Source organism: Stanieria cyanosphaera PCC 7437 (assembly GCF_000317575.1).
Lineage (GTDB): Bacteria > Cyanobacteriota > Cyanobacteriia > Cyanobacteriales > Xenococcaceae > Stanieria > Stanieria cyanosphaera.
Map to the genome: position 1 here is coordinate 1,199,126 of NC_019748.1, position 115,343 is coordinate 1,314,468.

General features: G+C 35.5%; 94 protein-coding genes, 3 pseudogenes and 1 riboswitch (2 of these 98 running past the window's edge). Of the genes and pseudogenes, 50 read left to right on the top strand and 47 right to left on the bottom strand.

Going from position 1 to position 115,343, the window contains the following annotated elements:
• The 4 genes and pseudogenes from STA7437_RS05285 to STA7437_RS05300 all read right to left on the bottom strand — a co-directional run.
• Window positions 1-301 carry the 5' portion of a hypothetical protein gene (locus STA7437_RS05285; protein WP_015192340.1) on the bottom strand. Its footprint begins 191 nt before the window's first position, so 301 of the gene's 492 nt are visible here — the first part of the coding sequence; its start codon is at window positions 299-301; its stop codon lies off the left edge, out of view.
• A 197-nt stretch (window positions 302-498) separates the two neighbouring features.
• A complete protein-coding gene (locus STA7437_RS05290) occupies window positions 499-963 on the bottom strand; it encodes a hypothetical protein (protein WP_015192341.1) in 465 nt (154 codons plus the stop codon).
• A gap of 212 nt (window positions 964-1,175) precedes the next feature.
• A complete protein-coding gene (locus STA7437_RS05295; RefSeq protein WP_015192342.1) occupies window positions 1,176-2,903 on the bottom strand; it encodes an ABC-F family ATP-binding cassette domain-containing protein in 1,728 nt (575 codons plus the stop codon).
• 176 nt (window positions 2,904-3,079) lie between these two features.
• Window positions 3,080-3,408, bottom strand: a pseudogene (locus tag STA7437_RS05300) (zinc ribbon domain-containing protein); the annotation flags it as partial.
• Between the two features lie 79 nt (window positions 3,409-3,487).
• Between STA7437_RS05300 and STA7437_RS05305 the strand changes: the two are divergent.
• From STA7437_RS05305 to mgtE, 4 genes are all read left to right on the top strand, one after another.
• Window positions 3,488-5,080, top strand: coding sequence for a hypothetical protein (locus STA7437_RS05305; RefSeq protein WP_015192343.1), 1,593 nt, complete (start codon window positions 3,488-3,490; stop codon window positions 5,078-5,080).
• 60 nt (window positions 5,081-5,140) lie between these two features.
• Window positions 5,141-5,851: a GDSL-type esterase/lipase family protein gene (locus STA7437_RS24710; protein WP_015192344.1), complete on the top strand. Its 711-nt coding sequence runs from the start codon at window positions 5,141-5,143 to the stop codon at window positions 5,849-5,851.
• Window positions 5,852-6,111: 260 nt separating this feature from the next.
• Window positions 6,112-8,106, top strand: a complete 1,995-nt coding sequence (locus STA7437_RS05315) for a protein-arginine deiminase family protein (protein WP_015192345.1) — start codon at window positions 6,112-6,114, stop codon at window positions 8,104-8,106.
• Window positions 8,107-8,401: 295 nt separating this feature from the next.
• Window positions 8,402-9,799, top strand: a complete 1,398-nt coding sequence (gene mgtE, locus STA7437_RS05320) for a magnesium transporter (RefSeq protein WP_015192346.1) — start codon at window positions 8,402-8,404, stop codon at window positions 9,797-9,799.
• Here mgtE and STA7437_RS05325 read toward each other — a convergent pair.
• On the bottom strand, window positions 9,796-11,850 hold the full coding sequence (locus STA7437_RS05325; RefSeq protein WP_015192347.1) for a thioredoxin domain-containing protein: 2,055 nt from the start codon (window positions 11,848-11,850) through the stop codon (window positions 9,796-9,798). The two genes, mgtE and STA7437_RS05325, sit on opposite strands and share 4 nt — an antisense overlap.
• Window positions 11,851-12,009: 159 nt before the next feature.
• Window positions 12,010-12,720: a Crp/Fnr family transcriptional regulator gene (locus tag STA7437_RS05330; protein WP_015192348.1), complete on the bottom strand. Its 711-nt coding sequence runs from the start codon at window positions 12,718-12,720 to the stop codon at window positions 12,010-12,012.
• 106 nt (window positions 12,721-12,826) lie between these two features.
• Between STA7437_RS05330 and STA7437_RS05335 the strand changes: the two genes are divergently transcribed.
• Window positions 12,827-13,267 carry a GNAT family N-acetyltransferase gene (locus tag STA7437_RS05335; RefSeq protein ID WP_015192349.1) on the top strand — a complete coding sequence of 147 codons (441 nt, stop codon included), beginning with the start codon at window positions 12,827-12,829 and terminating at the stop codon, window positions 13,265-13,267.
• Between the two features lie 176 nt (window positions 13,268-13,443).
• On the opposite strand, the gene STA7437_RS05340 is transcribed toward STA7437_RS05335, so the two are convergent.
• From STA7437_RS05340 to STA7437_RS05355, 4 genes are all read right to left on the bottom strand, one after another.
• On the bottom strand, window positions 13,444-13,686 hold the full coding sequence (locus STA7437_RS05340) for a hypothetical protein (protein ID WP_015192350.1): 243 nt from the start codon (window positions 13,684-13,686) through the stop codon (window positions 13,444-13,446).
• 74 nt (window positions 13,687-13,760) lie between these two features.
• The gene (locus STA7437_RS05345) at window positions 13,761-14,132 is read right to left on the bottom strand and encodes a hypothetical protein (RefSeq protein ID WP_015192351.1); all 372 of its coding nucleotides are present in this window, start codon (window positions 14,130-14,132) and stop codon (window positions 13,761-13,763) included.
• Between the two features lie 46 nt (window positions 14,133-14,178).
• On the bottom strand, window positions 14,179-15,897 hold the full coding sequence (locus STA7437_RS05350; protein ID WP_051036093.1) for an ABC1 kinase family protein: 1,719 nt from the start codon (window positions 15,895-15,897) through the stop codon (window positions 14,179-14,181).
• Window positions 15,898-16,075: 178 nt separating this feature from the next.
• Window positions 16,076-16,822 (bottom strand): ABC transporter ATP-binding protein, encoded by a 747-nt coding sequence (locus STA7437_RS05355; RefSeq protein ID WP_015192353.1) that lies wholly within the window; start codon window positions 16,820-16,822, stop codon window positions 16,076-16,078.
• A 445-nt stretch (window positions 16,823-17,267) separates the two neighbouring features.
• On the opposite strand from STA7437_RS05355, the gene STA7437_RS05360 reads away from it, so the two are divergent.
• Window positions 17,268-17,489, top strand: coding sequence for a HetP family heterocyst commitment protein (locus STA7437_RS05360; RefSeq protein WP_015192354.1), 222 nt, complete (start codon window positions 17,268-17,270; stop codon window positions 17,487-17,489).
• 256 nt (window positions 17,490-17,745) lie between these two features.
• On the opposite strand, the gene cobW is transcribed toward STA7437_RS05360, so the two are convergent.
• Both cobW and STA7437_RS05370 read right to left on the bottom strand, forming a co-directional pair.
• A complete protein-coding gene (gene cobW, locus STA7437_RS05365; protein ID WP_015192355.1) occupies window positions 17,746-18,780 on the bottom strand; it encodes a cobalamin biosynthesis protein CobW in 1,035 nt (344 codons plus the stop codon).
• Between the two features lie 36 nt (window positions 18,781-18,816).
• On the bottom strand, window positions 18,817-19,515 hold the full coding sequence (locus STA7437_RS05370) for a HupE/UreJ family protein (protein ID WP_015192356.1): 699 nt from the start codon (window positions 19,513-19,515) through the stop codon (window positions 18,817-18,819).
• A 262-nt stretch (window positions 19,516-19,777) separates the two neighbouring features.
• A riboswitch (cobalamin riboswitch) is annotated at window positions 19,778-19,930 on the bottom strand.
• Window positions 19,931-19,980: 50 nt separating this feature from the next.
• Between STA7437_RS05370 and argJ the strand changes: the two genes are divergently transcribed.
• From argJ to STA7437_RS05385, 3 genes are all read left to right on the top strand, one after another.
• Window positions 19,981-21,222 (top strand): bifunctional ornithine acetyltransferase/N-acetylglutamate synthase, encoded by a 1,242-nt coding sequence (gene argJ, locus STA7437_RS05375; protein ID WP_015192357.1) that lies wholly within the window; start codon window positions 19,981-19,983, stop codon window positions 21,220-21,222.
• A 111-nt stretch (window positions 21,223-21,333) separates the two neighbouring features.
• On the top strand, window positions 21,334-21,720 hold the full coding sequence (gene gloA2 / locus STA7437_RS05380) for an SMU1112c/YaeR family gloxylase I-like metalloprotein (RefSeq protein ID WP_015192358.1): 387 nt from the start codon (window positions 21,334-21,336) through the stop codon (window positions 21,718-21,720).
• Window positions 21,721-22,059: 339 nt separating this feature from the next.
• Window positions 22,060-22,389, top strand: coding sequence for a hypothetical protein (locus STA7437_RS05385; protein WP_015192359.1), 330 nt, complete (start codon window positions 22,060-22,062; stop codon window positions 22,387-22,389).
• Window positions 22,390-22,468: 79 nt separating this feature from the next.
• On the opposite strand, the gene STA7437_RS05390 is transcribed toward STA7437_RS05385, so the two are convergent.
• Window positions 22,469-22,885, bottom strand: a complete 417-nt coding sequence (locus tag STA7437_RS05390) for a hypothetical protein (RefSeq protein ID WP_015192360.1) — start codon at window positions 22,883-22,885, stop codon at window positions 22,469-22,471.
• 162 nt (window positions 22,886-23,047) lie between these two features.
• On the opposite strand from STA7437_RS05390, the gene STA7437_RS05395 reads away from it, so the two are divergent.
• Window positions 23,048-23,920, top strand: a complete 873-nt coding sequence (locus STA7437_RS05395) for an aldo/keto reductase (protein WP_015192361.1) — start codon at window positions 23,048-23,050, stop codon at window positions 23,918-23,920.
• 111 nt (window positions 23,921-24,031) lie between these two features.
• Window positions 24,032-24,334: a 30S ribosomal protein S14 gene (gene rpsN / locus STA7437_RS05400; RefSeq protein WP_041619192.1), complete on the top strand. Its 303-nt coding sequence runs from the start codon at window positions 24,032-24,034 to the stop codon at window positions 24,332-24,334.
• A 139-nt stretch (window positions 24,335-24,473) separates the two neighbouring features.
• Here the strand turns inward: rpsN and bioD are convergent, their stop codons facing one another.
• On the bottom strand, window positions 24,474-25,154 hold the full coding sequence (bioD, locus tag STA7437_RS05405) for a dethiobiotin synthase (protein ID WP_015192363.1): 681 nt from the start codon (window positions 25,152-25,154) through the stop codon (window positions 24,474-24,476).
• A 465-nt stretch (window positions 25,155-25,619) separates the two neighbouring features.
• Here bioD and STA7437_RS05410 point away from each other — a divergent pair, with 465 nt between their 5' ends.
• Window positions 25,620-26,615: a ribose-phosphate pyrophosphokinase gene (locus STA7437_RS05410; protein ID WP_015192364.1), complete on the top strand. Its 996-nt coding sequence runs from the start codon at window positions 25,620-25,622 to the stop codon at window positions 26,613-26,615.
• A gap of 115 nt (window positions 26,616-26,730) precedes the next feature.
• Here the strand turns inward: STA7437_RS05410 and lepB are convergent, their stop codons facing one another.
• On the bottom strand, window positions 26,731-27,291 hold the full coding sequence (gene lepB / locus STA7437_RS05415) for a signal peptidase I (protein WP_015192365.1): 561 nt from the start codon (window positions 27,289-27,291) through the stop codon (window positions 26,731-26,733).
• A 6-nt stretch (window positions 27,292-27,297) separates the two neighbouring features.
• Between lepB and STA7437_RS05420 the strand changes: the two are divergent.
• The 5 genes and pseudogenes from STA7437_RS05420 to STA7437_RS05440 all read left to right on the top strand — a co-directional run bounded on the left by STA7437_RS05420 (window position 27,298) and on the right by STA7437_RS05440 (window position 33,609).
• A pseudogene (locus STA7437_RS05420) lies at window positions 27,298-28,420 on the top strand (amidohydrolase family protein).
• Between the two features lie 115 nt (window positions 28,421-28,535).
• Complete coding sequence (locus tag STA7437_RS05425) at window positions 28,536-29,420, top strand: DUF4388 domain-containing protein (RefSeq protein ID WP_015192366.1); 885 nt, start codon at window positions 28,536-28,538, stop codon at window positions 29,418-29,420.
• 115 nt (window positions 29,421-29,535) lie between these two features.
• Window positions 29,536-30,237 (top strand): magnesium protoporphyrin IX methyltransferase, encoded by a 702-nt coding sequence (gene bchM / locus STA7437_RS05430; RefSeq protein WP_015192367.1) that lies wholly within the window; start codon window positions 29,536-29,538, stop codon window positions 30,235-30,237.
• 71 nt (window positions 30,238-30,308) lie between these two features.
• A complete protein-coding gene (locus STA7437_RS05435) occupies window positions 30,309-32,741 on the top strand; it encodes a pentapeptide repeat-containing protein (protein ID WP_015192368.1) in 2,433 nt (810 codons plus the stop codon).
• A gap of 181 nt (window positions 32,742-32,922) precedes the next feature.
• Window positions 32,923-33,609 carry a DUF6629 family protein gene (locus STA7437_RS05440; protein WP_015192369.1) on the top strand — a complete coding sequence of 229 codons (687 nt, stop codon included), beginning with the start codon at window positions 32,923-32,925 and terminating at the stop codon, window positions 33,607-33,609.
• Window positions 33,610-33,975: 366 nt separating this feature from the next.
• Here the strand turns inward: STA7437_RS05440 and rodA are convergent, their stop codons facing one another.
• Window positions 33,976-35,289, bottom strand: coding sequence for a rod shape-determining protein RodA (gene rodA, locus STA7437_RS05445; RefSeq protein ID WP_015192370.1), 1,314 nt, complete (start codon window positions 35,287-35,289; stop codon window positions 33,976-33,978).
• Window positions 35,290-35,528: 239 nt separating this feature from the next.
• On the opposite strand from rodA, the gene gnd reads away from it, so the two are divergent.
• On the top strand, window positions 35,529-36,983 hold the full coding sequence (gene gnd / locus STA7437_RS05450) for a decarboxylating NADP(+)-dependent phosphogluconate dehydrogenase (protein ID WP_015192371.1): 1,455 nt from the start codon (window positions 35,529-35,531) through the stop codon (window positions 36,981-36,983).
• Between the two features lie 239 nt (window positions 36,984-37,222).
• On the top strand, window positions 37,223-38,557 hold the full coding sequence (locus STA7437_RS05455) for a serine/threonine protein kinase (protein WP_015192372.1): 1,335 nt from the start codon (window positions 37,223-37,225) through the stop codon (window positions 38,555-38,557).
• Between the two features lie 88 nt (window positions 38,558-38,645).
• Here the strand turns inward: STA7437_RS05455 and STA7437_RS25400 are convergent.
• Window positions 38,646-38,945, bottom strand: a pseudogene (locus tag STA7437_RS25400) (AIM24 family protein); the annotation flags it as partial.
• A gap of 300 nt (window positions 38,946-39,245) precedes the next feature.
• On the opposite strand from STA7437_RS25400, the gene STA7437_RS05460 reads away from it, so the two are divergent.
• The 3 genes from STA7437_RS05460 (at window position 39,246) to STA7437_RS05470 (ending at window position 48,482) form a co-directional block, all read left to right on the top strand.
• Entirely contained in the window at window positions 39,246-40,025 is a 780-nt protein-coding gene (locus STA7437_RS05460) for a pentapeptide repeat-containing protein (RefSeq protein ID WP_015192373.1), read from the top strand.
• A gap of 99 nt (window positions 40,026-40,124) precedes the next feature.
• Window positions 40,125-47,909 carry a type I polyketide synthase gene (locus STA7437_RS05465; RefSeq protein WP_015192374.1) on the top strand — a complete coding sequence of 2,595 codons (7,785 nt, stop codon included), beginning with the start codon at window positions 40,125-40,127 and terminating at the stop codon, window positions 47,907-47,909.
• A gap of 351 nt (window positions 47,910-48,260) precedes the next feature.
• Complete coding sequence (locus tag STA7437_RS05470; RefSeq protein WP_015192375.1) at window positions 48,261-48,482, top strand: hypothetical protein; 222 nt, start codon at window positions 48,261-48,263, stop codon at window positions 48,480-48,482.
• Window positions 48,483-48,660: 178 nt separating this feature from the next.
• Here STA7437_RS05470 and STA7437_RS05475 read toward each other — a convergent pair whose 3' ends face one another.
• Window positions 48,661-49,128: a PPC domain-containing protein gene (locus STA7437_RS05475; RefSeq protein ID WP_015192376.1), complete on the bottom strand. Its 468-nt coding sequence runs from the start codon at window positions 49,126-49,128 to the stop codon at window positions 48,661-48,663.
• A gap of 198 nt (window positions 49,129-49,326) precedes the next feature.
• Here STA7437_RS05475 and STA7437_RS05480 point away from each other — a divergent pair, with 198 nt between their 5' ends.
• From STA7437_RS05480 to STA7437_RS05495, 4 genes are all read left to right on the top strand, one after another.
• A complete protein-coding gene (locus tag STA7437_RS05480; RefSeq protein WP_015192377.1) occupies window positions 49,327-50,175 on the top strand; it encodes a M48 family metalloprotease in 849 nt (282 codons plus the stop codon).
• A gap of 230 nt (window positions 50,176-50,405) precedes the next feature.
• A complete protein-coding gene (locus STA7437_RS05485) occupies window positions 50,406-50,945 on the top strand; it encodes a DUF456 domain-containing protein (protein ID WP_015192378.1) in 540 nt (179 codons plus the stop codon).
• Between the two features lie 356 nt (window positions 50,946-51,301).
• Window positions 51,302-51,934: a transaldolase family protein gene (locus tag STA7437_RS05490; protein ID WP_015192380.1), complete on the top strand. Its 633-nt coding sequence runs from the start codon at window positions 51,302-51,304 to the stop codon at window positions 51,932-51,934.
• 130 nt (window positions 51,935-52,064) lie between these two features.
• Window positions 52,065-52,673 (top strand): hypothetical protein, encoded by a 609-nt coding sequence (locus STA7437_RS05495; RefSeq protein WP_015192381.1) that lies wholly within the window; start codon window positions 52,065-52,067, stop codon window positions 52,671-52,673.
• 62 nt (window positions 52,674-52,735) lie between these two features.
• Here the strand turns inward: STA7437_RS05495 and STA7437_RS05500 are convergent, their stop codons facing one another.
• The 5 genes from STA7437_RS05500 to STA7437_RS26835 all read right to left on the bottom strand — a co-directional run bounded on the left by STA7437_RS05500 (window position 52,736) and on the right by STA7437_RS26835 (window position 57,573).
• Complete coding sequence (locus tag STA7437_RS05500) at window positions 52,736-53,086, bottom strand: hypothetical protein (RefSeq protein ID WP_015192382.1); 351 nt, start codon at window positions 53,084-53,086, stop codon at window positions 52,736-52,738.
• 213 nt (window positions 53,087-53,299) lie between these two features.
• Window positions 53,300-55,636 carry a putative PEP-binding protein gene (locus STA7437_RS05505; protein ID WP_015192383.1) on the bottom strand — a complete coding sequence of 779 codons (2,337 nt, stop codon included), beginning with the start codon at window positions 55,634-55,636 and terminating at the stop codon, window positions 53,300-53,302.
• Window positions 55,637-55,640: 4 nt separating this feature from the next.
• Complete coding sequence (locus STA7437_RS05510; RefSeq protein WP_015192384.1) at window positions 55,641-56,555, bottom strand: ParA family protein; 915 nt, start codon at window positions 56,553-56,555, stop codon at window positions 55,641-55,643.
• Window positions 56,556-56,660: 105 nt separating this feature from the next.
• Window positions 56,661-57,335 (bottom strand): DMT family transporter, encoded by a 675-nt coding sequence (locus STA7437_RS05515; RefSeq protein WP_216087094.1) that lies wholly within the window; start codon window positions 57,333-57,335, stop codon window positions 56,661-56,663.
• A complete protein-coding gene (locus tag STA7437_RS26835) occupies window positions 57,226-57,573 on the bottom strand; it encodes a hypothetical protein (RefSeq protein ID WP_216087095.1) in 348 nt (115 codons plus the stop codon). The genes STA7437_RS05515 and STA7437_RS26835 overlap by 110 nt, the downstream gene beginning before the upstream one ends.
• A gap of 167 nt (window positions 57,574-57,740) precedes the next feature.
• On the opposite strand from STA7437_RS26835, the gene STA7437_RS05520 reads away from it, so the two are divergent.
• On the top strand, window positions 57,741-58,265 hold the full coding sequence (locus tag STA7437_RS05520; protein WP_041619197.1) for a hypothetical protein: 525 nt from the start codon (window positions 57,741-57,743) through the stop codon (window positions 58,263-58,265).
• Window positions 58,234-58,518, top strand: coding sequence for a hypothetical protein (locus STA7437_RS05525; RefSeq protein ID WP_041619202.1), 285 nt, complete (start codon window positions 58,234-58,236; stop codon window positions 58,516-58,518). Before STA7437_RS05520 ends, STA7437_RS05525 begins: the two co-directional genes overlap by 32 nt.
• Window positions 58,519-59,939: 1,421 nt before the next feature.
• Here STA7437_RS05525 and STA7437_RS05535 read toward each other — a convergent pair.
• Together STA7437_RS05535 and STA7437_RS05540 are read right to left on the bottom strand one after the other, a co-directional pair.
• Window positions 59,940-61,775 carry a two-component system response regulator gene (locus STA7437_RS05535; protein ID WP_015192385.1) on the bottom strand — a complete coding sequence of 612 codons (1,836 nt, stop codon included), beginning with the start codon at window positions 61,773-61,775 and terminating at the stop codon, window positions 59,940-59,942.
• Window positions 61,772-64,624, bottom strand: coding sequence for a hybrid sensor histidine kinase/response regulator (locus tag STA7437_RS05540; protein ID WP_015192386.1), 2,853 nt, complete (start codon window positions 64,622-64,624; stop codon window positions 61,772-61,774). The genes STA7437_RS05535 and STA7437_RS05540 overlap by 4 nt, the downstream gene beginning before the upstream one ends.
• Before the next feature lie 252 nt (window positions 64,625-64,876).
• Here STA7437_RS05540 and STA7437_RS05545 point away from each other — a divergent pair, with 252 nt between their 5' ends.
• Window positions 64,877-65,245, top strand: a complete 369-nt coding sequence (locus STA7437_RS05545; protein WP_015192387.1) for a DUF1823 family protein — start codon at window positions 64,877-64,879, stop codon at window positions 65,243-65,245.
• A gap of 68 nt (window positions 65,246-65,313) precedes the next feature.
• On the top strand, window positions 65,314-66,816 hold the full coding sequence (locus STA7437_RS05550; protein WP_041619204.1) for a phenylacetate--CoA ligase family protein: 1,503 nt from the start codon (window positions 65,314-65,316) through the stop codon (window positions 66,814-66,816).
• Window positions 66,817-66,943: 127 nt separating this feature from the next.
• Here the strand turns inward: STA7437_RS05550 and STA7437_RS24715 are convergent, their stop codons facing one another.
• Together STA7437_RS24715 and STA7437_RS05560 are read right to left on the bottom strand one after the other, a co-directional pair.
• The gene (locus tag STA7437_RS24715; RefSeq protein ID WP_015192389.1) at window positions 66,944-67,435 is read right to left on the bottom strand and encodes a hypothetical protein; all 492 of its coding nucleotides are present in this window, start codon (window positions 67,433-67,435) and stop codon (window positions 66,944-66,946) included.
• Window positions 67,436-67,627: 192 nt separating this feature from the next.
• Window positions 67,628-68,572, bottom strand: a complete 945-nt coding sequence (locus tag STA7437_RS05560) for a glycosyltransferase family 2 protein (protein ID WP_015192390.1) — start codon at window positions 68,570-68,572, stop codon at window positions 67,628-67,630.
• A 119-nt stretch (window positions 68,573-68,691) separates the two neighbouring features.
• On the opposite strand from STA7437_RS05560, the gene STA7437_RS05565 reads away from it, so the two are divergent.
• The 3 genes from STA7437_RS05565 to STA7437_RS26485 all read left to right on the top strand — a co-directional run bounded on the left by STA7437_RS05565 (window position 68,692) and on the right by STA7437_RS26485 (window position 71,096).
• On the top strand, window positions 68,692-69,879 hold the full coding sequence (locus tag STA7437_RS05565; RefSeq protein WP_041619785.1) for a glycosyltransferase family 2 protein: 1,188 nt from the start codon (window positions 68,692-68,694) through the stop codon (window positions 69,877-69,879).
• 361 nt (window positions 69,880-70,240) lie between these two features.
• Window positions 70,241-70,555, top strand: coding sequence for a hypothetical protein (locus STA7437_RS05570; protein ID WP_015192392.1), 315 nt, complete (start codon window positions 70,241-70,243; stop codon window positions 70,553-70,555).
• A 397-nt stretch (window positions 70,556-70,952) separates the two neighbouring features.
• Window positions 70,953-71,096: a hypothetical protein gene (locus STA7437_RS26485; protein WP_015192393.1), complete on the top strand. Its 144-nt coding sequence runs from the start codon at window positions 70,953-70,955 to the stop codon at window positions 71,094-71,096.
• 155 nt (window positions 71,097-71,251) lie between these two features.
• Here STA7437_RS26485 and STA7437_RS05575 read toward each other — a convergent pair whose 3' ends face one another.
• Window positions 71,252-72,121: a hypothetical protein gene (locus tag STA7437_RS05575; RefSeq protein ID WP_015192394.1), complete on the bottom strand. Its 870-nt coding sequence runs from the start codon at window positions 72,119-72,121 to the stop codon at window positions 71,252-71,254.
• Between the two features lie 186 nt (window positions 72,122-72,307).
• Window positions 72,308-73,408, bottom strand: coding sequence for a hypothetical protein (locus STA7437_RS05580; protein ID WP_015192395.1), 1,101 nt, complete (start codon window positions 73,406-73,408; stop codon window positions 72,308-72,310).
• Window positions 73,409-73,559: 151 nt separating this feature from the next.
• On the opposite strand from STA7437_RS05580, the gene STA7437_RS05585 reads away from it, so the two are divergent.
• Both STA7437_RS05585 and STA7437_RS05590 read left to right on the top strand, forming a co-directional pair.
• Complete coding sequence (locus tag STA7437_RS05585; protein WP_015192396.1) at window positions 73,560-74,369, top strand: hypothetical protein; 810 nt, start codon at window positions 73,560-73,562, stop codon at window positions 74,367-74,369.
• A gap of 327 nt (window positions 74,370-74,696) precedes the next feature.
• The gene (locus tag STA7437_RS05590; RefSeq protein ID WP_015192397.1) at window positions 74,697-75,395 is read left to right on the top strand and encodes a manganese catalase family protein; all 699 of its coding nucleotides are present in this window, start codon (window positions 74,697-74,699) and stop codon (window positions 75,393-75,395) included.
• Between the two features lie 123 nt (window positions 75,396-75,518).
• Here STA7437_RS05590 and STA7437_RS05595 read toward each other — a convergent pair whose 3' ends face one another.
• On the bottom strand, window positions 75,519-75,875 hold the full coding sequence (locus STA7437_RS05595) for a nuclear transport factor 2 family protein (RefSeq protein ID WP_015192398.1): 357 nt from the start codon (window positions 75,873-75,875) through the stop codon (window positions 75,519-75,521).
• 139 nt (window positions 75,876-76,014) lie between these two features.
• Window positions 76,015-77,772, bottom strand: a complete 1,758-nt coding sequence (pyk, locus tag STA7437_RS05600; RefSeq protein ID WP_015192399.1) for a pyruvate kinase — start codon at window positions 77,770-77,772, stop codon at window positions 76,015-76,017.
• A 329-nt stretch (window positions 77,773-78,101) separates the two neighbouring features.
• On the opposite strand from pyk, the gene STA7437_RS05605 reads away from it, so the two are divergent.
• Window positions 78,102-79,094 (top strand): PLD nuclease N-terminal domain-containing protein, encoded by a 993-nt coding sequence (locus STA7437_RS05605; protein WP_015192400.1) that lies wholly within the window; start codon window positions 78,102-78,104, stop codon window positions 79,092-79,094.
• Window positions 79,095-79,220: 126 nt separating this feature from the next.
• On the opposite strand, the gene petA is transcribed toward STA7437_RS05605, so the two are convergent.
• Window positions 79,221-80,207 carry a cytochrome f gene (gene petA / locus STA7437_RS05610; protein ID WP_015192401.1) on the bottom strand — a complete coding sequence of 329 codons (987 nt, stop codon included), beginning with the start codon at window positions 80,205-80,207 and terminating at the stop codon, window positions 79,221-79,223.
• A 52-nt stretch (window positions 80,208-80,259) separates the two neighbouring features.
• Window positions 80,260-80,802: a cytochrome b6-f complex iron-sulfur subunit gene (gene petC, locus STA7437_RS05615; RefSeq protein WP_015192402.1), complete on the bottom strand. Its 543-nt coding sequence runs from the start codon at window positions 80,800-80,802 to the stop codon at window positions 80,260-80,262.
• Between the two features lie 194 nt (window positions 80,803-80,996).
• Between petC and STA7437_RS05620 the strand changes: the two genes are divergently transcribed.
• Entirely contained in the window at window positions 80,997-81,314 is a 318-nt protein-coding gene (locus STA7437_RS05620; RefSeq protein ID WP_015192403.1) for a DUF3067 family protein, read from the top strand.
• Window positions 81,315-81,566: 252 nt separating this feature from the next.
• On the opposite strand, the gene STA7437_RS05625 is transcribed toward STA7437_RS05620, so the two are convergent.
• The 3 genes from STA7437_RS05625 to STA7437_RS05635 form a co-directional block, all read right to left on the bottom strand.
• On the bottom strand, window positions 81,567-81,989 hold the full coding sequence (locus STA7437_RS05625) for a hypothetical protein (RefSeq protein ID WP_015192404.1): 423 nt from the start codon (window positions 81,987-81,989) through the stop codon (window positions 81,567-81,569).
• 14 nt (window positions 81,990-82,003) lie between these two features.
• A complete protein-coding gene (locus tag STA7437_RS05630) occupies window positions 82,004-82,330 on the bottom strand; it encodes a hypothetical protein (protein WP_015192405.1) in 327 nt (108 codons plus the stop codon).
• Between the two features lie 151 nt (window positions 82,331-82,481).
• Window positions 82,482-82,829, bottom strand: a complete 348-nt coding sequence (locus STA7437_RS05635; RefSeq protein WP_015192406.1) for a hypothetical protein — start codon at window positions 82,827-82,829, stop codon at window positions 82,482-82,484.
• A 249-nt stretch (window positions 82,830-83,078) separates the two neighbouring features.
• Here STA7437_RS05635 and STA7437_RS05640 point away from each other — a divergent pair, with 249 nt between their 5' ends.
• From STA7437_RS05640 to STA7437_RS05650, 3 genes are all read left to right on the top strand, one after another.
• A complete protein-coding gene (locus STA7437_RS05640; RefSeq protein ID WP_015192407.1) occupies window positions 83,079-84,854 on the top strand; it encodes a fatty acyl-AMP ligase in 1,776 nt (591 codons plus the stop codon).
• A gap of 327 nt (window positions 84,855-85,181) precedes the next feature.
• Complete coding sequence (locus tag STA7437_RS05645) at window positions 85,182-86,102, top strand: SPL family radical SAM protein (RefSeq protein WP_015192408.1); 921 nt, start codon at window positions 85,182-85,184, stop codon at window positions 86,100-86,102.
• Window positions 86,095-87,357: a hypothetical protein gene (locus STA7437_RS05650; protein ID WP_015192409.1), complete on the top strand. Its 1,263-nt coding sequence runs from the start codon at window positions 86,095-86,097 to the stop codon at window positions 87,355-87,357. Before STA7437_RS05645 ends, STA7437_RS05650 begins: the two co-directional genes overlap by 8 nt.
• A gap of 252 nt (window positions 87,358-87,609) precedes the next feature.
• Here STA7437_RS05650 and STA7437_RS05655 read toward each other — a convergent pair whose 3' ends face one another.
• Entirely contained in the window at window positions 87,610-90,441 is a 2,832-nt protein-coding gene (locus STA7437_RS05655) for a cyclic nucleotide-binding domain-containing protein (protein ID WP_015192410.1), read from the bottom strand.
• Window positions 90,442-90,819: 378 nt separating this feature from the next.
• Here STA7437_RS05655 and treZ point away from each other — a divergent pair, with 378 nt between their 5' ends.
• Both treZ and treY read left to right on the top strand, forming a co-directional pair.
• Window positions 90,820-92,643 carry a malto-oligosyltrehalose trehalohydrolase gene (gene treZ / locus STA7437_RS05660; RefSeq protein ID WP_041619206.1) on the top strand — a complete coding sequence of 608 codons (1,824 nt, stop codon included), beginning with the start codon at window positions 90,820-90,822 and terminating at the stop codon, window positions 92,641-92,643.
• 49 nt (window positions 92,644-92,692) lie between these two features.
• Window positions 92,693-95,455 (top strand): malto-oligosyltrehalose synthase, encoded by a 2,763-nt coding sequence (gene treY / locus STA7437_RS05665; RefSeq protein WP_015192412.1) that lies wholly within the window; start codon window positions 92,693-92,695, stop codon window positions 95,453-95,455.
• 90 nt (window positions 95,456-95,545) lie between these two features.
• Here treY and STA7437_RS05670 read toward each other — a convergent pair whose 3' ends face one another.
• The 4 genes from STA7437_RS05670 to STA7437_RS05685 form a co-directional block, all read right to left on the bottom strand.
• Complete coding sequence (locus STA7437_RS05670) at window positions 95,546-95,872, bottom strand: Txe/YoeB family addiction module toxin (RefSeq protein ID WP_015192413.1); 327 nt, start codon at window positions 95,870-95,872, stop codon at window positions 95,546-95,548.
• A 21-nt stretch (window positions 95,873-95,893) separates the two neighbouring features.
• A complete protein-coding gene (locus tag STA7437_RS05675; protein WP_015192414.1) occupies window positions 95,894-96,193 on the bottom strand; it encodes a type II toxin-antitoxin system Phd/YefM family antitoxin in 300 nt (99 codons plus the stop codon).
• Window positions 96,194-96,494: 301 nt separating this feature from the next.
• Window positions 96,495-97,640, bottom strand: a complete 1,146-nt coding sequence (locus tag STA7437_RS05680; protein WP_015192415.1) for a phosphoserine transaminase — start codon at window positions 97,638-97,640, stop codon at window positions 96,495-96,497.
• A gap of 100 nt (window positions 97,641-97,740) precedes the next feature.
• Entirely contained in the window at window positions 97,741-98,985 is a 1,245-nt protein-coding gene (locus STA7437_RS05685) for an RNA-guided endonuclease InsQ/TnpB family protein (protein ID WP_015192416.1), read from the bottom strand.
• A gap of 370 nt (window positions 98,986-99,355) precedes the next feature.
• Between STA7437_RS05685 and STA7437_RS05690 the strand changes: the two genes are divergently transcribed.
• Together STA7437_RS05690 and STA7437_RS05695 are read left to right on the top strand one after the other, a co-directional pair.
• A complete protein-coding gene (locus STA7437_RS05690; protein WP_015192417.1) occupies window positions 99,356-99,874 on the top strand; it encodes a GNAT family N-acetyltransferase in 519 nt (172 codons plus the stop codon).
• Window positions 99,875-100,091: 217 nt separating this feature from the next.
• The gene (locus STA7437_RS05695) at window positions 100,092-100,652 is read left to right on the top strand and encodes a sugar O-acetyltransferase (RefSeq protein ID WP_015192418.1); all 561 of its coding nucleotides are present in this window, start codon (window positions 100,092-100,094) and stop codon (window positions 100,650-100,652) included.
• 117 nt (window positions 100,653-100,769) lie between these two features.
• Here the strand turns inward: STA7437_RS05695 and STA7437_RS05700 are convergent, their stop codons facing one another.
• The 3 genes from STA7437_RS05700 to STA7437_RS05710 all read right to left on the bottom strand — a co-directional run bounded on the left by STA7437_RS05700 (window position 100,770) and on the right by STA7437_RS05710 (window position 103,333).
• The gene (locus STA7437_RS05700) at window positions 100,770-101,879 is read right to left on the bottom strand and encodes a beta-ketoacyl-ACP synthase (protein ID WP_015192419.1); all 1,110 of its coding nucleotides are present in this window, start codon (window positions 101,877-101,879) and stop codon (window positions 100,770-100,772) included.
• A gap of 34 nt (window positions 101,880-101,913) precedes the next feature.
• A complete protein-coding gene (locus tag STA7437_RS05705) occupies window positions 101,914-102,690 on the bottom strand; it encodes a peptidylprolyl isomerase (RefSeq protein WP_015192420.1) in 777 nt (258 codons plus the stop codon).
• Between the two features lie 91 nt (window positions 102,691-102,781).
• Window positions 102,782-103,333 carry a photosystem I assembly protein Ycf4 gene (locus STA7437_RS05710; RefSeq protein WP_015192421.1) on the bottom strand — a complete coding sequence of 184 codons (552 nt, stop codon included), beginning with the start codon at window positions 103,331-103,333 and terminating at the stop codon, window positions 102,782-102,784.
• A gap of 456 nt (window positions 103,334-103,789) precedes the next feature.
• Between STA7437_RS05710 and psbD the strand changes: the two genes are divergently transcribed.
• The 5 genes from psbD to STA7437_RS05735 all read left to right on the top strand — a co-directional run bounded on the left by psbD (window position 103,790) and on the right by STA7437_RS05735 (window position 109,071).
• Window positions 103,790-104,848: a photosystem II D2 protein (photosystem q(a) protein) gene (gene psbD / locus STA7437_RS05715; protein ID WP_015192422.1), complete on the top strand. Its 1,059-nt coding sequence runs from the start codon at window positions 103,790-103,792 to the stop codon at window positions 104,846-104,848.
• On the top strand, window positions 104,832-106,214 hold the full coding sequence (psbC, locus tag STA7437_RS05720) for a photosystem II reaction center protein CP43 (protein WP_015192423.1): 1,383 nt from the start codon (window positions 104,832-104,834) through the stop codon (window positions 106,212-106,214). Before psbD ends, psbC begins: the two co-directional genes overlap by 17 nt.
• 95 nt (window positions 106,215-106,309) lie before the next feature.
• Window positions 106,310-106,972, top strand: a complete 663-nt coding sequence (locus tag STA7437_RS05725; RefSeq protein ID WP_015192424.1) for a HEAT repeat domain-containing protein — start codon at window positions 106,310-106,312, stop codon at window positions 106,970-106,972.
• A gap of 47 nt (window positions 106,973-107,019) precedes the next feature.
• The gene (locus STA7437_RS05730) at window positions 107,020-107,580 is read left to right on the top strand and encodes a phycobiliprotein lyase (protein WP_015192425.1); all 561 of its coding nucleotides are present in this window, start codon (window positions 107,020-107,022) and stop codon (window positions 107,578-107,580) included.
• A 468-nt stretch (window positions 107,581-108,048) separates the two neighbouring features.
• Window positions 108,049-109,071, top strand: a complete 1,023-nt coding sequence (locus tag STA7437_RS05735) for a Gfo/Idh/MocA family oxidoreductase (RefSeq protein WP_051036094.1) — start codon at window positions 108,049-108,051, stop codon at window positions 109,069-109,071.
• Window positions 109,072-109,147: 76 nt separating this feature from the next.
• Here the strand turns inward: STA7437_RS05735 and STA7437_RS24720 are convergent, their stop codons facing one another.
• From STA7437_RS24720 to STA7437_RS05750, 3 genes are all read right to left on the bottom strand, one after another.
• Window positions 109,148-111,523 carry a CHAT domain-containing protein gene (locus STA7437_RS24720; protein WP_015192427.1) on the bottom strand — a complete coding sequence of 792 codons (2,376 nt, stop codon included), beginning with the start codon at window positions 111,521-111,523 and terminating at the stop codon, window positions 109,148-109,150.
• Between the two features lie 42 nt (window positions 111,524-111,565).
• Window positions 111,566-112,525: a hypothetical protein gene (locus tag STA7437_RS05745; RefSeq protein WP_015192428.1), complete on the bottom strand. Its 960-nt coding sequence runs from the start codon at window positions 112,523-112,525 to the stop codon at window positions 111,566-111,568.
• Between the two features lie 525 nt (window positions 112,526-113,050).
• Window positions 113,051-113,575 (bottom strand): COP23 domain-containing protein, encoded by a 525-nt coding sequence (locus STA7437_RS05750; protein ID WP_015192429.1) that lies wholly within the window; start codon window positions 113,573-113,575, stop codon window positions 113,051-113,053.
• Window positions 113,576-113,709: 134 nt separating this feature from the next.
• On the opposite strand from STA7437_RS05750, the gene STA7437_RS05755 reads away from it, so the two are divergent.
• Window positions 113,710-115,343: the 5' portion of a CHAT domain-containing protein gene (locus tag STA7437_RS05755; protein ID WP_015192430.1), read on the top strand. The gene runs 1,048 nt beyond the window's last position; the window shows 1,634 of its 2,682 coding nt (coding positions 1-1,634); its start codon is at window positions 113,710-113,712; the stop codon falls past the right edge of the window.

Here is a 115,343-nt window from a genome sequence, read left to right on the forward strand (position 1 = left end):
TAATTCCTGTCGGAAATAAAACAAAAATTAATCCTGCAATTAAATAACCCCAACCTAATTCTGCACCTTCGCGTTGAATTCCTTTCCAGTTTTTACCATTCCAATACCAACTCAAAGGAAGCTGACTATCTGCCATTTTTAATACCTGTTTATCAAAATTAGTAGTAAAAATATGCTGGCAAAAGTTACAAGCAAAAGTTTCCATTAACAACATGGAAGAAATTTCCCCGTGACGACATACTGGACAAGGATAAGTACCTTTGTCATGAAAGCGATCGCTGTGTGAATGTGCTTTGAGCATAGACAGAGTAAGTGGTTAAACTTAATTGAGTCGACTATTGAAGATTGAATTTCATTATAGTTAGATTTACTCAAGCTCAAACTACTCAATTTCAATTTGATATAAATATTAATTAGATCCGTTATTTATTTTGCACTTTTTCTACTGTAAAAAAATATTTTTTTCAAGTAATTTTAAAAAAAGTTATTGAATTATCTTTAAGCAAGATCGGGTGGTATTTGTTGAAGTTGTTGAATTTGTTGAAAAATCAAACCATCAAGGCGATCGCGTTGAATTTCTACTGCTTGAGTTAGATTACCAGGAGTATCAAAAAAAATAATACTATCTATTTGTTGAACAGAAAATAATTCAAATAAAAGATGAGTCACAGGTATAGGAACAGCTAAGATATCAGGATCATCACTGCCTTGGAAAGTTGCAGCATCTTTTACGGTTGTAAAAGCATAAATTACCCGTTTTTCTTGACTAGTTTCCTGATTATTCTTAATTGTTATTAATACCCAATCTTGGGAGAAATTTTGTAAAACAAAATACTCTAAATGATTTAATTGTTGAGCCAATAATTTTAAAACTGGTGCAACTGCTTTTTCTATCACTATTGGAGCAATACCTAACTCAGCAGCATCTTTAGTTAAAGTTTGTAATTGTTGTTCTAATTCCATAATTGATTGCTTCAATTAGCCACTGTATCAGAAACTGTTGGTTAAATAAAAGTCAAGTTTAAATTTTTTACTTTTGTAGAAACATAACATTTTGCGGTGAGACTCTGCGCCACGCCAGTCGCTCCACTTGGGGATACCCCAAGACCGCGCTGGCTCACCTGCGGGCGCAAAGGAACGCTCACCAAGACACGTCTCTAATTTTTAATTTTGACCTACCTTGCTGTTGCTTTAGATTTATTTTTCTTTTGTTTTTGTTTTTCTGCTTGCTTGGCTTTTTTTCCTGCTTGTTTAGCAGCTTTTTTTTCAGCTTCGATTCGTTGTCTTTCTTTTTCTTTTTCTTCGGCAATTTTATTTAAATAATAATGGTAGTCTCCTGCATAAACTAATAACTCTCCTTCTCGAATTTCCACAATTTTATTAGCTACTTGAGAAATAAAATAGCGGTCATGGGAAACAATAATTGCCGTTCCATCATAATTTTGTAATGCTTCTTCGAGCATTTCTTTAGCAGGAATATCAAGATGATTAGTAGGCTCATCTAAAATTAATAAATTAGCTGGTTGCAAAAGCATTTTAGCTAAAGCCAAACGAGCTTTTTCGCCTCCACTAAGAGCTTTGACTTGTTTAAAAACAGTATCGCCACTAAATAAAAATCTACCAAGTAGAGTACGAACTTCTTCATTTTTCCAGTCAGGAACTTCATCATGAATTGTCTCCATGACAGTTTTTTCTAAATCTAAAGCTTCCGCTTGGTTTTGTTCAAAATAACCAGGAATGACGTTATGTTTACCCAGAGTAATCATTCCTGATTCTGGTTGTTCCATGTCCATCATCATGCGTAATAAAGTAGATTTACCAGCACCATTAGGCCCTAAAATCGCAATGCGATCGCCTCTTTCAATAGTTAATTCTGCACCTAAAAATAAAATATTATCGTTGTAACTATGAGTTAAATCTTCAATAATTACTACCTCTCTACCACTACGAGGAGAAGCAGGAAAACGAAATTTAAGAGTCTTTAAATCTGAAATTGGTGCATCAACTAAATCTATTTTTTCTAATTGTTTTTCTCTACTTTTGGCTTGGGTACTACGGGTGGCACTAGCACGGAAACGTTCAATAAATTCTTGTTGTTTGGCAATTTCTTTTTGTTGTCTTTCGTAAGTTGCAGCTTGTGCTTCTTTTAACTCTAATTTCTGTTGTAAATAAGCTGAATAGTTACCCAAATAAGTTGTAGAGATTCCTCGTTCAGTTTCAACAATTTTTGTACAAAGACGATCTAAAAATTCGCGGTCGTGGGAAACAATTACCATCGGAGTATTAATACCCTTGAGATAATTTTCTAGCCATTCAATTGTTTCTAAATCTAAATGGTTGGTTGGCTCGTCTAGTAGTAATAAATCAGGTTCTTGTAGTAAAATTTTTCCTAAGCTGATCCGCATTTGCCAGCCACCACTAAAAGAACTTACTAGTCTTTCTCCATCTTCGCTAGTAAATCCCATTTCGGGAAGAATTTTTTCAATTTGTGATTCCAAAGTATAGGCATCTAAAGCTTCAAATTTTCGCTGTAACTTATCTAATTTATGAATTAATTTATTTAATTCTTCTGGTTCAGCAGTTTCCATTTCATGGTGTAATTGATTTAAAGCTTGTTGTACCTCATTTGCCTCAGTAAACACTGTCCAAAATTCTTCTTTTACTGTCCGAGTAGGTTCAACTTCAAACTCTTGAGTCAGATAAGCTATTCTTAAGCTAGCAGGGCGGATCACTTCACCTGCAGTAGGTTCAACTTCTCCAGTAATAATTTTTAGTTGAGTAGATTTTCCTGCGCCATTAACCCCAACTAAACCTACTCTTTCTCCTGGTTTAACTTCCCAGGTGACATCTTTGAGAACTTCTCCTGTAGAATAAATCTTACTGATGTGTTCAAGTCGTAGCATTAAGAGTCTCCTGGGTCTATCAATTTTTCTGAAAACTTGTTAATAAATTTTATCTTATTGATTACTAAGATATTTAAACGGTATTGCTAAACAAGTCCGCGCTTAAGACTAGCAAATAAATAAAGAAGAAAAAGAGAACCAAGTCATAGTTACTAATTTTGTAGACAAATATCTACTCAAGCTTTATAAGGTTTAAACCTTAATGGGCTAACTACAAGCCTGTCTATTGAGTTTCTATCAAAGATAGAGTCCTCAACTACTTTTCTCATTATGTTTAATGCACCGTTTAAATCGCACAATAACGTTTACCGCTATTCGATTTAAACAAACCTCGTTTAACTCTTTTACCTAAGTACTTTTCTTGCTTCCCTATTGACTCTAAATCAAAGAAACTGCACTTAGAGGTATAACTTTCCTCAACTAGGCTTACTCCTATCCCTGCCATTAAAGCTTTATATTCTAATTGCTGAATAAAGCGTGCATGAGGAAAGTTAGTAAAGTTCTCTTTCATTAGAGAGATGATTATTTAGATATAAACCTTATATTCTACAACTATATATACAAAGTTAAAATATTACTAAATCATGGTAGATTTGGCAAATGATCCAAATGCTAAATTATTAGGGGCAGGCAGGTCTGGGAAAGTTTTTTTAATTAGAAACCAGACAGGTTTATTAGCAAGAAAAATATTTTACGCTGATAAAGTAGCTTATTTAATACATTATTTTTTCTTTGGTTCTCCAAATCCTTATATTTGGAATGAAGATGCTATTAATTGTGCTTTTTATCGCCGTAGAATTCTTAGTTATTTGGTGCAGTTTTGGTTCGATCAAGACTTAAGAGTTGCAGAGGCAATTAGTACAAGTTGGAACCAAAAGTTTAAAGCCTATCAAATGGATACAGAATTTATCCAAGGAAGACACGTAGCACTCCGACAACCTTTGAACCAAGAAAGAATAGGAGAATTATCTACTTTAGTTCACCATATTATGATACCTCTACAAAACAAATTAATTCAAGCAGGCTTTGATGGATTAGTTTGGCAAGCAGGTAAAGGAACACCTACAGCTTTAAATAATTTTCTCTTAACCAGTAACATTTCTGATCAATATAGTTTTGTTTGGATCGATTTAGAGTCAGGTGTACCAGCTTTATTTCCCTTAAATTTTTTGGCATTAATTTCATTCTACTTACCTAAATCAATTAAACATGGACGCGCATTGTTTGATGATGTAGATACTCAGAAGTTAAAACAATATGTTAACAATTTTCAGGTTAACTTGAAACAAACAATAGGAACTCAACAATTTAATGAACTTGTCGAATACATCGATCAATTAGAGTTGCATCAAAAAAAATGGAAATCCATGAAAAGAGTTGATCGAAGTATTCAATATCAACTCAAAAAAGAATTAATTACCAAACAACAAGCTAGTTGGTATTCAAACCATCCATTACTTTGGTATAGACGAGAATTTTTCCGCATTTTAGGAGAAGTTTTCAACAATGTTTTAATTAAATTACCTATCCGTATATTTAATAAACTGATACAAATTCGCTATAAACTTTTTGTGTCGAGATTTAGAAAATTTCTTTTTTCTCAACGCTACCGATTAACCATAGCTAAAAATTATGTGGCCAAACGTATTAATATTTGGCAAGATAGAAAACAGCTAAAAAATGAAGAAGCCGATGATTTCTTAAAGCATCTAAATCGTGAAACCAGCAGTGAATATTTAAATGATTTTGGTGTTCATCTTGGCATTAAGATTTTGATTAAAATTACTGAATATTTAGTTATACCGCTACTATATTTAATTGGCTTAATTGATGAGCTATTTTTTATTACCTGGCTGATTTTAGGAGGGCCAATCTATCGAACTGTGTATACCTCTTGGAGAGTAATTCAATCATTTATAAACAGAAAAGAAATTCCTTGGATTGCTTTTTTAGTTGGATTAATACCTACAATTGGTATTTTGGCTTATCCCTGTCAGCTTATTTATTCAGCACAAGGTAAAAAGAAAAAGATTGCTCAATTTATTGTGTACGATTTCTTTAGTGTAATCGGAGAAAAAATTCCTGGATGGGGCGGAACAGATACTCAAACAGAACACTTTTTTAATCATCTCGCCGATAAAATTGCTCGTCACAAAAATCGGACAAAAAGTTTGTAAATTATCAAATTTGAAATTTAAAAATTGTTTTTGCTTTTGTTTCAATTCTTGTAAAGATTGATGAAAAATAATTTTCAACTCTGGTGTATCGGTTTGTGCTATAGCTCTTTACTGGTTTTAACAAGCTGTCAGCCCAACCAAGAACTTAATAATATTAATGTTGAGAATTTCACGGTTGAGCAAGATGTTAACAATTTACGTCGTGGCAAGGGTTCGCCAATTATTGTCTTTGGGGATAGTATCACTGCGGGTGCAGGAGTAGGAACAGAGGCTGCTTATCCCCATATTCTGAGTACTAGTTTAGATCTACTAATTTTAAACCAAGGCAGAGGTGGTGATACAACAGCAACAGCCTTGACTCGCTTACAGCAAGATGTGCTTTCCCAAGAGCCTTGGCTAGTAATTGTTGCCCTTGGAGGTAATGATTTTTTACAACAAGTTCCCCTAGCACAAACAGAACAAAATCTCAGACAAATTATAACTCGCATTCAACAGGCAAGGCACTGTGCGATCGCGGTTGTGCTTGGGATGAATGTCGAACCGTTTAATGGAGATTACAAAAAAATGTATGAACGGGTGGCAAAGGATACTCAAGCTTATTTAATTCCTGAGGTTTTAGCTGGTTTAAACAACCCACGCTATCTATACGATAGAATTCACCCTAATCAAATAGGACATCAAATTATAGCTAACCGAATTGCTCAAAGGTTAACTCTACTTTTGGATAAAGCAACTTTTCCAACCAATTACTCATGCGTTTCAATAAGGTAAAAAGGTAAAGATTAACCATACCAAACTTGTAATTTGTAATTATTATTCACTTTTGAGTCACATTTGTTTTCTAAGCTTTTTTAGAGCCATTTTGTAAAGCTCAAACATAAATGTTAAGAATTAAAGCTTCAGCATTGATGTCTATTTTCTCTATTTATTTAGAATAAAAGGTTGTCTGTATTCGTTTTTTTTGCCCTTCTTAATTAAGATTTTTACTTGCATAATTCTGTTGTTCAATTTAAATATAGGAGTTGGAATGAATGAGACGTTTTTTCCCCACTAAAACACTTAATAACTGTCACTCAAGTTCTCAAGAAACACACCAAGAGTATGAAGATATTATTGTTGTAGATCAGCCAATGCAAATTTCTTTAAACAATCTTGCACCTTCCGATCAAGCAATAGTTAGTTTTAAAACACGAGGAGAAATCGAAGTTTACTCTAGCACAAACCAACTGATTACTAGCTTAAATCCTGTTCCTGTTAGGGAAATACCAGAAATTACTTTACTAGCGAGAACTTTTAGCGATCGCATTTTAGACCGTTGTTTACAAATAACTTTTCAAGATGATGCTTGTTGTCAACTAAGTCAAGTTTTAATCAAACTAACCTGTGTGCGAATTTGTTTAGATGTGGATGCGGATCGAGATGGGGTAATTGAAGAAGATCATCCCCATAAAGGAGATTGGCAATGGGGGATTAATGGCCATGGTGCAGTCTTATTAGTCAATAATGATCGCGGTCTTAATTATTCCGATGAGCAACAGAAACAAGAAGATCAATCTATTCAAAGACTACTAGCTCTCAAAGATTTGAGCTTTATGAGTGTTCGTCGAGTTGGCTTAAAAAAGTTACCTGCCGAGTGTCAACTTTGCCTGTCAGTCGATCAAGATATTGCTAAACGTATTCGTATTTATGATCAATTAGAGCAAAGAGGAGATCAGTTAATTGGTTCGGGAAAAGCAACAGCCCAACTTAAGGATACGGATCGAGACATTATCCTAGCTATTGAAGGACTCAGTTATCCTGATTTTGATTTCGATGGCATGGTTGAGATTACTTTAAGTCTGGTGAAACAGGGAGAAATACTCTACAGCGATCGCGTAATTTTTCGAGTCGCACCTTGGATCATGACTCCTAATACCTTAGCTCCAATTACTGTTTTTGTTTCTCGTTTATCAAATGGAAAAAACGAACAATTTATCGACGAACTCAGAAAAGTTGTCGGCAAAGCCAATGCACAAATAGATCCTGTTCCTTTTGAGTTTCATCAAGATGATCCTTGGATGCGAGACGAAATTGAAATTGGTTACACTCAAGCACCTGGACACTTCATACACGTAATACTTGATTCACCACGCGATCGCGGATTAGATCATTTTGCTCAACGTCAATTAATCGGAACTGATTTTGGTTATGTAGTTCGCAAAAGTCGTTATTGCGCGACAAAATTAGATTCTTTTGGCAATTTAGAAGTTTCTCCACCAGTAACCGTAAATGGGATTAATTATCCCTTTGGTCGTCTAATCTTTGGAGGAACACGTCCAGAAATTATTCATCAACCGCGTCGTATGTTAAAAGTTGTGCGGGATTTTCTTTACGCTCAAAAAATTCAAGCCCCCTTGGAAATCTTTTCCGATTGGTTAAGTGTAGGACATATAGACGAATTCATGACTTTTGTTCCTGCATCAACAAGTAAAGGATTTAAATTACTTCTAGCTAGTACTGACAAGTCTTATGAGCTTCTTAAACAGTTACGCGATCAAGGACAGGCTCAGATATTGTTACGACAAGGAAAACAACTTAATGACCAACCTGCTGATATTAGTGTGGCAGATGTTCTCAATAATCAAGAGTTAACTAGCCAAAACCAACGTTTTCAAGAATATATTAACTGGAATCGAGAGGTTTTGAAACAGGAATTAGGTTTAGATGAGGAAGATATTATCGACATACCTGCTTTGTTTCAAGATGATGGCGATGGGCGTGCCGAAACCTTTTTTCCCAACATGGTCAATCTAATCGTTCTCAATCAGCATCTTGCTATTCCCAAACCATTCGGGCCAAAAATCAAGGATCAATGTCAATTTGAAGCTTATGTTAAAAGAGTTTTAGAACCTTTGGGTAAAGAATGTCACTTTATTGATGATTGGGAGCCTTATTTTCGCGGTGGTGGAGAAATTCATTGTGGTACTAATACCAGACGACAACCGTTTACTCAAAAATGGTGGGAAATTGAACCGAATTTTCTTTAGGCATATTATTTGAGGCTATAGAAAGACTCACTGTCATTTTTGATTCACATTTATTGTTAATACTGTAGCTACGGCGAATTTGATTGGCTATGAGTCATAAAGTGAAGTAGTAATTCGCTTTGTGAAGCAATAGTTAATATGCTTCCTTAAACCCATATTTTTGAAATTTTGTTGAGTAATATGCGGGGTTTAAGAATTTTTTGATTTGCCAAAGTAGAAATTTTTGAGTTCAGTCGTATAGTTTTTTTGTATTAATCTGGCAAAATTGGCATTAACTTGATCAAGGAGATTTGTTTTGGCTGAAAATCAACCTTTTTCTTTACGGCAATCAAGTATTTCTCGACAAGAACTGGTCGAGTTAGTAAGATCGCAACTTGAAGCCTTACTACAACAGGGGAACTTCCCAGGAGCAAAAGCTTTATTAGTACCTGTCCAACCTGCGGATATTGCCGAAGCTATTGAAGGTTTGCCAAAGGCGATGCAGGCTATTGCTTTCCGTCTACTTTCCAAGCAAGAAGCAATTGAAGTCTATGAATATCTTGACCCTAGTGTCCAGCAGTCTTTGATTACAGAATTGAGAGATCAAGAAGTCTTAGATATTGTAGACAAAATGTCGCCAGATGACCGAGTAAGATTATTTGACGAGTTACCTGCCAAAGTTGTTCGGCAACTACTGCAACAATTAAGTCCATCAGAACGTGAAGCAACTTCCTTACTTTTAGGCTACAAAGTAGGTACTGCTGGTCGGATCATGACCACAGAATACCTAGCAGTGAAAGAAGATTTAACAGTTAGCCAAACTATCGAGCGGGTTAGGGTTTTAGCTAATACTAGCGAAATTATTTACTATCTGTATGTAACTGACAGAGAACGTCGTCTTACAGGAATTGTTTCCTTTAGAGATTTAGTGATTGCCTCCTCAGAACAAAGACTGAGTGAAATTATGACCCGTGATGTAATTTTTGTTCACACAGATACAGATCAAGAAGAAGTAGCCCAAATTATTCAACGTTACGATTTAGTAGCTGTGCCTGTAGTAGATACAGAAAATCGTTTAGTTGGGATTGTAACGGTGGATGATGTCCTCGATATTGTAGAGCAAGAAGCTACCGAAGACATTTACGCTTTAGGAGGAGTGGAAGCTGGCGACGATAACTATTTCCAGAAAAACATCTTCACAGCAGCGCGCAAACGGGTAGTTTGGTTATTTGTGCTTTTACTTGCTAATACTGGCACTACTGCCGTGATCAGCGCGCAGGAAAATGTATTAGAACAAGTAGTTGCTCTAGCTGCTTTTATTCCTTTATTGATTGATGCAGGAGGAAACGTCGGAGCGCAGTCGTCCACAGTGGTAATTCGAGGACTCAATCTCAAAACTGTAGGAATTAAAAAAGCTTTGCAGGTAATTACTAAAGAAACATTGACTGGGGTGTTATTAGGAGTAATGCTAGGTATTGCCGTAATTTTTTGGGCTTACTTTCTTGAAGGTAGTTTGCCCATAGCACTAACGGTTGGGATTAGTTTAATGGCGATCGCGATTTTAGCTGCTGTATCAGGTTCTGGTTTACCTTTTTTGTTTGGTGCGTTGGGTTTAGACCCTGCTTTGATGTCTGCTCCCTTTATCACTTCGGTAGTCGATGTTTTGGGCGTTTTTATTTATTTAACTTTAGCCAGAACAATTTTACAACTTTAATAATTAAATTGCTTTAGTTGAGCTAATAACTGTTCTTGAGTTTGGGCTGGTTCTAAACAAGTTAAACCACGACAAACTAAACCAATTGCACCATTAGGTAGCTCCGTTTCTAGACGATAAACAGTGGTGGGAAAATATTGAGAAATCAATTTAGATAACTGTTGTGAAGACGTTTTAACTACAGTACCATTGCAAAACCAATCTAATGCCACAAACAGAGTCGGACAAGCTTGAGGCGATCGCGTCATCACACTACTAAAGGCTTGTAAGGCTTGTTCAGCGCGGTCTAAGTATTCCAGATTATCTGTCAGTAGAGACAAACGAACTAAATTGGTAACCGCAACTCCATTCGCAGCAGGAGTAGCATTATCAATATAACTGCGTTCTTGAATTAATAGCTCTTGGTTAGCATCAGTATTGCTGCTGTTGTAGTAACCACCCATTTCATTACTCCACAGCAGTTGATCAAATTCAGTTTGTATTCGCACTGCTTGTTCTAACCATTGGGATTTTTCTGGAGTAGCAGCTTGTAAATCTAACAAAGCTTTAATAAATAGGGCATAATCTTCTGATTGGGCTGGAACTTGCGCTAAACCATCATAATTGAGACGATGAAAACGCTCATCAAGCCATTGATGTTGCAGAATAAAATTAGTCGCAGTAACGGCTAAATCTAAATATAACTGATTCCCAAACACTGCATAAACTCTGGCTAAACCAGAAATTACTATGCTATTCCAAGCCACAATCATCTTGGTGTCTGTTACAGGAGGAATACGCCCTTGCCAAGGTGTTGTTTTAGCTTCGTGATTATTTCTTGCTGGTGTAAAGATAGCTAAAGATTCTTTTGCTTGACCATAACGAATGGTAAATAATTTTTCCAGGGTATTTGTTAAACTATCGGATAAATTTCCTGACTGACGACGTTGTAAAACGTTTTTACCTTCAAAATTTCCCTCTACACTAACCGTAAATTCTGTTTGTAGTTCGGTCAATTCTTCAGCAGTTAAATTATCTGCCAATTCTTGATAATTCCAGACATAAAAAGACCCTTCTTCTGGTTCAACTGCATCTACATCAACAAAACTATCGGCATCTTGAGCAGCATAAAAATAACCATTCGGTGCAGTCATTTCTCGTTTTAGCCAGTTTACTGTCTCTGTAACAGCCAAAGCAATTTCAGGTTCTTGACAGCCTGCACTCCATAAATTAGCCAAATATTCCAAAATTTGCCCATTATCGTAGAGCATTTTCTCAAAATGGGGAACTGTCCATGTTGGATCTACCGTGTAGCGATGAAAACCTCCTCCAACATGATCGTAAATTCCACCTAAAACTAAGTCTTTGCCTCGTTGCCAGGATAACTCTTGAGGATTATATCGAAACTCTTGCTTAAATCGACTTCCTTGTAACGCTAAAGTTGCATAGGGAATCATCGGAAAACTAGGACGACCAAGATCGTTAGGACTAATGACTCCTGTATTAGTTTCTATTCCTGCAAATAATAACTGTTTAGTTAACGAATCTGGAGTTTCTAAAGGTAAAACGGTTGATTGCTGTAAATGACTAAGAATTTCTGTTTTAAAATGTTCTAATTTGGCTTTGTCTTCTTGATAAAAACGCAATACTGCTTGCAAAACATCTAAAAAACCAGGTCGATTGTAACGAGGTTGTAGCGGAAAATAAGTACCACCATAAAAAGGCACTAAATCACCCGGAGTCAAAAAGATATTCAGAGGCCAACCACCTTGACCAGTCATCATTTGCACAGCTTGCATATAAATGCTATCTAAGTCTGGTCGTTCTTCTCGGTCGACTTTGATTGCCACAAAATTAACGTTGAGATACTCTGCGATCGCTTGATCTGAAAATGCTTCACCTTCCATCACTGTACACCAGTGACAGCTAGAATAACCAATTGACAATAAAATCGGTTTATCTTCCCGTTCAGCCTTACTTAAAGCTTCATCACACCAATACCACCAATCTATTGGATTATCTGCGTGTTTACGAAGATACAAACTTTGGGTTGAAGTAAGACGATTAGGCATGAATAAAAATTATCGATATTCTTTGAATATTTCCGAATCTACAGAAGATGGTAAAACATATTTAATCTTTTTTCTATGAAAATCTATCCTTGGATAGGCATTAATTTTAAAGAATGATCTATAGACATATATACAGAAAAATCAAGCTAACTAAGACAATTAAGTTTCATTTTTCAAAGCAATCTTTTCTAATTCTTGCCAGTTTTTAATAATTATCTTGCCTCCTCTTTGATAGGTTATAAATTGATTCATTTTTTTAAATAAACGGACACATTCTTCATAGGTAATTCCTATACTTCTAGCTAGTTGATAATAAGAAATATTGACATTGAGACAATCTCCTTGTTCAACAGAATGAGTACCATCTCGATGAGCATAATATTGAATCAAACGAATCAATCTTGCGATCGCTCTTTCGGAAATCAATCCGTGTACTGTGTTATGAAGTTGTTGCAAACGTTGATTAAAAATTTCTAGTATTCGCAAAGCTATTTCTGGAGTGTGGCGAATTGCCTCTAACAAAGCCTCTCGTTCAATATTTAAAACTTGCGAGTCTACTTGACAAACTACCGTTGCTGGTGAGATGCCATTGCCAAATATTGCAGGTGCAGCAAAAATTTCTCCTGCGGGAATTAATCTGACAAAAGTTTCTTTGCCATTAGTCGCAGTTTTTTTAATTTGTAGAATACCTTCAATTAAAACATATAGTTGAGTCGGAAGGCGATCGCCTTCTTGCATGACAATCTCATCTTTTTGGTATTCTTTAACGTAACTATAAGGAATTAAACTTTCTAATTGATTAGTTTCTAAATCGTGGAAAATTGAAATTTGTTTAAATTGTTCAATTGACGAGCAACCTTTAAAAAGCATCGATCAACAATAAATTTAATTTTGAAAAAATAGCTTCTAAAATTGAAAGAAAAATTGCTATATATTTTAATTAACTCTTATTTGCCTGTGAATTATTTTAAAAAAGATGGAAATTTTTCTAGCTCATTTGGAGCATCTTGAGGAAGTTTCGAGGTTGTTTGATCAATATCGCACTTTTTATCGGCAACCTTCTGATCTCAAAGCAGCGACACAATTTCTTCAAGAGCGTTTTCAGAAAAATGATTCCATTATCTTTTTAGCATCTGACAGAGGAAAAATGGTTGGGTTTACCCAGCTTTATCCTAGTTTCTCTTCAGTATCGATGAAACAAGTTTGGATTTTGAATGATTTATTTGTAGAAGAAACCAGTCGAAAAAAAGGAATTGCCAAATTACTTATGGATGCAGCAGAAGACTTTGCTCGACAAACAAAAGCGATCCGAATTGTTTTAGCAACACAAACTTTTAATCTGGCAGCACAATCGCTTTACAAATCGCGTGGATATACTAAGGATGATGAATTTGAGCATTATACCTTACATTTATAGCGACAGTAGAAAATTAATCTCAAATCTGTTAACCCGTTGAGATAAAGTTTTATCCAATTATCTTCTTCTGCCTTCTACTTTTTACTTTGATCCTTCGTTTCACGTTTCTGACGCCGAAGCGCTTTTTACTTTCTCTACTCAGATTATGGTTATTTAACAGGATGTGATCTTAAAATCTATTTAGAGCCAAATTGCTGAAAGATTTTACTACTTAACCAACTCAAAATTGCTCCTAAAAAAAGGATACCAATTGCAGGATTAAATAAAGGTTGCCAGAGTTGATACCAAAGATCAAAACCAAGTGGTACACCCATAGAACGACCCAAAACAGCGATCGCAAACCAAATAAAACCAAAAATTACCAGAAAGACATCTGCAATCAAAAGACGATTTAACCAAGTTGAAAATTGTTCTTTCATGGGTTTAGTTATTTTGTTTGGAAAATATACTGTTTTAATTTACTACAATTGGTAATCCTCTCTTTGCTAAATTTTTAATTAAAAGCGTCTAAATCTAGAGCTTTAGAACCACCTTTTTGCAACTCCAACAACACCTCTTTTAATTGAGTCCAGACTAAAGCACCAGTACCAATTGTCAAAGGAAGAGTTACACCATAAGCAGAAATTGGACCGAAACCAAATATCAGTAAACCACCAGCTAAAAATACCCAAATTCCTAAGCAAATACCCCAATAGCTAAATCTTATATCAAAGCCTTCTAGTTTATACAAATCTTGGTCAGTACGATTTTTAGACCATTTTTGCATTCTTTGTTCAATTAGAGTTTGAAAAGTCAAACCAGAGGTTACGCCAATAAACAGTCCAAACAAAAGTATTAAAAATGGCGGTTGGGGAAAGTAATACATATATTACACTTCTTACTAAACGAATAGGAAAATATCCCTAATTACTTTAGCTTGAACTGATAGCTGTGGGAATAATTGCTGCAACCCTTTCTAATGAAATCTCTCGAAAATTACTAAAAGCAAAATCAAAGATTTTTTGGGGTTTGAGTTCATCTTTAACTAATCCCCAGAGACGTTGAACTTCTTCTGTATGTAATCTTTCATCTTCTGTCAAAGCCAATAATAACTGTCGACGCAAATATTTACCCTCATCAGAAAGGAGATATTGTAAACCCAGTTGTGCAGTAGGCAATAAATCAAAAGCATCATCCGCTCTTGCGATCGCAATCATGTTTTCTAGTCTTTCCCACTGGAATTTACCGTCTTTGATCAATACTTCTAGTAAACGTTTCCTGAGTTGAGGTGATTCTCCAGTTAGTAGTCTTCTCGAAACATAAGGATAAGATACTTCGACTATTTTAAAGTTGGGATTGAGACTTAACGCCAAACCTTCCTGAGTGATCAGAGAACGAATAATCAGTGCAAATTTGGCAGGAACACGGAAAGGATAATCGTACATCAACTCCGAAAATTCATCTGTAATCGTTTTGAAGTTGAAGTTGACTACGCTTTCTCCCATCGCATTGCCTAAAACTTGTTCTAAAGCAGGAATGATAGGATTAATATCTGTATTAGGAGTGAGAAAGCCTAATTGAACGAAATCTCGTGCTAAAGCTTGATAATCCCGATTAATCAGTTGAACTACTGCACTAGCCAACGTTTCTTTGGTTTCTTCTTCCAACTGATCCATCATGCCAAAATCAATGAATGCCATTTTCCCATCGGGAGTAGCAAACAGATTACCAGGATGAGGATCGGCATGAAAAAAGCCAAATTCTAATAGCTGACGTAACCCTGAAGTCACACCAATTTTAATTAATTGATCGGCATCTAAACCTGCTGCTTCAATGGTGGCAAGATCAGTTAATTTAATTCCGTCGATCCACTCTAAAGTTAAAACACGCTGACTAGTATATCGCCAGTAAATCAAAGGAACTTTAACGTCTAAATCTCCTTGAAAATTAGTCGCAAATTTTTCAGCGTTTCTGGCTTCATTGAGATAATCAATTTCTTCAAAAAGTTTAATTCCAAATTCATCAACAATCAAAGTAAGATCGTGACCTAAATTGAGTGGTAACCAAGGTGCTAACCAAGCAGCCATACAACGCATTAGATAAAGGTCTAAAGCTAAAATTGGTCGTAAATTGGGACGTTGTACTTTGACAGCTACTTCTTCTCCACTATGTAAAACAGCGCGATAAACTTGACCTAAACTAGCTGCTGCGATGGGATTATCAGAGATTTCTCGGTAGGCTTCCCTAACACCATAGCCTAATTCCGATTCAATAATGGTAAAAGCAGTTCGATTGTCAAAAGGCGGGAGTTGGTCTTGTAGTTTAATTAATTCATTGAGAAAATCTTTACGGATTAAATCTGGTCTAGTAGATAAGGCTTGTCCAACTTTAATAAAAGTAGGCCCTAATTTTGTGAGCAACTGACGTAATTCTGTAGCGCGTCGAAGCTTATTTTTCTCTACCTGTTTAGTCCACTTATCCCACTGCAAATGAAAGAAAAAAATTCCAAAAAACCAGATAATCTTAATGCCACGCCAGAAGACTAACCAAGGTCGATAACGATAGTATTCTGCGATCGCTTGAGGATCGTATTTTATTAAAATGTTTTTTTCTTGTCCTTCGATATAAAAATCAGTTTGATGAGGATTCACGAGTTTATTTCTTATCCCTCGCTGCTCGACTGTAGTTTGTTTACTTATTAGTAATTTTAGTATACAAAAATACAAATTACTTAATCTAGTATTTTCTCCTAATTTACCTTTAATTTGCAAAGATTGTTGAAATTGTTCTGTTAAGTTTTACTTAATTTTTCTTCAAAATTTAACTTAATTAAGAAATAACTGCCACTTCTAGCATTTCTTGAGGAGTAAGGTGAGGATAAATCACTTGACCATCACGAAACCAAATAATCCGTTCTGTTTGACGAGCTACTTCTGGTTCGTGGGTAACCATAATTACGGTGATACCGCTATTATGAAGTTCTCCAAAAATATTTAATACTTCTCCAGTAGTCTTGGAGTCTAACGCACCTGTTGGTTCATCTGCTAGAAGTAACAAAGGTCGATTGACAATTGCACGAGCGATCGCAACCCGTTGTTGTTGTCCACCAGAAAGTTGATTAGGTTTGTTATTTAAACGATTTTCTAAACCTACTTTAATTAAAGCTTCTCTGGCGCGATCGCGTCTTTCTGACAATTCAATCCCCGCATAAACCATCGGCAGCATCACATTTTCTAAAGCACTCATCTGAGGAAGAAGATGAAATTGTTGAAACACAAAACCAATCTTACGATTGCGAATTGAAGCTAATTCTTCATCTGACAATCCAGAAACATCAACTTTATCAAGATAATATCTGCCAGCAGTGGGACGATCTAAGCAACCGATAATATTCATGACGGTAGATTTTCCCGAACCAGATGCACCCATAATGGAACAGTATTCGCCTTGATGAATCACTAAATTAACTTTATCTAAAGCATGAACTGTGGTATTGCCACTGCCGTAAATTTTTTCGACATCTTCTAAACGAATAATTACTGGTTGATATTCTGATAAAGGCTTGATTTGATTCATAAGTTATATTAGGTCTAACTTAGTTAAATTTTTAGTGTAAATACAAAAATTAGCCTAACAAAACTAGCTACTAGTTTTCTAATGGGATTTACCCAGGAAGCATTACCAATTAAAGCAAATCCGATAAAAATTTAATATTTCTTGGTCTTTTTTATTGTGACAATTGTTTTAATAAATTTTTGCAAAAAAGATATTTTAAAGTATTTGTAGAGATAAATAATAGATAAAAATTTTTTAAATTAGTGAAGTGTGAATAAGATAAAAAAAGTTATCAATAACATAATTAACTATTTATTATTATCCATAATCAACTTGTTTAACTATTTTTCTAAAAATTGAAATAGTAATTTTTTTTGTTATAAAAATTTGCCTTAAAAGAATTATTATAAATAATTTTAATCTTCTCTAGTTCTTCCCGATTGCTTTTTATGTTGACATTAGTTAGATGTTAATTACAGATCTTAAAGGTGAGGAGATAATGAATCAAGAGCAATTGGAACAACTTATTAGTGCCATTGTAGCTGGTAAATATTCCTGGGCTTGTGTTTTAATGTTACGTTTTTATGGACGTAATCCTTTAGATTATATTCCTTATCGTACTTATTACCGTTTAATTAAAAATAATAATTTTGCTTATACTTTGTTAGCTTCAGAAAAAAATAGTTAGCAAGTTTTGCAGCAGTTTTTTATTGATTAGACTACCTTAATCTAAGGCTACAATTTAGAAAAAACATAATTGGCTTTGTTCTTTTGAATTTAAAATAACTATCGGTAATAATTTTAAAGTGACTTAGGTATAGTTATTATTAAAAATTACTTTTTCTCTGATTCAGTTTAAATAATTTATTTGTTTTATTAAATAAAAGCCAAGCGTACAATTAATTACTTGACTTAATTTGCTGTAATCTATAAAATTTCCAATCTTAATTAAAAATTGCTTTTTGAACTAAATCCTGATCTAGTTTTCTCCCAATTAGAACTAGGCGAGTTTGACGAGGTTCATCTTCTGACCAAAAACGATCATAAAAAGTATCAAAACGATTACCTACACCTTGTAAAACTAATCGCATTGGTTTTTCTGGAACATTAACAAAACCTTTGATGCGATAGATTTCTTGTTGTTGAACTAATTGTTGTAATTTAGTAGTTAGACTCTTTGGTTCAAAAGCGCGATCGCATACTAATTGAATTGAATTAATTTCATCATCATGGTCATGTTCTTCTTCATGGTCGTGATGAGAATGACGACTATCTAAATTATCTTCTACTGCTGCATTAAAACCTAGTAAAATATCAGGATTAATTTCTCCTTGAGGACAAGTAACAACTTTTACCCCAACTGGAAGTTCTTGTTGTAACCAGCTTTTAATTTTAGTTAAAGTAGCAGCATCGACTAGATCGGTTTTGGTTAACAAAACTAAATCGGCACAAGCTAATTGATCTTCAAACAACTCTTCTATCGGAGTTTCATGTTCTAAATTAGGATCGGCTTGTCGTTGTGCTTCTAAAGCAATTAAATCTCCTACTAAAGTTCCTTCAGCTAAAGCTTGACAATCTACCACAGTCAAAACTCCATCTACTGTCGCAGCATTACGAATTTCGTGCCAACGAAAAGCTTGTACTAAAGGTTTGGGTAACGCTAGTCCAGAAGTTTCGATTAGAATACAGTCTAGTTTATCCCTTCTTTTTAATAGTTCTTGCATGACGGGATAAAATTCTTCTTGAACTGTACAACAAAGACAACCGTTAGTTAATTCGACTATATTACTATTAAGGTTGTCTTCCTCATCACAAACTTGACAGGAACGGAGTAGCTCCCCATCAATGCCAACTTCACCAAATTCATTTACCAAGACAGCGATACGTTTTCCTTGATTGTTTTGTAAAAGATGACGCACCAAAGTAGTTTTCCCTGCGCCCAAAAAACCAGTAATAACAGTAACGGGAATTTTATGCATTGTTTGATTAATTATTGAGATTTACTTGAATTTTGTTTAACTAAAAACTGTAGTAGAAAGAAAACTTAAACCAATTCCACAAACAAGATAGCCAGCAAACTGTAAATAAAGATTAGGTTGATTAGTCATTTTATTTAAAGTTAATCTGCCCAAATAAAATGCGATCGCAGCAACAATTAACTGAATTAAACTAAAACCAAATAAATAAGCACCTAAAGGAGTCATTTCTGCACCAATAATTGATTCTCCGTAGGCATAACCATGAAAAATTCCTGCGATTGTCGATAAAACCAATAATATTCCTGTATTAGGCTTATTTTCTTTAATTAAGAGTAAACCTACTGTTAAAACTGAACCAGCAACAATTATTTCTGGAATTGGTAAATTAATACTTAATAAATGAATGACTGTTCCAGCAATTGTAGCTAATACAAAAACAACAGGAATAAAGAATCCAAATTTTTCTTTTAAAACAGCTACTAAACTAATTGCTACTACAAAAGCAAAATGATCTAAACCAATCACGGGATGGGCTAAACCAGAAATAAATCCTTCAAAAAAATTATCTGGAGTTGTTCCTCCAATAGCATGATGTGCTAAAGCAGGTTGCATAGTGATAATCAAGTAGATGATTAACATCATCAAAAAGATAAATCCTGGTGCTAATAATTTAACTTTATTTGGGTGATTATCTCCTGAGAAATTATTTAATTTATTCAAGAAAAATTTATTCATTACTATTTAACTCCATGCAAAAAATACAATAAGCTAATGTTTCTAACTCAGCTTTTTTTTCTAATTAATTTTGCTATTCAAATCAAAATTCAAAAAACAAAAAGGCCAATTATCTAAGCAATCTTGAAGTAAACTCTTATAGATAAATAATTGTTTGGGATTGTGTAAATAAATTTGTAGCGTAGAAAATCTTAAAAAATAACAACCTCTGTACCTCGCAGATATATTTTTTTAGAATTGTACAGACGTAGCATGCTACGTCTCTGATAACTATAAATCGGCGGGCATCCTGACTAAGAGATTATCAATAAAGCAAACCTCATCACAGTTGCGGGACAGCGTCAGATTTACACTGAACTTTCCCCCTTGCGTTTGATGACTGTTCCTCATCAAAACCGATCGATCATTATAAAATATCACAAAATTGATATAATCAGCTTTAAATTTAATCGGGACAAAGAAATAATGGCAGACTGGCAGGTGGTAACAGGCGGAATAACTGCACCGAAAGGATTTAAAGCAGCAGGAATTGCAGCAGGATTAAAACCCTCTGGAGTAAAAGATTTAACCTTAATTATTTCAGAAACAGAAGCGATCGCTGCTGGAGTTTTTACCACCTCTCAAGTTAGGGCTGCCTGTGTTGATTATTGTCGTCAACGTCTTCAAGAGAAAGCCAGTGCCAAGGCAATTATGTGTAATGCTGGTCAAGCCAACGCAGCAACTGGAGAACAGGGCTGGCAAGATGCTATTTTGAGCGCAGAATTATTAGCACAAGAGTTAAATATTTCTCCCAATGCGATTCTACTTGCTTCAACAGGAGTGATTGGGCAAAGAATTAAAATGGATGCTTTGCAAGCAGCAATTCCTCAGTTAGTTGCTTCTGCTTCCGTTGAGGGGGGCAAAGATGCAGCTAAATCAATTATGACTACGGATTTAGTTCCCAAAGAAATCGCTTTAGAAACTACCATTGAAGATCGTCCTGTCCGAATTGGTGGAATTGCTAAAGGTTCGGGAATGATTCACCCCAATATGGCGACAATGCTTTCTTTTATCACCTGTGATGCTGCCGTAGCTACTCATCTTTGGCAAGATATGCTCAAACGAGCCGTAGATAAAAGTTTTAATCAGATTACAGTGGATGGAGATACTAGCACCAACGATACAGTTATTGCTTTAGCCAATGGAGAGTCACGTACCACTGCTATCACTGAAATGAATAAAAATGCTCAGAAGCTAGAAGCAATGTTGACAGAAGTTTGTCAATATCTTGCCAAGGCAATTGCCCGTGATGGAGAAGGGGCTACTTGTTTGATAGAAGTCCAAGTCACTGGTGCATCGGATCGTAAAGCTGCTTCTGTTGTCGCTAAAACAATCGCTGGTTCATCTTTAGTCAAATCAGCCGTTTTTGGACGTGATCCTAACTGGGGCAGAATTGCAGCAGCAGCAGGCAGAGCAGGAGTAAACTTTCATCAAGATGAGTTACAAATTAAGCTAGGAGATTTGGTTTTAATGGAGAATGGTCAACCCTTAGAATTTGATCGTCAAGTAGCGAGTAACTATCTCAAACAAGCAGCAGCAGGTGCTTACCTCAAAGACGATACAGTTTTAATTTCTGTTTGTATTGGTAATGGTTCTGGTACAAGTACAGCCTGGGGATGCGATTTGACTTATAAATATGTTGAAATCAATGCTGAATATACTACTTAGTGTATTGTAATTAAATTATGCGTCTGTTCCTCAGAAGCGGGAAGCTGAATGCTATTGAGCTAAATCGGTTTTGAGTTGATTAAACTGAAAGCTTGAATCTAACCATAAAAAATGAATCTCTCCAAAATCCATCACATAGCTATCATTTGTTCTAACTATCAAGTTTCCAAGCACTTTTATACAGAGATTTTAGGTTTGAAAATTATTCAAGAAACTTATCGAGAATCAAGAGACTCTTATAAACTTGATTTACAGATTGGTGAAAATGACCAGATTGAATTGTTTTCTTTTCCCAATCCTCCTGCTAGACCAACTAGTCCTGAAAGTTGTGGTCTTAGGCATTTAGCTTTTCAAGTTGATAACGTAGAAGTTACAGTTAATCAGCTTAGATTGCGTGATGTAGAAGTAGAACCAATCAGAATAGATGAAATTACTGGTAAAAAATTTACTTTTTTCCGCGATCCTGACGATTTACCTTTAGAAATATACGAAAAGTAATCAAGTTTGGCTAAATAGGAAGTCTATACAACTAATCATTAGAAGGAGTAGTTACCTAACTAATGTACTTAACTGGTGCAGCTACCAATTGAACTAACTCAATTTAATTCTGTTTGCTTAGGATCAATTAAAGTATTGCTGACTAAGATTATTTTTATTTTCCAAGCAATCTAGAGTTTGAATCGCTCTGTGTATCACAACTTGTTTGAGAGCATTAATTGTAATTTACAAAAAAAGTTCATCAGATTTATTGAACAATCTGCATAAATTTGAATTGACTTACATACTTAGTAAATGAAAGCAAAAATCAGACAAATCAAACTTTAGAGGTCTAGAAAAATGAAAAAAGCTGCACTAATCATCTCCACTCTCGCTTTAGCTCTTTCTCCCGTAGCTGCCTTTGCCCAACAAGCACAAAGCAATGTTCAAGCTGGTTCTAATGCTGCTGTCACTCATGGCATTGGTAATGTTACTAATCAAGCTGTTTCCAACGATTTAACTCAAACTCAATTAGGTTTGGATGGTTACAGTATCGATCCTCAAATTCAACAATCCGTACAAGCTGGACAAAACCAAAGTGCTACTTCAGGTATCGGCAATGTAACTAACCAAGGTGTTTACAACAGTGTTGACCAGTTACAATCTGATTTTCCTGTATATCCTTACTAATAATAAATATACTTTCTTTGATTTTGAACACGGGGGCATTCATGCCCCTTGTTGACGTTTTAACTGAAAATACTTAATCTTACTGCTCGTGCCAATCCAGTACTGGTTGTCTAAAAAGCTCTCGCTCTCCTTGAGTTACGGTTAGAAAATCGCCTTTGGCACTCCCGCGAATGAGTAAATAACTAACATTTTTATTAACCGCTTCAAAATAATTTCCTTGTTGGTCATAGTCTTTGAGGGGAAGACGAATTTTATTGCCATTAATTTTACTAACACCTACATAAGTATGAGGCAAATCTCCTCCACAAATATTGACCCAGAAACCTTTAGTTTCAGCAACAATAAATAAACTTTCTTCTGGTTGACAATAATTTGGAAAAGAATCAGGATTTTGAGCAAGACGAGCAGAGTTTGGTACTGCGATCGCTTCAACAACCAGTAAACTCGATATTCCTAAACTAAATAAGAAATTAGCTAACAATTTAGTCAATTGCACAATTACAATTTTTTTTCTAATCCTATTTTATAAAGGCGATCGTTTTCGTCAATTGATTTGGCTCTTAGTTTGAAAAAAAGATTCTAAATTTACCCATAGATAGACGAATTTCATCTGAATTTTTGAACTAATAAAATTAAAGTTTCGCGTAGAGCTAATTAGATGAAAACTAAAAAACTTGGCAATACAGATCTAACTATTAGTGCCATTGGTTTAGGAGGAATGCCAATGTCTTTGAGCGATCGCCCTTCTCAGTCTCAGTCAATTGCTGTGATTCATCAAGCTCTTGCTCATGGAGTTACTTTGATTGATACGGCTGATTCTTACTGTCGAGATGAATCTGACAAACACCACAATGAACGTTTAATTGCCAAAGCACTTTCTCAATATGAGGGTGATACTAGTCAAGTTATTGTTGCGACTAAAGGAGGTTTGATGCGTCCTAATGGTAGTTGGACTCGTAATGGCAACCCCGATCATCTCCGTGAAACGATTGCTCAAAGTTATCAAGCTTTAGGTGGAACAAAACCAATCGATCTCTGGCAATATCATTCACCTGACTCTAACTATACAATTAAAGCTGCGTTAACTCCAGCTAAAGAAGCTGTGGAACAAGGTTTGATTCGTTTTATCGGTGTTTCTAATTTTTCTGTTGAGCAAATTAAACAGGCACAAGAAGTAGTAAATATTGTCTCAGTTCAAAATCAATATAATCCCTGGCATCGCCAACCTGAATTTGATGGAGTCTTAGATTACTGCGAACAAGAAGGCTTAACTTTTTTTCCTTGGAGTCCTTTAGGCGGAAGTAGTCGTGTAAGTCGTTTACAAGATATTCCTGTTATTGCTCAGTTGGCTGCCCAAGAAGGTGTAAGTGTCTATCAAATTGTCTTGGCTTGGCTACGTAGCAAATCTCCTTGTATTGTACCTATTCCTGGCGCGAGTAAAATTTCTAGTATTGAAGATTCAGTTAAAGCAGTTGAAGTTAAATTATCTCAGCAGCAAGTGGAAAAAATTGATGCTCAACTAACCAAGTGATTCTCAAATAACGCGATCGCCTCTTGCGGAATCCAAATTTTATTCCAATCAAATATAGTTCGAGCTATACTAGAAAATTGCGTGATTATTTACTAAATAGAAATAAGAATTATGGCAAAAAAATCCATGATTGAGCGAGAAAAAAAACGCGCTCATTTAATAGAAAAATATGCTGAAAAAAGAGCAGAATTGAAAGAACAGTTTCGTCAAGCAACTTCTCCTCTCGAAAAATTAGAACTTCATCGTCAATTACAACAACTGCCAAAAAATAGCGCACCTAGTCGCAAACGTAATCGTTGTTGGGTAACTGGTAGACCAAGAGGTTATTACCGCGATTTTGGTTTATCTCGTAACGTTTTACGAGAATGGGCGCATGAAGGATTACTACCTGGAGTAGTTAAGTCTAGCTGGTAACTTTTTGTAGTGTAGGAAATAGGGATTAGAGATTGATTAAGTCAACCAATGGAATGAGCGAGTAAATCAAGACAAAGATAAACAGTCTTTTCACTCTCGCTAATATCCAAGGACTTATCCCTAATTCCCTAGGACTTAGTTAAACTGGCAAAATGAACTCTAAGTCGAGATTGGCAGCTACTTGAGCTAGCTTCTCGTGGTTATTTGTCTGATTAAGGTAAGGTAAAGTTCCCAAAACTGGTATTTGAGTCAAAGATTCAATCAAATCAACTGGAGCTAAATCTGTTAATCTTGCTTCATTTTCTGGTTGAGAACAACTTAAAACAATTCCTCTCAAATTGACTTTAAGACTACGCGCCAAAGCAACATTAGCTACTACTTGAGCGATCGCACCTAATTTGACTGGCACAACTAAGACTGTAGGTAAGTGCCAATCGGCAGCTAGATCAGCTACAGTTAATTCTTCAGTGACAGGAGAGCCTAATCCCCCCAAAGCCTCTACTAAAACAAAATCTTGTTGCTCTCTTAATTGCTTCAAAGCTTGCCAAACTAAACCTAAATCAATCGCAGTATTTTCCTTCACTGCTGCTAAAGGTGGAGCAAGTGGTGTTGCCAAACTAATCGGAGTAACTATTTTGAGCGATTCTTCTTGGGCAAACATTTGCTGGTATAGCTCGCAATCGCCTGTACCAGTTTGAAGCAGTTTCATCAATCCTAATTGGCGACAAAATCGATAAGATTGCCAATAAGAAACTAAAGCGGTCGTCAAAACTGTTTTGCCAACGTCTGTATCCGTACCAGTAATTAATAATGTCCCCATAAATTTATGATTGTTCTGGTCTAGAGATTGCTTTTTAGACCGTAGTTATACAGCTAATTGTCAAAAATTTTTTTTTTATTTAAGTATATATAATTAGTGTAAATATATTGTTATTCATTTTTAATCAAATTAGAAAATAAAATCGCTGGTAGATTGGGATCAACAGTTAATTTGATCAAATAAATCATATCTTTTCACTCCTGCTAATATCCTAGCCAAATCTAATTATCAAAATTAGTAAGATGCACTGAGGCTAAATTGTTTGCAAAATCTTTATAATATTTTTTTATTAATTGATTGTAAAAAACAACCTCTTTAATTTAAAATCAAAAAACATTGTAATCTAAAATTCTTGTTAAAAACTATCAAAGTGCGCAATTGTGTCACCAAATAACCCAAGTGTTGTCGATTACGATAGCCTTTAGATGATAAGATTTCCCTGAATTGAGTTATAAAGATTCTGCCGTGAGCTACACTACCCTAACTCTTCAGTCCACTCAACAGCAGTCAATTCTGTCAGATACTAACCGCCTTCGGTTATTCTCTGGCTCTGCTAACATTCCCCTAGCTCAAGAAGTAGCACGTTATTTGGGAATGGATTTGGGTCCGATGATCCGCAAGCAGTTTGCTGATGGAGAGCTTTATGTCCAAATTCAAGAATCAATTCGCGGTGCTGATGTCTATTTGCTTCAGCCCTGTTGTAATCCAGTTAATGATAACTTAATGGAATTGATGATTATGATTGATGCTTGTCGTCGAGCATCAGCTAGGCAGATTACTGCGGTCATACCTTACTATGGGTATGCTAGAGCAGACCGAAAAACTGCTGGTCGAGAATCAATTACAGCCAAACTTGTAGCCAATTTAATTACTGAGGCTGGAGCTAATCGAATTCTAGCGATGGATCTTCATTCATCTCAAATTCAAGGCTATTTTGATATTCCACTCGATCACGTCTATGGTTCTCCAGTAATTTTGGATTATCTCGCCAGCAAAAATTTACCCGATTTAGTGGTCGTTTCTCCCGATGTTGGTGGTGTTGCCCGTGCTAGAGCTTTTGCCAAAAAATTAAATGATGCGCCTTTGGCAATCATTGATAAACGTCGTCAAGCTCATAACGTAGCAGAAGTGATGAACTTAATTGGTGATGTTAAAGGCAAAACTGCTGTACTGGTAGACGACATGATCGATACAGCGGGAACTCTTTTAGAGGGGGCCAGATTATTAAGAGCAGAAGGAGCAAGACATATCTATGCTTGTGCCACTCATGCTGTTTTTTCTGAACCCGCAGTGACGCGATTGTCTAGCGGTTTATTTGAAGAAGTTATTGTTACTAATACAATTCCAATCCCAGAAGCAAAACAGTTTGAACAGCTAACGGTTACTTCTGTTGCTAACTTACTAGGAGAAACCATCTGGAGAATTCATGAAGATAGCTCGGTTAGTAGTATGTTTCGCTAAACAGAAGTAATTTCGATAGTTACCAGTTAATTAATAATTAAACTTTATTTGACGGCAGAGAAGTATTGCTTAACAAGAACGCAACTCTTGAGAGTAACTGGTAACTATTGTTTAGCTATTGATGATCATAATTAACAGGTTGTTGGTCGATTGATCCCAGTCGATTAAATGGCCAAAAACGTACCATTGCTCGACCAATTAGATTCTCCTTGGGTACAAAACCCCAATAATGAGAATCATAGCTATTATTGCGATTATCTCCCAAAACCAAATACTGATCTTCAGGAACAACAATTGGACCATATTGATATTCGGGAGATTCTTTGATGTATTGCTCTTTTAAAGCTTGACCATTGATATAAACTTTTTCGCCTTTAACTTCAACAGTTTCTCCAGGAAGACCAATTACTCTTTTAATAAAAGCGTCTTTAAAATTTTGTTCTCTGAGTTTTTCTGTCGGAGAAAAAACTACCACATCACCTCTCTCTGGTGAGCGAAAATGATAACTAATCTTCTCAATAATCAAACGGTCGTTAATTTCTAAAGTAGGTTCCATCGAAGATGAAGGAATATAGCGAGCTTCCGCTACAAAAGCTCGGATACCAAACGCTAAAATAGCAGCAGTACCAAGGGTTTTTAGAATTTCAACTACAGCATTTTCTTCTTTTTTTGTCATAAGCATATGTCCTCCAACACTACTACTTTGTTAATTAGTCAAGCTCAAATTCTCCTTAGAAATGGTAGTCTGCTTCAAGGAGATTTACGAATTAATTAGGGAAAAATTGCAGAAATTGCCCCAGAAATTATTCCTATTGAAACGGATGAAGTTATTGACGCAACTGGATTGACTTTGTTGCCTGGTGTAATTGATCCCCAAGTACATTTTCGCGAACCAGGATTAGAACATAAAGAAGATTTGTTTACTGCCAGTTGTGCTTGTGCTAAAGGTGGAGTGACTTCTTTTTTAGAAATGCCTAATACTCGACCTTTGACTCTCACCCAAGCGGACTTGGATGATAAATTACAAAGAGCAGCTAACAAGTGTTTAGTTAATTATGGCTTTTTTATTGGCGCAACGGCAGCAAATTTGCCCGATTTAATCACGGCTAATCCTACTTGTGGAATTAAAATTTTTATGGGTTCTTCTCACGGAGCTTTATTAGTTAGTCGCGAAGAGGAATTAGAACCTATTTTTGCCACAGGAAAACGTTTGATTGCTGTTCATGCTGAGGATTCAGCTCGAATTGTTGAAAGACGTAAGCAATTTGTAGGTCAAACTAACCCAGCGATACATTCTCAAATCCAAGACGAGCAGGCAGCTTTAAATGCAACCAAATTAGCTCTCAAATTGTCAAAGAAAGACCAACGCCGTCTACATATTTTACATCTTTCTACGGGAGTTGAAGCTGAATTACTTCGTCACGATAAACCTGCTTGGGTAACGCCTCAACATTTATTACTTAATACCAATGCCTATGAAGAGATTAGTACTTTAGCACAAATGAATCCTCCTTCGCGATCGCCTGAAAATAATCAAATTCTTTGGCAAGCTTTACTAGATGGAGTAATTGATTTTATTGCAACCGATCACGAACCTCACACTTTGGAAGAAAAAGCTCAAGGTTATGGAATTCCTAATCAAGAAGCGATCGCGCTTTGGCTATGATGCCGATCTTGTTTTAGTTGAAGGTTGGCAATTAACGGGATGGCCAGTAGTTACCATTGTTAATGGTCAAATTGTTTACCAAAAGAGCAAACTTTATACTGAAATTCGCGGAAAAGCTTTAACTTTTATAGACCAGTAAGTTAAATTAAGAAAAATTAACGAATCAAGACTTCGAGAAGTTATCAAAATCAGTAAATTTTACTAATTATTCGGTTAGACTTTAACTGCCCACTCCATCGGGAGCTAATTGACAAATGAGTATTAGTAGCTCTCTAGACTTGTTTTTATTGCCAGAACTATTTCGGATTATTGAAGAAGGCAAAAAAACTGGTCGTCTTATTGTACAAATACCATTAAATAATCAAACAAGTAATCTCAAAAGAATTTATTATCTTTGGTTTCGAGAGGGCTATTTAGTCGCGATTAGCGATCGCCTTAATCATCGTGGTTTAATTACTTTAATTGAAACTAGAAATTGGCTTAGTCCTCTAATTACTGAGAAACTGAGAACTTTGTGTCCGACAGAAATGCCTTTAGGAGTATATCTAGATCAGATGAAATTGCTAACTAGAGATAAGCTACGGCTAATTTTTCAGTTACAGTTACATCAAGTGTATCAATTATTTGAATTAACCTCTGGTTGGTTTAGATTTGATGAGCTTTCTGAACTACAAGATCGTTTGATGACATTGCCTTGGTTGGAAATGACTGGACATCGGATGAAAGCTACCGAGGTGGCAATGTATGGTCTTAGATTGGTCAAAGATTGGCGAGTTTTCGGCGAGCAATTACCAAAGTCTAATCTGGCTTTGCAACGAACAGTTAATCAACCATTTCTGAAGTTAATTTCCTTAGAAAGAAAAATTTGGGAGCAAGCTGATCGAGCAACTTCGATAGAAACTATGGCTCTTGAATTAATGCAACCAATTAAAAATATTCAGATTGCTGCTTTTCGTTTGATTGTGGTGGGATTATTAGAAGAAGTACTAGTCGATAACTATGGCATTAAATCAACTAATTTAGTTTCCTCTTCTAAAGTGGTACTAGCAAATGTTGAGCGGCAAAAGTTTTTAGTTAAACCAAGACAATCTACCGACAAGTCTTTGCTTAATAATTTGTTTAAGTTATGGCGTAGTTGATTTAAAAGACCTAAAAGCGATTCGCGGATTAAATTCAGAGTAAGTCTCAAAGAAAAAAAGGTCATTATTACGATATTATTTAAGGCTACGAGAATATTGTTTAATAAATTGACTCATGAATTTTGCTAGACAGAATACAGTAGACGATAAAGCGATTGTCAAAGAATATTTCAACGCAACTGGATTTGATCGTTGGCGAAGAATTTACGGACAGGGAGAGGTAAATAAAGTCCAAAATGATATTCGCATTGGACATCAACAAACTATTGATACAGTTATAGAGTGGTTACAAGCAGATGGTAATTTAGCTCAAATTTCAATTTGTGATGCTGGTTGTGGAGTAGGTAGTCTGAGTATTCCTTTGGCTGATGCTGGTGCTAGAGTTTATGCAAGTGATATCTCTGAAAAAATGGTAGGAGAGGCTCAAGAAAAAGCTCAAGCAATTTTGAAAAATACTAATAATCTTTCTTTTGCGGTAGAAGATTTAGAAGCTTTAAGGGGAAAGTACCATACAGTTATTTGTTTGGATGTTTTGATTCATTATCCCCAAGAAGATGCAGCGCAAATGATTGGACATTTAGCATCTTTGGCAGAGTCTCGTTTAATTCTAAGTTTTGCACCAAAAACTTTTTTCTTATCAATTTTAAAAAAAATTGGCGAGTTTTTTCCTGGTCCTTCTAAAACTACTAGAGCTTATCAACATAAAGAAAGTGATATTATTAAAATTTTAGAAGAGAATGGTTTTGCAATTAAAAGAACGGGAATGACTAGCACTCGTTTTTATTTTTCTCGGATTCTAGAAGCAGTAAAACCTTAGATTTGTTTGAGAGCGATTATTAAGTAAAAGCAATTTTTATTTGGTAAGTTTGACTCGTACTATATTTTTAGATGACTAATTATTCCCATTTTATTGCTACCGAACCTTTAGGAAATAAAGGAGAAGTAGGAGAACAGTTAGTATGGGATAGTATCCAAGCAGCTTTTTCTGAACGGAAATGTTTAGCTTATTGGCGTTATCCCATTTTTTTTTCTCCTAAAAAATCTCGTCAAGAAGTAGATATTTTAATTGTTGATGAGCAACTAGGTTTAATTGTTATTGAAGTTAAATCAATTCGGAGCGAACAGATAGTTAAGCTTGAAGGTCATCGTTGGCAATATCAAAATTTTTATACTGATTATGGTAATCCTTATCAGCAAGCAGAAAGTCAATTATTTACTCTACTAGAATATTTTAATCAAGAACCACTTTTAAAAGATCGAGTTCCCGCCAGAGCGATAATTGCTCTTCCTTATATTACTGAACAACAATGGCAAGATAAAGGATTTACTAAACTACTCAGTAATCCTCCCATTTTATTTAAAAATTTTCTCCAAAATAATAACCAAATCTGCCAATTTATTTCAGAAATCCCTTCACTAACAAAAGGAAGTCAATTAACAGTAACTCAATGGCAAATATTCTTATCTATTTTAACAGGTAGTTCTGTATTAGTTCCAACTTCTCGTTCCTTTTTGGTTGCCAAACAAAGTCGAGGAGATATTTTAAAACAGGCGCGATCGCGTTTAGCTCAATTCGATTTACAACAGGAAAAAATTGCCAAGCAAATTCCACCAGGCTTACAAACAATTAGGGGGATAGCAGGTTCAGGTAAGACTATTATTCTCTGTCAAAAAGCTGCTTTGATGCATCTTAAATATCCTGATTGGCAAATTGCTGTGGTTTTTTTCTCTCGAAGTCTTTATCAGGTAATTATAGAAAAAATTTCTCAATGGATTACTTATTTTACTGACGGAAAACAAACTTATAATCCACAAGATTCTAACTTAAAAATTCTCCACGCTTGGGGAGGAAAATATCAACCAGGTTTTTATAGTACCATTTGTCAACTAGCAGGAAAAACTCCCTTAGCTGTCAAGTTTACAGAAAGCTATCAACCCAACGAAGCGTTAGGAGAAGTTTGTTTTCATCTTCTACAATCAACTGCTATTCCTCAAGTCTTTGATGCGATTTTAATAGATGAAGGACAAGACTTAATTGTTAATCAATGGAAATATCAAAATAAACAACCATTTTATTGGCTTGCTTATCAATCTTTACGCCCAATCAATTCAATTTATCCTGAACAAAAAAGATTGATTTGGGCTTATGATGAACTTCAAAGTTTAGCTTGTTTAAAAATTCCTACTGCTAGTGAGTTGTTTGGTGAAGAATTAGGTCATTTAGCGATTGGGACTTATCCCAATCAAATTAATAAAACTGAAACAATTCCTCATTGTTATCGTACTCCTCATTTAATTGTAACTGCTGCTTATGCGATCGCGATGGGTTTATTACGTCCTCAAGGAATGCTTAGTGGTTTTACTACTAAAGCAGAATGGGAAGCGATCGGTTATCAAGTAGAGGGAAGTTTTAAAATTGGTGAACCAATTACGATTAAACGTGCTTCACAAAATTCATTAAATCCTATCGATCAATTATCGCAACAAGAAATAATTGAATTTACAACTTATACTTCTCGTCAACAAGAATTAACTGCTTTAGCCCAACAGATTAAATATAATTTAAGAAAAGATGGTTTGCGTCCTGCTCAAGAAATTTTAGTGATTGTTTTAGGAAATCATTGGGAAGCAAAAGAACTTACTTTTCATACAGCTAAATTTTTACATCGACAAGGAATATATACTGTTTTACCGAAAGAAAATATATTTTGGGAAGAAGGTGCAGTTACAATTACAACTATTCATCGCGCTAAAGGACAAGAAGCAGATTTTGTTTACTTAATTGGTTTAGATCGTATAGCTAAAAATGAAAGTAATATTTATCTACGTAATCAATTATTAGTAGCTTTAACTAGAACTAGAGCTTGGGTTAATTTGAGTGGCATTCAAGAGTCTAATTTTGATTCTTTTTATCAAGAAATAAAACAAGTTCTGCAAAGCAAAGATAGTTTTACTTTTCCTTTTACTTATCCACTAAAAAGAACAATTAGTTATAGCAATCTTGCTAATTTAATTACAGGTTATGCTTTGGGACGCAGAAATTTTCGCCAAATAAATTTACAACAAGCGGATTTATCAGGATTAAATTTAGCCAATATTAATTTGATCGAAGCTAATTTACAAGGAGCAAATTTAACTAATACTTGTTTATCAGGAGCGAAATTGATTGCAGCAGATTTAAGTTATACTGATTTAACTCATGCTGATTTATCTAATGCTAAATTGATGGGAGCAAATTTGCAAAATAGTAATTTAACTCATACCAATTTAACTAATACAGATTTAACTAATACCAAGTTTAAAAAAAAAGCCAAAAATTAAAGGTTAAAATTCAAAAGGTAGAATGGTTATAGCTGAAAACGATCTTAGCTCTCAAAAATAATTCATAGTTCACATCGACTTAATTAATCAACTATTAACTATTAACTTCACTCAAAGTTCGCATAGCAACCAACGAAAATTTTTTGCCGCTCAGTTTTGACAACTTAGATATGAATGCTATATGTGTTTTTCTGCTTCTGCTAGTTTTACAGCTTCTGTATTATTAATTCCGACAGGAATCTATTGTCTTAGAGAGGCAGCCACAAAAGACAAAACCTATCTTGCGATCGCGTCTTTGCCTCTATTTTTTGGAATTCAACAAGCTTTTGAAGGATTGCTTTGGTTAGGAATTGCTTCCAATCATACTCAAACAGTTCATTCTGCTGCTTTGGGTTTTTTGTTTTTTTCTCACTTTTTCTGGTTGTTTTGGATTCCTGGTTCGGCTTATTCAGTAGAAACAAATCAACTATTGAAGAAGGTATTGGCAATATTTACTTTAGTTGGTTTTATTTATGGTGCTTGCTTATATTTGCCTTTATTAAATTACAGCGATTGGCTAGAAATTCACGTAATCGAGCATTCAATTTCTTATCGAATAAATTTCTTTTTTAATAATCAGGTTTTCTTGCCAAAAGATTTTAGTTGGATAGTTTATATGTTGATTGTTTTGATTCCCTTGTTTATTTGCTCTAATCGGAGCTTTAATCTTTTGGGAGCTTTAATGTTTATTTCAGCAATGATTACTTATCTTGTGTTTAGTTATGCTTTTATTTCTGTATGGTGTTTTTTCGCTGCGATTATTTCAATTTATTTAATTTACATTATTAGTCAATCAGCCAATCCAGAATCAAACCAATTACTATCTTAAACCTTGTCTACTTTGAAAATTAAATGGCAACTGCTCACTATTAACTTGTAACTGCTTTTTTGTCAATCCTAGCAATTATGCTTAGTCAATAAACTAAGCAAGTTTGCATTACAAAATATTAAGTCGGTCAACCCGTTTAAACTTAAAACCGAGACGAGTCAATTACTTGAATAACATAAAGAAAAGTAAATTTTCCAAAAAGCCAATAAAAACCACATCCTACCATATAATATCGGGTTAATTTTAAAAAAACAAGCTCAAACCCAATAAATTCGTCAGAAAAATTCAGTCGTTCTCAATAAGCTTCACTAACAAATTTTCAATCAAATTTAACTATAAACTTAAGTTTTACTTATAAAAATAGATTTAACCAAGAAAATAATCTTTTCTCTTTTTCTGACTGGCATGATTAACTACCGATTGTACTAATCCAATTGCTATAAAATTACTTAACAATGCCGAACGACCGTAACTCATCCAAGGCAAAGGAATACCCGTAATAGGAGCAAGTCCAATCGTCATACTAATGTTAACAATGACTGGGAAAACAATCATAGCTAAAATGCCAATAGCTAGGAGAGAACCAAAGTTATCTTTAGCTCTAGTAGCAATTAAAACTAATCGTACGCAAATTAACCAAAAAACCAACAATAATAACACACTACCAATAAAACCCCATTCCTCACCTACGGCAGAAAAGATAAAATCAGTATGCTGTTCGGGGATAAAATTAAGTTGAGTTTGTGTACCGTGATTGAATCCTTGCCCCCACATTCCTCCAGCACCGATCGCAATGCGAGATTGAATCAGGTGATATCCTCCCCCTAAAGGGTCTTTTTCAGGATCGAGAAACAAAATCAAGCGGTCTTTTTGATAATCTTTCAATAATCCCCAAAAAATATTACCCAACTCTACCGCAGCACAATTAATTCCTAAAGCGATTAAAGAAGAAAGCAGTTTCATTGGCAGAGTCAGCCAGGCAATGGCGATCATAGCGATCGCAAAAATAATCCAGGCAGGAAGATAAACGTGATAGAGAATTGCTGAAATTAAGGGAGAAAGAAGTAAAAGTAACCAACCGGGGTTAGCATTTGCCCAATAAAGCATAGCGATCGTAATTACACCAAAGACAAGTGAAGTACCTAAATCTGGCTGTAAAAAAATTAATGTCCAAGGAACAGCCGTAATAGCTAGAGTGCGTATAACTGCACCCAAATTTGCAGTGTCTTTATTGTGTAATAAAGCAGCTAAGGTAATAATTACGCCCACCTTGGCAAACTCTGATGGTTGGACATTAAAACCACCAATAGTAATCCAACTTTGCGCCCCATTAGCGGTTACACCGTTAACCATTACCGCAATCAAAGATAAATTAGTTAAAGCATAAGTCAACCAATGCCATTTCAGTAAAACTTGATAGGGACAACGAGCAATTGTTAAGGATATAGCTAAACCAACTCCGCCAATCAACCAATGTTGATAACCGCGATCGAGTTGTTCATACAATTCTGTACTGAGAATAGTCAAACCACCAAAAATGGTCAAACCTACTACCAGTAGCAGTAAAAACCAATCGAGATGTAGCCAAGGAGAGAAAAAAGCTAGTAAGTGTTTTTTAAAAACATCTCCCAGCTGAAATCGAGAACGAGTTTTAGATTTTGAGCGAGATTTGAGACGCATTCTAAGCTGAATTGGTATTCCCGTACAGCAATATTTATAACTTTGTTTCAACCTAATTGGGAGAAAAATATGTGAGCAGTTACCCCGTAGAATTAGTAGAAGCTAATTTGATAAAAAACGGTAATCAAAAATACTTTTCCCAAGAAACTCTCAGAAATTTAATACCTTTTTTACGGCAAAAATTTAGAAATACGAGCTAGCCTGAAAATAATAAGACCCTCCAAACAAGCTCATTACTTATGACACCAAGAACTTTCGGCGTAATCGGTTTAGCCGTAATGGGAGAAAACCTAGCTCTTAATGTGGAAAGTAGAGGCTTTCCTATTGCTGTCTATAACCGAACAGCAGCTAAAACTGAAGAATTTATGGCGATAAGAGCCAAAGACAAAAATGTTCAAGCTGCCTATTCTCTTGAAGAATTTGTTCAAGCTTTAGAACGTCCTCGCAAGATTTTAGTAATGGTTAAGGCGGGGAAACCTGTCGATGCAGTTATCGAACAACTTAAACCTCTCCTTGATGAAGGAGATATGATCATTGATGGCGGTAACTCTCTTTATGAAGATACGGAGAGACGTACCAATGAACTAGAAGCTACTGGACTTGGTTTTGTTGGCATGGGAGTTAGTGGTGGTGAAGAAGGCGCACTTAATGGCCCTAGTTTAATGCCTGGTGGTACAGAAGCAGCCTATAATGAATTAGAACCAATCCTGACTAAAATTGCTGCTCAAGTCGATGATGGTCCTTGTGTTACCTATATCGGTCCTCGGGGTGCTGGTCACTATGTCAAAATGGTTCACAACGGTATTGAATACGGCGATATGCAATTAATTGCGGAAGCCTATGACATTCTCAAAAATGCCTTGGGACTCGATCATTTGCAGCTACACAAAGTATTTGCGGACTGGAATACTACCGATGAGTTAAATTCTTTCTTGATTGAGATTACCGCCGATATTTTCACTTTTATCGATCCTCAAACTGATTTACCCTTAGTAGATTTAATTTTTGATTCGGCAGGACAAAAAGGTACGGGAAGATGGACAATCGTAAGTTCTTTAGAATTAGGCGTACCAATTCCAACTATGTATGCTGCAGTTAATGCCAGAGTAATGTCATCTTATAAAGCAGAAAGAGTTGCTGCTGCTAAATTGTTAACTGGTCCCACTGGCAAATATGAAGGTGACATACCAGCCTTCATCAATAAAGTTCGGGATGCTCTCTACTGCTCGAAAATGTGTTCCTATGCTCAAGGGATGGCATTACTAGCTAAAGCATCAGCAGAATATAATTACAATCTTGATTTGGCAGAAATTGCTCGAATTTGGAAAGGTGGTTGTATTATTCGGGCTGGTTTCCTTGACAAAATTAAAACAGCCTTTAACGAAAATCCCTCTCTACCTAATTTGCTACTAGCACCCGAATTTAAACAGACTATTTTAGATCGTCAGGAAGCTTGGCGAGAAGTGTTAGCAGTAGCCAGTCATCTTGGTATTCCTGTACCTGCTTTTAGTTCTTCTTTAGACTATTTTGATAGCTATCGACGGGCTAATTTACCACAAAATCTAACTCAAGCTCAAAGAGATTATTTTGGCGCACATACCTACGAACGCACAGATAAACCTAGAGGAGAATTTTTCCATACTGAATGGACTAAAGCCAGTGAAATGTCTTTACAGACTGGTCATACTGATTAGATTAGTAACTTAAGTTTATACAATTTTAGGGTGAGTATTGCTCACTCTATTTTTTATAAATGTTAAGACAGAAGATATCAATATATAGCAGTTCTCACGCTTTATGAGTTACATCTGTTCGATACTGATTGAGCGTTGATAGTTCATAGTTGATGGTTGATTGGTAACTGATAACTGGTTTACCTTACCAATTTGAGAAACGCTATAACTTTTGTCTTTTCTCCCACATTCTCAAAACCGTGTTTAATAATCTACAAATCTTACAAGAAAAATATCAACTTCAAAAACAGTTAGGACGTACTGCAGCAGGACATCAAACTTGGCTGGCAACAGATGTAAATACTGAAGAGAAAGTAACAATTAAATTGTTAGCTTTCAGTCCCCAAATGCATTGGGAAGAACTAAAATTATTTGAGCGAGAAGCACAAGTATTACAAACACTAGATCATCCTCGTATTCCCAAATATCGAGATTATTTCGATTTAGATAAACAAATTGGTGAAGGAGTGCCTTGGTTTGCACTGGTACAGGATTATATTCCAGGTTTTTCTTTGCAAGAATTATTAGAACAGGGTAAGCGTTTTAGTGAGGCAAAAATTCGTAAAATTGCCCAAGAAACTCTAGAAATATTAATATATCTCCATCAATTGTGTCCTCCTGTACTTCATCGGGATCTCAAACCCAGTAATTTAATCTTGGGAGAAGATGAACATATTTATTTAATTGATTTTGGTGCAGTACAAGCCCAAGCAGCAGTTACAGGAGTAACTTTTACAGTGGTGGGAACAAGTGGTTATGCACCGCTAGAACAGTTTTGGGGACGTGCTGTTGCAGCTTCTGATTTATATGCCTTGGGAGCAACTTTAATTCACTTACTTACTGGAATCTCACCTGCGGATTTGCCTCATCAAGATTCTCGAATTCAATTTCGCGACCGCGTTAATCTTCAGCCAGATTTAATTGATTGGCTAGAAAAAATTACCGAATTAGCTGTAGAAAAACGTTTTGCTAACGCGGAAGTTGCTTTGAAAGCTTTATTATCTGGTAGATTTATTTCTAGTACGAAAAAGCCTAAATCTTTCACAAATAAGTTATTTCAACCATATACGAGTCGAATTCAACTGGAACAAAATGAACGACAATTAAAAATTAAAATTCCCGCAGGAGGATTAGCTAGATTTAATGAGGTTTTTAATGCTGGTTGTGGAGGATTGTTTGTTTATTATTTATTATTTTCGTTTAGTTTTATTTTGAGTGCTTTTACTCCAACAATAGGATTATTTATTTGGAGTTTTGTGGGCGTTTATGCTGCTCTTTTGTGCGGTACTAAAACCAATATTTCTTTTGAAGAAAATACTTTGGAATTAACTAGAACTTTTTTAGGCAAAAAGTATGGTAAGCAAACTTATTTTAATTCAGAAATTATCGATATTTTTATTCAGCGTACCGGTTCAATTTTTCAGGTAGGGATTCGGACAATCAATCATACTTATAATCTTGGTGGTGCTTTAAGTCAGGACGAAGCTGTTTGGCTGGCAGGAGAAATTAGACAATGGTTAAATTTAAATGGTTAAAGCGATCGCATACAAATATAATTTACAAACATAAAAGAAGTTGCTTAACCTCAGCAAAACTTTTATACTCCTAGTTTTTCAAAAAATTCTAATCACTACTTTTAGTAGGACGAAAGGCATTTAAAAAGTTTAGCAACGGATAAAGATTGCGAGATTGAATCCATAAACGACCTTGTCCTCCTAAAATTCCTGTTTTTAAATTATTAAAAGAAAGACCACCAATTAATTCAACTTTGTAATTTAAAGTATCTTCAAAAGCAACAATATAACTCGTATCTACAATATAACTACCTACTACAGGAATTTCAATAATTCCACCATACGAACTAAACCAAAAATCTCCTTGTCCTATTGCCTTTAATAAAAATAAAGATTCACCAATAAAAAATTTTTACATCAAAGCAGGATTGTGATTTTTGGTATAAAAATTGGGTATAAAAAGAAATTATTTAAGTATTTTTAAATCTATTAAAAAGTTTTTGCTTATTTTTTGTCAACTCTCTATATTTAGAGAATTAAAAGATAAATTCATCAACATTCCCTAGGGAGAATTAATGAATTATTGCTACTACAAAATAAAAATAATATTTTTATCAATTAAATGAGATTGTTAAATACAAGTTTATCTGGCGGTTTTAAAACAAGAGGCTAAAATAGCGGAATCTTTGCCGAAGTTATTGTAAAAATTATGAAAAATATTTTATTCGCTGCGACTACTTTAAGTATTATTTCTTTAAGTATTTCCACTCAAGCAGAAAATTTATCTGATCTTAATCAATTATTAGCTACTAAAAATTGTTCTCAATGTGATTTAACCAATTCTGGTTTAGTCATGGCTGATTTATCAGGAGGAAATTTAAGTGGTGCTAATTTAGTCAATGCTAATCTTAGTCAAGCTAATCTGTCTGGGATTGATTTAAGCGGTGCTAATTTAACAGGGGCTTCTTTATATGGTGCTAATTTAACAGGGGCTAATTTAACGGGGGCTAATTTAGCAGGAACAGATTTAAGGAATGCTTATCTAACTAATACAAATCTTACTGATGTCGATTTGAGTACTGCCCACATCGAAGGCACAAAAGGAATTTCGACAAGCGCAGGAACACCAGAACAATTTTATCGTTGGGCGGTAAGAGAGACGGAAAGAGGAAATTTTCGTGCTGCGGTGGAACATTATAATCGGGCAATTAATATTGATCCAGAATTTGCGCCTGCTTATTTGGGGATAGGATTAATTGAATATGGTTTTGATAATCGGGTTAAAGCACAAGAAAAAGCGGAAATAGCTGCTAATTTATTTAAAAAACAGGATAATAAACTTGGCTATGAGACAAGTCAAGATTTTCTGCACAAAATGAAGTTAATTGAGACATTAGAAGCAGAAAACGCCAAAAAAGAACAAGGTTCTGGCAATTTTGGTAAATTTATTGGTGGACTTGGTTCTTTGATGCTTAGACTTCTTTTATAAAAGTTAAATTTGTTGACAATCGCTGGTGCCTCGATTAAAAGTTGTAGCTAGTATATTTATTCTGATTAAGAGCAAGTACAAGTCAGATTGTTAACTATTATGACACAAGATGCGATCGCGATCGTTGGTATTGGCTGTCGTTTTCCTGGCGCAAAGAATCCTCAAGCTTTTTGGCAGTTGTTGCGCAAGGGAGGAGATGCAATTACAGAAGTACCTAAGTCGCGATGGGATGTAGATCAATATTATGACCCCAATCCTAGCAAAGAGGGTAAGGCTAATACTCGTTGGGGTGGGTTTTTAGAAGATATTGAATCTTTCGATCCTCTCTTTTTTGGCATTGCCCCCAAGGAAGCGATGACAATGGATCCCCAGCAGCGATTGTTATTAGAAGTTGCTTGGGAAGCATTAGAAGATGGGGGACAAATTCCAGCAAAATTAGCAGGGAGTCAAACGGGTGTCTTTATTGGCATTGGTACGCACGATTATTCGATTTTGATGTGGCAAAATCCTGTGAGTGAACCCTACGCAACCACGGGAACGGGTAATTGTATTGCTGCTAATCGGCTCTCTTATATCTTTGATTTTAAAGGACCTTCTTTGGCAGTTGACACTGCTTGTTCTTCTTCTTTAGTAGCTATTCATCTCGCTTGTCAAAGTATTTGGAATGGAGAGTCGACAATGGCGTTAGCAGGTGGGGTAAATGTGCTGCTGTTACCCACGATTGTTGTCGGTTTTGCCAAAGGCGGTTTTATGTCTGCTGATGGTAAATGTAAAAGCTTCGATGCGGATGCTAATGGTTATGTTCGTAGTGAGGGGGCAGGAATTGTAGTTTTAAAACCATTATCCCAAGCCCAGAGCGATCGCGATCGCATTTATGCCATTATTAAAGGTAGTGCGGTGAATCAGGATGGTTTTAGTAATGGGATTGCTGCACCGAACCCCGATGCCCAGGAAGCTGTATTAAGGAAAGCTTATCGACGGGCAGGAGTAGCACCTAATCAAGTTCAGTATCTTGAAGCACACGGTACGGGAACAAAATTAGGCGATCCTGTGGAAATGGAAGCTTTGGGGAGGGTTTTGAGTGAAAATCGCTCTTTTGAAGATTATTGTGCGATTGGTTCAGTTAAAACTAATATTGGGCATACAGAAACTGCTGCTGGTGTGGCAGGATTAATTAAAGTTGCCTTATCTCTTTATCATCGGGAAATTCCTCCTAGTTTGCATTTCAAGCAACCAAATCCTGCGATTGATTTTGCTAATTTACCTTTTCAAGTACAAACAAAATTAACTCCGTGGCGTGAAGAAAAGGAGATGATTGCTGGAGTTAATTCTTTTGGTTTTGGTGGTACGAATGCCCATGTGGTGTTATCTAATGCAGAAGGCAGAGGGCAAGTGCAGAGGGGTAAAGAAGAGAAGAAATATTTTTTTAATTTATTTACTATTTCTGCGAAAAGTGAACGAGCGTTAAAAGATTTAGTTGTTAATTATCTTGAGTTTTTAGATTGTAATCCTGATATTTCTTTAACAGATCTTTGTTTTACTGCTAATGCCAGAAGAACTCATTTTAATTATCGTTTTGCTATTGTTACTGAATCAATTCCAGAATTGCAATTACAACTAAATAATTTTGTTTCTAATCAAGAAACCACAGGATTATTTTCAGGACAAAAGAAAATTGATATAAATTATCAAAATCCAATTGCCTTTTTGTTTACTGGGCAGGGTTCACAATATGTAGGAATGGGTCAAGAATTATATGAAACCCAACCTATTTTTCGAGATAGTTTAAATCATTGTGCCGAAATTTTACAAGCATATTTAGATCGACCATTATTAGAAATAATTTATCCCGATAACGCTGTAGAGACGTTCCATAGAACGTCTCTACAGGATGTAAATCAAACTCAATATACTCAACCAGCTTTATTTGCAATTGAATATTCTCTTGCCCAATTATGGATGTCTTGGGGAATTAAACCAACGGTAGTAATGGGACATAGTATCGGAGAATATGTAGCAGCTTGCCTTGCAGGAGTATTTAGTTTAGAAGATGCGTTAAAGTTGGTAGCTGTGAGAGGAAAATTGATGCAAAGTTTGCCTCAAAATGGAACGATGGCATCAGTTTTAGCCTCAGAAGCAAAAGTTATTAAAGCGATTCAAGACTATCAAAATGAGATAGCTATAGCAGCAATTAATGGCTATCAAAGTATTGTTATTTCTGGAAAAAGTAATGCGATCGCAAAAATTATCAATCAATTAGAAGCTGAGGGAATTAAAACTAAACCATTAAATGTATCTCATGCTTTTCATTCTCCATTAATGCAACCAATGTTAGTAGAATTTGAACAGGTTGCTAGAGAAATAAAATATTCTAATCCTCAAATCAATCTTATTTCTAACGTTACAGGAAAATTAATTACAGAAGCAATCACTACTCCTGAATATTGGTGTCAGCATATCCTTCAACCTGTGCGATTTGTTAATAGTATCGAAACTTTATTTAATTTTGGTTGTGAAATTGCGATTGAATGTGGTGCTAAACCTATTTTATTAGGAATGACTTCTGCTATTTTAGAAAAATCAAATAATAATTCATTCCTTAATTTACTGCCAAGCCTTCGTCCGCCTCAATCAGATTATCAACAAATTTTACAAAGTTTGGGGCAACTTTATACGCAGGAAATTAAAATTAATTGGTCTAGTTTATATCAAGCTAATTTTCATCAAATAGTTTCTTTACCTACTTATCCTTTTCAAAGAAAACGGTATTGGTGGGAAGGTATTAAATTACCTGTAGAGCAAATTAGTTTTGCTGCTGGCAAACAATTAAAATCTTCTCAGTTACATCCTTTACTTGAGCAAAAAATTTATTTAGCGAGTAGTGAAGAAATAGTTTTTCAGGTTGAACTTAGTCCAGATAATCCTTTTTATTTAAAAGATCATTGTCTTGGTAATACAGTAATTTTTCCTGCTACTGGTTATTTAGAAATGGCATTAGCAGCAGGAGCTAATCTATATCAGATAAATAGTAATATTTTAATAAAAAATTTTTTAATCGAGCAAGCTTTAGTTTTATCTTTTGACGAAAATAAAATAGTTCAAATAGTATTGAAACCTCAATCAGATTCAGAATATACTTGGCAAATTTTTAGTTTAAATGAATCACAAGCTAAATTTACTTCTCATGCAACAGGAAAAATTAAGTTAGTTACTCAAACAAAGAAGCATTTTTACAAGAATATAAAACAATTACAACAAAATTGTCTTGACAATCTTTTATCAATCAAAGATTATTATCAACAGCTACAACAGCAAGGATTAAATTACGGTAAAAACTTCCAAGCTCTTCAAGAAATTTGGCAAAGTGAAGATAAAGTTTTTGGAAAAATTCAGTTACCTGATGATTTAATTTCTGAAGCAAATCAGTATCAGTTACATCCTGTTTTATTTGATGCCTGTTTTCAACTTTTAGGTACAGCAATTAAACAACAAAAAACAGGGTCATATTTACCAGTAGGAATAGAAAACTTATACTTTTATTGTCAGCCCAATCATTGTATTTGGTGTCAAGTAGAAATTAAACCAAGTAATAATTCACAAAGTGTACAAGCTGATTTAGTTTTATTGAATAGTAATGGATTAATTCTAGCTAAAGTTCAGGGTTTATTGCTTCAATATGTTAATCAACAATCGTTAACAAAATTAACTCAAACCAAAATAAATAAATTAAATTTATCTGAGCATTTATATCAATTAGTTTGGTTTCCTAATTCTAATCATAATATCGCGCAGAAAAGCAAAGATACAGAGGAGAGAAAAGAGAGATTTATTTCTTTGGAGGCAACTGAGTATCAAGTTTGTGTTGATCATTGGTTGATTTTTGCGGATCGATATGGTGTTGGAGAGAAACTGGCAGAGGAGTTAGAAAAGAGTGATCGTTCTTGTCTGCTGGTTTTTCCTAAAGCTCTCGAAGATTGTGTTGAAGATACCAATTTTAGATACAGTCTCGATCGCAATTCTAGAGAAGATTGGCAAAAATTACTGAAAGATTATGTTCAAACTAATATCGGCATAGTTTTTTTATGGAGTTTGGATGAGACGGAAGATTTTGTAACGACACAACAACAAGGTTGCGGTAGTGTTTTATATTTAATCCAGTCTTTATTAGAAAATAAATCGCTTCAAGTTGCAAAACTTTTATTAGTTACTCAGGAAACTCAAGCAGTAACAGCAAACCAAGCTTCTTTACAAGTTCAACATTCTTCTTTGTGGGGTTTAGGAAGAGTAATTAACACAGAACATCCCCAGCTTAATTGCACTTTACTAGATCTTGATGGTTTTGATCCAGTTACTTGTGTTTTATCAGAATTAAATTCCATTCAACAGGAACATCAAGTTGCTTATCGTCAAGGAAATCGTTATGTAGCAAGGTTAGATAGATATAAATTATTAACTAAAACTAACCAAGAATCATTTCGTCTACAAATCTCTGATTACGGGATGTTAGATCGTTTGGCAATTGTATGCGATCGCGTAAACTCACCCAAACCAGGAGAGGTAACTATAGAAGTATGTGCAGCCGGGGTTAATTTCCGTGATGTTCTCAATGCTTTGGGGATGTTGCAAGAATATCTAACTTCAATGGGTTTTACTAATGCTAGTGATATTCCTTTTGGTGGCGAATGTGCAGGAAGAATTGTCGCCGTCGGAGAAGGAGTAACGGAATTTCAAATTGGAGATGAGGTTATTGCTGCCCAAGCCATTGGTAGTATAGCGAGTCATGTGGTTGTGAATGCAAATTTTGTGATTGCCAAACCAACCCAGCTTAGTTTTACTGAAGCAGCTACGATTCCCACAACTTTTTTAACTGCTTATTACGGATTACATAAATTAGCCCAGATTAAAGCAGGGGACTCGATTTTAATTCATGCTGCTGCGGGTGGAGTAGGTTTAGCTGCGATACAAATAGCCCAACAAGCATCCGCAGAAGTTTATGCTACTGCTAGCCTCAGTAAATGGGATTTTCTCAAATCTATCGGAATTAAATATGTCATGAATTCCCGTAGTTTGGATTTTGCGGAGGAGATTAAGCAGCTAAGCGCAGGAAAAGGGATAGATATTGTTTTAAACAGTCTTAATGGCGAATATATTTCTAAAAATTTAGATATTTTGGCTTCAGGAGGTAAATTTGTTGAAATTGGCAAGCTGGGAATTTGGGATGAAAGTCAGATCAAAGCTAAACGAAATGATGTTGCTTATTATCTTTTCGATCTTTTAGAAGTATCTCAACAAAATCCAAGTTTAATTAAACAAATGCTTGGGGAATTAATGCAGCAGTTTAGATTAGGTAAATTAAAACCTCTCCATCATCAAGTATTTCCAATCACAGAAGCGGAATCTGCTTTTCGTCATATGGCTGCTGCCAAACATATTGGTAAAGTCGTGATTGATTGTAAGGGCGGTTTGCAAACCGCCCTTACGCAAATAAATGATCAAGGTAGTTATTTAATTACAGGTGGTTTGGGTGCGTTAGGATTACAAGTTGCCCGATGGTTAGTAGACAAAGGTGCTAGAAATTTAATTTTAGTAGGTAGAAGTAAACCAAATTCAGAAGCAAAAGTCATTATTCAGCAGCTAGAAGAAACAGGCGCGCAAATTGAAGTCATTCAAGCTGATATTGCTAATTTAGAAGCGGTAAACAGAATTGTAAGGGCGAACAGCAGTTCGCCCCTACTGAAGGGAATTATTCACGCTGCGGGAATTATCGATGACGGTTTATTACAACAATTATCTTGGGAACGTTTTGCCAAAGTAATTTCCCCTAAAATTATGGGGGCATGGAATCTACATCTGGCAACACAAAATTTACCCCTCGATTTTTTTGTCTGCTTTTCCTCAATTACTTCAATCTTAGGAACATTTGGGCAAGGCAATTATGCTGCTGCTAATTCTTTTATGGATGCTTTGATGCATTATCGTCGAAGTTTTGGTTTACCTGGTTTAAGTATTAACTGGGGATTGTGGGATGATCTTGGTATGGCTGCGAGTTTAAATGCAGAGGTAAAAGCAAGATTTAGTGATGAAGGATTAGAAACAATTGAATTAAACTCTGGATTAGAATTATTAGAACAGTTATTGCTTCAAAATCACTCTCAATTAGCAGTCTTTCCTGTCGATTGGTCAAAATTTCTGTCTGCAAAACCAGAAAATACTTTTTTTCAGTTATTTAAGCCTAAATCTGAAGTAAAAAATCAACCAATTTCTAATTTAAACCCAATATTTTCCAATATCTCAGCTTTTCAGCAACATATTCAAACTCAAGTAGCCAAAGTTTTAGGTTTTAGCGATCGCAAATCTGTGGATGTACAAGAAAACTTTGCTGATTTGGGAATGGATTCTTTAATGGCAGTGGAATTAAAAAATCAATTACAAACTAGTCTAAAAATAGATATTCCTCTTACCATTACTTTTGATTATCCCACTGTTGAAGCTTTGGCTAATTATTTGTTTGAAAAGATTGCAGGAGAGGATAACAGTTACCAGTTATCAGTTACCAGTTATCAGTTACCACTTATAGAGACAGAAGAGAAAACATCTCCTTGGTTTAATACAGAAGTAGTCGATCACAATCGAATTGAAACAAAAGAAAAACTCGAACCAATAGATAAAATTGAAATTAAGCCAGAATTTTGCGATTTTAAGTTTTTACCTCAATATCTCACTCTCAAACAAGATTTAAATCGCGTTGAAGCTATGGGTAATCCTTTCTTTACTATCCACGATGGTATTGCCAAAGATACTACTCAAATTCAAGGCAAGGAATTAATTAACTATTCTAGTTATAACTATGTGGGGATGTCTGGTGATCCGATTGTTACTCAAGCAGCCCAAAATGCGATCGCGCAATACGGAACTTCTGTTTCTGCTAGTAGGTTGGTTTCAGGAGAAAGAGCGATTCATGGGGAGCTAGAGCGAGAAATTGCTGATTTTATCGGAACTGAAGATTGTATTGCCTATATTGGCGGTCATGCGACCAATGTTACCACGATTGGGCATTTATTTAGCGATCGCGATTTAATTGTCTGTGACTCTCTCAGTCACAATAGTATTCAAGAAGGGTGTAAATTATCTGGTGCAACTAAAATTGAATTTCCCCACAATAACTATCAAAAATTAGCCGAAATCTTGGCGCAACATCGCTATAGTTATGAAAAAGTTTTAATTGCGATCGAAGGTGTTTATAGTACTGATGGAGATCTTGCCCCGCTACCAGAAATCATTGAAATAAAAAAACGCTATCAAACCTTTTTATTAGTAGATGAAGCTCATTCAATTGGAGTATTAGGTTCAACTGGAAGAGGTATCTCAGAGCATTTTAAAATTAACCCTGCCGATGTTGATTTATGGATGGGAACACTGAGTAAATCTTTTGCTAGTTGCGGTGGTTATATCGCAGGTTGTCGAGAATTAATTGAATATCTTAAATATACTTCCCCTGGTTTTGTATTTAGTGTGGGAATGTCTCCAGCCAATACCACAGCAGCTTTGAAAGCCCTAAAACTATTAAAAATTCAGCCAGAAAGAGTGATTCGTTTACAAGCGCGATCGCGTTTTTTTTTAGAATTAGCTAAGAGTAAAGGATTGAATACAGGTGCAAGTAAAGATTCTCCCATTATTCCAATTATTATTGGTGAACCATACAAAGCTGTACAGTTATCTCAACAATTATCTCAACAAGGAATTAATGTTCAACCAATGGTTTATCCTTCAGTTCCTTATGATGCAGCACGATTACGTTTCTTTATGACTTGTTTGCATAGTGAAGCACAAATTGAGTTTTCTTTAAATAGTTTAGTAAGAATTTTAAAGAATAATTTTAAATAGCCAAGCAATCAGTTACCAATCAACTATAGCGTTTCTCGAATCCACGAGGTACATCCGTTCGATACTGATAGAGCGTTAATGGTTGATTGTTTGTCCACAGCCAATAGCAGATCAACTTTTTGATCCTTCGTTTCACGTTTCTGACGCCGAAGCGCTTTTGTACAGACGTAACATCCAATATGAGAACTGCTATATATTCGATTCAACTGCAAATAGCTGTAATTTATAAATCTTTCGTGGGATGAAAAGTCAGTCAAACTAAAAATACGATGAGGAAGTTAGTTAAGCCAAACCTCGACACAGTTCACGAGAAAGCTAATTAACAGTATTAACCTCATTAAGGATTTATTCATGTTTTTAAAAGACAAACAATCTGGTAGTCTGCTGAAAGTTGTAGAACTAGATGATTTATTTAGTCCAACTCATGATACTGTTCAAGGAAAATTACAAGATGGTCAAAATGAACAACCAACAGAATCTTTTTCTAAAGAAGATTTAGTTTTTCCATCTGGAGAAAATCTTCCTCTCTGCTGGTTAGATGCGGATTATCGTTTGAAGTCTGATCCAGAGTAACTTTGATTAAACAAGATTAAATCAGGGTGGGCAAATTTTTTTTGACCGCCCACTGAATATTTAGGTCGCTGCAAAAGATATTTATTGCTAATAGTAATGGTAAAATTAGTTGTTGTGATCGCTTATTATTTTGTTTAAGATCATTCTAATAAAATAAATCAGAATTTTAAAACTAAAATTATTGAGCTTGCTCGGTTTTTTCTGCTCTTAAACGGGTTAGTTTCAAATTAAATTTTCCCCCACTAGTTTCACCAAAAGCACGGACACGAACAATATATTGACCATCTTCATTAATACGCGAAAATAATAAAGAATTAGTCGTGCCGTCCGGGCCATCATCGTTTTCAGCTACAGTAGAACCATCAGATGCTATCAGCATCACCATCGTATCGAAATCCTCAGAAATTAAGTCAATCGCCACTTGATCTCCTGCTTTAAGATTAACGGTATAATCTCTAGCAAAGCCTCCTTCTCCAGTGGGAATATCTCGTTCGGTTAAAGTATCAGCAATTTCCTTCTGGGAAGAGAGATCGATCGGATTATAAAGTTTAACTTGTGCTTTCACTGGTAAAGCTGTGAACTTCATTACAAGTAAAGCAGCACTTAAAACTAAAAAATACCAACGAAAGACAAATATACTATTCATACAAGAGAAATAAAGGGTTAATTTAAACCTATTTATTAATATACAATGAGCAGATTTTAGCTGTTAGTTTCACGATCTATACATCCCTAGGATACTACATCATTTTCAGCGACTTAATAAAATTATCTAGAAGACTAAAGAAAGATAATTTTTGGTCATGATACTATCCTTTCAAAGTCTAATTGGAGTAAGTAATCAGTGAGTAGCCTATTTATTCGTCTAGGTATTGGTTTATTATTTTCAATTTTTGCGTTATTTAATTATTTTGTTAATGTAACAGAAAATCCTATTACAGGCGAAAAACAGAGACTTCAACTTTCTCCTCGTCAAGAAGTAATAATCGGATTACAATCTCGTCAGGAAATGGCTGCTAAACACAATGGTTTGTATCCCGATCAAACTTTACAAGCATATGTAGATCAAGTAGGCGATCGCATAGTTCAACAATCTTCAGTCAATCAATCTTCCTATCCTTTTGAATTTCATTTATTACGAGATACTCAAACAATTAACGCTTTTGCTTTACCTGGAGGACAAGTATTTATTACGGCTGCTTTGTTGGGGAGGTTAAATTCAGAAGCACAGTTAGCAGGAGTATTAGGACACGAAATTGCTCATGTAGTAGCTAGACACGGGGCAGAACATCTTGCTAAACAACAATTAGGCGCTGCTTTAGTAAATGCCGTTGGTATTGCTGCTAGTGATACCCCTGAAAGTGCTAGACAAGCTGCGATTTTGGCTCAAGCTGTCAATCAAATGGTTAATTTAAAATATGGACGAGAAGATGAGTTGGAAAGCGATCGCTTGGGTTTTCGTTTTATGACAGAAGCAGGTTATAACCCTCAAGGAATTGTAGAATTAATGCAAATTCTTGCCTCTTCTAGAAACGGACAACAACCAGCAGAATTTTTTAGTACTCATCCCAATCCAGGTAATAGAACAGAACGACTTGGAGCAATCATTCAAGAAAATTTTCCCAATGGTATTCCTGCCGAATTAGAAGAAGGTCAACAAAAATTTGCTCAAATTGTTGGTTCTCGGCTTTGACAGTGACCAGTTACCAGTTACCAGTGACCAGTTACCAGTTACCAGTGACCAGTTACCAGTTACCAGTTATTAGTTACCAGTTATTAGTTACCAGTTACCACATTATAAAATAATAAACATTCTTAAAATATAAAAGAAGCAGTAAAAATAAAAATAATTTAATAATATTTTCATGTTTTTGTGGTTACTTTTTTATCAGTTAATTTTTTGAAAAATAAAGGTAAATAAATATGGATATTACTTTAATTTATTGGCTTGTACTTGGTTTGATGATCTTAGGGGTAATCGGTGCAATTATTCCTGGTCTTCCTGGTAGTAGTCTAATTTTAATTGGTATTTTAATTTGGAGCGTAGCAACAGGATTTACTGGGATTGGATTGCCTCTGATTTTAATATTTATTGTCTTAATTCTTAGTGCAGGAATTGAATATTTAGCTCTTTATTTAGGGGCTAAACAAGTTGGTGCTAGTAAATGGGGTCAATATGGCGCGATCGCAGGAATGGCATTGGGTTTTTTAGGTTTGCTACCCGCTTTACCTTTTGGAGGCCCTTTAATTGGACTTCTGTTTGGCGCAATTTTGGGAGCGTTTATTGGTGAATTTCTTTATCGAAAAGATTTAGAATCTCAGGAAAGATTTCAACAAGCTTTTAAGGTAAGTTTAGGTATTGTAATCGGCTCGATTATTGGTAACGTAATTGAAGCTTTGTTAGCTGCTTTGGCAGTAATTATTTTTGTAATTAGTACCTGGCCTCCTGTAGGATTTAATTAATCAGTTACTAATTACTAAATTATGAGGGATGAATAATCAACCTCACCGAAGGTGCGCGTAGCGACCAACTATTAACCATTAGGAAAAACCAGGGAAACGAAATGTATCTTATTAAGAGGAATACATCTTATTCAAATGAATATATCTTTTAATAATTATTATTTGTTAGTTATTGATTTATTAATATTTTTGTTATCTCCTATTGTTTTTGTGATTAATATAATTATCTGGAAAGAGCGTTCTAATTCCTTGAAAATTAAAGTTGCTTATCTTTATTTAGGATTGTGGCTTACTTCATTTATTAGCTATTTAATAATGTCATAATTAAACTTGATTTCAATCCAATAATTACAAAAATGATTTATTTAGATTCAGCTATCATTGAAGAAGCAAAAATAGCAGTAAAAATGGGATGGATTAAAGGCATTACCACCAATCCAACTTTACTAGCAAAAAGTGATTTATCACCAAGCGAAACTTTAACCAAACTGACAAAAATTAGTCCTGGAGAATTATATTATCAACTTTGTACTACTGATTTTGATAGTATGGTAGCCGAAGGCAGAAAAGCACGGGAAATAATTGGTAAAAAAACTGTTTTAAAAATTCCTGCGACCGAATTAGGATTTCAAGTAACTGCTTATTTATCAAAAGAAATTAATTGTTCTGTCACAGCAATTTATAGTCCAGCACAAGCAGCAGTAGCAGCAGCAGCAGGAGCAAAATATGCGATCGCTTATGTTAACCGTGCTACTCGACTCCTAGGAGATGGTTTGGTTTTAGTTCGAGACATGGCAGCTATCTTGGCAGGTAGCAACACAGAAATTTTGGCTGCTAGTCTTAAATCTCCCGAAGAAGCAGCAGCAACACTACAAGCAGGTGCGCATCATTTAACTATTCCTCTAACAACTCTTCAAGCTATGACGACTCACGAGTTATCTAATCAAACAGTGGCAGAATTTAATCAAAATGGTCAAGGAATTTTTTAAAGGCTATAAAGTACAGTTAATACTTTGATTTTTACTTGTAATTGTTAATGGTTGATTATTAATTCCTCATAATTTAGTAATTAGTAATTAGTAATTAGTAACTGATATTGGTAACTGAATTCAAATTTTCATGAACAAACTGAAGTCCTATTACAACAGTGAAGGTAAAACTTATTTAGTAGAGGTGAAACTGAGTAGTATTAGCCAACTATTCAATTCTTTTGATCCTTCTCCTTTTATTGAAAAAGATTTGGATGATGAGGTTGAAAATTATATTGTTCAGTCGGTAAGAGAATTTTCAATCAATACACCACTCAAATTAATTTTTTACCTCCCACCAGAAAAGCAAGACGAAGCCAAACAAATTTTACCTGAAGCTATTCATCATTACTTTGATTACAGAAAACAAAATTCTGAAAAAGAATTACGAACAATTCTACGCCAAGGTCGTACTTCTTTAATAATTGGACTGGTATTTTTGTTTACTTGTATTAGTACTACAGAATTTACAAATTGGCTAGCAAGTGGCCCTCTCACTCATATTTTTCAAGAAGGATTAGTAATTATTGGTTGGGTAGCTATGTGGCGACCGATAGAAATTTTTCTTTACGATTGGTGGTCGATTAAAAATAATCAAAAATTGTATGACAAACTTAGTCAAATAACGATAGAAATTAAACAAAATAAAGAAGAAAAAGTTAGTATTAAATCTCAATCAAAAGAAATTTTGCCTTTATAGTATTTAAAAAAAATATGAAGGACAATTAAGCAATTGTCCCTCGGTGTTTATTGATTTGTTAACTAATCTTTTAAAGCATCAGGAGCAGTTCTTTCAGCAGTGTCTGGATACAATTGACCGAATTCTTTTACAGCTTGTGCTGACTCTTTACCAATTTCTGCAAGCCTTTCGCCTGGGTTGTTTTCAGTTTCGCGAGCTTTTTGATACCATTCTCTTGTGGTAGTAGGTCTTTCAGAATTAGATTCAAATACTTTGTCACTAATATTATTTAAAGCTTGATTGTTGCTTGCACTATTAAAACCGCTTGTTAGCAAGATTAATCCCACAAATACAGTAGCAAGAAAACTTTTTACTTGAACTAATTTTAAAAGGGAACTGACGCGAGCGATCGCTTTAGAAATCAAATGAATCATGATGAGCCTCTATAAGTCCATTTTCAATAATTTTTTGAGTTTCGGAGTTTCATTAACTAGTCATGAAGACAGATTAGAAACAAAATCGGCTCAAAATCTTAGATTGATTCTCAGCCGATTGGCTTTTCCGAACATAGATTCAAAGTAGCTATAATCAGAAACTAATCCCTCTAACAAAAGTTATAAGGTTGTTCTCTGTCAAAAGTCTTATTGTCAATGTTTAATAGTCGTTTGATTACCAGGGAAACGGTTGACATTTACATTCCCTAAAGATTGACGAGCTACTTCTAAACATAAACGATGTTCAGCACGAGCGATCGCTTTGTAAGTAGGAATTACAGCTTCTGGTTCGACAGAAATGGTCGTAATACCCCATCGAACTAACTGGTCAATTAGTTGAGGATATTGTACAGGAGCTTGACCGCAAATTGAGCAAGGAATACCAGCTTGTTGAGCAGCTTTAATAATTTGTGCGATCGCTTTTAACACGGCAGGATGATTGGCAGTTAATCCACTAGCAGCAAAGTCTGCTTGTTCTCGATCTATTCCTAACAGTAGTTGAGTTAGATCATTTGTACCAATAGCTATTCCTTGGATTCCTGCCTGTACGTATTCTTCAATTAAAAACATCACCGAGGGGATTTCTGCCATCATCCACAGTTGAAAATTCGGTTGTCTAGTTAAACCAACTTCATCGATCAAACGACGGCAATAAGTAACTTCGGCAATACTACGCACAAAAGGCAAAATCAGATGGCAGTTAGTATAACCTTCTGAATACAACTGTGCCAAAGCAGATAACTCTAATTTAAATAAGCTCGAATCAGAGAGGTAATTGTACGTACCTCTTTTACCCACAATCGGATTAATTTCAGTTTTTTTTGCCCCAAAACAATAATCCAAAGAACGATAAAATATAGGTCTAGGAGTAAAACTTGTCACAAACTGACTCAAACGATTGATAATCTCTCCCAATAAATTTGAAGAAGAGACTTGAGCTAAAAAATTATTAGAGCTAATCAGATCTGCTAGCATCAACTCAGCACGAATCAAACCAACTCCATCAATTGGTAAATAAGCAGCACTATCAACCAGATTAGTTTGACTCAAATTAACCATCAGTTGAGTAGCAATCGGATAAGGATTCATTAAAGAGCGATCGCTTTGTAACCATCCTAAAGAATCCACTCTAGTCCTCGCTTCTTCTTCCTTTTGCTCCCAACTACTCATTATTTTTTCCTCTGGTGATAATCGATAAATCTTGCCAGTATTACCGTTGAGTAAGATTTTGTCTCCTGTTTGCAGCAGTTGTGTAGCGTTATTAACTCCCACAATGGCAGGAATACCTAATTCCCTGGCTAAGATTGCTCCATGACTGGTAATACCACCTTGTTCGGTAATAATTCCACCAATGTGTTGTAGTAGAGAAATTTGATGAGGAGCAAGCTGTTTTAAAACAACAATACTACCTGGTTTGATTTGCTCAGAAGAAAGCATAGAATCAAGATTAACCTCAACAGTTGCTTTAACTATTCCTGAAGCAGCAGCTATTCCAGTTAGTAAAGGTTGATCGGTACTTTGCCAAGAGGCAGTGGAAAAATAATTTAACTGAGTAAAATAAAATTTATCAATACTATTTTGGGGTAAAGTCCATTCTAAATAATTAATATGCCTTCTTTTTTGAGCTAAATCTTCAATTGATTGAATTAAACGAGTTAAGGTATTATCATCTACTGCAAATTGTTCTTGTTCTGCTTCAGTTGTTAGCTCTACTTCTAAACAATTGTCTTCTTCTGCTTGGCTGATATTTTGAAGACGATAAGCTAAAGTTTTAATCCCCAACTGACGATTAATAATATTTAAAGTTTTGCGGTCTATTTCATAAAAATCTGGTTGTATTTCTCCTCTGAGAAGACTATGCCCTAAACCCAAAGTAGCCGAAATAAAGAGACGATCTGACTTTAATTCGACAATACCAGAAGCCTTGGCATTATATAAAGGTTGAACTAAAACAGCTAAATTAAGTTTTTCTAAATCAATTCCCAATTTTTGCCAATAGAATAAACTTTTTGCCCCAAATAAATCTGCCCAAACTTTTTTGATCGTCTTAGTTAAAGTGTTTGGTTGACAACGACAACTATGCGATCGCCATAAACCTGTAGTCATTCGTTGGTAATGGTGAGAAACCACTAAAGAAGGGCGAACAATCAAAGTTTGAGCATTTAATTGCGTTGCTGCTGCAAAAATTTCTGCTTGCCATTGCTCAGGAAAAGGAGTTTCCAGAATAATTTGACGACTTTTTTGCGCAACTGACTGAAGTACCAAATAATTATCTACATTGAGATGTAAAGAAGAATTAGGTAAATTAGCAATTAACGATTGAGCATCATTAAAATTTTCCAGAAACTCTTTTAATATTGGCGTACCAATCACATAACCAGGCAAAATCGGATAGCCATGCTGTAAAAGCTGACTCAAAATAAATACTTTTTCTCCAACGAAAGATTGCTCAGATGGACTGATTTGTGAGAGCCAATAAAGATGTTTCACTACTTTAATGTACAGCCATTAATTCTGTGTTACCAACCTTAACTTTTTCGATCAATTCTTCGGTTAATTTGACAAAAGCTTTAGAACCAACAGAATTCGGCATAGCTATTACTGCGGGAGTAAATAAATCTACAGCTTTAGCAACATTAACATCCATAGGAATAGAGTTAGTAAATAATTGAGAAGGGTAATAATCGTCTCTAACTCTTTTCATTACTTGTTTGTAATATCTGCCCATTAATCCTCCTGCCGAGAGAACAAAAACAATCCCTAGCAAATTGATATTTAGTGGTTCGATATTTTGATGACTTTCTTTGAGTTTCGCAATTCTTCTTTCTAATAGTTGAATACCTACTAAAGAAAGCGGTTCAGGACGAGCAGGCAGTAAGTAATAATTACTAGCAGCAATACCACTGCGAGTTAGCAAATTATACCCAGGAGCGCAGTCCATAATAATGAAATCGTAATCATCAATCACTTGATCGACGATTTGTTTAATTAAAATTCTTTCAAAATTATCCCATATTTTTTCAAACTCTTGTTCATCCTCTTCTAAAGCTTTTTTATGTAACATTTCCGAAACTAGATATTCATCGTAAAGCTCAATATCTCCTGGTAATAATTCCAAACCTTCAATGTTACAAATATTGGCATAAATAAGGTCTTGAATTTCAAGTTTACTCCAAGGATTAGGACTAATTACCTGATCGATTAGATAACTTAAAGTGCGTCTTTTTTTCCGCATTTTGGCAAAATCGTGGGGAGAAATTAAGCTTAAAGTTGCACTAATTTGCGAATCTAAATCTAAAACTAAAACTCGCTTGCCGTGATTTTTGGCTAAACAAGTAGCAAGATTTACAGTGAGAGTAGTTTTACCTACTCCGCCTTTCATATTTACTGTGCTAATCACAATTCCCATTAGCTTATTTCCTCACAGTTCTAGTTACAGGTTAGTTTGCCAGAAGATTGACGGAATAAATCTTGATATTTCCTATATTTTGTTAATTGTTTTTTAAAACACTATTTATTTAGTAATAGTTGCCAAAGCAACCCCCAGTAAAAGTACCAATCCTCCGACAATGACTAAATTAGGAGGTGTTTCAGCGAAAAGAAAATATCCTAACAAACTAGAGCCGATTGGTTCAAATAAAATACTTAAAGTGACAAAAGTTGGAGAAATCCATTTGATTGCCCAGTTAAAACTAGTATGACCAATTAATTGCGAAATAATCGCCATTAATAACACATAAAAATAAACTTTACTCGGATAATCAAAATAATTGACTCCAAAGAGTAGAGGTAAAGGAAATAAAATTAAAGCTGCGGTGGAATAAGAGACGGCAATGTAATTACTGATATTTAAGCCTTGTCTTTGTGCTTGCGAACCAAATAAAAAATATAAGCTAGTCATCCAAGCCCCGATTAAAGCTAAAATATCTCCCAAAATAGGATTGGTAAGCTGTTTTGATTCATAATCAGCTAAGGCAATAATTATTCCTCCTGTTAAGGCAATTAAGATACCGATAATACTGTATTTATTCAGTTTTTCTTTTAACCAAACTCGCGATAAAATAGCTACCCAAATTGGATTAGTAGTTACTAAAGCGGTAGAAGCAGCGATTGAAGTAAAAGCTAAAGAAGTAATCCAAGTTGCAAAATGTAAAGCCAAACAAATTCCAGCAGCGAGAGGTTCGCTCATACTTCGCGATCGCAAAAATTAGAGCTTTAGTAGTAACTTGATGTTTTTTAAAGTTTTGCCAAGCAGGAATTAAGATTACAGCAGAGATAATTAAACGAGATGCAGCAATAAAGAGACTAAAACCCACACTATTAGTTGCTGCTGCTGCCATTGCCAAGCGAATCAAAATTGCTGCGGTAGAAACTGCGACAACACCAATCGATAAAACAATTCCTACCTGCCAGGATTTAGGCTGCATTAGAAAATTAGATAAATTGAGATTTATAGAGAATTTTCTGAAAAATCTGTTAGTTCCAGCAAAATAACGGGAATTCTAAAATTATAATTCCTTTCTCCTCACACTCAACGAATACAGATATGTCTGAGATTTACTTTGCGAAGGCTGCTTTTCGCGAAATATAAGTATTGTCGTCTAAGGATTTAGAAAAGTTAAAAGATATTGTTATTCGTCTAAGTCAATCGGATTTTGCTCACACCAAAAAACTTCGAGGATATGATTCATTTGAGCGAACTAAATATAACCGCACGGATAAACTGCGTGTAATTTGGTATTTCTTTGCAGAAGATATCGTAATTATTCAAGTTGTACAACGGAGAGATGCTTATAAACAAAATTTAAAAAATCGTCGATGTAGTCATCTAATTCATTGGCAAAATATTGCCCAATTACCTGAAGAAAAATCTGTAGCAACACCAATTTATAAATGGAATAATGAAGGGCAAAGTAATTGGTTTAGATTTATTTACGGTGGTTATCGTTATTCTCCTCAATTAACAAGTCATCAAAGAGAAGTAATTGAAGATTTAATAGATTCAATTAATAAATATAACTATAATCTAAGCACAGAAGATATTAGAAATAAAAGTTTACTAATTCAAAGCGCACCTGGAAGGAGATTTGAATCAGCGTATTCAACCAGTAAATTTTGATTGGGGACATTTAGAGCTAAAAAAAAGAACAAACTTACTTTACAATTATCGTAATTCAAAAAAAATCTTAGAATTTGCTGAACAATTTATAGAAAGAGCTAAAGAAATAAATAAACAAGAGGGAAATTCATACGCTCAAATTCCATCCTGTGCTGATCCTGAATATGCTGTTGAAGGAGGAGAACAAATCAGGATAATAGAATATAAATTACAAGAAGAAGCTCAACATTTTCTTAAGCAATTTAGAAAATAACTGTAATCAATTAAATCAAGAAATAGATAAAAAACGAGAATTATTTGAAATAAGTTTATCTGTACTGGAAGAGATTAAAGCTCAAGGTAGAGAGATTAAAAATACCTGTATTGAATGGAATAACTTTAAAGCTCAGATTGATGAAGATAAAAATGATTTAATTAAGTATCATCAAACAATCAAACAGGATTGTGATATTTTTAGTGATCAAGTTAAAACAAGCTATGAAATAATTAATCAAATTCAACAAGATAAAGAGACAGTAAAACAATTAAATCAAGAAACTAAAATCAAAAGCGATCGCGTTGAAGAAATTCAACTTCAATTAGAAACACTTCATCAAGAAATAAAAGCTTATGCTCAAAGTTGCCAAGCACAATTAATTGAATCTAACGAAATTAAAGCAACAATATTAAAACTTTCAGAAATTAATCAGAATCAGACTAATACTGTAGTTGAGATTGAATCAAACTTACACAATCTTCAGCAACAAGTTCAACTTGAATACCAAAGTTTTACCCAACAAAGCCAAACAATTACGACACAATTACAGCAATTAGCTAATACAGTATATCAAGATAAAGAGATAGTAACACAATTAAATCAAGAAACTAAAATCAAAAGCGATCGCGTTGAAGAAATTAATAATAAATTAGAAACACTTCATCAAGAAATCCAAACTTATGCTCAAAGTTGCCAAGCACAATTAACTGAATCTAACGAAATTAAAGCAACAATATTAAAACTTTCAGAAATTAATCAGAATCAGACTAATACTGTAGTTGAGATTGAATCAAACTTACACAATCTTCAGCAACAAGTTCAACTTGAATACCAAAGTTTTACCCAACAAAGTCAAACAATTACGACACAATTACAGCAATTAGCTAATACAGTACATCAAGATAAAGAGACAGTAACACAATTAAATAAAAAAACTAAAATCAAAAGCGATCGCATTGAAGAAATTAATAATAAAATAGAGGAAAAATTTGATGAACTTAAAACCTCTTTAGAAATTGAAATTAAAAACAAACACAAATTACTTAAATACTGGTTATTTAGCTTAACAGGATTACTTTTAATTTTAGGATTAGTAGGATTTGAATCCAATCATTTCAAACAAAAACTTACACTTTTATCATCTTATGTTAAACAAGAAATATTCATTGAGCGATAAAGTAAATTTTTGCCAACAACTCTAAAAAATTATATTTAAATTCTTTTCAATAATCATCATATCAGTGAAAAAAAATAGAAAGTAGAAGACAGAAAACAGAAGAAAAAAAATATTTATAACTGATAACTGATAACTGATAACTGGTAACTGGTAACTGATAACTGATAACTGATAACTGGTAACTGGTAACTGATAACTGATAACTGATAACTGGTAACTGGTAACTGGTAACTGAAATACTTTACCATTGAGGATTGGTAGCAATAATTGATTCAGCTAACTGTAAATTAAGAGGTTTAGAAAAGAAATACCCTTGCGCTGCTTCACAACCCAACTTACTGAGATGAGTTACTTGATGAGGTGTTTCTACTCCTTCTGCGATCGCTTTCATGCCTAGAGAATGAGCTAAAGTAATAATTGTCTTCACGATTTCACAATTTTCTCCTTCAGCATTGATCAAACTGACAAAAGAGCGATCGATTTTAAGAGTATCAATTGGGAAACGATGTAAATAACTGAGGGATGAATAACCTGTACCAAAATCATCAATACTTAATTGAATTTTTTGCTCTTTGATTTGAGTAAGAAGTTCAATTGTTTTATCTCCTTGATCCATTAACATAGTTTCTGTAAGTTCTAAACGAAGATTTTCCCCATTTAAACTAGTTTCAGCTAAAATTCGAGCTAGTTTTTCTATAAAATCAAATTGTTGAATTTGTCTAATCGAAAGATTAATGCTTAGATGCAGAGATGAAGCATGAGGAAATTTGGTTTGCCAAGTACGTAACTGTTGACAAGCTTCTCGTAACACCCATTCACCAATTGGTTCAATTAAACCCGTATCTTCAGCGATCGCAATAAAATCACCAGGAGAAATTAAACCAGTTAGGGGATGTTGCCAGCGTAACAGTACTTCAAAACCGATCACCTGACGAGTTTTTAAAGAGACAATTGGTTGATAATTAAGTAGAAATTCTTGACGTTCGATAGCTAAACGCAAGTCTGTTTCTAGTTGAGAAAGATGAATCGTCTGAGCGTACATTTCTTGATCGAAGATAGCATAACGTCCTTTTCCTAAAGCTTTAGCACGATACATGGCAATATCGGCATCCCGTAATAACTCGATACCATTTTGATAATGTGTCGAACCCAAAACGATACCAATGCTAGCACCAGAAAAAACTTTCCGCTCTTGTAAATGAATAGGAGAAGTAAGTTGAGCTAATAATCTTTCGGCGATCGCGATCGCATCTTGAAAATCTTGTAAATCTTCTAGAAGAATAGTAAACTCATCTCCACTCAACCGAGCAACCGTATCTACATCACGAGAACATTTTTTCAAAATATCAGCGATCGCAATTAAAAGTTGATCACCTACTGCGTGTCCCCAACTATCATTAATAATTTTAAAGCGATCGAGGTCAATAAACAGAACAGCAAACAAATAATCTTGATTTCTGTAACTACGTTGTAGAGCTTTTTGCAAATGCTCCATAAACAAAGTCCGATTAGGTAAACCAGTCAAAGCATCATGTAAAGCCTGAGCTAATAGTAATTGTTGTGTTTGTTTGTGTTGAGCAATTTCTTGATTTAGTTTATGAATAACTTGTTCTAATTGTTTAGTTCTTTGTTGAACTTTTTGTTCTAATTGGGTATTTAATAAAGAAATTTCTGCTTTAGCTGCTTGTAAAGCTAATTGATGCTGGATGCGAGCTAGAACTTCTTCAATTTGAAAAGGTTTAGTAATATAATCTACCCCACCCACCGCAAAAGCTTTTACCTTATCCACAACCCCATCAAACGCACTCAAGAAAATGATGGGAATTTCACGAGTTAATTGATCTGCTTTAAGTTTCTCACAAACTTCATAGCCGTCGAGATCGGGCATTTTGATATCCAGCAGAATTAAATCAGGTGGATTTTTTTTAGCTGTAATTAATGCCATAACACCATTTTTAGCGCAACGAACTTGATAACCTTGCTCGCTTAGAGTTGTAGACAAAACTCTTAAATTATCAGGAATATCATCGACTATTAAAATATTTGCTAAAAAAGAATTGAACTGAATATTATTCATAAATTGACAGCTTCTTGAGCCAGATTCATAATACGTTCAAAATCAAAATCATCTACTTCTTTTTGGATAGCTTTGGCTAAATTTTGCTGGTCGTGGGGTATTTCTGCTAATAATTGAGCAATTAGTTGATTATTAATCAAAGCAGCAGCTTCAGAAAGTTCTTCTAACCATTGATCAGACATAATTGCTAAAGCTTCGGCGGTTAATTTTTCAAGAGCTGCTAATTCAGAATTGTCTTCACAGTCAAGATTTTCGTAGAGATAACGAACTCCCAAATATTGACTCATCTTTTCAAAAATTACTTTTTCCCGAAAAGGTTTGCGCACAAAATCATCACAACCAGCAGAGAGAACAACTGCTTTTTCTTCTTCAAGAGTACTGGCAGTAAGGGCAATAATTGCGGTAGCTTGTCCTTTGAGATGAGATTTTATTTGTTGAGTAGCTTCATAACCATTCATAATAGGCATTCTCATATCCATCCAAATCAGATGAGGTTGCCAACTTTCCCAAAGTTGTACGGCTTCTTGTCCGTTGGTTGCCTCTTGTACTTGAAAACCAATTGGTTGTAATAACTTAATCAATAGTTGTCGATTTTCCCAGCGATCGTCTACTATTAAAATACGATATTCTTGTTGATTAAATTCAAGAGCAATTACTCTTTTAGTTTGTAGTTTCGCTTCAATTCTATTGGCTTCACTAAGCAAAGCTTGAATATAAAATTTAAAAATTGTACCTTTACCTACTTGAGAACTAACACTAATCTCTCCGCCCATCAATTCAACAAACTCTTTACTAATTGGTAAACCCAAACCAGTTCCTTGTTGCAATTGTTTACCTGTTTGAGTTTGGACAAATGGTTCAAATAAATTATCAATTTCTTCATCCGCAATGCCCGCACCCGTGTCTTCTACTTCAAAGGCAAGGCAGATGTCTCCTGTTCCCCTTTTCTCCTCTTCTTCTCTAACTAAACTAACCCGTAAAGTAACACTACCGTCGTTAGTAAACTTAATCGCATTTCCTAATAAATTAATTAAAACTTGACGTAGTTTTTTGTCGTCGGTTTGGATATATCGAGGTAAATTGCTGCTACGTTCGATCAGAAGCTGTAAACCTTTAGATTCTGCTTTTAAAGCTAACATTTCTTCGATTAAATTTAACAGAGTATACAAATCGAAATCCGTAGGATAGAAAGTCATTTGTCCTGACTCGATTTTGGCTAAATCCAGGACATCATTGATTAAAGAGAGTAAGTGTTCGCCACTGCGATTGATAATACCGAGATTCTCTTGTTGTTTTTTAGTTAGAGAAGTTTCACGGTTCATCAGTTGTGTAAAACCAAGAATGGCATTCAGAGGAGTACGAAGTTCGTGACTCATATTAGCCAAAAATTCGCTTTTAGCACGATTGGCAAGTTCTGCTATATCTTTAGCTTGTTGTAGTTCGGCGGTTCTTTGTTCGACTCTGGTTTCTAGTTCATCGTTAGCTTTGGCTAATTCCTGATTTGCTCGGTCTAATTTTTCGTTGACTTTGACAAATTCCTGATTTTTGCGAGCTAAATTAGTAAAAGACGTTTGGAGTTGTTGCGCCATTTCATTAAAGGAGTGGGATAAAACTCCCAATTCGATGATGCCTCTAACTTCTACCTGTTGATTTAAATCTCCTTGGGCAATGGCAACAGATGCTTTACCTAAACGCAGGATAGGTTTGGTAATCCAACGAGAAGTAATTAATCCTAAACCCATAGCTACTATTAGTGCTAAAAAACATAGGATGATGGTTGTCTGAGTGTTGGCATTAATCTGTGCCATGAAGTCTGATTCAGGAATAGTAGTGACTACTAACCAATCCAAACCATATTGATCTTGCCAGGGAGTAACTCGAACAAACTGACGCTCTCCTTGTAATTCAAAACTTAATTTTTGTTCTTCTTTGATTGCTTGAAAATTACCAAATTTTTGTTGTAAATATTGAGTTGTGGTTTGAATTTGAGAGTCGGAACTCTTGGTAGCATTCAGTCTGGTAGCTACACCATTGATTAAAGTAAAAGGCTTTTCAGTACTAGAACTAGCAATTAATAAACCGTCGCGTTCGATAATAAAAGTCTTAGCACTAGGGCTAATTGTTAATTGTTGTAAGAACTCGCTAATCCCAGTTAAAAGGAGATCGATTCCAACTGTACCGAGTAACTGATGATTTTTGTCATAGATAGGGCTATTGATTGAAACTGAAATAAATTCAGGCGTATCATCCCAGTTGTATACTGAACCCCAGATTGGTTTACCTGCTTTGACTGCTTCCCAGTAAGCCGACTCTTCCAGAGGATTGTAATCATTTGAGATGGTTACAACTTTAGTACGATCGCCCTGATTATCTGTAGCGTAAGTATAGGTTTTCATTTTAGTAGTAAGCGAACGTTCATCGATAGTTACACCTTGTCCATCTAAATATCTTCCTGCACCAGCATATTCGCCCGTCGTCAGTGCGTAGGAAATGAAAGTGATATCTGGATACGCTTGCAGTTGTTTCCAAAAATAATGCCCTGATGTTTGAAAATCTTTTAAGTCCAACAATCCTAGAGCGATCGCATCAAGATTAATTTGATTGAGTTTTTGAGGCGTTTCTAAATAGTGATCGAGGTGTTCGGAGACTAAATTACTGCTTTTGTCGATTAAGCGATTGGCAAGATCATTAACTGCTTGTTGTCCATTTTCAAAGGAAAGATAACCTACTAGTCCCACTGCGCCGACAATTTGCGCTACAAAAGGTAAGACTAAAATTAGGCGTAAAGGTAATCCTGTAAACCTAATCTTGGTTTCTTTTGATGACGCTGTAGTTTTTAAAACTTTCATCTTTATCTATTTGAGACCAGTTATCAGTAGAGAAGTACCATGGTACGTCTCTACTTAAGATTGCCCAAAAAAAAGTCTCAAAGCGCAAAATTTAATTTTATTTTGTTAATTTCTTAGTTAAAATTGCTGAAAATAATGTTTTAAAAAAAAGCAGAAGCATTATTCAGCTTAAAAACTATCTAGTTCAACTTACTTAGAATTAATTAAAAATATATATCATAGTTATCGTTAGTTGCTTAAAAGCAATTTTTTATGTCAAATCTACCACCATTAAATACAGATACAATTTGGGCAATTCTCAAGGAAGAGATTGATGATAGTATTGTTAATCAATTAGTTTGGTATTATCTTGGTTATCGTTACAATCAAGCAACGCAAACTTGGGATACTAGTAAAGTAAATGATGATTGGAAAAAAGACTATCCCGAACCACCAGATTTTATCGCCAATCGCCCACCAACAGTGAAGTTAACTCGTTCAATTTCTCAAGAAAATAAACAATTATTAAAAGAAAAGTTGGGTTTTCAAGGTTATAAAATTGGTGAATTTGGACCAAGACAGACCCGTCGTGCTACTGCTGCCAATTGGTTATTAAGCTATATGCAACAAATCGGTTCTTAAATTGGCAATGGCAAAATAGTTATTAAATAGTCCCACAACGAAAGCATCTTGTTAATTAAACTCTTATGATGATCTCAGAATCTCAAAAAAAGCGATCGCTATTAGCTTGGCAAACCTTTCTCAACACTTCTTTAGAAAAGCAAATTCAACAATCTCTTCAAAGCGATGCTGACAAACAAATTTTAGATTTATTTCACGAAGTTGCCAATACTGTACCTGCTTATCAAGCCTTTTTGAAAGAAAATCAAATTGAGCCTCAGTCAATTCAAACTCTAGCTGATTTTCAAAATCTGCCTCTGTTGACTAAAGAGAACTATATCAAAAAATATCCTCTCTCAGAACTATGTCGTCAAGGATTACTAGAACAATGTGATACTATTGCTGTCTCTTCTGGTTCGACAGGAGAACCAACTTTTTGGCCTCGTTTTTTGAGTGATGAATTTCAAATTACTACCAGGTTTGAACAAATTTTTTATGATAGTTTTCAAGCGGATACTCGTAGTACTTTAGCAGTTGTTTGTTTTAGTCTTGGTACTTGGGTGGGGGGAATGTACACTACTAATTGCTGTCGTCATTTAGCAGCTAAAGGTTATCCCATCACAGTAGTTACCCCTGGTAATAATAAAATTGAGATTTTTCGGGTAATTAAGCAACTATCCCCTTGCTTCGATCAAGTTGTTTTATTGGGTTATCCTCCTTTTCTTAAAGACATCATCGATAGTGGCATTGCTGAAGGGATTAATTGGCAAGAATACTCTTTGAAACTAGTAATGGCAGGAGAAGTATTTAGTGAAGAATGGCGCAGTTTAATTGCAGAAAGAATTGGTTCAACTAATCCTTGTTTTGATTTTGCTTCTTTGTACGGAACAGCAGACGCAGGAGTATTAGGGAACGAAACGCCTTTGAGCATTTGTATTCGTCGTTTTTTTGCTCACAACCCTACTGAGGCTAAAACTATGTTTGGAGAATCTCGTTTGCCTACTTTAGTTCAATTCGATCCAACCAGTAGATATTTTGAAACTCGCCACAATACTTTACTTTTTTCTGGAGATAATGGCATCCCTTTAATTCGCTATCATATTGCCGATACAGGGGGGATTATTCCCTACGAACAAATGTGGCAATTTCTGCAACAACATGGATTCGATCCTTTAGCAGAATTACAATCTGAACGAGGCATAAATGCCTTTCCTTTTGTTTATATTTTTGGTCGTTCTGCTTTTACTGTTTCCTATTACGGTGCCAATATTTATCCTGAAAATATCCATGTAGGTTTAGAACAACCAGGAATTAGAGATTGGGTTACTGGTAAATTTGTGATGGAAGTTAGGGAAAAAGAAGATCAAAACCGCTATCTATCAATCGTAGTCGAACTAGCTCCTAATATTAAAGCCAACGAAAACATGGAAAATGCGATCGCTTTTGCCATCTATACTCAGTTACTTCGGCTTAATAGTGAATTTGCTAACTACGTCCCTACACAATCTCAATTACCACAAGTTGCTCTTCTTCCTTTTTGTGAGCCTAATTATTTTCCTGCTGGAGTCAAGCATCGTTATACTCGTTCTTAATCTTATGGATGTAAATAATATTAATATGTGTAGAGAATTAATATGTTTTTTCTCTACAGTTATCAATTAACTCTGGCAATTTTAATAACTAAAACTAAATTAGATCGACTTATTTATTATTCAAAGTTTAGGTAATATTGGTTGGCTCGATCAACAAAAATTCTTCTTTCATTAAGTTAAATAATTTATTTTGACTTTCTGTTAGTTCGCTTTGCTCATTCAAAGATAATTGTTTAATTACATAAGGACAACCAGATAATTGAGTACGATTATGGAATTGAAAATCTTGACCAATAATAAATCCTTGCTTTTCAAGAATAATTTTGATCATTTGTTGTGCTATCTCAATCAAATCAATTTCTGGTAATAAATAATCACGATTTTGTAAAATCCATCGACAACTTTGCTCATCTGCTAGTGCTATTTGTTCTATAGCAGATTGAAAAATTTTTTCAATCTCAAGTGGGCTAACTAGATAAACTAAAAAATTTTTTAAGTGTACTACTAAAGCCTGATTTTGAGATTTTAAAATCTGAACAGACAAATCAATATGTAATTGATAGTTATCTTTGGAGCTAGGATTCAATTTAAAAAAAGGATAATCATTAATAACAGCCATAGCTGCTTTCTTGAATTACTGATACTTTATAAATTACAAAGAAATTGTGAGAATTTTGTGTTTTTTATCATCTTTTGCCGTAAAAACTTAATGTTTATCCTGAGAAGTAGACTAAGCAAAATAAATTGAGTAATTTAGTTTACTTCAATCTACTTGACTCAAATAAAAATTATTTTTTAGCTTAGATATAGTTTATTGCGTTACTCCAAAATCACTATGAATATTTTTATATTCTTGATAATTAATTCCTAATAAACCAGCTAAAGTACCACAACCTCGATAGATGTATAGTAGAGAGTTAACGCGAGCGTGTTGCCCTTGAATCAAAGCAGGAATAAATTTAAGTAACCCGATCGCAATTAAAGCAATTCCCTTCATCCCTCGGATCAACTGTACAACAAAAGAAGGATATAATTCTTTTTCTACGATACTTTGAGTTCCCCAAGTACGATAACCACGCTGTAAAATCCATTCAGAAGTAGTACGAGACGAAGGAATCCAATCATAAACAATTGCTTCATCTGCCCAAACAATTTTAGCTCCTGCTTGATGAAGTCTCATAAATAAATGGGAATCTTCTCCGCCACTAATTGCAAAGCGATCGTCAAAAACTGGATCAAGTTGTTGTAAAATTTTGGCACGCACTAGTACGTTATTGGTGAAAGCCACGTGTCTTTGTTCTCCAGTTTGAAATCTAGGCCAATTAAAAAATTTTCCTTTAACTACCCATTCAGGCACATCTTCTGCTTGAAAATAAGGTAAAACAGGACCAGTCACTACATCAGCATCGTATTGTTGTTGAGTTAATAATAATTTTTCTAACCAAAACGTTTCAGGAACTTCATCATCATCAATCATGACAATATAATCAACATTTTTTGAAGTTAATGCTAGTGATCTATTACGAGCATATGTAATTCCGCGCTGAGTTTCCACTCCCGTAATTAAAGACCAACGAAATTGAGCTTTAATTTCTTGAGTAATTTTTTCGGCTATCCCAGCGTTATCATTATCAATTACAATTACTTCAATATTCGGAGTGTCAAGCTTTTCAAAAGCCAATTGATTCAAACCTTCAAGTAACCGCTTTAAACCTTCAGGACGTTTGTAAGTAATTATACAAATAGATATCAACATATTTTTGTAAATATTGTCGTAATTATTTATAAAGAAGAAATGAAGAAACAATCAAAGGATTGTATTAATTTTAGGAGATTGATAAAGTAATGTTACAAACTGCGAATAAATTTCTATTTATGATACAGGTATTAAATATAACTCTATTTATTGGCATTATATTTTTTTTAATAATTCCTTCTGTTGTTTTATTAATCGAGTGCATTGCTTCTTTATTTTCTCAATCTGATCATTCAAAAAAAACTAATTTAGCTCATCCCAGAACAGTAGTGTTAGTTCCTGCTCATAATGAAGCAGAACAGATTGAATCTGTTTTACAAAAAGTTTTAGCTCAATTAAATACGCAAGATCGATTAGTAGTCATTGCAGATAATTGTCACGATGAGACAGCAGCGTTAGCCAGAAGTACAGGAGCTACAGTAATAGAACGTTTTAATCAAGAAAAACGTGGCAAAGGATATGCTTTGGACTACGGTCTTAAATTTATTGAAAACGATCCTCCCGAAGTTGTGGTCATCCTTGATGCTGATTGTCAAATTGAACCAGGCACAATTTCTAGTATTACTCGTTTAGCACAAGATTCAGGAAGACCAGTACAAGCAACTTATTTGATGGATCAACCAGATCATCCTAGCCTGAAAGACAAAATTTCCATGTTTTCTCTGACGGTTAAAAATCTGGTTCGTCTTAAAGGTTTAAATAGTTTGGGATGGCATTCTCTCTTAACAGGATCGGGTATGGCTTTTCCTTGGTCTGTAATTAGTAAAGTTTCTTTGGCAGGTAGTAAAACTACTGATGATATGCAGTTAACTGTTGATTTGGCGATCGCAGGAGATAGTCCAATCTTTTCTCAAGAAGCCTTAGTTACAGGACGATTGATGAAAAATAAACACGCTCAAAGCCAGAGAATGCGCTGGGAACATGGTCATATTGAAATGATCTTAGTAGAAGTACCTCGATTGCTCAAAGAATTTATCAAACAAAGACGGATTGAGTTATTAATTCTTGCTTTAGATATCTTTGTACCACCTTTATCTTTATTGGTAATGATTTGGCTAATAGCTACATTTATTTGTTCTTTAGCTGTAACAATCGGTGCTTCACTTTTACCTGTTGCGGTCGCACTAGTGGCTGGTTGTTTGATTGTGGCTGCGGTTTTACTCGCTTGGTGGCAATATGGTCGAAATAACTTGTCTTTATTAAGTTTAATCGCGATTCCTTTCTATGTGTTGAGCAAAATTCCTATTTATCTAAAGTTTTTAGTTCAACCTCAGAGTCGATGGCTACGAACTGAACGAGATGGATAATGATTGTGTTATCACATAATTAAAGAGTTTGTCTGGAAAAGTTGTCATTTGAATCAGCTATAATTTAAGACCCTGTTTTTTGTTGATAGTTGATAGTTAATTGTTTGTCCACAGATGCACACGGATGAACGCAGATGGAGTCATCGATTGATAGTGTTTTTGGTTGAGACCTACGGTAGTGCGCTTCGCTTATGTTAATTGTTGATTGGTCACTGGTAACTTTACAGACTACACCGTGCTACGTCTCTACTGGTCACTGGTCTAGGTGTACTTCATTGCTAGCTCAGCTAAAATTGAATTTTCGGGCTTCATTTATTTACTTTAAATTACTTTTTTAAAACAATTTTACTTAGAAAACATTATGAGTTTAGCTGTTATTAAATTCTCTTCTGAAGATTGTGGTCTTTGTCATAAAATGTCGTTTTATGACCAAAAAGTAGCAACTGAATTAAATTTAGATTTTATTGATGTCAAAATGCAAGATACTACTACGTATCGTAAGTATCGCAATATTTTATTGGCTCAATATCCTAAAAAAGAAGGCATGGGATGGCCAACTTACATTGTTTGTGATTCGCCTGAAGGAGATTTTAAAATTTTGGGTGAAGTTAAAGGTGGTCATCCTAAAGGAGAATTTCGTACTCTTTTACAAGCAATTATTGAGCAAAAAAATTAATTGATAAATTAATAATTAAAAATCAAATATTCTTAAGGTTGATTTACTTAATTTTGAGAGATTATTCGCAACTTGATAGTCTTTCTTGTTCCTGATTAAGTAAACTTATAACTATTTTTATTTTTGACAAGAAACCCTAGGAACTGCGATCGCGTCAAGCTTTTCTACACGTTGGCTAAGACTACATTGATAGATTTCTATAGTTACCATTGTGAAAATACTTAAATAAGTTGAACTATTTTAATTTTTAAATCAACATCTAGCTAATATTGCTGATTACTCAACAGTAAAAATGCTTAAGATATTTTGCTGATTCAATAAATTTAAGTAATTACACTGACGAAAATTAAGAATATCATTTGCAACATAAATGTGAAGAGAAATGATATGTTGAGCAATGATTAATACACAGTTATCTTGGCTTATTCCTTTAGTAGGAAGTATTTATTTACTAAGTATTCATCTGATGTTGTGGTTAGGACAAAATATAGATTTCAAACAGATTTTTCCTGAATTACTAGAAAAATTGACTCGTGACTAGCTGTTAACCAAAATTCTAGAACTATTGAAAATAGTTTTTTAGCAATTAAAAATTTAGTCAACTATTTCAATCTTTCAAAGAATAAAAGCGATCGCTATGACTACTATTAACTTTCTCTCAACAGCGATCGCTTTAGTTTAATGAATTAGTTTAACTTATCTTCTTCTTCTCCCAAAGCTAGCAGTTGGTCTACGACTGCTTCTGCCACTACCAAAACTGCTTGAAGGTTTAGATTGTCTATACTTAGATTGACCAGAGGAACGAAGATCGCTTGAACCAAAACCAGAACCAGTAGCACGACTATTACTAGGATTAGGTTTGGTAATAGTATTTCTAGTCTTAGTAGTATAGGAGTTTCTAATCGAACCTGTAGTACGCAAAGTTTGACGATTTTTGACTACTGCTGGAGGTGCATTATATCGTTCTTGATAGCGATTGATAGCTTGATTATAGCTGCTACCATAGCCACCAAACCCGGTTAGATATCCTCCTGGTTGATATACAGGTGGTACATAATATTGGGGTCTAAATAATAAACTACCGATTGCTTGTCCTGCTAACGCACCAGCAAAAGGAGTCCAAAAATTAGATTCTCTTCTAACAATAACTGTTTGTGGTTGACCAGTAGCAGGATCGGTTCTGGTTTCAGTGACGTTATGAACATATTCAATTTTAAAGTCTTCCGTTAAATACATAACCGGTTGACTATTTTCTACTTGAAGATAGGTTTTTTCCCCATTTTTAATCGCTTCGTCACTTAAACGCGCCATCTGTAGGTTAGCAGTTTGGAAGACTGGCGCTGTTCCTGGGGGAGTATTGAGTAACATTAAACTATATTGCCCATCAACATCATTATAAGTAGCCTGTTGTACGGGATACTTACCATCAGCGATCGCAGTTGGAGCAGACGAAACGTTATTATTAAAATTGGGTTGGTTTGATTGAACTGTTGAGGAACTACCACAAGCAACTGTAGTCCAACTTAAAGTTAGACACATCAATAAAATTAAAACTTTGCGCCACATAAAGCTAAATAGATTACTTATTTTATCAACTGCTATGATTGTAAAACTTTCCAGACAATCTAGATTTACGGTAATTACACCTGCTTATATGAGGTACATCCGTTCGATACTTACTTATTGAGCGTTGGTTGCGCAGCGCGTCATCATCGGGGTTAATTGTTAATGGTTAATTGCTACTTTTAATTTTTATTTAGTTTGAATTTGTTCAATCAGTTTGGCTAATTCCAATTGAATTTCTTTTAGACCTACTTGTTCAATATTATTTCTGTGTTGAGAAAGTTCGACTAAAGTTGTATATTTTTGATTAATACTACTAATTTCGGTACTTACTTCTAACAGCTTACGGGCAACTTTTTGCATTCCATCTAAACTATGTTCAAAAGCTTGAGTAGATTTTTGTAAAACTAAAGATGATTGAGCAAATTGACCTTGTGCGATCGCCAAATTATTCGTTGCAGAAGATAATTTTTCAGGAAATCTACTTTGGTCTAAAATATTGGCAGCTTGCTCGAAAGTACTAGCACTATTTTCAATTCGGGAAAAGGCATTAATTACTGCTTGTTCAATAGTATTTCCAAGTTGATGAAGCATTCTGCCAAAATCTTGATTGAATCTTTCCATTGCTTCAACTAAAGGAGGTAGTGGTTGAAGTTGAGGTAAATAAATATTATCTAAATAATCTTCTAAAGAATTAATTAAATTAGTTTTTATTAAACTAGTATTCCAAGCAAGATTAACTACAGTTAATAAAGCACTACAGGCAACTGCAATTAAACTAGTAAGAAAAGCAATTCCCATTCCCTGTAAAGGTTGATTTAATTCTGCTACCAAACTCCTCATGTCTGCTAAATCAACTTGAGTAATAGTTTGACTGAGGTTAGATAAATTAATAGTGATTCCTAAAAATGTTCCGAGTAATCCAAAAGCTAAGAGTAAATTTGGTAAAACACGGGTAAAGTTATTTATTTTTTCACAATTAAGTGGCAACCCTAAACAATTAAATTGTTCTTGACTATATACACCTTCAATAATAGCCGTAGTATTAATTTGTTCGCGGTCTAAATTAATTTCCTGACATCTTTTTTCTAGTTGATTAATAATTTTAGGCTCTAACTCCAATTGAAATCCAGCTAATAATTTTCTATTAATTTTAGTTAATCTTACTAAATGTTGATAAAGACAATAGCGTAAGATGATTGCTGCGATCGTTGGTAGAATAACTAATACAACTGCTAGAAAAATTAAATAAGCAGGAACAAGAGCGATCGCGTTAAATATTTGTTGCATAATCTTAAAATATATTTGTTTATTTGCAGGAAATTTTACCAAACACGTCTGTCTACTAATTTTTTAGTTTAACGATTTTGACATTTAGTAACCATCATGATAATAGATTTTAAGATTTTAACCAGATTTGATTAAGTTACTTGTTTAAATTATGAATGCTTCAATTTCTGCCTTTTCTATTCCTCAACTTCCTAATGTTAGTTTGGTCGCATTCTATCAAAATAAACCATCTCAATTAACTAATTTAATTCAAACAATAATTGCTGAAATTAATCGCTCTTCACTCAGTAAATCAAATTTTCTCAACTACCAACTTGAACAAATCCACGGAACTATTCTTGGTTGTGAAGGAGTATCAACTTCATTAGGAATTATTAATAAATGGTTTTATGAGTTTAGGCAAAAAACTCGTTACGTAAATTTATCTGGTTGGCTTAATTTTCTTCAAAATCAAGTAAAATTTCCGATAATAATTCGCTTTGGTGGTTATCATCCACAGGTTAATTATCACTTTTTAAGTCGCCAACAACATCCTTCAATCCGAACTTTTCAACTTCAATCATCAGGAGAAGATAACTTTGTTCCTGTATTAATTGGTTGGTCTTTTACCGAGCAAAAAATTACTCTAGACATAGAAAAACTTCGTCGTCAAGCTCAACAGTTTAATTTGTTACATAAATATCATCAAACACCCAATAGTATTGATAACGATTTTTACTTACGTCTAGGAACAATTAAAGGTAAATTATCAGCTAATGAAATCTTTTTAATCGAACAAAAAATTAGAGAAAATTTGCAGTTGCAACCTCCCTTTTATGTTTCTATCAATCAAAATGATTTAGCTTTTGTTAAATATCAAGATTTAACTTTGCCTCTGGAAACCACAGAAATACTACCTCTAACAGAAGCGACAGAGACAAAACTGCAACGACTCTATGCCAATTCTGACACAACTAAATAAACCCTGGTGCGATCGCATTAGACGTAAATTCACAATCACCTGAAAAAAGTTGTTGTTAAAATCGAGGTATAAGTATTTAAATTGCTATTATTTGCATTTATAAGGCTTAGGGTCAGAGCCTCTTTTTTGTTATATTTTACCAAAATTTTAAGTTATTAATCCTCACAACCAATCTTAAGACATAAATTTTATTCGTTTAATATTAGCGAATATCTATCATAAGTATCAAGCTTTCTTAAATCATGCTCGTTACAGTGAAACTATTAAGTCGCGATTGTTTTGCATCATAAATCTACACGCTGACTATTTTTTTAGGAGAGTTGAACAATGTTTTTTCATAAAAAAGAACTAATTGAAAAGGCAGTAAATATTAGTGACCCAAATCCTCGTTTTGCTCAATTATTATTAGAACAATTTGGTGGCGCAACAGGAGAATTAACAGCAGCTTTACAGTATTGGGTACAATCTTTTCATACCGAAGACCCAGGTATTCGTGATATGTTGCAAGACATTGCTACTGAAGAGTTTAGCCATTTAGAAATGATTGGCAAATTAATCGAAGTTCATACCAAAAATGTCGATCAAACTGAAGCTTTCACTAGCACTTTATTTGCAGTTAGAGGAATGGGTCCTCATTTCTTAGACTCTCAAGGAAGCGCTTGGACGGCCAACTATATTAATGAAGGTGGCGATGTTGTTCGCGATTTAAGAGCTAATATTGCAGCCGAAGCTGGCGCGCGTCAAACCTATGAAGCGTTGATCAAATTAGCACCAGACCAAGGCACAAAAGAAACTTTAGTTCACTTACTGACTCGCGAGATTTCCCATACCAATATGTTTATGAAAGCTCTTGACTCAATGGGTAAACTAACCGACCCCTTCTTTGGCAATATTAAGCCTGATAATACAGTAGATATTTACTATAACTTATCTTCTAACGGACAAGATCATCGAGGACCTTGGAATTCAGACAAAGACTTTAGATATATTGCTGACCCCCTAAAAGAGATGGAAAACAAGCAATAAAATAAAAAAAAGCTTTCTTAGGTTCTTTTGTGGTTTATTTTCTGCAAAAGAGCCTAAAAATTATTTATTTTCAAAAGCTCTCTTCTTTTGTTCTAGGTTAAAGCAGCAACTACTTTAAGAGTATCAATGTACTGAACAAATTTGATTACCTTGCCATTTTCGAGTGTCCATATTGAAACTGTTAGGTGCAGTCATACTTTTACCAGTAGCCTTATAAATACCACTGTCATAACCTAGAGCAATTATTTTTTCGCCAGCGTCAATAAATTCTTCGACATCAGCACGAAAATTATCCCATTCTGCACCAATTTTTTGAAAAACTCCTGTTACAACTGCATCTTTTCCAATAAATTTTCCTCCATATGGAATTCCTTCTGACTCAAACCACTCCATATTAGGTGCAATTAAATCAAGAATAGTATCTAAATCGCCTTGATCAAAAGCACGATACAAACTTTTGATAATTTCTAGATTATTCATTTTTTAGAAAAACAGTTGAAGTGTTGCTTTTTTTTAATAGTTAATTGTTAATGGTTGATTATTAATCCCTCATAATTAGTAATTAGTAATTAATAACTGGTGTAGAGACACGACATGTCGCGTCTCTACTGATAACTGATTACTCCATTGTTGTTCCTGAATAAACAATCCCTCGTTTCGCATCCAGAGTAATAATTGCTCCTTCGCGAATAATTTGACTAGCATTTTTAAACCCGACAATCACAGGAATATCCAACCGCAAACCAAGAGTAGCAGCATGACAGGTTAAACTTTCATCTTCAGTGATAATTCCAGCAGCTTGACGAATAATTTCGACAAATCCTGCATGAGTTTGAGGAGCTACTATAATTTCTCCTGGATTAAAATCATTAATTGCATGGGGATTAGAGACGACTCTAGCTCTTCCACTAACTGCGCGTTGTCCAATCCCTGCACCTTGACCTAAAATAGCTTTAACCAATTCTACTTTAATTAAATCTGTCGAACCAGCTACTCCCTGTAAAGTACCTGCAGTCATTACTACCAAATCTCCAGCAGCTAACCAGGTTTTTTCTTGAGCAACGTTAATTGCTGCTTGAAAAGTTTGATTAGTAGAAGGAAGATCCAAAACAAGTAGAGGTTTGACTCCCCAGACCATTTGTAGTCTTCTAGAAACATGAACACTAGGAGTAATCGCTAAAATTGGAGTCTTAGGGCGGAATTTGGAAACATTACGAGCAGTTGCACCTGTTTTCGTCAAGGTCATAATCGCTGCTGCATCTAATTGTTCGGCAATTTGACCAACCGCAGCAGAAATAGCATGGGGAATTGAAGCTTTATGGTTGGAATCAGAAGAAACTCGATTCTGTTCTAATTCAATCCGTTGGGCGATTGTTGCCATAGTTTTAACTGCTTCAACAGGATAACTACCTACGGCAGTTTCATTAGAAAGCATAACCGCATCGGTACCATCCAAGATAGCGTTGGCAACGTCGGATACTTCCGCACGAGTTGGACGAGGATTGTTAACCATACTGTCTAGCATCTGGGTAGCGGTGATAATGGGAATACCCAGTTTATTAGCTGTGGCAATCAATCTTTTTTGTAGAATGGGGACATCTTCGGCAGGTAACTCTACCCCTAAATCACCTCTAGCTACCATGACACCATCACAAAGAGACAAAATTGCGTCCATTTGTTCAATCGCTTCGTGCTTTTCAATTTTGGCGACTACAGGAACGGATTTACCTGCACTAGCAATTAAATCTTTAATTTCAAGAATATCTTGGGGATTGCGAACAAAACTTAAAGCTACCCAATCTACACCTTGATCCAAACCAAACATTAAATCTGCTCGGTCTTTATCGGTTAAGGCTTTGATAGATAAATATACTCCAGGAAAATTTACTCCTTTATTACTTGATAAAATACCGCCGACAACTACACGACAATGAAGGCTTTCACTTTGATAGTTGACCTTTTCTACCTGCATCTCGACTTTACCATCATCGAGCAGAATAGTTGCACCTTCAGGAACTTCTTCGGCAAGACGATTGTAACTGACGTAACTAATTTCTTGATTACATTCTACTAGACGGCTAGTAAGTACAAAAGAGTCACCTTGTTGGAGTGAAATACTACCACAGCTAAACTTGCCCAGACGAATTTTTGGTCCTTGTAAATCTTGTAAAATGCCTACTGGTTGATTAAGTTCAAACGCTGTCTGACGAATTAGACGAATAGCTTTCTGATGGTCTTGTTGAGTACCATGAGAAAAATTTAATCTTAAAGTGGTAGCTCCTGCTTGAATCAACTGACGTAATACATCTGGTTTAAGAGTAGCAGGACCTACGGTAGCAACGATTTTTGTCCGACGGGTATATTTATGCGCTCGCATTGCTCTGAAGAAGACAACAGCAAAGCATCATTATACTGGATTCCCAATTTACTTAAAATTACTCCCATCTAGATATTGATAATTATTCGTTGAATTATTACCTAGAAAAATATAATTTATTTTTATAAATTGCCGTAACTTATTTTGTCTACTCAAGGCTCAATATAATTCATTTGAGCGATTAATTCTCATCTTTTCCAACCAATTTGATTGGTAAAAATACATACGAAATAATCATAAAAATAAAGTAACAATGTTTGTTTTACTGATATTTTTACTTATAAAATTAATGAAATTATCAGTTTATAATTATTTTTGTGCTTAAAATTATGCTAAAGAAAAAAAGTACTTCTGTAATAACACTGTCTTTATTGGTGGCGATCGCAGTAACTCCTCAGTCTGTCGAAGCATCATTTTTGACATCTGATAACCAATTAAATTCCGAACAGATTGCTCAAGCAGATAATTCTTCTGAGAACAATGCTTCTAATCATGAAACTAAATCTAAATTTCCCTGGTGGTTATTAATCTTAGTTGCAATTGTTCCTTTTGTAGGTTGGTTTTTCTTTGGTCGTAACACTCAAGTGAACCAAGAATCAGTAATGACAGAAAATTTAGCTGGTTCTTTTGATTCAACTTCAACTAATAACAACAATTATGAAGAGTTTGTCCCTGAAGTTGAAACACAGAATAATTTTAATTCTCCAATTCCAACGAATGCGAGTTTTGAAGATAACACTATCATAGCAACAAGTGTTGAGCCAGTTTCTAATTTTACTAATGAATTACAAAAAAATAATAGTTTTACTCAAGAAATAAATCAAACAAATATAGTAAATGAAGTTGAGCCATTACCTGTCAGGGAAACTGATTTAACTTTTACCATTAATCAAGAACCTATTAATTTATTTGAACAAGTTAATCAAAATTCTCAATCTTTTACTTCTGATGTAGAAAATAATTTGATTGATGAAGTTGAGCCATTGCCCGCCAGAGAAACTGATTTAACTCCTATAATCGAACCAATAATTGATAAAAATGAGCTTGTTAATGAAAGTAATATTATTGAAGCAAATAATGAGTTGGTCGAAGATCAAATAGGAGGAATTACTGAATGGTTAGAACAATTAGATTTGACATTTCCTTTATCAGATCCTCAAGATAATAATCCTGATTTATTTGAAAATATTGCCGAACAAGACGACAATTTAGACTTGTTAATCGAACTTGATGAAGCAGAAAATGAGCAAGATTTAGAATCTTTTGAACAACTTCTTTTTGGCGATGTAGACACTAATAAAGAATCTAACAATAAAGTTTAACTTTACTTATTTAGAACACATAAAATGTTTTAGCTTGAATTAAAATTTAACAAATTAAACAAAAAAGGACAGGTATTGTACCCGTCCTTGATGATTTATTAATTTTGCTTAACTACAACAGAAAAACTAAAAATTCATTTCCGCAGCTTGAACTCTTTCGACTTGTTTCTTCTTAATTACTAAAAGAATTTGACAAATCATAATTGCACCGAGGAAAACAATTAAACCACCGATTCTTGCTGGACTTTGAAGTACAACTTCTGTATCTTTTTGTCCAAAACCACCTACATTAGGATTAGTGGTCAGTGCATCTCCGGCAGCGATTTGTTGTCCTTCTGAAACAATTAATTCTGGTCCCGAAGGAATTTTGTCAACAATAGTATCGTCGCCAGTATTAATACTAATTTCATAACCACCTGCTTCTTGTTCGCTAATAGCGGTGATTGTTCCAGTAGCAGAAGCTTTGAAAGCGTTATTATTGCTTAGTTCACCAGTAGGATAAACTTGTCCTCGTCCACGATTTGCGCCTAAATGAACTTGATATTTACCGAAGTGAATATTTTTATTTTCAGCAGGGTTAGGAGAAAGTACAGGAAAAACAACTTCTTGATATTGTTCGCCTGGTAAAGGTCCAACAATTACTACGTTATCTTGACCTTCTTTATATTGTTGGAAGTAAAGACTACCAACTTTTTCTTTCATTTCTTCAGGGATTCTTTCAGGAGGAGCAATTTTAAAACCTTCAGGTAACATTAAAACTGCACCAACATTCAAACCACCTTTAGAACCATCTCCTAAAACCTGTTGACTATTTAAGTCATAAGGAATTTTTACTACTGCTTCAAATACTGAATCTGGTAATACGGATTGAGGAATTTCTACTTCCGCAGGTTTTTCAGCTAAGTGGCAGTTAGCACAAACAATGCGCCCAGTTGCTTCTCTAGGAGTTTCAGGGGCAGTTTGTTGCGCCCAAAAAGGATAAGCAGCAGCAGATTGGGGTAATAATAAGTCACTGGTTAGGAAAACAGCAACAGTAGCAATAACCAATAATAATGTTTTGGCAATTAATTGTTTACCTGTCTTCACCATTGCTAATTGTGCAGGTGTTCTCATCTCTCTCGTCAACAATTTTCAAATCCTATAAATTAATTAATTTGTGAGTAATTTAAGCCCACCAGGGGTCTTCGTTAGTACGGAAATCTGTTTCTGTCCAAGGAGTAAATACCACTTTGTCATCTTCTGTCACATCAGCATGAACTAATGCTAAAGATAGAGGTGCAGGGCCACGGACAACTTTTCCTGTAGCATCGTACTGAGAACCGTGACAAGGACATTTAAATTTGTTTTCGTTAGCATTCCAAGGCACAACGCAACCTAGGTGAGTACAAACAGCATTAATTCCGTAGTTGGCAATTGTATCTTCGCCTTCGACCACAATATAGGTAGGATCGCCTTTTAATCCTTGAGCTAAAGAGCGATCGCCTGGATTATGTTCTGCTAAATATTGGCTAACAATAATATCATTGCCTAGTGCGTCTTTAGCTGTAAGACCACCGCCAGCACCACCACTAGAAGGAGGAATAAAGTATTTTACTACTGGATATAATGCTCCCAAGGCTACTCCTGTGATTGAGCCAAAAGTGAGCAAGTTCATAAATTGTCTACGCCCCATATCAGGGACATCAGAAGAGCCGGAAAGTTGAGCCATAGTTATACTTCAGATCTATAGTTTTGTAAACTAAAGTGAGGACAAGGAAAAAAATATTTCATTATTTGCCTGATTGTAAATCTATATTTAGCAATCTCAAAGCACAATTATGAAATTTCTTGTCTTTAAAAAGGTTAACAAGTACTGTATTAAATTATTACAGAGATTGAGTCCGCAATCCCAAAAGAGTCCAAATGACAGGCGAGGAATTACAACAAATTTTATTGGAGAAATGGGGCTGCTCTTATGATATTCAGTTAAGACAGGTTAAGGGAAGAATTTTTGTCCAAGTGATGTGGAAATATTTGGAACAAGCTTCTTTTCCTCTTTCTGAGCAAGCCTATCTCGAACATCTCGAAGCGGTGGCTAGTTATCTCAATGCTTGGGGTGGTGTAGAGCAAGTTAAAACTTTTATTAATCATACTCGCGATCGCCCTCGTTTAGGTAAAGCAGTTAGTATTCCCTTAGATTTGGGAGAACGAGCTTCTGAGTGGATTTTAGGTGATTTATAAATTTTACTGAAGTTATCTATTAGCTTGACGGGTAATCAAAAATGTTATAGACGCGATCTATAAACTGACGGTTATAATGGCAAATGGGGTGAATAGTCTCTGGTGAATATTTCAACCTTGTCAGTACGAAAATCCTAGAGCAATAAAAATTTCACCCCTTTCTTTGGCATTATCATTGCTTATTAAAGAAAAAAAATCGAGAAGGGCGAGTTTCAATCGCCCTCCGTTGCCTAAAAACTGCTGTAACTCAACTTAATATTTTAGTTGGTCGGCAGCATTATAAACATCGATCGCGGGATTACTTCTAATTTGGACGGTTGATCCTCCCCATTGAGAGTTAGTGTTGTCTTCAAAACGATGACGCACAGTTCGGTTTTGGACTACCTTACCTGTACCACCTTCGTTACCTTGTACACCAGTTGTAACACTGACGTTACCTTGGCACGAATCAGAACCCTGCATCTCAATTTGGTTATTTCGTTCAGTAGGCTCTTTTGAACCACTGATGTTGTATTGAACAGAAACATCAGCTTGTACGCATTGTGCCATAGCAGAATTAGTTACAGCAGACCAAATTGTAAGCAGACTGGTAGTAGATAAAAAGCCGAAAGTTAATGAGTATAAGGGTAGCCAACTCAGTTTACTTGAGCGAAATTTTTGTCCTGTCCAATTCATTCGTCATCTCCTTTCTAACGACAGGTTGAGGTATAAACACTGCTTTCGCTCACACTTTGACCAGATTTAGATACCTGGGTATTTCTGTGATAAGAACTATTGCGATTTTGACAAGTAGTTCGCCACGGAAAACGAAGAAACTGCATAGGATACCATCTTGATGAGGAATTGTAGGCAGGAACTTCTACGTTAGTGTTTCCTGTATTGACATAGATACTGCCATCTCTACTGGTGCTAGCTCTTACACTACCTGCTTGAACTTCTATTTCTCTACTGAGAACAGGAGCAGGTAAAAATAGTAAAAAGCCAGCTAACATTAAAGTTAGCCTTTTTAAATTCATGGTTAAAGTCCTCAATTCAATTTAAGAAACTGGTGATTAGTGAGAAGCTGTGAAACGAATTTGATTCATTCCCTTGAACGCCTCGTCAAAGATAGGAAGGACTAACACCTAATCACCAGCTATCTAAAGAAAAAATTAAAACTATTGCAAACTAGTGACGACTGCGATGAGTACGAGTATTATTAAGCTGTTGTGAATTTTGAACGCAAGTGTTGTATTCCCCATATTGATCGCAGTATTGTTGGGTTCTTTGCACAATGCCAGTATTGTTGTTATCAACAGAACCATAGCGATCGCTCTTAAAAGTCGATTGTCGATTTTGCTGACTAGAGTTTTGAATCGATAGATTATCTTTTCCTGTACTGTAAGATTCTTGAATAGTTTCCTGAATAATTGCATCGTCTGCTTGAGCCGAATTAGGAATAATACTCAAAGCAGAAACCGCTAATAAACTGAATAAAAGTGTTTTAGGGGCAGAAATAAAGTGTTTCTTGTTCATATATGTGAATAGTCTCTAAAATTCAACCTTGTCTAGACCTAAGACGACCCCTCCTAAGCAAAGTTCCTTAGAACCAAAAATCTCATTATTTAGGTTGATAGCGTGACTAGAACCGAATTAAACTCTAGAAAATTTGCTGAGAAATCTGTCAAGTTAACTCTGGCTGTGACTTTTCCTTAAAAATAACTTAATGTCTCAGTTAAATAGTTCCAAATATGGTGTAAATTGGTTGAAAAAAATTAGAAGGGAATGAGTGGGATAGAAAATAAACTGAAAGCAGCAACTTTAATCGATATTTTGCAATATCGGTCTGTAGAACAACCAACCCAAACTGTCTATACTTTTTTAATTGATGGGGAAAGGGAAGCAGTTAGTCTGACGTATCGAGAATTAGAACAACAAGCTAAAAAGATCGCAACCTATTTACAATCGAATACTTCTACCCAAGCAAGAGTTTTACTACTTTATCCGCCAGGCTTAGAATATATTTCAGCATTTTTTGGTTGTTTGATGGCAGGCGCGATCGCAATTCCTGCTTATCCGCCTCGACCGAATCGTTCTCTAGCTCGTCTTCAAAGTATTATTCAAGATGCTCAAGCCACGATCGCTTTAACCACTCATTCGATTTTAACTAATTTAGAGCGTAAACTTCCTCATGCTCCTGAATTAAAAAATTTACGTTGGTTAGCAACTGATAATTTACCTCACAATTTGGTTTACGACGGGCAACTACCTGACAATTCGCCAGATGCGCTTGCTCTACTTCAATATACTTCTGGTTCAACTGCCGAACCCAAAGGAGTCAAAATTTCCCATCGCAATTTATTACACAATCTTGAAGCTATTTATCACTGTTTTCAGCACAATCAACATAGTAGAGGAGTAATTTGGTTACCGCCTTATCACGACATGGGCTTAATTGGCGGAATCTTACAGCCTCTTTACGGTGGTTTTCCTGTAACACTGATGTCTCCTTTGATGTTTTTGCAAAATCCTCTACGTTGGTTACAAGCCATTTCTTCAACCACAGCGACTACTAGTGGTGGCCCAAATTTTGCTTACGATTTATGCGTGCGTAAGTTTAAACCCGATCAAAGTATTAATTTGGAGCTAAGTAGTTGGGATTTAGCCTTTAATGGTGCTGAACCAATTAATTACGAAACGATGGAGAAATTTGCTGCTACGTTTGCTCCTTACGGGTTTCGTGCTTCAGCTTTTTATCCTTGTTATGGAATGGCTGAAGCAACCTTAATCGTGTCTGGAGGCAGTAAAAAGAATGGTGTCATTACTAAAACAGTACAAGCCCATGCATTGGAACAAAATCAGGTAATTACTGCTAAAGTTGCCCAAGAAAATGCTCGTGTTTTAGTAGGTTGTGGTCAAAGTTTACCAGATCAAGAAATTATTATTGTTAACCCAGAAACTTTAATTCGATGTCAATCTACAGAAGTAGGAGAAATTTGGTTAAGAGGAACAAGCGTTGCTTCGGGATATTGGAATCAACCTGAAATGACTGAAAATACTTTTAATGCTTATTTGGCAGGTACTCAAATAGGGCCTTTTTTAAGAACAGGAGATCTTGGTTTTATTGAAGACGGCGAATTATTTGTCACTGGTCGTCTGAAAGATATCATTATTATTAATGGTCGCAATCACTATCCTCAAGACATTGAACAAACCGTAGAAGCAAGCAATCCAATTATTCTACCAAGAGGAACTGCTAGTTTTTCTGTTGAGATCGCAGGGGAAGAAAAATTGATTGTTTTAGCAGAAATAGATCGTCGTTATTGGGAGCTTAATCGTACTTCTAAACTGAATAATGACGAAGTACAAAAAAGTCTTAATGAAGTAAAAGAATTAATTCAAATTATTCGTCGCGAAGTTTATAAAAATCACGATTTACAACCATACAAAATTTTATTACTAAAACCTAATAGTTTGCCGAAAACATCTAGCGGAAAAATTCAACGTCATGCTTGTCGGGCTAGTTTTTTAACTGATACTTTAGAGGTTTTATCTATATAAAATTTAACCAATTAATTAGTTTTTTTTATTAATTATACTGTTTAATTTTTAAGTACCATATTATGTATTAAAAAACGGTATAGAGTTTCTCGCTCTTGGTGAGGTACACCATTACCAGTTACCAAAGATTAAGTAAAAAGTAAAAAGTAAAAAGTAAAAAGTGACCAGTTACCAAAGATTAAGTAAAAAGCGCGAAGCGTCAGAAACGTGAAACGAAGGATCAAAGTAGCAATTAACTATCAGCTATCAACCATCTACCATTAGCAATCAACGCTTAACCAGGAAAATGAACTGTATTTTATTAATCTGTGAACCGCTATACTGTAAATGTCTCAACAAAAGAAACTAGTAAAACAGAAATTTGTTGTTCAAGAAAAATTAGCTCAAGCAGATATTTATAAAGTAAATGCTCAATCTATTCTCAATAAAGCTACTGGTTTTATTGATGCTTATGATTTTACTTTAAATCCTTATCGTGGCTGTCAATATGGATGCAGTTATTGTTATGCTGCTGCATTTAGTCCTGATGTCAATTTACGTCAAAATTGGGGTGATTGGGTAATTATTAAAGAGAATGCTCAATTACTTTTAAACAAAGAATTAAATCGATGGCATAAAAAAAATCGCGATCGCCCTGCTACGATTTATATGAGTAGTGTTACCGATCCTTATCAACCCATTGAAGCGAAACAAAAGTTAACGCGAGCATTGTTAACAGTAATGCTTCAATATCAACCAACCTTAGTAATTCAAACTCGCAGTCCTATGATTGTCAGAGATCTTGATTTACTAAAACAATTTGAACGACTGAGAATTAATCTTAGTATTCCTACTGGTAGTGAATTAGTCAAACAAGATTTTGAACCGCGATCTCCTAGTATAAAAGCTCGTTTACAAACTATTAGTAAACTTAGATATAGTATTCCTTGTAATGAATTACATGATATTAGATTTTCAGTAACTATTACTCCTCTACTTCCTATTTTGCCTCAAGACGAATTAGAATTTATCAGTAAATTAACGGTAGTAGATCGAATCGTTATTCAATCTTTTCATTCTAGTAAGCAAAAATCTTTAGTCGCCTCTACTCGCCCGGAAGCCATTTCTTTAAAAGAAAAATATAATTGGTGGTATGACAATGAGCAAGAAAGCTATCAACGATTTAAACAGAAATTAACTGAACAGTTAATAGCTTTAGCAGCAAATATAGAAATTAAAGAAGGCAAAGAAGGTTTTGGCTATGATTAATTGGCTAATTGTTAAGTGGCATTCTTATCAATTCAAACTTGCTCTTAAACAAGGTAAATTTAAAAAAGCCCAAAGCCTACTACAAGAAATTGAAAGATCGGGAGTAAAATTATCCTGGCTAGAAAAATTATATCAACAGCAACTTAAAACAGAACAATCTTTAAGTTTTTATCGACAAGAAGTAGGTCATTTAAGTCAACGTCTTCAAGATCATACATTCAAACCTAATCTAGAATTTATTAATTACATTCATAAGTGTTTTAATTTAAAAGAAAGCGATCGCTTTTTGTTTCAATGCACAGGTATAGAGTCTCAAATCTTTACGAATTTAGAACTAGCTTTAGTAGAGTATTTAGAAACAGAAATTAATAAAGTGCCAGAACAAATTTGCTGCCAAGAAATTGCTCAAGCAGTTAAGGATTTAGAAGGACTAAAACAAGGAATCGATCCTCAATACAATCATCGTCTTAGTTCTCATATCTATTTACTTAAATATTTTTTAGACAATATTTATTGTAGTTATTTAGCTTGGTTTTTAATTTATCAACAAAATCTTTTACTGAAAAATCTTAAAATCCTCGATCTCGCTGCTGGTCCAGGAACAGTAATTTTTGGATTAGCATTATTGCTATCTAGTACAAAAGGATTCTTTCCTCTTCAAGAAACACAAATTATTTATTATTCTTTAGAACAACAAGCAGATTTACAGTATAGGGGATTACAATTTTGGCGTAAATATATTGAGTCTTTATCTACACCAATTAATGCTTACTGTCGTTTTAATACAATCAATCTTTTTGACTATGAAAATTATGCTGTTAAGCTACCTATTCATTTTTTTGATTTTATTGTAATTTCTCATTGTTTTTTTTATCAATCTCAGCAACGTTATGACTCTCATCAAATTTACCGACAAATATTTGAGCGGAATTTGGTTGAAAATGGTTATGCTTTATTAATCATTCAAGGCAGAAAGTTGTTTAATATGTATAATGTTCCGCCTAGCGAAAATCTTGATGAAGAGGGGTGGTTAATTCAAAGCTTTCTTGAAGAATTAGGTTTAAAACTAGAGTGGTATAAATATTTAACTTCTACAGGTAAAAGAACTCCAAAAAAACAAGGATTTGCTCAATTTGCTAAAGATAATTTGCCTCCTCAACCTCATTTAAATGTTCTCAGGAAAAAATATCTTCAACAAAAATATCCATCTAATTATGCAATTGATGATTATGTAATTTTGGCAAAAAAAGCTTAATTTTATTTGTTGCTATGTTACTTGATTTTTATTTTTTAATGCTCGCATTGCTAAAAATTAATAGCCTAAAATAAGATCTCTCTAAAGTGGTAAAATTTTTAAGCCTTTTTAATTTTTGAAATATATATTTTATTTTGAAGAAATATAGCAGTACAAAGAAAGATTAGGACATTATTGTAAATCGTAGGGGCGATTGGCGCTCTCGCCCTGACAAGATTTGCGTGTCCTAACCTAAATACGTAGTGTGATAGTCTATGAAGTTTGTAGCGATCGCATAAATCGCTGGAGTTGCCGACTTTCTAGCTCTAAAACACGGCGAGCAAAATCGCGGTCTAATTCGAGAAAATCATCAAAAGTATCAACGGGAACTGCTAAAATTCGTGTGACATCGCTGTCAGCAAGAATAGTGTTGTTCGTGTCGCTATGCGCTAAGACTTCTAATTCATCTAAAGTTTGTCCTGGGTGAAGTTTTTCTACTCGAATGTCCTCGCCTGGTAAATAGAAGATAATTTTGGCTTCTCCTTCAATCAATAGAAGTAGTTCTCGACAAGTATCACCTGCTTCCGTAATGACTTGGTTGGTGGAATAGATTCTGATCTCAGCACGCTCGGCAAGAGCAATAATTGTCTCGCTATACATTCGATGAAAGAAATCACTATTAAATAGATGCACCACTTTCTCTAGAAGAGGAAATTTGGTTAAAGGTGGATGAGGTTCAGATAGCGACAGGAGAAGTTTGGCAGTTTCTTTAAATAAAGGTGAGTTTTGCACACTGCTATAATCACGGGCAATTGCCTGACTGTGTTGAAGGTTCAGTTGAGCAGTAATATAAAGACAAGCTGTTTGAATTAGGGGATTGCGATCGTAGAGTAGAGGTTCTAAAGAATTTAAGATTTTTTCGACAGAATAGTCAAGGGAACAAGCACTAGATTGTTCTTGTAACAAAGTTAAACTATGCAACAAATCTGGATGCAAGCGACCGCGCCAGTTTTCTGATTCTAAAAGTTCTTCTAAAACCGTCGGTGCTAACTGTCCTAACTGTTGTGCCAAACTAATTGCTGCTGGTTCATTTGGTAGTAGTTTTTCTAGCGTTTCTAAAATGGTTTGTACAATCAGTTCCTTTTTGTGATGGATACTATCTCGCAATAACCTTAATACGTCATCATATCTGCGAAGTATTGGTTGATGAAGGGCGCGATAACAGGAAATTAAAGGAGGTAATTGAGCAACCAAAAATTCTGCTCGACGGAGGTTGCCAGCTTCAGGAGTAATTCCGCTTAAAATCCAGGCTTCTTCTTGAGGTGTGATTGAATATTGACGACGTAAAGTACGAATTTCGGCGGAGTTTTGTTCTAGTAAACTATCAAAATAATTATTTTCGCTACTGTCAATTTGTTGTTTCTGCAACAGCATTAACCGTTCTAGGGATTTACGATATCCACTCAAGCGAATTTGATTTTCTAAGCTGCGTTGGCGGTCGGGATTGAGTAATTCTGGATCTTCGATACCGAGTTCCTCCAGCACTTCTCGGTGTTCGTTATCGGTAATGCCTAATTCCTGACGCAATTGTTGCAGCACTTCTAAACTACTGGAATAGTTAACATATCCTTCTTCCAAAGCTTCTCTCACCACACCCTTATAAGCTTCATGTCGCTTCTGTCTGGTAAAACCAGGTAAAACTCTCGCCAAAATATAAACTTCATGGGTGTTTAAATCACTTAAAGAACGTCCTTCTAAATACTCCGAAACATTAAGCTGCAATTTCTCCAGTTGCTTGCGAAAACGACCAGCCAAATTTTCTCGTGAATAGAGATCGGGGCTACGTCGCCAAGTTTGATAAAGCCAAAGCGTACTCACCAATACCAAACCTAAATCGTAAATGTATTGACCCCAAAGAGGCATTAATTGGACTAAAGGACGACCGCCAAAAATGAAGAAAAAGTTGAAAATTAGAAAGGTGCAAAGGGTAAAAATTCGGTGTCGAATTATTTCTGAGTTCAGTTTAAGAGCGTGATTACGGCTATAAAACTTTGCTCGTTTTTCAATCCAGCGACCCAACTGATATGCGATCGCAGTAAAACCACCGAGTGTTAGAGGAACGGCAACTAGTTTAGGGATATTAATCGCCTCTCCCCATAAATAAAATCCAGGACTTAATAAGGATGCTAGTTGATCGCTTTGTCTTGCCCAAGCACCAGAAAAATAATAATCCCAACTTCCTGCATAAAGATAGTAATAAACAAAATAACCAATTACTAAACCCACATAGCCATAGCGCAAGAAAGACTCTTCAGGTTTATTCAAGCTATCCCAATAAACCCGCTCAGAATCGATATCGATACAGGGATTCTGACAAGCAACACAAGCACTTTGCTCCTTACCATCGGGTAAAACAGTACGACACATTGATTGGGTAATAATGCGATCGCTGGTATGCGCTTTACTACCAAATAAACCCCCTGGTTCGCTATAAATTCGCTGTACGGGAGCCATCGGACAAAAGTAGTTGCACCAAGACTTCCCACCATAGAGATACCCAACAGTGATAGCAGCAGCGATGGTAAACAGTAGCCACAAGGCTAAAACAAAGCGATCGGCATTAAAAAACAAAATTCTTCCACATAATCCCACAAAAAGCCAGCCAAACTGAAGGTAGAGATAGTTTTTACCTAGCCAGGAATCAGGTTTTACTTTAGCAAGTTCGTATCTTACTTTTCCTGTCTTGGGATTTTCACGTTTGAATTGTCGTTGCCAGCCCAAGGCACGAGGAATTTGAGATAAAAAAGATAAAGGACAAATGCGTCGCCATACTTCATGTCCAAACACCAACAGAATAAAAATAGCAGCAGGAACGATCGCACCCCAAAATAAGGTAGTAGCCAAAGGATACGGCTGTTCGACTAAACACTGTCCTTGTACCGAAATACAGCTATCTGACAAACGCAATGGACTCCAAGGATGATCTGGTTCTGTTAAAACTGGAGTCCAGGGATCGTAAAACAACGATGCAATAATCAGAAGCCAGGCAATAGTCAAAACCCAACGAATTAAATGCATTCGCTGCTCAGATAACCCTGCAAACATAGATAAAAATAAATTGTTTTTTAATAAATGATTGTATTTTATATTATAAAGATTTTGGTTGGCGATTAACTGTTATTTAACATTGGTATTTTTGAGATAGTCATCAAAAATTTTTCTCTAGAACTTCTGCAAGCTTGAATAATCAAGATTGACAATAATAGATCTATTGTTCAAATAGATTTTGTTTTCCTATTTGATTTTAGGTCTTTGACAGCAAGTTATTAGTCATTTGCGAGATCGCTCTTATTATCTTCCCAAACACAAACCAGTCTTTAGATAGAAGCGGATAAAAATTAATCGTGGTAAAAAAAACAGGAAGGAATGGTCGACAACCGATGTTCCTGTGTTATTTCATCACCACCCAATCGCCAAACAAGCATGAAAGTTGGTTCTTGTTATCTTGGAAATGGTGTTTGCGACTTTATTTTGTGGACACCTTTAGTAGAAAAAGTAGCGGTACATATCGTTTCTCCTGAAGAGAAATTACTACCAATGACAAAGCAGGAACAAGGTTATTGGCATCTGAGAACAGAGAAGATCGATCCAGGTACACTTTATTATTATCAACTAGAAGAAGCATCAGACAAACCCGATCCTGCTTCACATTTCCAACCACAAGGAGTTCACGAAGCATCGGAAGTTATCGATCACAATAATATCAATTGGCAAGATTCTGATTGGAATGGTATTGCTCTCGACGAGATGATTATTTATGAGTTGCACGTCGGGACTTTTACTGATGAAGGGACTTTTACAGCAATTATTCCTCGGTTATCAGACTTAAAAGAATTGGGTGTTAATGCGATTGAAATTATGCCAGTTGCTCAATTTCCAGGAGAACGAAACTGGGGTTATGATGGGGTATATCCCTATGCAGTACAAAATTCTTACGGTAGACCAGAAGATTTAAAGCAATTAATCGATGCAGCGCACCAACAAGGGATAGCGGTAATTTTAGATGTAGTTTACAATCATTTTGGTCCAGAAGGGAATTATATCGCCCATCATGGCCCTTATTTTACCGAAACCTATCGGACTCCTTGGGGAAGTGCGATTAACTTTGATGATGCTTACAGTGATGGGGTACGGAATTATTTTATTGAAAATGCCCTGTATTGGTTTGAAAATTATCATTTTGATGCGCTGCGCTTAGATGCTATTCATGCCATTTATGATTTGGGAGCAAAACACATTCTACAAGAGATTGCCGAAAGAGTAGAAGAACTTTCTCAAAAAATAGGCAGAAAATTCTATTTAATTGCCGAAAGCGATCTTAATGACGTACGTGTTATCCGTCCAAGAGAATTAGGTGGTTACGGAATTGATGCTCAATGGAGTGATGACTTTCACCATTGCATCCGTACTTTATTAACCAAAGATTTAATTGGATATTATCAAGATTTTGGTACTTGCAAACAACTAGCTAAAGCTTATCAAAAAACTTTTGTCTACGATTGGCAATATTCTCCATTTCGGAAAAGATATCATGGCAGCGACGCAAGCGATCGCCCTGGTTCACAATTTGTAGTTTGTATCCAAAATCACGATCAAGTTGGCAATCGAATGTTAGGGGAACGTTTATCAGACTTGGTTAATTTTGAAGGATTAAAATTAGCTGCGGGTGCTTTAATGCTTTCTCCCTATATTCCTTTATTATTTATGGGGGAAGAATACGGGGAAGAATCTCCTTTTCTTTATTTTGTCAGTCACAACGATCCTGATTTAGTTAAAGCGGTAAGGGAAGGCAGAAAAAAAGAGTTTGCTGATTTTCATCTTGAAGGAGAATATATCGATCCTCAAAGTTTAGAAGCTTTTAATTCATCAAAACTGCAATGGGAAAAAAGAAAGGAAGGAAAACATCAAGTTTTATGGCAACTTTATCGACAATTAATTCAACTACGTCGCACTATTCCTGCCTTGAAAAAATTAGATAAGCAAAATTTAAAAGCAACTGCTTACGAGCAAGAAAACGTTCTTTTATTACATCGTTGGCAAGATAATAGTCAGATTTTTAGTATTCTCAATTTTAATCAGCAAAATGTTAGCTTAAAAATCTCTTTTCCGCCTGGGAATTGGCAAAAAATTCTCGACTCTGCCGAACCCAAATGGATGAGCGATGGTTCTGAGTTACCAGAAAGAATTGAAACCGAAGAACAAGAATTATTAATTAAATCTCATAGTTTTGCTATCTACCATCAGTAAACTCGGATTTATTTTCTTACTTTTTACTTTTTATTTTTTACTTTTAATTATGCGTATTCCTACAGCCACTTATAGAATTCAATTTCACTCCGAATTTAATTTTGTTCAAGCCAAAGAAATTATTAATTATTTAGCAGATTTAAGCATCTCCGATCTATATGCTTCACCAATTTTTAAAGCTCGCCAAGGCAGCACTCACGGTTATGATGTAGTCGATCCAACTATCCTTAATCCTGAACTAGGAACTGAAGAAGATTTTGAAAAATTGAGCGAAGAAATTAAAAAATATCAACTAGGATGGTTGCAAGATATTGTTCCTAACCACATGGCTTATGACAGTCATAATTTGTGGTTGATGGATGTCTTGGAAAATGGTAAAGATTCTGAGTTTTTTGATTTTTTTGATATTAATTGGAATCAACCCTATGAAGAAATGCAAGGCAGGGTACTTGCTCCTTTATTAGGAGATTTTTATGGTAATTGTTTAGAGAGAGGAGAACTTAAACTTAATTACGATGCAACTGGATTATCAATTAGTTACTATGGTTTAAGATTACCTGTAAGAATTGAATCTTATCTAACTTTTATTATTCGTAATTTAGGGAAATTAGCTAGAAAAATAGGTCGTCAGCATCCAGACTTTATTAAATTTTTAGGCATTTTATATTTACTCAAAAATATCCCAGAAGAAACTAAAGGTAAAGAGCGTTACGATCAATTAAATTTTGTTAAAAGTTTGCTTTGGGAAACCTATACGCAAAATCCTGAGGTAGAAGAGTTTATTCAAAACAATCTGCAAGAATTTAATGGCGAAGTTGACAATTCTGAAAGTTTTAACTTACTAGATAACTTACTTTCTGAACAATTTTATCGTTTATCATTCTGGAAAGTTGGGGCAGAAGAAATTAATTATCGGCGATTTTTTACAGTTAATGAGTTAATTTCTGTCAAAGTAGAAGAAGCCAAAGTTTTCCAGACAACTCACGAATTAATTGAGCGATTTGTTAAAGAAAAGAAATTTACAGGAGTACGCATCGATCATATTGATGGATTATATGATCCGAGCGAATATTTAATTAGATTGAGAGAAAAATTAGGTAATGTTTATATCACGGTTGAAAAAATTCTTGAATTAACCGAAGACTTACCTCAACACTGGCAAATTGAAGGAACGAGTGGTTATGAATTTCTCAACTATGTTAATGGAATATTTTGTTGCCCAGAAAATGAAAAAGAATTTACCAAAATTTATACTCGTTTCACTGATTTAACTGACGCTTATCAAGATTTAGTTTATGAAAAGAAAGGTTTAATTTTAGAAAGAAACTTAGCAGGCGATCTAGAAAATCTGGCTCAAATCTTAAAAAGAATTGCTGCACAAACCAGAGCAGGAAGTGATTTTACCCTTTATGGTTTAAAACAAGCTTTGTTTGAATTATTAGCACTTTTTCCTGTTTATCGTACTTATATAGATGCAGATGGAATTGGAGAAATAGATGAAAAATACGTAAATGAAACTATCAAAGCTGCTAAGAAAAAAGCTCCTTTACTTGTTAATGAATTTAATTTTATTCACAAAGTTTTATTATTAGAATACGAAGATTTTCGCAGTCAAACTCAACGAGAAGAATGGTTGCATTTTGTAATGCGATCGCAACAATTAACAGGACCATTAATGGCGAAGGGAGTTGAAGATACACTGCTTTATGTTTATAACCGATTACTATCATTAAATGAGGTTGGAGGAAACCCTAGTCATTTTGGAATTAGTTTGGATTTATTTCATCAATTCAATCACAATAAAGTTAACAATTGGTTGCATGGCATGAATGCTACTGCTACCCATGATACTAAACGGGGTGAAGATGTACGTGCCAGAATAAATGTTCTTTCAGAAATACCTCAAGAATGGGAACAACAAGTGAATCAATGGCGGGAAATGAATCGAGTTCACCAACAAAATGGTATTCCTGATGCTAATGACGAATATTTCTTTTACCAAACCTTATTAGGTGCTTTTCCCTTTGAAGAAAGTGACTTAGCCGATTTTCCTGATAGAATTAAAGACTATATCCTCAAAGCAGTTCGAGAAGCTAAAGTTCATACTGCTTGGTTACGTCCCGATGAGGAATATGAAGCAGCATTTTTTAGCTTTATTGATAAAGTTTTAGACCCAAAAGAATCGAATTTTTGGCAACAATTTCGACCTTTTCAAAAACAAATAGCTGAATACGGTATCTATAACTCTCTTTCCCAAGTGTTAATTAAAAACACTGCCCCTGGCGTACCAGATTTATATCAAGGTGCAGAATTATGGGAGTTAAGCTTAGTTGATCCAGATAATCGTCGTCCTGTAGATTATCAAAAAAGAAGAGAATTTTTACAAGAAATCAAAGAAAAAAGTGAGCAAAATATTGAGCAATTACTTAAAGAATTAATTGAAACCAAAGAAAACGGCAAAATAAAATTATTTCTGACTCATCAATTATTAAAAGCGAGAAAAGAATACTTAGAAATATTTCAAAATGGCAATTATCAACCAATAGAAATTACAGGAAAATATCAAAATCATATTATTGCTTTTGCCAGAAATTATGGAGATCAAACTCTAGTTGCGATCGCACCTCGTTTTTTAACTACAATTATTAAACCAGGGCAACTTCCTCTTGGTGTAGATGTATGGGAAGATACAAGTTTAATTTTACCTAATAAAACTTGGCATAATCTCATAAATAATCAAACAATAACAGGAGAAAATTTAGTAGTTGGAGAGATTTTACAAAATTTTTCTGTTGGTTTATTAGTGGGATAAAAATTGTAACTCGGTTCAATGTTTGGATCGAGTTATTAAATTAAGATAACGGGGGGTTCGCTCCGCTCCTAAAGATCGCGATTGCAATTATTAATCGTCTTTTTGATAATGATAACGAGCCTGTAGAAAATAAATTCGATTATTTTTTACTTTATATACTAAACGATGTTCCAAATCGATGCGACGTGACCAAGTATTAGAAGCTATATATTTTAATGGTTCGGGTTTACCAATACCTTTAAAGGGATCGCCGTCTAGGATATCTGCAACCAGATCCATAATTTTATCACCCTTCTTCGGCTCATTTTGATACCACCAACGCAAATCTAGTTTGAAATCTGGACTAAATAAAGGTATGTATCCTTGAGGAGATTGTTCTCGATTATCTGAATTAGATTGTTTTTTCTTCCGAGTCACAGTTTACTCCGTCGAAATTCTTTACTCAGACTCAGAATCGGAATTAATACCCAACTCCTGCTTTAATTCATCTATAGTTTGAGGTTGTGCTTCTTCAGATCCAGACCATGATAGCGCACGATACAATCTGCGGGCGTTTTCAGGAGAACGAAGTAAATAAACGCTTTCTAACAAACTAGATAATTCATCTTCGGCAATTAAAGCGACATTTTTATCATTGCGACGTTTGATAATAAATATCTGCTGTTGGTCTACTACTTCATCTAAAATACTGGCTAAATTAGCTCTAGCTTGAGAATAAGTGGTTTCTTTGTTTAACACGATCGCTCTGACAATAGTTGTACAATCTTATTGTACGTTATTCTTGTTAACTTTAAGATGGGCTATTTTCATAGTTATAGTCATTTCAATTTAGAGTGAGACAATCTCTTCTTGCTACGAAAGGCTTTCAGCCGAAAAAATGTTTCATTCTTATTTGAATCAACTATACAGACTCTACTAAAGTTAAGTCGATGCAGACAAGTTTTTTTTACAGAAGTAAAATCGTCGCATCGACTCTTAATAATCTTGGTAATTTTTTGTACAGATGTAATATGTTACATATCTACTGTTAACTTTTTCACTAGCCTTTAACTGTTGAATAAGCCCATTCTAACCAAGGAAACAAAAGCTCAAAATCACTGGTTTCTACCGTAGCACCACCCCACAAACGTAAACCTGGAGGTGCATCTCGGTAAGCCCCAATATCATAAGCAACACCTTCTTGATCCAAAAGATTAGCTAAATCTTTAGTAAATTTTTGTTGCTTTTCTAAACTCAAATCTGTAAACCAGGGAGCGACAATTTTCAGACAAATAGAAGTATTAGATCTAGTATCGGGATCGTTGGCTAGAAAATCAATCCAATCGGTTTGTTCTAACCATTTTTCAACTGCTTCTAAATTGTTGAGAGATCGCTTTAGTAATGCTGATAAACCACCTAAACTTTCTGCCCATTTTAAAGCATCTAAGACATCTTCTACACAAAGTAAAGATGGAGTATTAATAGTTTCTCCTTTAAAAATGCCTTCGATCAACTTACCGTTTTTAGTTAGTTGAAAAATTTTCGGTAAAGGCCAAGATGGAGTGTAGCTTTCTAAACGTTCTACAGCGCGAGGACTTAAAATAAGCATACCGTGCTGTGCTTCACCACCCAAAACTTTTTGCCAAGAATAGGTAACTACATCTAATTTTTGCCAAGGTAATTCCATCGCAAACACAGCAGAAGTAGCATCACAAATTGTTAAGCCTTCTCGAGCATCAGCAATCCAATCTCCGTTGGGTACTTTAACACCCGAAGTTGTACCATTCCAAGTAAAAACTACATCACTATTAGTATCAACTTGGCTTAAATCAGGTAAATCACCATATTCTGCGGTAACCGAACGAACATTAGACAATTTTAATTGCTTAACAATATCTGTAACCCAAGCACGACCAAAACTTTCCCATCCTAAAGCTTCAACACTACGTGGTCCTAAAAGCGACCACATTGCCATTTCCACCGCACCAGTATCCGAAGCTGGCACAATACCTATTCTATAATCACTAGGAACACCAAGAATATTTCTAGTGCGATCGATTACTTCCATTAATTTTGCTTTCCCAGGTTTACCCCGATGAGAACGTCCTAGTAAAGCATTTTCTAAAACTTGAGGTTTCCATCCAGGACGTTTAGCACAAGGACCAGAAGAAAAACAAGGATTTTTGGGTTGCTGTTGCGGTTTCATCTGTAATAAAAAAAATTTCTAGCTTACGTAATAGCTAATATTACTCGGTTGTGACTACTCCAGACACAGACCCTATCGGGTACAGTGCTGGCTTCTTAACTCACATTAAGACATTCCTTCGTTGCACTTGCCTAGATATTTCTATCCTCGGTAGTTCGCATTCAGAAGGCAGTTTCCTTTCCCCGCAGTCCACGGGTACTATAGACTCCAATCCTCGTTGTAACAGTACTCTCGCACTTGCATGGTCGCGACTAGTAGTATAGTTACACTCTGGGCAGAGATGAATTCTTTCACTTAATTCTTTTTTGCCAGTATGCGTACCACATTCAGGACAAATCTGACTGCTATACTTGTGGTCTACCTCCGCGAAGTATTTTCCACGCTTCCAGCATACCCACGACAGCAAATTTCGGAATTGACCGAAACCTCCATCCAACATATGCTTACCCAAGAATCCTTTTGCCGAGACACGAAAATCTATATCTTCGACAAAAATCATATCTGCTTGGTCGCATAATAGATGACTTGTTTGAAAGTGAAAGTTACGACGAGAATTGGCAATCTTATGGTGTAAACGAGCAACTTTGAGTTGCGCTTTCTCCCAGTTTTTGGACTTTTTCTTTTTCCGAGACCCTTGACGTTGTAGCTCTTTCAGCCTACTTTGCAAGTCTCTAAAGAACCTAGCTGGTTCAATACGCAAATTATCGCTCGTCACCAAAAAGCTCTTAAGTCCGACATCACAACCAATACCTCGTCCCATAGGTAACGGGTCGGGTACGGAAATATCGGACTGTATACTAACTACTGCGTACCAAATCGTACCCCTTGCTCTAGAGACAATCCTGACTCCTTTTACTTTAAACCCATCTGGTATAGGACGATGACAGTTAATAACCACTTTACCTATTTTGGGGAGCTTAATAACATTTCCTGTAATAGGGTTATCTTTAAACTGAGGGAACAAAAAAGACTGATAACGTCCGTATTTTTTAAAACGTGGGAATCCATAGCCACGAGCTTTAAAAGCCTCCCAGGTATTATGCAAGCGTTTGACTACATCTTGCGTAACTTGAGAATGCACGTCTTGATAGTACGGATTAGTCTTTTTCCATTGAGTCAGTTGTCGTTTTTGCTCTAGGTAACTAGGGAAAGGAACGTCGGGAGACATTATATATTCCCGTTCTAGAGAGCAAGAAGACAAACTACATTGGCGCGAATTCATCCAGTCCTTCAAATCGCGAAGGCATTGATTATACAAACGCCGACAAGTCTCTAGCCAAGTAAGCATGAGTGTTTGCTGGTGGTTTGTGGGATAAATTCTGAACTTGTAGTTCATGGTTAGCATGAGCTAATTTTAGCACGACTATTGGCTCATGCTAAAATTAGATTTGTAGAGTCTGACTGGCATTCATGAGGGGCTGCGTGCCGAATTCACTTCGGCAGTTTAAATGACCCGTCCCGACTCTGAGTCTATCGACTACGGAGCGGGGCTTCTGCCAGACTAGCTAAATAATTTACCAACTTAAAATATTAGCAAACCCAACGTACCAATAGTACCAAAATTAACCGAATACCCAACTTCTTGAAAATTTTGACTAACGTTTTCGATACTTTAGAGGTGCGTTAGGTGCAACAGCAGAGAAATAAGAGTTTTTATTGTATAGTTTTTATTTTATATTTGATTTTGCCTGGTACTTACGATTGGTAAAAATTACATGGCTGTAGAAATTGTTCCTTGTTCCCTCGAACATATTAAGCTACTGATTGAAGACGCAGATGATTTTTCGAGAGTTTACGGATTTCGGGTAATTGAGGGATACTTACCTTTTGAGGGCGCACTTCAATATAGTTTGGATCGCTTGCAAACTGCCCAAATTTGGCATCCGTGGCTACCGTATTTATTTCTTTTTCGTCCTGAGCGAGCCTTGGTTGGGTTGGGAGGTTTTAAATCAGTTCCTGATTCTCAACGTACCGTTGAGATTGGTTACTCCGTCGCGCCTGATTATCAAAGTAGAGGTTTGGCAACTTCTGCTGCCAGTCAACTTATTGAAATTGCTTTTGCTTCTGGCTTAGTAAATTGCGTTTGCGCTTATACCTTAGCAGAAACTAGTGCATCCACTAGAGTCCTAGAAAAGTGTGGCATGACTAAAGTATCAGAAATTGTCGATCCTGAAGATGGCAAAGTGTGGAGATGGGAAATTAAACCATTTATCAAAAATAGCGAGAGACTTTAGATTTAGGTAAAAGACAGAAGAGAGAAGATAAGAAAAAAAGGCTCTAAGTTTTTAAATTATGAAGGCAGAGTGATTTATGTCTCCAGTTACTTTTGAGAATTGGTATTAATAATAATTAGTTCATAACTCCCTCTGAGCCACACAAAAAAAATGAGATTTAATTAAAATTAATTAAGTGAATTTAAGAACTAATAAAAAGCTTAATAAACAAACAAGTATGAAAGAAAAAACAGAAAAAGAAAAAATGCTGAATGGTGAATTGTATTTGGCAATAGATGAAGAATTAGCTCAAATGCAGACTAAAGCAGCTCAATTACTTTATGATTTCAACTTTTCTCAGCCTCATCAAGTAGATTGGCGCAAAGATATTATTTTAAATCTGTTTGGTAAAATTGGTTCTAATTTTGTGATCAGACCTCCATTTTACTGCGATTACGGTTGTCATATTTGGGCTGGTGATAATTTATATATTAATTATGACTGTATAATTCTTGACTGTAATAAGGTGTATCTGGGTAATAATGTTTTACTAGCACCAAAAGTTCAAATTTATACTGCATCTCATCCTAGCGATCCTCAAGTTAGATTAACTGGTAGAGAACTAGCAGCACCAGTTACTATTGGTGATAATGTTTGGCTTGGTGGTGGCGCGATTATTTGTCCTGGGATTTCGATTGGCTCGAATGTAACTATTGGTGCAGGTAGTGTAGTAACCAAAAATATCCCAGATAACGTGGTTGCGGTAGGTAATCCTTGCCGAGTGATTAAAAATGTTTAATCTGAAATACCTAAATGCTTCTTGCTACAAATAGAGAAATGAGGAATGAGAAAAATGAAAAATTTAACTCCTGCCTCCTTGTGATGTGTAGCATTATTTTTTCTATTTTATATAAGCTTATTTTCCTAAAGCTAAGACAGCATTTTGACCGCCAAAGCCAAAACTGAAACAAAGTACTCTTTGAATTTCACCCTGACGCTCTACAGAAACTAAGTCTAAATCAAATTCTGATTCGGTTAAGCCTACACAAGGCGGTAATATTTGCTCTTTTAATGCCGTCAAACAAATCGCTGTGCCAATTGCTCCCGATGCGCCTAAAGTATGTCCTGTTGCACCTTTAGTCGAACTGACTGCTACGGATTGAGGAAATAAAGCTTGAATTAATTGAGCTTCATGAGCATCATTAAGAATAGTACTAGTGCCATGAGCGTGAATATAGTCTATCTCAGTAGGCTTAAGATTACTTCTGGTTAAACATTGCTTAACTGCCAATAAACCACTCCCCAAATCAGAGTCTGGCGCACTGATGTGGTAGGCATCACAAGTTAACCCAAAACCCAAAATTTTGCCATAAATTTTTGCTTGACGCCGAGCAGCCAATTCGGCTGTTTCCAATATCAATACAGCACCACCTTCTCCTAAAACCAAACCTTCTCGCTGGATATCAAAAGGATAACAACCCGTAGTTGCCAAAGCTCCCATTCGTTCAAAACCTGCCAAAGTAAGTTTGGTAATTGGTGCTTCTACCGCTCCTACTATCACCCGTTGACATTGACCTGTTTGAATCAACTCAAAACCAAGCGCGATCGCAGTTATTCCTGTAGCACAAGCTGCCATTGGAGCTAAGACTGGTGCGGTGGTATTTAAAAGATTAGCCGTTAAAACTGAACCTTGATGAGGTAAAGTCTCTAACCAATTTTGATAATTTTGAGTGGTTGCTAATTCTTCCCAATCTGCTTGACAACCACGACTTGAACCAATTACTACACCGCAATCAAATAGAGGCGATTCCAATCCTGCATCTTTTAAGGCTGCTTCCACTACTAGTTTAGTAAGAGCTTTTAACTTAACAGGATTTTCCCCAATCATGCCTAAAGGATAAAGAGGAAAATCAGGGAAAATTTGTGTCAACCTAATCCCCGATTTACCCTCCTTTAAATTTTGCCAAGTACTGCTTAACGAACCCAAACAAGTCAGTAAGCCAATACCAGTTACAACCACATTCATAAAATTCAGAATTCTTAGTTATTGAATTCAGAATTTATTGTTTCAGGTTTTCTGCTCCTTCGATTACTTTTGCCGATTCGATGCGATCGCCTTGTTCGATTTTGTCAACCACATCCATTCCCTCAACTACTTTGCCAAAGACAGCATAATCACCATCTAAGAATTCCAAATCTGCTAGAGCGATGTAAAACTGAGAAGATGCCGAATCAGGAGCTTGAGAACGAGCCATCGCTACTGCACCGCGATCGTGTTTCAGAGTTACAGGAGGTGCAGACAAACCCGCTTGTCTTCCCAAAGCTTCGTTATAAGTAGGTTCTTCTTCTCCATCCAATTTAATTTCTAAGGGAATAAAACGTCTTTGTCCTGTTTCAGAATCGATGTAACCACCTGTACCAAGGCGACTGACAGGAAAATTAGGGTCTTTTCCTTGAGGATCTCCTCCCTGAGCCACAAAAGGTTGAGGTTGTTTAATCACACGATGAAATACTAATCCGTCATATACTCCACGTTCAACTAAATCGACGAAATTACCAGCAGTTATGGGTGCATCATCGCCATCAAGTTCAATTACAATTGGTGAACCGTTAACGATTAACTTTACTTTGGCTTTGCCTTCTAATTTCGGTAAATTTTGATTCATTGCTAAACTACTGGTATCAGCAGTGGTAGATTCTACTTGCGTTGTTGAGAGGTTATCAGATGATGGGGACGCTTGGGAAGAATTTGTGGTTGCACTGTTACATCCTGTCAAAGCTAAACCAATAATCACAATTAGCGTAACTAGATTTTTAAACCCAAAATTTGTCTTCATTTTTTCCCCAATTTCCTAGCTCAAACTAAGATTTTGCTGCTTAATTACTTTATCTGTTAAAACATTTTTGATTTTCAATTGTCGATAATTTTTATAGTCCTTCTAAGGGAACTTCTAAAAAACGAGCTAATTGCGCTCCTTGATTTTCTAAAGCCGAGAGAGCAATTGGTTCACCGACACGAGTTAAAGGGATATCTCTTCTTTTTTTGACCTTTAGATACAAAGTTCGTTTGGGATTAAGTCCTTCCTTAATTTCTGCTTTGACTGATTGAACATCCTCTAGCGGAAATTCAATCTCAATGCGCCGATTTTTGCCAGGAAATCCAGAACGACTAATTTTGACAATCCCCTGGTCTTTATTAAATTCATTATAACCACCGCCTACATCCCAAAGAATAATCAGCCAGAGATAAATTGACAAAAGACAACCAGCTACACCATAAAAAGTCAAAGCTATTCCTTGAGGAATAAATTGAAGCTCACTGGTGTCTGAGACGAACAGCAAGTTGGTGTTTAAATAACTAGAAAGTCCTGCCAGTAAAAAGCCAATCCCTCCGATCAAAGAAACGCTAGCCCATAAAAAATTACTAAATCTGCGAGAACCCAAAATATTTTGGCGAATAACGCCCTGATTCGTTGTCATTGCTTTTTGTAATTTAACTTAATTTATGTAGACGATTGGGAATTGTACTGTATCTCAAAAAAACATTTTAAAGATTTATGAGTAGAAGTATGTCATTTTGTAAAAATTTTGCTAATAATTATTAGAGAAGAGTCAAGGCTTTTTTTCTGAGATTCTTGATTTAGATTCAGGAAGACAGCCCTACTCATGCTATTTTAAAAAATGTTAACCCACTAAATCGCTAGAATCACTTGTTAGCGATCTTAGGACAAAACTCAGTCCAAAAACAAAAAACTTAACCAGGATTAACTGGTAAAGTGTTATAAAACTTGACGATGGGAGACAGCGAGGTAGCCTCGCCATGTTCAATCACCGTATTGACAGTTCATCACAAATGTAGCTGTCGCCAAAAACATAAAAGCGTCCAATTTTATTATTCTTGCAGTTTGTTTAGTTTAAGCAAGAGGATTAGAAACTATGACTATAGCAGTAGGACGCGCTCCAGCAAGTAGAGGATGGTTTGATGTCCTCGATGACTGGCTCAAGCGCGATCGCTTTGTCTTCGTAGGTTGGTCAGGAATATTACTATTCCCCTGCGCATACCTAGCCCTAGGAGGCTGGTTAACAGGAACAACCTTCGTGACATCTTGGTACACCCACGGTTTAGCAAGCTCATATTTAGAAGGATGTAACTTCCTCACCGTAGCAGTATCAACCCCAGCAGACAGCATGGGACACTCGTTACTGTTCCTGTGGGGACCAGAAGCAAACTGGGACTTCACTCGTTGGTGTCAAATCGGAGGCTTGTGGCCATTTGTAGCTCTGCACGGAGCATTTGGTTTGATCGGCTTCATGCTGCGTCAGTTTGAAATCGCTCGCTTAGTAGGAATTAGACCTTACAACGCGATCGCGTTTTCGGCACCAATCGCAGTATTTGTCAGCGTATTCTTAATGTATCCCTTGGGACAATCGTCGTGGTTCTTTGCACCCAGTTTTGGAGTAGCAGGAATCTTTAGATTCATTCTGTTTGTCCAAGGATTCCACAACTTTACCCTCAACCCGTTCCACATGATGGGAGTAGCAGGAGTACTAGGAGGAGCATTATTGTGCGCCATTCACGGAGCAACAGTAGAAAACACCCTGTTTGAAGACGGAGATGGAGCAAACACCTTCAAAGCGTTTGAACCAACCCAAGCAGAAGAAACCTACAGTATGGTAACTGCCAATCGTTTCTGGTCACAAATCTTTGGGATTGCCTTCTCCAACAAACGTTGGTTACACTTCTTCATGCTGTTTGTACCCGTAACAGGATTATGGATGGCAAGCATTGGGATTATTGGCATTGCGCTCAACTTAAGGGCATATGACTTTGTTTCTCAAGAATTGAGAGCAGCAGAAGACCCAGAGTTTGAGACATTCTACACCAAGAATATTCTGCTCAACGAAGGTCTCAGAGCCTGGATGGCAACTCAAGACCAACCCCACGAAAACTTTGAATTCCCAGAGGAGGTTCTACCACGTGGTAACGCTCTCTAATCCTGCATACGGTAGCGGTCGCGACCAAGATTCAACCGGATTTGCCTGGTGGGCTGGTAATGCTCGTTTAATCAATCTTTCCGGTAAACTTTTAGGTGCGCACGTAGCGCACGCTGGCTTAATTGTCTTCTGGACTGGAGCAATGACTATTTTTGAAGTTGCTCACTATGTTCCAGAAAAACCAATGTACGAACAAGGGATGATTTTAATTCCTCACCTAGCTACTTTAGGTTGGGGAGTTGGTCCTGGTGGAGAAGTAATTGATACTTATCCTTATTTTGTTATTGGTGTTTTACACTTAATTTCTTCTGCGGTTCTTGGTTTAGGTGGTATTTACCACGCTATTCGCGGACCCGAAGTTTTAGAAGAATATTCCAGTTTCTTTGGTTATGACTGGAAAGACAAAAACCAAATGACCAATATTATTGGTTACCACTTAATCCTTTTAGGATGTGGTGCTTTCTTGTTGGTATTTAAAGCCATGTTCTTCGGTGGAGTCTACGATACTTGGGCTCCTGGTGGCGGAGACGTTCGTGTTATTACCAATCCAACCCTGAATCCTGCTGTGATTTTTGGTTATCTAACTAAAGCACCTTTTGGTGGTGAAGGTTGGATTGTTGGTGTTAACAACATGGAAGACATCATTGGTGGTCACATTTGGGTCGGCTTGATCTGTATTGCTGGTGGTGTTTGGCACATTTTGACCAAGCCTTTTGGTTGGGCTCGTCGTGCTTTGATTTGGTCTGGTGAAGCTTATCTTTCTTATAGTATCGGTGCTGTGTCTTTAATGTCCTTCATCGCTGCTTGTTTTATTTGGTTTAACAACACTGCTTACCCCAGTGAGTTTTATGGACCTACTAACGCAGAAGCTTCTCAAGCTCAAGCATTTACCTTCCTAGCTCGCGACCAACAAATGGGTGCTAATATTGGTTCTGCTCAAGGTCCTACTGGTCTTGGTAAATACCTAATGCGTTCTCCCACTGGTGAAATTATTCTTGGTGGTGAAACTATGCGTTTCTGGGATTTCCGTGGTCCTTGGTTAGAACCCATGCGTGGTCCTAATGGTATTGATTTAGACAAAATCAGAAATGACATTCAACCTTGGCAGTTACGTCGTGCTGCTGAGTATATGACTCATGCACCTAACGCTTCTCTAAACTCTGTAGGCGGTATTATTACTGAGTCTAACTCTTTCAACTTTGTTAATATCCGTCAATGGTTAGCTTCTTTCCAATTTGTGATGGCTTTCTTCTTCTTAGTTGGTCATCTCTGGCACGCTGGTCGTGCAAGGGCTGCTGCTGGTGGATTTGAAAAAGGTATTGACCGCGAAACTGAACCAGTACTGGCTATGCCTGACCTAGACTAAAAATGGGTTTTGGTATTGTCAATTATTAACAAGTAAGATAAGCTCCTGTTTTTATAGCAGGAGCTAATTTGTTTAACAAATTGATTTAAAAAATAATGACTCAGCAAAATTTAGAATATCTTGCTCATCAACTTGAAAGTTCTAATTCTCGCGATCGCATGCTTGCCTTAGCTTCATTACGAGAAGTCGCGTCTGAAGATGCTGTTCCTTTAATTAAAAAAGTACTTTACGATCAAAACATTCCCGTTCGTTCGATGGCAGTTTTTGCACTCGGAATCAAATCTACAGAAGAATGCTACGGTATTTTAGTTCAATTATTGGAAACAGAGGAAGATTACGGCATTAGGGCTGATGCTGCTGGAGCTTTAGGTTATTTGGGAGATATCCGAGCTTTTGAACCTTTAAGCAGAGCTTTTTATGAAGATACTAATTGGTTAGTACGTTTTAGTGCAGCAGTTTCATTAGGTAATCTTCAAGATTTACGAGCCAAAGATCTTTTAATTGAAGCTTTAGATAGTGAAGAAATAGTTTTACAACAAGCAGCGATCGCTGCTTTGGGAGAAATCAAAGCTATTGAAGCCATTGAGCATATCCTTCGTTTTGTCTCTTCAGAAGACTGGTTAGTTAGGCAAAGATTAGCACAGGCTTTAGGCAATTTACCTTCACAGAAAAGTATTTCTGCTCTCAAGTTTTTAGCTAAAGACAGTCATCCTCAAGTAAGTCAAGCTGCTATGATTTCTCTACAGCGAATAAGTTAAAAGTATTTAATTAAACCTCATTAGTTTGTCAAAGTTACTAATTTTTTATGAAAATAAGTGAATTTATCAATTTAAGCGTAGGCGAGTGGTTTAGTCAACGAACCAATTATAATCTCAATCAACAAACAGCAGAAAACGCTAAAGCTAATCTGACAATTGAATTATTAGAAGCGAATCATCCTCAAATCACACCAATTTGTCAGCAACATCAACTTGATAGTAATTTAATCGTAGGTAGTTTAAAACATAGCTGGGATAATTCAGTTGATTGGGGTAAGCCGAAACAACAAGGTTCGGCTTTAATTATTTTTCTGGCTGAGGAAGATAATACTGAGCAAGGTAAAATAATTCAAATAGCTACAGGAACTAATTCAGGTGTTAGTTTTGGTCAATATTTACTTGCTCAAGACCAAGCTTTGACTTTAACTCTTAAAATGGAACAGATTGAAGCTCAAGAACGTCTTTGGTTTGCCAGCGACAATTTAAGACTTAGAACAACTATGGTCAAAGAATCTACAGGGACAATGCAAACCGCATTCTATTCCGAAATTCGTAAAATAACCCAAAAAACTCAGTCAATTCCCACAAATGCTGCGACTAACGCTTAAATGTTCGTTATTAGGGGTTGACTAGAAAGGAAGTAAGTTCTAGGGCTGCCAACCTTCCTTTCTACAATTATTGGTATTGAAAATATTCATTATTGATCTAATTACCAGATGTAAAGTTATATTAATCACAATAGTAATTAATCTTGATTACTAAACTATTGGAAGCAACCGAAATGTATAACGAATAATCTTTAGTAACAAAGTAGTTTACTGTGCAAGCTCATTGGCAAGAAGTTTGCTTGGCGATCTACTCCGCATCTGACGAAAGCGATCGCAGTTACCTATGATAATATTCTGAATAATTTATTTAAGTAGGATTCAGAAAATCGATTTTAAACTTTGTTATTACTAGCAAAAGTAAATCAATCTGAATTCTTCGTGGTGGAGGAGTTTAAAAGAGTGCAAGATCATAATCATCAAAACAATCAAGATTATCCTATATCGAGAAATCATTCTCAACCAATCCGTATGGGAGTCATTGGGGTTGGTAACATGGGACAACATCACGCTCGTGTTCTCGGTTTGCTCAAAGATATTGAACTAGTTGGAATCTCTGATATCAATTTTGAAAGAGGATTAGATATTGCTAGCAAATATCGCGCTCGCTTTTTTGAGAATTATCGAGATCTTTTACCTCATGTTGATGCTGTTTGTATTGCTGTTCCGACTCGATTACATCATCAAGTAGGAATAGATTGTTTACAAGCAGGAGTTCATACTCTAATTGAAAAACCAATTGCAGCTTCTCTTGCCGAAGCCGAGTCTTTAGTTAATGTAGCAGCCGAAGCCAATTGTATTTTACAAGTAGGTCATATTGAGCGATTCAATCCAGCTTTTCAAGAATTAAGTAAAGTCTTAAAAACAGAGGAGTTGTTAGCAGTAGAAGTTCGTCGTATGAGTCCTTATTCTCAAAGAGCTAACGATGTCTCTGTCGTTTTAGATTTAATGATTCATGACCTTGATTTACTCTTAGAGTTAACTGCTGCACCAGTCACTAAACTGACAGCTAGTGGTAGTAGTGCTGCTAATTCTGGTTATCTAGACTATGTGACAGCAACTTTAAGTTTTGCTAATGGAGTTGTAGCTACTCTTACAGCTAGTAAGGTAACCCATCGTAAAATCCGAACCTTGTCTGCTCATTGTCAAGATTCTTTGGTGGAAACAGATTTTTTAAACAATGAAATTTTAATTCATCGTCAAACCAAAGCTAACTACACAACTGAAAGAGGACAAGTATTATATCGACAAAATGGCTTGATCGAAAAAGTACAGACTAGTAACATTGAACCTTTACACGCAGAATTAGAACACTTTGTTAACTGTATTAGAGGTGGTAATCAACCTTCGGTAGGCGGTCAACAAGCAATTAAAGCTTTACGATTAGCAAGTTTAATTGAACAAATGGCACTTGATGGTCAAGCTTGGCATCATTCAGATTGGAAATATCAAGCGATTAATAGTCCAACCGCTACTGTATCTTCCACACCATAACTTTTGTAGTTGTGGAAAATAAAATTTTAAACACTGATGGATAACAAAACGCTATCCATCTTTTAATTTTTAAGCGTTAGTTCCAATTACCAACTAAAGTAAAAGATGACCAGAAATAAGGATGAGAAAAACTCAAGTTTCCTTTGGGAAATTCTGCGGGAAGCTCAAGAGAATTTCCATTAGATAACTGTAATTTGCCATTATCAACAACTACTTGTCCTTTAAGCATTTTTAATTGAGTTTGTCGTAAAGCCTCAGCTTTGATTAAAGAGTCACTTAATTCATCATAAAATTCACTCATCAAAGCCAAAGTTCCTAAATCACTAACATACCAAAGACTTGCTAAGGTAGATTTTACTCCAGCTTGTACCGCTAAACCAGCAAAACCTAATTCTGCTTTTTCGTTACCTATAGCAGTCTGACAAGCACTCAATACTAACAATTCGACAGGTGCGCTTTGAGTAGTATTCCAGCCTAATTCGTCAGAAATTTCTCTTAATTGAGGTAATTTTAACTTCTGGTCATAGAATTGAATATAAGAATCTTGAAACTCTCCAGCAAGAAATTCTGCATGAGTACCTAAATGAATAATTCTAAAAGGGCGGGCGCGAAGATTTTGGGTTTTGAAATTATTAACGGTGAATTGTTCGTTGAGAAATAATTCCCCTTGACGAGGATTGCTAATTACGTTTTGTAATTCTATTGGCATGGTAGGAAGTGGAAATTGATCTTTGAATTTTGAAGCTCCCATTGCCAAAATTGGACTCTGACTTACATCAACGTAACGAGTATCAGTTAAACCAAAACTAGGCACTAACGCAACCGCATATTTTTCAATTAAAAATTGTTTGCCATCATAAAGTGCAGCAATAGGGATCAATCTTAACCCAGAATCCATCGAGAAAACTAAAACATCGACCTGATTAGCTTTTAATTCAGCTTCTAAAGGAGCGATGAGCCATTGATAAAGTTGTTGAGAAGTTTTGAGATAGTTAGTTTGGTTAATTTTTCTTGAATTACCAATTTCAGAGCGAAATTTTTTCGCTGTGTCAAGGACAGTTTGTCGAGATGTATCATGTACAGTACGACGTAGTGCTAGTGGTTGTCGAGGTTGCGACCATTTATTACTGTTATTTTTGTTTGAAGCAGTCTCAGAATTAGGGTTACTAGCAGATTCTGGTAAACTAGGTAACACGGCAAAGGCTTCTAATTGATTAGATTGAACTGAAATGTTAATAAAAGCAGCTTTTTTACCTGTTTGTTGCCATAATTGTCCTAATCTTTGAGAAATTTCTTGAACTGAAGGAGTTTGACCATAAAGTTGTGTTCCAGAATAACCAACTAACTGAGTTGCTTGTAATTCTTCTTGGAGTTGAATAGCTATTTCTGGAGTTGATTGTTGTACTTGTACTTCATAAGCAAGGCGATCTATTTCTCCTTCAAAATCTGACTGTTTTTGGTTATTTTCGGACTTTTCTTCGGGTTTTTTTTCTTGTTCGGCGACTTCTTCAGTTTCAGCAGAAGTTTCACTTTCTTCCTTTTGTGTTAAGGATTGATTACTTCTTTCTGTTGTGTTTGTTTCTGTTTTTGAATCAATATCGCTGGTTAAATTTTCTTCATCGGTGTCTGCAAGATTATCTTGATTTGAGTTGCCAGGACTTTTGATATTCGGTTGAGTGGGAGTTTCCGTTGTCGCAGGATTCTCAACTACTTCTGGTTGGGTGGGAGTTTCCGTTGTCGCAGGATTCTCAACTACTTCTGGTTGGGTGGGAGTTTCCGTTGTCGCAGGATTCTCAACTACTTCTGGTTGGGTTGGAGTTTCGGTGGCAGGAGTTTCAACTACTTCTGGTTGGGTTGGAGTTTCGGTGGCAGGATTCTCAACTACTTCTGGTTGGGTGGAAGTTTCGGTGGCAGGATTCTCAACTACTTCTGGTTGAGTGGGAGTTTGGGTGGTTGGAGTTTCAACTACTTCTGGTTGGGTGGGAGTTTCCGTTGTCGCAGGAGTTTCAACTACTTCTGGTTGGGTGGGAGTTTGGGTGGTTGGAGTTTCAACTACTTCTGGTTGGGTGGGAGTTTCCGTTGTCGCAGGAGTTTCAACTACTTCTGGTTGGGTGGGAGTTTGGGTGGTTGGAGTTTCAACTACTTCTGGTTGGGTGGGAGTTTCCGTTGTCGCAGGATTCTCAACTACTTCTGGTTGGGTGGAAGTTTCGGTGGCAGGAGTTTCAACTACTTCTGGTTGAGTGGGAGTTTGGGTGGTTGGAGTTTCAACATTAGGTTCTTGTTCAACAACTGTTGTGTTGTCTGTACTTGATGGTTGATTAGGAATGACTTCTACAGGATTAGGTCCTGTAATATCAGACATATTACCAGTTTGAGGCAAAACCGAGTCAGCCAATACAATAATAGAGCTAGAAATTAAACTAATTTGAAGAATTAAGTGAGATAGTTTCATAGTTTTTTCTGGATAATATTAAATTTAGATACTAATTAAAAACTAAAAAGAAATACTGTAACCAACTCCAAGAATTACTCTTCCTCCATCTCCTGCTGCACCAGTAACATCTGTGACCGCCGGTACAATTACTAACGGTATATTCCGAAAAGGTACTACAGAAACTCCGATAGTCAAATCTTGACCAGTCCATTCAGTAATTAGATTGATTGGTTCGATTACTCTAACTGCTAGACTACCAAATATACCTACGGATTCAACGCCATTATCAATATCTTCTTCTAAGCGAAATTGTCCACCTCCAATCCCTACAGAAGCATAAATTTCACTAAAGGGTTTACTTCGGTCTTGTTGAAGAACTAATCTTTTAGTTGTAACTCCATAAACTGAAGAACCACCGTCCGTATTTCCCCAGGTTGCTATTCCTTGGACACCTGTAGCGACACTAAAATCACTAGGTAATCTTCGATGTAACTTAAGATTAATTGCTCCGTCTCGAAATGGATCGCTAACATCAACGAGACTAACACCTAGCTGTACACCAATGTTTTTTTGAGGATTACCCAATCCAAAGCCTAAACCAATTACACCATCAGCATCGTTTTTAAAACGGACTCTTTCTTGAAATCCAACCCCAATTCCTGCGTTACCTGCTGCTGCCCCATAACCTGAAGGATTAATAATTGTAATACTGGGAGCAGCCCGATAAGATCTTCTATAAGTGGGAATACGTAGAGGGATGCGAGTTGGTTCAAATTGTTGTTCTCCTTGGTTAGGAATTCTACGCAAGGCAGGAGAACCAGAACTATTTGATGCAGTAATAGATTTAGTTAATTGACAAGATTGCTCTGGAGCTATTTGACGATTTTTTGAATGTTTTTTTACTTCAGATAGGTTACAGTCTAATTCTTGAGCATGGGTTTTATTAGTAAATAATAAAATATTTAAGGTATTTAGTATCGCTAAACTTAGGCATATACAGTGTAATTTTGTTAGTTTCATTATTGATGGTAGCTTTACTAAAAAAATATTTATGAGCCTAGCAATATTATCTTAAATTTTTCGTATATTAATTGATTAAATTGTCTGATTATTTTAGGTTATTTGGCGGTTTTAATTAATGTAGAATTATAAATTTATTGGTTTATTACTTGAGGATATTTACGAGTAATATTATAAATTTCAGTATCATAATTGACATGATTATCAAAATAGTGGAAAAGTTTTTTAATCTGGATAAGTGAAGAGGAGTAAGCAGAGTAATATTTCCAAGCTTATTGATTCAAGAATATTATAAATATTCTACTTAAGTTAATTGTTACCAAATAAAATTTTTATGTCAAACTGGGATAAAAGTTTGGAGTTAATTTTTACTAAAATCAATTGTTTTTCTCCCATAAAGACAACACTAAAGATAATCTCGAATCAAAAATAAACTTTAAATTTATTTGGCTTTAAAACATTGAAACTAACTAATTAAACAACATTTTTATAATGATGCTGTTTGGTTTATATAGGTATAACAAGTTACCAAGGCCACCAAGTTGGTTCATAAGAAGTATCAGGCATACTAAAAACACCTCTGGTTCGACCGATCGCGACACATTCTAGAGGTTGTCGATTATCCAAAATACAAGTAGGGTCATAATTGGGATTAATACTGAATAACTCTTCACTGTTTTTTGCGTTACAATTGTCGTTTTCTTTGGCTACCAAACAAACTAGGTTACTTGTGTCTGTTTTTTGAATGGCAAAATATTTTTGCTGTTGTTGTTGAAACTGCGTTTGTAGCTTGGTTGCTACTTGTTGACAAACTTGAGCAGCAGATTGGTTAGAAACTAAGTATTCGGGATGCCAAGTTATTAGGGGAGTAAGATTTACTTTGCCTGGAGTATAGGCAAACATAGTTGGTACACCATTCTGAGAGGAGCAAACAAAAGTCATGTCTGAAGCTAAAGCATTCTGACTGTAACTTTCTGTAGCTGGTAATGAGGTCGCGCCAAAAGCGATCGCACTAATCGTAAAGGTAGTTGAAATCGTTTTCCAAAACATGATTGACTATCTCCACAAACTATTTAAGTATATTTGACGATTAACAGTGTCTTATTGTTCATTATTTCATTAAATATTTCCTACCAGATCTTGATCGGTATCAAATTTAATTTTTAACAAATACTTAGGTAACAATGTTAGGTTCTGACGAGAATATTGTAGATCTTCCTACTCTAGGAGTTACGGAGGTAGAGCAAGTTTTAGATTGGGTTTGGTTAATCGATTTTGGACAAGGAAATTTTGAGCAGGCTAAAAATATTTCAGAATTATCTTTACTAAGTCAATGGCAAAGTTCTACTTTATTTACTCGCGGGGTCATACATCGACTACAGGGAGAATTTACTAGAGCTTTATCGGTATTTGAGGAGGCTTTTAGTTCTGCCCAGAATTATGAAGAAAAGTTGATTATTGCTACTACTGCTTATCTAACCGAATGGCAGTCACAAGCAATCTTACCTGATGGTTTGGCAATTGCTAATTCTGTGCCAACAATTAATTCAACCTGGTCATCTAGGGTTGCTGTGCTACAAAAGCAAGTTAATAATCTCGCTGTTCGACTAGAAAGTAATTTAATAACTTTAATTGGTTCTACTTTACCGAATTTTCGGCAATTAATCATCAATTTGACTAATAATGCCGACCGAGCCGAGCTTTTACAGAATATTCAGCAAGAACTCACTACACAAATAGAACTGTACCAAGGTTTAGAATTACTCGCGATCGCACAACTTCTATATACTTTTCTGGCTGAATTTTTGGCTTTAGCTGGACAAAATAAATCGGGATGGCAGATTTTAGCTAATTTGACTGACGTTTATCGACAATCAAATCAACATTTGGTCACTGCTTGGTATTTACTTTGTCAAGGAGATCTAATTTGTTCGATCTCTCCTTGGGGAAAACCAATTGTCTTCGGTTATCGTTTGGTTAATCAATTGAATCAAACTTTAGATCGTTCTACTTTAGATCGAGCCAATGCTCAACAGTTGTATCTCAAAGCTAGACAGTATTTTGCGACAGCAGGAGCGCAGAGGGGAGAAGGCATGGCAATTCTGCGTCTGGCTTATTTAAATGCCTTAGGTGGACAGTGGAATTTAGCTAGTTATGGTTATCAAGAAGCATATGAATGTTTTGTAGCGACTGGCGATCGCTTGAATGCAGTTGCTGCCCAAATGGGTAAATGGTGGACTTCGCTTTATTATCAAGAATTAAACCAAACTTGTTTACAAGAAATCGAAGAATTAATTGCTACTCTTCAACAAGATGGTGCGATCGCTTGGGGGTTGAGTTGGGGATTAGTATTTGCTCATGGGGCAAAAGAAGTTTGTATTAACGAACAAGATTTTGAAGTAGCTTTACGGTTAGCTACGGTAGCAGAAACAATTATGACTGTTTTTGCTCAACAGGAATTATTGACGTGCCAGTCTTATCAATCAATTTGGCAAGATTTTAATCATTTGATGGCTGGTTTTTATCAACAATTGACTGAGATGTTGGTAGAAGAGGAAAAATGGGCAGAAGCTTTTAGCTTAGCTGAAATAGCTCGTGTTTATTCTCTTAGGGCAGCTAAGACTCCTCGAATCGAGCAAAGTTTTTCTCAGCAACCTATACCTTGGTTAACTATTGAAGAAATTAGCCTTCGTTTATCTCCAGGCACGTTAGTAATAGATTATTTGGTTACAGAAAAATACTTATTAGCTTGGGGCATTACTAATGAGGGTTTAATTCAACACCATTTATTATCTCAATGGCGAGGAAAATCAATTAA

Bases quoted from the DNA above. Each gene is read 5' to 3' on its own strand.
- STA7437_RS05290 (WP_015192341.1), bottom strand. From the start codon at position 963: ATGGAATTAGAACAACAATTACAAACTTTAACTAAAGATGCTGCTGAG.
- STA7437_RS05295 (WP_015192342.1), bottom strand. From the start codon at position 2,903: ATGCTACGACTTGAACACATCAGTAAGATTTATTCTACAGGAGAAGTT.
- STA7437_RS05305 (WP_015192343.1), top strand. From the start codon at position 3,488: ATGGTAGATTTGGCAAATGATCCAAATGCTAAATTATTAGGGGCAGGC.
- STA7437_RS24710 (WP_015192344.1), top strand. From the start codon at position 5,141: ATGAAAAATAATTTTCAACTCTGGTGTATCGGTTTGTGCTATAGCTCT.
- STA7437_RS05315 (WP_015192345.1), top strand. From the start codon at position 6,112: ATGAGACGTTTTTTCCCCACTAAAACACTTAATAACTGTCACTCAAGT.
- STA7437_RS05325 (WP_015192347.1), bottom strand. From the start codon at position 11,850: ATGCCTAATCGTCTTACTTCAACCCAAAGTTTGTATCTTCGTAAACAC.
- STA7437_RS05330 (WP_015192348.1), bottom strand. From the start codon at position 12,720: ATGCTTTTTAAAGGTTGCTCGTCAATTGAACAATTTAAACAAATTTCA.
- STA7437_RS05335 (WP_015192349.1), top strand. From the start codon at position 12,827: ATGGAAATTTTTCTAGCTCATTTGGAGCATCTTGAGGAAGTTTCGAGG.
- STA7437_RS05340 (WP_015192350.1), bottom strand. From the start codon at position 13,686: ATGAAAGAACAATTTTCAACTTGGTTAAATCGTCTTTTGATTGCAGAT.
- STA7437_RS05345 (WP_015192351.1), bottom strand. From the start codon at position 14,132: ATGTATTACTTTCCCCAACCGCCATTTTTAATACTTTTGTTTGGACTG.
- STA7437_RS05355 (WP_015192353.1), bottom strand. From the start codon at position 16,822: ATGAATCAAATCAAGCCTTTATCAGAATATCAACCAGTAATTATTCGT.
- STA7437_RS05360 (WP_015192354.1), top strand. From the start codon at position 17,268: ATGTTAATTACAGATCTTAAAGGTGAGGAGATAATGAATCAAGAGCAA.
- cobW (WP_015192355.1), bottom strand. From the start codon at position 18,780: ATGCATAAAATTCCCGTTACTGTTATTACTGGTTTTTTGGGCGCAGGG.
- STA7437_RS05370 (WP_015192356.1), bottom strand. From the start codon at position 19,515: ATGAATAAATTTTTCTTGAATAAATTAAATAATTTCTCAGGAGATAAT.
- argJ (WP_015192357.1), top strand. From the start codon at position 19,981: ATGGCAGACTGGCAGGTGGTAACAGGCGGAATAACTGCACCGAAAGGA.
- gloA2 (WP_015192358.1), top strand. From the start codon at position 21,334: ATGAATCTCTCCAAAATCCATCACATAGCTATCATTTGTTCTAACTAT.
- STA7437_RS05385 (WP_015192359.1), top strand. From the start codon at position 22,060: ATGAAAAAAGCTGCACTAATCATCTCCACTCTCGCTTTAGCTCTTTCT.
- STA7437_RS05395 (WP_015192361.1), top strand. From the start codon at position 23,048: ATGAAAACTAAAAAACTTGGCAATACAGATCTAACTATTAGTGCCATT.
- rpsN (WP_041619192.1), top strand. From the start codon at position 24,032: ATGGCAAAAAAATCCATGATTGAGCGAGAAAAAAAACGCGCTCATTTA.
- bioD (WP_015192363.1), bottom strand. From the start codon at position 25,154: ATGGGGACATTATTAATTACTGGTACGGATACAGACGTTGGCAAAACA.
- lepB (WP_015192365.1), bottom strand. From the start codon at position 27,291: ATGACAAAAAAAGAAGAAAATGCTGTAGTTGAAATTCTAAAAACCCTT.
- STA7437_RS05425 (WP_015192366.1), top strand. From the start codon at position 28,536: ATGAGTATTAGTAGCTCTCTAGACTTGTTTTTATTGCCAGAACTATTT.
- bchM (WP_015192367.1), top strand. From the start codon at position 29,536: ATGAATTTTGCTAGACAGAATACAGTAGACGATAAAGCGATTGTCAAA.
- STA7437_RS05435 (WP_015192368.1), top strand. From the start codon at position 30,309: ATGACTAATTATTCCCATTTTATTGCTACCGAACCTTTAGGAAATAAA.
- STA7437_RS05440 (WP_015192369.1), top strand. From the start codon at position 32,923: ATGTGTTTTTCTGCTTCTGCTAGTTTTACAGCTTCTGTATTATTAATT.
- rodA (WP_015192370.1), bottom strand. From the start codon at position 35,289: ATGCGTCTCAAATCTCGCTCAAAATCTAAAACTCGTTCTCGATTTCAG.
- gnd (WP_015192371.1), top strand. From the start codon at position 35,529: ATGACACCAAGAACTTTCGGCGTAATCGGTTTAGCCGTAATGGGAGAA.
- STA7437_RS05460 (WP_015192373.1), top strand. From the start codon at position 39,246: ATGAAAAATATTTTATTCGCTGCGACTACTTTAAGTATTATTTCTTTA.
- STA7437_RS05465 (WP_015192374.1), top strand. From the start codon at position 40,125: ATGACACAAGATGCGATCGCGATCGTTGGTATTGGCTGTCGTTTTCCT.
- STA7437_RS05470 (WP_015192375.1), top strand. From the start codon at position 48,261: ATGTTTTTAAAAGACAAACAATCTGGTAGTCTGCTGAAAGTTGTAGAA.
- STA7437_RS05475 (WP_015192376.1), bottom strand. From the start codon at position 49,128: ATGAATAGTATATTTGTCTTTCGTTGGTATTTTTTAGTTTTAAGTGCT.
- STA7437_RS05485 (WP_015192378.1), top strand. From the start codon at position 50,406: ATGGATATTACTTTAATTTATTGGCTTGTACTTGGTTTGATGATCTTA.
- STA7437_RS05490 (WP_015192380.1), top strand. From the start codon at position 51,302: ATGATTTATTTAGATTCAGCTATCATTGAAGAAGCAAAAATAGCAGTA.
- STA7437_RS05495 (WP_015192381.1), top strand. From the start codon at position 52,065: ATGAACAAACTGAAGTCCTATTACAACAGTGAAGGTAAAACTTATTTA.
- STA7437_RS05500 (WP_015192382.1), bottom strand. From the start codon at position 53,086: ATGATTCATTTGATTTCTAAAGCGATCGCTCGCGTCAGTTCCCTTTTA.
- STA7437_RS05510 (WP_015192384.1), bottom strand. From the start codon at position 56,555: ATGGGAATTGTGATTAGCACAGTAAATATGAAAGGCGGAGTAGGTAAA.
- STA7437_RS05515 (WP_216087094.1), bottom strand. From the start codon at position 57,335: ATGAGCGAACCTCTCGCTGCTGGAATTTGTTTGGCTTTACATTTTGCA.
- STA7437_RS26835 (WP_216087095.1), bottom strand. From the start codon at position 57,573: ATGCAGCCTAAATCCTGGCAGGTAGGAATTGTTTTATCGATTGGTGTT.
- STA7437_RS05535 (WP_015192385.1), bottom strand. From the start codon at position 61,775: ATGAATAATATTCAGTTCAATTCTTTTTTAGCAAATATTTTAATAGTC.
- STA7437_RS05540 (WP_015192386.1), bottom strand. From the start codon at position 64,624: ATGAAAGTTTTAAAAACTACAGCGTCATCAAAAGAAACCAAGATTAGG.
- STA7437_RS05545 (WP_015192387.1), top strand. From the start codon at position 64,877: ATGTCAAATCTACCACCATTAAATACAGATACAATTTGGGCAATTCTC.
- STA7437_RS05550 (WP_041619204.1), top strand. From the start codon at position 65,314: ATGATCTCAGAATCTCAAAAAAAGCGATCGCTATTAGCTTGGCAAACC.
- STA7437_RS24715 (WP_015192389.1), bottom strand. From the start codon at position 67,435: ATGGCTGTTATTAATGATTATCCTTTTTTTAAATTGAATCCTAGCTCC.
- STA7437_RS05560 (WP_015192390.1), bottom strand. From the start codon at position 68,572: ATGTTGATATCTATTTGTATAATTACTTACAAACGTCCTGAAGGTTTA.
- STA7437_RS05565 (WP_041619785.1), top strand. From the start codon at position 68,692: ATGATACAGGTATTAAATATAACTCTATTTATTGGCATTATATTTTTT.
- STA7437_RS05570 (WP_015192392.1), top strand. From the start codon at position 70,241: ATGAGTTTAGCTGTTATTAAATTCTCTTCTGAAGATTGTGGTCTTTGT.
- STA7437_RS26485 (WP_015192393.1), top strand. From the start codon at position 70,953: ATGATTAATACACAGTTATCTTGGCTTATTCCTTTAGTAGGAAGTATT.
- STA7437_RS05575 (WP_015192394.1), bottom strand. From the start codon at position 72,121: ATGTGGCGCAAAGTTTTAATTTTATTGATGTGTCTAACTTTAAGTTGG.
- STA7437_RS05580 (WP_015192395.1), bottom strand. From the start codon at position 73,408: ATGCAACAAATATTTAACGCGATCGCTCTTGTTCCTGCTTATTTAATT.
- STA7437_RS05585 (WP_015192396.1), top strand. From the start codon at position 73,560: ATGAATGCTTCAATTTCTGCCTTTTCTATTCCTCAACTTCCTAATGTT.
- STA7437_RS05590 (WP_015192397.1), top strand. From the start codon at position 74,697: ATGTTTTTTCATAAAAAAGAACTAATTGAAAAGGCAGTAAATATTAGT.
- STA7437_RS05595 (WP_015192398.1), bottom strand. From the start codon at position 75,875: ATGAATAATCTAGAAATTATCAAAAGTTTGTATCGTGCTTTTGATCAA.
- pyk (WP_015192399.1), bottom strand. From the start codon at position 77,772: ATGCGAGCGCATAAATATACCCGTCGGACAAAAATCGTTGCTACCGTA.
- STA7437_RS05605 (WP_015192400.1), top strand. From the start codon at position 78,102: ATGCTAAAGAAAAAAAGTACTTCTGTAATAACACTGTCTTTATTGGTG.
- petA (WP_015192401.1), bottom strand. From the start codon at position 80,207: ATGAGAACACCTGCACAATTAGCAATGGTGAAGACAGGTAAACAATTA.
- petC (WP_015192402.1), bottom strand. From the start codon at position 80,802: ATGGCTCAACTTTCCGGCTCTTCTGATGTCCCTGATATGGGGCGTAGA.
- STA7437_RS05620 (WP_015192403.1), top strand. From the start codon at position 80,997: ATGACAGGCGAGGAATTACAACAAATTTTATTGGAGAAATGGGGCTGC.
- STA7437_RS05625 (WP_015192404.1), bottom strand. From the start codon at position 81,989: ATGAATTGGACAGGACAAAAATTTCGCTCAAGTAAACTGAGTTGGCTA.
- STA7437_RS05630 (WP_015192405.1), bottom strand. From the start codon at position 82,330: ATGAATTTAAAAAGGCTAACTTTAATGTTAGCTGGCTTTTTACTATTT.
- STA7437_RS05635 (WP_015192406.1), bottom strand. From the start codon at position 82,829: ATGAACAAGAAACACTTTATTTCTGCCCCTAAAACACTTTTATTCAGT.
- STA7437_RS05640 (WP_015192407.1), top strand. From the start codon at position 83,079: ATGAGTGGGATAGAAAATAAACTGAAAGCAGCAACTTTAATCGATATT.
- STA7437_RS05645 (WP_015192408.1), top strand. From the start codon at position 85,182: ATGTCTCAACAAAAGAAACTAGTAAAACAGAAATTTGTTGTTCAAGAA.
- STA7437_RS05650 (WP_015192409.1), top strand. From the start codon at position 86,095: ATGATTAATTGGCTAATTGTTAAGTGGCATTCTTATCAATTCAAACTT.
- STA7437_RS05655 (WP_015192410.1), bottom strand. From the start codon at position 90,441: ATGTTTGCAGGGTTATCTGAGCAGCGAATGCATTTAATTCGTTGGGTT.
- treZ (WP_041619206.1), top strand. From the start codon at position 90,820: ATGAAAGTTGGTTCTTGTTATCTTGGAAATGGTGTTTGCGACTTTATT.
- treY (WP_015192412.1), top strand. From the start codon at position 92,693: ATGCGTATTCCTACAGCCACTTATAGAATTCAATTTCACTCCGAATTT.
- STA7437_RS05680 (WP_015192415.1), bottom strand. From the start codon at position 97,640: ATGAAACCGCAACAGCAACCCAAAAATCCTTGTTTTTCTTCTGGTCCT.
- STA7437_RS05685 (WP_015192416.1), bottom strand. From the start codon at position 98,985: ATGCTAACCATGAACTACAAGTTCAGAATTTATCCCACAAACCACCAG.
- STA7437_RS05690 (WP_015192417.1), top strand. From the start codon at position 99,356: ATGGCTGTAGAAATTGTTCCTTGTTCCCTCGAACATATTAAGCTACTG.
- STA7437_RS05695 (WP_015192418.1), top strand. From the start codon at position 100,092: ATGAAAGAAAAAACAGAAAAAGAAAAAATGCTGAATGGTGAATTGTAT.
- STA7437_RS05700 (WP_015192419.1), bottom strand. From the start codon at position 101,879: ATGAATGTGGTTGTAACTGGTATTGGCTTACTGACTTGTTTGGGTTCG.
- STA7437_RS05705 (WP_015192420.1), bottom strand. From the start codon at position 102,690: ATGAAGACAAATTTTGGGTTTAAAAATCTAGTTACGCTAATTGTGATT.
- STA7437_RS05710 (WP_015192421.1), bottom strand. From the start codon at position 103,333: ATGACAACGAATCAGGGCGTTATTCGCCAAAATATTTTGGGTTCTCGC.
- psbD (WP_015192422.1), top strand. From the start codon at position 103,790: ATGACTATAGCAGTAGGACGCGCTCCAGCAAGTAGAGGATGGTTTGAT.
- STA7437_RS05725 (WP_015192424.1), top strand. From the start codon at position 106,310: ATGACTCAGCAAAATTTAGAATATCTTGCTCATCAACTTGAAAGTTCT.
- STA7437_RS05730 (WP_015192425.1), top strand. From the start codon at position 107,020: ATGAAAATAAGTGAATTTATCAATTTAAGCGTAGGCGAGTGGTTTAGT.
- STA7437_RS05735 (WP_051036094.1), top strand. From the start codon at position 108,049: ATGGGAGTCATTGGGGTTGGTAACATGGGACAACATCACGCTCGTGTT.
- STA7437_RS24720 (WP_015192427.1), bottom strand. From the start codon at position 111,523: ATGAAACTATCTCACTTAATTCTTCAAATTAGTTTAATTTCTAGCTCT.
- STA7437_RS05745 (WP_015192428.1), bottom strand. From the start codon at position 112,525: ATGAAACTAACAAAATTACACTGTATATGCCTAAGTTTAGCGATACTA.
- STA7437_RS05750 (WP_015192429.1), bottom strand. From the start codon at position 113,575: ATGTTTTGGAAAACGATTTCAACTACCTTTACGATTAGTGCGATCGCT.